Origin of the sequence: Streptomyces sp. NPDC051664 (genome assembly GCF_044453545.1) — a bacterium.
GTDB lineage: Bacteria > Actinomycetota > Actinomycetes > Streptomycetales > Streptomycetaceae > Streptomyces.
Map to the genome: position 1 here is coordinate 57,672 of NZ_JBITCU010000018.1, position 84,504 is coordinate 142,175.

Annotated in this window: 71 protein-coding genes and 1 riboswitch (1 of these 72 cut by a window edge); of the genes, 51 read left to right on the forward strand and 20 right to left on the reverse strand. The window is 69.6% G+C overall.

What is annotated here, in order from left to right; genetic code table 11:
- A protein-coding gene (gene hflX / locus ACIA8E_RS27930) for a GTPase HflX (protein ID WP_399302060.1) crosses the window boundary here: on the forward strand, positions 1-823 show its 3' portion. 698 nt of this gene lie to the left of the window's left edge; 823 of the gene's 1,521 nt are visible here — the last part of the coding sequence; the start codon falls outside the window, past its left edge; the stop codon is at positions 821-823.
- Positions 824-901: 78 nt separating this feature from the next.
- Here hflX and ACIA8E_RS27935 read toward each other — a convergent pair whose 3' ends face one another.
- Positions 902-2,074: a trypsin-like serine peptidase gene (locus ACIA8E_RS27935; protein WP_399302061.1), complete on the reverse strand. Its 1,173-nt coding sequence runs from the start codon at positions 2,072-2,074 to the stop codon at positions 902-904.
- Positions 2,075-2,334: 260 nt separating this feature from the next.
- Positions 2,335-3,558, reverse strand: coding sequence for a trypsin-like serine peptidase (locus ACIA8E_RS27940; protein WP_399302062.1), 1,224 nt, complete (start codon positions 3,556-3,558; stop codon positions 2,335-2,337).
- A gap of 354 nt (positions 3,559-3,912) precedes the next feature.
- Here ACIA8E_RS27940 and ACIA8E_RS27945 point away from each other — a divergent pair, with 354 nt between their 5' ends.
- The 5 genes from ACIA8E_RS27945 to ACIA8E_RS27965 are packed head-to-tail and all read left to right on the forward strand — an operon-like array spanning position 3,913 to position 12,094.
- Positions 3,913-5,301, forward strand: coding sequence for a diaminobutyrate--2-oxoglutarate transaminase family protein (locus ACIA8E_RS27945; RefSeq protein WP_399302063.1), 1,389 nt, complete (start codon positions 3,913-3,915; stop codon positions 5,299-5,301).
- Positions 5,302-5,330: 29 nt separating this feature from the next.
- Entirely contained in the window at positions 5,331-7,226 is a 1,896-nt protein-coding gene (locus tag ACIA8E_RS27950) for an IucA/IucC family protein (RefSeq protein ID WP_399302064.1), read from the forward strand.
- A gap of 45 nt (positions 7,227-7,271) precedes the next feature.
- Positions 7,272-8,153 carry a GNAT family N-acetyltransferase gene (locus ACIA8E_RS27955; RefSeq protein ID WP_399302065.1) on the forward strand — a complete coding sequence of 294 codons (882 nt, stop codon included), beginning with the start codon at positions 7,272-7,274 and terminating at the stop codon, positions 8,151-8,153.
- 60 nt (positions 8,154-8,213) lie between these two features.
- Complete coding sequence (locus tag ACIA8E_RS27960; RefSeq protein ID WP_399302066.1) at positions 8,214-10,073, forward strand: IucA/IucC family protein; 1,860 nt, start codon at positions 8,214-8,216, stop codon at positions 10,071-10,073.
- Between the two features lie 50 nt (positions 10,074-10,123).
- Positions 10,124-12,094, forward strand: a complete 1,971-nt coding sequence (locus tag ACIA8E_RS27965; RefSeq protein WP_399302067.1) for an ATP-dependent DNA helicase — start codon at positions 10,124-10,126, stop codon at positions 12,092-12,094.
- Positions 12,095-12,230: 136 nt separating this feature from the next.
- On the opposite strand, the gene lexA is transcribed toward ACIA8E_RS27965, so the two are convergent.
- On the reverse strand, positions 12,231-13,025 hold the full coding sequence (gene lexA / locus ACIA8E_RS27970) for a transcriptional repressor LexA (RefSeq protein ID WP_030927140.1): 795 nt from the start codon (positions 13,023-13,025) through the stop codon (positions 12,231-12,233).
- A gap of 544 nt (positions 13,026-13,569) precedes the next feature.
- Between lexA and nrdR the strand changes: the two genes are divergently transcribed.
- On the forward strand, positions 13,570-14,079 hold the full coding sequence (nrdR, locus tag ACIA8E_RS27975) for a transcriptional regulator NrdR (protein ID WP_399302068.1): 510 nt from the start codon (positions 13,570-13,572) through the stop codon (positions 14,077-14,079).
- A gap of 160 nt (positions 14,080-14,239) precedes the next feature.
- Positions 14,240-17,143, forward strand: a complete 2,904-nt coding sequence (locus tag ACIA8E_RS27980) for a vitamin B12-dependent ribonucleotide reductase (RefSeq protein ID WP_399302069.1) — start codon at positions 14,240-14,242, stop codon at positions 17,141-17,143.
- A 208-nt stretch (positions 17,144-17,351) separates the two neighbouring features.
- Here ACIA8E_RS27980 and ACIA8E_RS27985 read toward each other — a convergent pair whose 3' ends face one another.
- Entirely contained in the window at positions 17,352-17,888 is a 537-nt protein-coding gene (locus tag ACIA8E_RS27985; RefSeq protein ID WP_399302070.1) for a TerD family protein, read from the reverse strand.
- Positions 17,889-18,016: 128 nt separating this feature from the next.
- Complete coding sequence (locus ACIA8E_RS27990) at positions 18,017-18,997, reverse strand: DUF1152 domain-containing protein (protein ID WP_399302071.1); 981 nt, start codon at positions 18,995-18,997, stop codon at positions 18,017-18,019.
- A gap of 80 nt (positions 18,998-19,077) precedes the next feature.
- Between ACIA8E_RS27990 and ACIA8E_RS27995 the strand changes: the two genes are divergently transcribed.
- The 4 genes from ACIA8E_RS27995 (at position 19,078) to ACIA8E_RS28010 (ending at position 23,384) form a co-directional block, all read left to right on the forward strand.
- Positions 19,078-19,683 (forward strand): YdbC family protein, encoded by a 606-nt coding sequence (locus ACIA8E_RS27995; RefSeq protein ID WP_399302072.1) that lies wholly within the window; start codon positions 19,078-19,080, stop codon positions 19,681-19,683.
- Between the two features lie 151 nt (positions 19,684-19,834).
- Entirely contained in the window at positions 19,835-20,494 is a 660-nt protein-coding gene (locus tag ACIA8E_RS28000; RefSeq protein WP_399302073.1) for a histidine phosphatase family protein, read from the forward strand.
- Between the two features lie 12 nt (positions 20,495-20,506).
- Positions 20,507-21,418 carry an ADP-ribosylglycohydrolase family protein gene (locus ACIA8E_RS28005; protein WP_399302074.1) on the forward strand — a complete coding sequence of 304 codons (912 nt, stop codon included), beginning with the start codon at positions 20,507-20,509 and terminating at the stop codon, positions 21,416-21,418.
- Between the two features lie 184 nt (positions 21,419-21,602).
- Entirely contained in the window at positions 21,603-23,384 is a 1,782-nt protein-coding gene (locus ACIA8E_RS28010; RefSeq protein WP_399302075.1) for a DUF4153 domain-containing protein, read from the forward strand.
- A 175-nt stretch (positions 23,385-23,559) separates the two neighbouring features.
- Here the strand turns inward: ACIA8E_RS28010 and ACIA8E_RS28015 are convergent, their stop codons facing one another.
- Positions 23,560-25,113 carry an MFS transporter gene (locus tag ACIA8E_RS28015; protein WP_399302076.1) on the reverse strand — a complete coding sequence of 518 codons (1,554 nt, stop codon included), beginning with the start codon at positions 25,111-25,113 and terminating at the stop codon, positions 23,560-23,562.
- 242 nt (positions 25,114-25,355) lie between these two features.
- Between ACIA8E_RS28015 and ACIA8E_RS28020 the strand changes: the two genes are divergently transcribed.
- The 3 genes from ACIA8E_RS28020 (at position 25,356) to ACIA8E_RS28030 (ending at position 27,490) form a co-directional block, all read left to right on the forward strand.
- A complete protein-coding gene (locus ACIA8E_RS28020; protein ID WP_399302077.1) occupies positions 25,356-25,982 on the forward strand; it encodes a TetR/AcrR family transcriptional regulator in 627 nt (208 codons plus the stop codon).
- A gap of 116 nt (positions 25,983-26,098) precedes the next feature.
- Complete coding sequence (locus tag ACIA8E_RS28025) at positions 26,099-26,809, forward strand: ribonuclease HII (RefSeq protein WP_399302078.1); 711 nt, start codon at positions 26,099-26,101, stop codon at positions 26,807-26,809.
- Positions 26,810-26,869: 60 nt separating this feature from the next.
- Entirely contained in the window at positions 26,870-27,490 is a 621-nt protein-coding gene (locus ACIA8E_RS28030; RefSeq protein WP_399302079.1) for a hypothetical protein, read from the forward strand.
- A gap of 66 nt (positions 27,491-27,556) precedes the next feature.
- Here the strand turns inward: ACIA8E_RS28030 and ACIA8E_RS28035 are convergent, their stop codons facing one another.
- Together ACIA8E_RS28035 and ACIA8E_RS28040 are read right to left on the reverse strand one after the other, a co-directional pair.
- Entirely contained in the window at positions 27,557-28,180 is a 624-nt protein-coding gene (locus tag ACIA8E_RS28035; protein WP_399302080.1) for a hypothetical protein, read from the reverse strand.
- Between the two features lie 216 nt (positions 28,181-28,396).
- Positions 28,397-30,568, reverse strand: coding sequence for a RecQ family ATP-dependent DNA helicase (locus ACIA8E_RS28040; protein ID WP_399302081.1), 2,172 nt, complete (start codon positions 30,566-30,568; stop codon positions 28,397-28,399).
- A 109-nt stretch (positions 30,569-30,677) separates the two neighbouring features.
- Between ACIA8E_RS28040 and ACIA8E_RS28045 the strand changes: the two genes are divergently transcribed.
- From ACIA8E_RS28045 to ACIA8E_RS28070, 6 genes are all read left to right on the forward strand, one after another.
- Complete coding sequence (locus ACIA8E_RS28045; protein ID WP_399302082.1) at positions 30,678-31,985, forward strand: DUF4192 domain-containing protein; 1,308 nt, start codon at positions 30,678-30,680, stop codon at positions 31,983-31,985.
- A 138-nt stretch (positions 31,986-32,123) separates the two neighbouring features.
- On the forward strand, positions 32,124-32,888 hold the full coding sequence (locus tag ACIA8E_RS28050; RefSeq protein WP_399302083.1) for an NUDIX hydrolase: 765 nt from the start codon (positions 32,124-32,126) through the stop codon (positions 32,886-32,888).
- Positions 32,889-32,999: 111 nt separating this feature from the next.
- A complete protein-coding gene (locus tag ACIA8E_RS28055) occupies positions 33,000-34,781 on the forward strand; it encodes an ATP-binding cassette domain-containing protein (protein WP_399302084.1) in 1,782 nt (593 codons plus the stop codon).
- Positions 34,782-34,962: 181 nt separating this feature from the next.
- The gene (locus ACIA8E_RS28060) at positions 34,963-35,829 is read left to right on the forward strand and encodes a FadR/GntR family transcriptional regulator (protein WP_030974071.1); all 867 of its coding nucleotides are present in this window, start codon (positions 34,963-34,965) and stop codon (positions 35,827-35,829) included.
- 323 nt (positions 35,830-36,152) lie between these two features.
- Positions 36,153-37,703 carry an RNA polymerase sigma factor gene (locus tag ACIA8E_RS28065; protein ID WP_399302085.1) on the forward strand — a complete coding sequence of 517 codons (1,551 nt, stop codon included), beginning with the start codon at positions 36,153-36,155 and terminating at the stop codon, positions 37,701-37,703.
- A 130-nt stretch (positions 37,704-37,833) separates the two neighbouring features.
- Positions 37,834-38,664, forward strand: a complete 831-nt coding sequence (locus ACIA8E_RS28070) for a S1 family peptidase (protein ID WP_399302086.1) — start codon at positions 37,834-37,836, stop codon at positions 38,662-38,664.
- Between the two features lie 105 nt (positions 38,665-38,769).
- On the opposite strand, the gene ACIA8E_RS28075 is transcribed toward ACIA8E_RS28070, so the two are convergent.
- Complete coding sequence (locus ACIA8E_RS28075; RefSeq protein WP_030927184.1) at positions 38,770-39,003, reverse strand: hypothetical protein; 234 nt, start codon at positions 39,001-39,003, stop codon at positions 38,770-38,772.
- Between the two features lie 438 nt (positions 39,004-39,441).
- Here ACIA8E_RS28075 and ACIA8E_RS28080 point away from each other — a divergent pair, with 438 nt between their 5' ends.
- The 6 genes from ACIA8E_RS28080 to ACIA8E_RS28105 all read left to right on the forward strand — a co-directional run bounded on the left by ACIA8E_RS28080 (position 39,442) and on the right by ACIA8E_RS28105 (position 46,216).
- Complete coding sequence (locus ACIA8E_RS28080; RefSeq protein WP_399302087.1) at positions 39,442-41,562, forward strand: type IIA DNA topoisomerase subunit B; 2,121 nt, start codon at positions 39,442-39,444, stop codon at positions 41,560-41,562.
- Positions 41,563-41,693: 131 nt separating this feature from the next.
- Positions 41,694-42,212, forward strand: a complete 519-nt coding sequence (locus tag ACIA8E_RS28085) for a DUF1453 domain-containing protein (RefSeq protein ID WP_399302088.1) — start codon at positions 41,694-41,696, stop codon at positions 42,210-42,212.
- On the forward strand, positions 42,209-43,375 hold the full coding sequence (locus ACIA8E_RS28090; protein WP_399302089.1) for a sensor histidine kinase: 1,167 nt from the start codon (positions 42,209-42,211) through the stop codon (positions 43,373-43,375). The genes ACIA8E_RS28085 and ACIA8E_RS28090 overlap by 4 nt, the downstream gene beginning before the upstream one ends.
- Entirely contained in the window at positions 43,372-44,052 is a 681-nt protein-coding gene (locus ACIA8E_RS28095) for a response regulator (RefSeq protein ID WP_399302090.1), read from the forward strand. The genes ACIA8E_RS28090 and ACIA8E_RS28095 overlap by 4 nt, the downstream gene beginning before the upstream one ends.
- 131 nt (positions 44,053-44,183) lie before the next feature.
- On the forward strand, positions 44,184-44,627 hold the full coding sequence (locus ACIA8E_RS28100) for a DUF485 domain-containing protein (protein WP_399302121.1): 444 nt from the start codon (positions 44,184-44,186) through the stop codon (positions 44,625-44,627).
- Positions 44,624-46,216 carry a cation acetate symporter gene (locus ACIA8E_RS28105; protein ID WP_399302091.1) on the forward strand — a complete coding sequence of 531 codons (1,593 nt, stop codon included), beginning with the start codon at positions 44,624-44,626 and terminating at the stop codon, positions 46,214-46,216. Before ACIA8E_RS28100 ends, ACIA8E_RS28105 begins: the two co-directional genes overlap by 4 nt.
- Before the next feature lie 62 nt (positions 46,217-46,278).
- On the opposite strand, the gene ACIA8E_RS28110 is transcribed toward ACIA8E_RS28105, so the two are convergent.
- Both ACIA8E_RS28110 and ACIA8E_RS28115 read right to left on the reverse strand, forming a co-directional pair.
- Positions 46,279-46,956 (reverse strand): response regulator, encoded by a 678-nt coding sequence (locus ACIA8E_RS28110; RefSeq protein WP_399302092.1) that lies wholly within the window; start codon positions 46,954-46,956, stop codon positions 46,279-46,281.
- Positions 46,953-48,623 (reverse strand): ATP-binding protein, encoded by a 1,671-nt coding sequence (locus ACIA8E_RS28115; protein ID WP_399302093.1) that lies wholly within the window; start codon positions 48,621-48,623, stop codon positions 46,953-46,955. Before ACIA8E_RS28115 ends, ACIA8E_RS28110 begins: the two co-directional genes overlap by 4 nt.
- Positions 48,624-48,719: 96 nt before the next feature.
- Between ACIA8E_RS28115 and ACIA8E_RS28120 the strand changes: the two genes are divergently transcribed.
- On the forward strand, positions 48,720-49,733 hold the full coding sequence (locus ACIA8E_RS28120; protein WP_399302094.1) for a LacI family DNA-binding transcriptional regulator: 1,014 nt from the start codon (positions 48,720-48,722) through the stop codon (positions 49,731-49,733).
- A gap of 58 nt (positions 49,734-49,791) precedes the next feature.
- Here ACIA8E_RS28120 and ACIA8E_RS28125 read toward each other — a convergent pair whose 3' ends face one another.
- Positions 49,792-51,078 carry a citrate/2-methylcitrate synthase gene (locus ACIA8E_RS28125; RefSeq protein ID WP_399302095.1) on the reverse strand — a complete coding sequence of 429 codons (1,287 nt, stop codon included), beginning with the start codon at positions 51,076-51,078 and terminating at the stop codon, positions 49,792-49,794.
- Between the two features lie 111 nt (positions 51,079-51,189).
- On the opposite strand from ACIA8E_RS28125, the gene ACIA8E_RS28130 reads away from it, so the two are divergent.
- Together ACIA8E_RS28130 and ACIA8E_RS28135 are read left to right on the forward strand one after the other, a co-directional pair.
- Positions 51,190-52,350, forward strand: a complete 1,161-nt coding sequence (locus ACIA8E_RS28130; protein ID WP_399302096.1) for a citrate synthase — start codon at positions 51,190-51,192, stop codon at positions 52,348-52,350.
- 23 nt (positions 52,351-52,373) lie between these two features.
- Positions 52,374-53,507 carry a CobW family GTP-binding protein gene (locus ACIA8E_RS28135; protein WP_399302097.1) on the forward strand — a complete coding sequence of 378 codons (1,134 nt, stop codon included), beginning with the start codon at positions 52,374-52,376 and terminating at the stop codon, positions 53,505-53,507.
- A 30-nt stretch (positions 53,508-53,537) separates the two neighbouring features.
- On the opposite strand, the gene ACIA8E_RS28140 is transcribed toward ACIA8E_RS28135, so the two are convergent.
- Complete coding sequence (locus ACIA8E_RS28140; protein ID WP_399302098.1) at positions 53,538-55,988, reverse strand: DNA topoisomerase (ATP-hydrolyzing) subunit A; 2,451 nt, start codon at positions 55,986-55,988, stop codon at positions 53,538-53,540.
- A 388-nt stretch (positions 55,989-56,376) separates the two neighbouring features.
- On the opposite strand from ACIA8E_RS28140, the gene ACIA8E_RS28145 reads away from it, so the two are divergent.
- From ACIA8E_RS28145 to ACIA8E_RS28160, 4 genes are all read left to right on the forward strand, one after another.
- Positions 56,377-57,756 (forward strand): M16 family metallopeptidase, encoded by a 1,380-nt coding sequence (locus ACIA8E_RS28145; RefSeq protein ID WP_399302099.1) that lies wholly within the window; start codon positions 56,377-56,379, stop codon positions 57,754-57,756.
- Positions 57,757-57,782: 26 nt separating this feature from the next.
- The gene (locus tag ACIA8E_RS28150; RefSeq protein WP_399302122.1) at positions 57,783-59,165 is read left to right on the forward strand and encodes a M16 family metallopeptidase; all 1,383 of its coding nucleotides are present in this window, start codon (positions 57,783-57,785) and stop codon (positions 59,163-59,165) included.
- Between the two features lie 206 nt (positions 59,166-59,371).
- Positions 59,372-59,542, forward strand: a riboswitch (cyclic di-AMP (ydaO/yuaA leader).
- Positions 59,543-59,554: 12 nt separating this feature from the next.
- Positions 59,555-60,373: a M23 family metallopeptidase gene (locus tag ACIA8E_RS28155; RefSeq protein WP_399302100.1), complete on the forward strand. Its 819-nt coding sequence runs from the start codon at positions 59,555-59,557 to the stop codon at positions 60,371-60,373.
- A gap of 211 nt (positions 60,374-60,584) precedes the next feature.
- Positions 60,585-61,301, forward strand: coding sequence for a GntR family transcriptional regulator (locus ACIA8E_RS28160; RefSeq protein WP_399302101.1), 717 nt, complete (start codon positions 60,585-60,587; stop codon positions 61,299-61,301).
- A gap of 207 nt (positions 61,302-61,508) precedes the next feature.
- Here ACIA8E_RS28160 and ACIA8E_RS28165 read toward each other — a convergent pair whose 3' ends face one another.
- Entirely contained in the window at positions 61,509-61,790 is a 282-nt protein-coding gene (locus ACIA8E_RS28165; protein WP_327421612.1) for an HPr family phosphocarrier protein, read from the reverse strand.
- Positions 61,791-61,964: 174 nt separating this feature from the next.
- Between ACIA8E_RS28165 and ACIA8E_RS28170 the strand changes: the two genes are divergently transcribed.
- From ACIA8E_RS28170 to ACIA8E_RS28195, 6 genes are all read left to right on the forward strand, one after another.
- Positions 61,965-64,892, forward strand: a complete 2,928-nt coding sequence (locus ACIA8E_RS28170; RefSeq protein ID WP_399302102.1) for a GNAT family N-acetyltransferase — start codon at positions 61,965-61,967, stop codon at positions 64,890-64,892.
- A gap of 76 nt (positions 64,893-64,968) precedes the next feature.
- On the forward strand, positions 64,969-65,571 hold the full coding sequence (locus ACIA8E_RS28175) for a DUF5998 family protein (RefSeq protein ID WP_399302103.1): 603 nt from the start codon (positions 64,969-64,971) through the stop codon (positions 65,569-65,571).
- Entirely contained in the window at positions 65,571-66,758 is a 1,188-nt protein-coding gene (locus tag ACIA8E_RS28180; RefSeq protein WP_399302104.1) for an alkaline phosphatase family protein, read from the forward strand. The genes ACIA8E_RS28175 and ACIA8E_RS28180 overlap by 1 nt, the downstream gene beginning before the upstream one ends.
- Positions 66,759-66,809: 51 nt before the next feature.
- Positions 66,810-67,460, forward strand: coding sequence for a thymidine kinase (locus ACIA8E_RS28185; protein ID WP_399302105.1), 651 nt, complete (start codon positions 66,810-66,812; stop codon positions 67,458-67,460).
- An 82-nt stretch (positions 67,461-67,542) separates the two neighbouring features.
- Positions 67,543-67,866: an ArsR/SmtB family transcription factor gene (locus ACIA8E_RS28190; RefSeq protein WP_399302106.1), complete on the forward strand. Its 324-nt coding sequence runs from the start codon at positions 67,543-67,545 to the stop codon at positions 67,864-67,866.
- Positions 67,863-68,282, forward strand: coding sequence for an SRPBCC domain-containing protein (locus tag ACIA8E_RS28195; RefSeq protein ID WP_399302107.1), 420 nt, complete (start codon positions 67,863-67,865; stop codon positions 68,280-68,282). Before ACIA8E_RS28190 ends, ACIA8E_RS28195 begins: the two co-directional genes overlap by 4 nt.
- 53 nt (positions 68,283-68,335) lie before the next feature.
- Here the strand turns inward: ACIA8E_RS28195 and ACIA8E_RS28200 are convergent, their stop codons facing one another.
- Positions 68,336-69,112, reverse strand: coding sequence for a VOC family protein (locus tag ACIA8E_RS28200; RefSeq protein WP_399302108.1), 777 nt, complete (start codon positions 69,110-69,112; stop codon positions 68,336-68,338).
- Positions 69,113-69,344: 232 nt separating this feature from the next.
- Between ACIA8E_RS28200 and ACIA8E_RS28205 the strand changes: the two genes are divergently transcribed.
- Complete coding sequence (locus ACIA8E_RS28205; RefSeq protein WP_399302109.1) at positions 69,345-70,172, forward strand: sulfurtransferase; 828 nt, start codon at positions 69,345-69,347, stop codon at positions 70,170-70,172.
- Between the two features lie 118 nt (positions 70,173-70,290).
- Here ACIA8E_RS28205 and sepH read toward each other — a convergent pair whose 3' ends face one another.
- On the reverse strand, positions 70,291-71,349 hold the full coding sequence (gene sepH / locus ACIA8E_RS28210; RefSeq protein WP_399302110.1) for a septation protein SepH: 1,059 nt from the start codon (positions 71,347-71,349) through the stop codon (positions 70,291-70,293).
- A gap of 496 nt (positions 71,350-71,845) precedes the next feature.
- Between sepH and ACIA8E_RS28215 the strand changes: the two genes are divergently transcribed.
- Complete coding sequence (locus ACIA8E_RS28215) at positions 71,846-72,799, forward strand: hypothetical protein (protein ID WP_399302111.1); 954 nt, start codon at positions 71,846-71,848, stop codon at positions 72,797-72,799.
- Between the two features lie 16 nt (positions 72,800-72,815).
- On the opposite strand, the gene ACIA8E_RS28220 is transcribed toward ACIA8E_RS28215, so the two are convergent.
- Together ACIA8E_RS28220 and ACIA8E_RS28225 are read right to left on the reverse strand one after the other, a co-directional pair.
- On the reverse strand, positions 72,816-74,138 hold the full coding sequence (locus ACIA8E_RS28220) for a D-arabinono-1,4-lactone oxidase (protein WP_399302112.1): 1,323 nt from the start codon (positions 74,136-74,138) through the stop codon (positions 72,816-72,818).
- Positions 74,095-75,342: an MFS transporter gene (locus ACIA8E_RS28225; protein WP_399302113.1), complete on the reverse strand. Its 1,248-nt coding sequence runs from the start codon at positions 75,340-75,342 to the stop codon at positions 74,095-74,097. Before ACIA8E_RS28225 ends, ACIA8E_RS28220 begins: the two co-directional genes overlap by 44 nt.
- A 164-nt stretch (positions 75,343-75,506) precedes the next feature.
- Between ACIA8E_RS28225 and ACIA8E_RS28230 the strand changes: the two genes are divergently transcribed.
- Entirely contained in the window at positions 75,507-76,634 is a 1,128-nt protein-coding gene (locus ACIA8E_RS28230) for a ferrochelatase (protein ID WP_399302114.1), read from the forward strand.
- Between the two features lie 33 nt (positions 76,635-76,667).
- Positions 76,668-77,486 carry an inositol monophosphatase family protein gene (locus tag ACIA8E_RS28235; protein ID WP_399302115.1) on the forward strand — a complete coding sequence of 273 codons (819 nt, stop codon included), beginning with the start codon at positions 76,668-76,670 and terminating at the stop codon, positions 77,484-77,486.
- Between the two features lie 101 nt (positions 77,487-77,587).
- Here the strand turns inward: ACIA8E_RS28235 and ACIA8E_RS28240 are convergent, their stop codons facing one another.
- Positions 77,588-77,761 carry a hypothetical protein gene (locus ACIA8E_RS28240; RefSeq protein ID WP_267000908.1) on the reverse strand — a complete coding sequence of 58 codons (174 nt, stop codon included), beginning with the start codon at positions 77,759-77,761 and terminating at the stop codon, positions 77,588-77,590.
- Between the two features lie 358 nt (positions 77,762-78,119).
- On the opposite strand from ACIA8E_RS28240, the gene ACIA8E_RS28245 reads away from it, so the two are divergent.
- The 4 genes from ACIA8E_RS28245 to ACIA8E_RS28260 all read left to right on the forward strand — a co-directional run bounded on the left by ACIA8E_RS28245 (position 78,120) and on the right by ACIA8E_RS28260 (position 81,726).
- Entirely contained in the window at positions 78,120-78,773 is a 654-nt protein-coding gene (locus ACIA8E_RS28245) for a response regulator transcription factor (RefSeq protein WP_030927249.1), read from the forward strand.
- Positions 78,774-78,779: 6 nt separating this feature from the next.
- Positions 78,780-80,015, forward strand: coding sequence for a sensor histidine kinase (locus ACIA8E_RS28250; RefSeq protein WP_399302116.1), 1,236 nt, complete (start codon positions 78,780-78,782; stop codon positions 80,013-80,015).
- 406 nt (positions 80,016-80,421) lie between these two features.
- The gene (locus ACIA8E_RS28255; protein ID WP_003965732.1) at positions 80,422-80,718 is read left to right on the forward strand and encodes a DUF4193 domain-containing protein; all 297 of its coding nucleotides are present in this window, start codon (positions 80,422-80,424) and stop codon (positions 80,716-80,718) included.
- A 12-nt stretch (positions 80,719-80,730) separates the two neighbouring features.
- Complete coding sequence (locus tag ACIA8E_RS28260) at positions 80,731-81,726, forward strand: hypothetical protein (RefSeq protein ID WP_399302117.1); 996 nt, start codon at positions 80,731-80,733, stop codon at positions 81,724-81,726.
- A 36-nt stretch (positions 81,727-81,762) separates the two neighbouring features.
- Here the strand turns inward: ACIA8E_RS28260 and ACIA8E_RS28265 are convergent, their stop codons facing one another.
- Positions 81,763-82,218 carry a DUF3093 domain-containing protein gene (locus ACIA8E_RS28265; protein ID WP_030973997.1) on the reverse strand — a complete coding sequence of 152 codons (456 nt, stop codon included), beginning with the start codon at positions 82,216-82,218 and terminating at the stop codon, positions 81,763-81,765.
- Between the two features lie 58 nt (positions 82,219-82,276).
- On the opposite strand from ACIA8E_RS28265, the gene ACIA8E_RS28270 reads away from it, so the two are divergent.
- From ACIA8E_RS28270 to ACIA8E_RS28280, 3 genes are read left to right on the forward strand one after another with little or no spacing between them, the layout of a single operon-like run.
- The gene (locus ACIA8E_RS28270) at positions 82,277-82,861 is read left to right on the forward strand and encodes a PaaI family thioesterase (protein WP_030973996.1); all 585 of its coding nucleotides are present in this window, start codon (positions 82,277-82,279) and stop codon (positions 82,859-82,861) included.
- The gene (gene dut, locus ACIA8E_RS28275; protein WP_030973995.1) at positions 82,861-83,397 is read left to right on the forward strand and encodes a dUTP diphosphatase; all 537 of its coding nucleotides are present in this window, start codon (positions 82,861-82,863) and stop codon (positions 83,395-83,397) included. The genes ACIA8E_RS28270 and dut overlap by 1 nt, the downstream gene beginning before the upstream one ends.
- A gap of 1 nt (position 83,398) precedes the next feature.
- Complete coding sequence (locus ACIA8E_RS28280) at positions 83,399-84,172, forward strand: DUF3710 domain-containing protein (protein WP_399302118.1); 774 nt, start codon at positions 83,399-83,401, stop codon at positions 84,170-84,172.
- Positions 84,173-84,504 lie beyond the last annotated feature (332 nt).

Sequence of the window (84,504 nt, forward strand, 5' to 3'; positions counted from 1 at the left end):
CGGTGGCGGCATGGCGACCCGTGGTCCCGGTGAGACCAAGATCGAGACGGACCGGCGTCGGATCCGCGAGAAGATGGCGAAGATGCGCCGGGAGATCGCGGAGATGAAGACCGGCCGCGAGATCAAGCGTCAGGAGCGCAAGCGCAACAAGGTGCCCTCGGTCGCGATCGCCGGCTACACCAACGCGGGCAAGTCCTCGCTGCTCAACCGGCTGACCGGCGCGGGCGTCCTTGTGGAGAATGCGCTGTTCGCCACGCTGGACCCGACCGTTCGCCGGGCCGAGACGCCGAGCGGCCGGACCTACACCCTGGCCGACACGGTCGGGTTCGTACGGCATCTGCCGCACCACCTCGTCGAGGCGTTCCGCTCCACCATGGAGGAGGTCGGGGAATCCGACCTGATCCTGCATGTGGTGGACGGCTCCCACCCGGTGCCGGAGGAGCAGCTCGCCGCGGTGCGCGAAGTGATCCGCGATGTGGGTGCGCTGGACGTGCCCGAGATCGTCGTGATCAACAAGGCTGATGCGGCCGACCCGCTGGTCCTGCAGCGCCTGCTACGGATCGAGAAGCGCGCCATCGCCGTCTCGGCGCGCACCGGTGCCGGTATGGCGGAGCTGCTCGCGCTCATCGACACCGAACTGCCGCGGCCGTCGGTCGAGATCGAGGCGCTCGTGCCGTACACCCAGGGCGGACTTGTCTCCCGGGTGCACGCCGACGGCGAGGTGATCTCCGAGGAGCACACCTCGGAGGGCACGCTGCTCAAGGCGCGGGTGCATGAGCAACTGGCCGCGGACCTCGCAACGTTCGCGCTCGCGGCGCACTGACAGCACGACACCGTACGGACCGAAGGCCCGCTCCCTCGCGATGAGGGAGCGGGCCTTCGGGCGTGGAGGGGGCTCCTGCTACTGACCGGCGAACTTGTCGCTCATCATCGTGAAGATCTCCTGCGCGCCCTCGCCCAGGTGGGGTCCTGCGAGCCAGCCCGAAGTCACCGGGCCGATGGAGGTGATGGACACCAGGGCCAGCTTGCCGTCGGCGCCCTCGCTGAACCAGCCACCGCCGGAGGAACCGCCGGTCATGGTGCAGCCGATGCGGTACATCGTCGGAGTGCTGGGGCTGATGGAGAGCCGGCCGGGACGGTCGACGCACTTATGCATGATCAGACCGTCGTACGGGGAAGCGGCCGGGTAGCCCCAGGCGCCCATGGCGCTGATCTGTGAGATCTCGGGGGCGTCGAAGTTCACCGGCAGGGCGTTGCCCACGGTCTCCTCCAGGGACTTCGTGCCGTTCTCCGGCTTCACGTGCAGCACCGCGTAGTCGTACGGAGCCCCCTCGCCGCCGGTGGGGCCGCCACGGGCGATCCACTCGCCGGAGGACGTGGCCCAGTCGGCCCAGAACGCACCGTACGGGGCGATCTCCTCCGGCCGGGCGTTCTCCAGTGCGGCGGCGGACTTGCCCTTGTCGTTGTACGCGGGTACGAAGACGATGTTGCGGTACCAGCCGCCCTTCGCACCGGCGTGGACACAGTGTCCGGCCGTCCACACCAGGTTGGACCTGCCCGGGTTCTTCGGGTCCTTGACGACCGTGCCTGAGCAGACCATGGAGCCCTCGGGGGAGTCGAAGAACACCTTGCCGACCGGGGCAGCGTGGTCGTGGTACGGAAGGTCCTCGGGCCGGGCCGTGACCGGTGCGGGCTCCGGGTCGGTGACGCCCTGGTCGCCGGAGAAGTCACCGGCCGCCATCGTCTTCGCCGGGTCCTTGGCGGACTGCATCCGCTCGGGCTTCCACAGCCCGTCGATCACCGGGTTGACGAAGTCCTTGGCCTCACGCAGCCACTTGTCCTTGTCCCAGTTCTTCCACTCGCCGTTCTTCCACTTCTCCGGGTCGACGCCGTGCTTCTTCAGCGTCTCGGCCAGATCGGCGGGGATGCCGCCGCTGCCGTCGTTGCCACTGGCGGATTCGACGGCGGCCGGCTTGTCGGCAGCCTCGTCCTCGCCTGGACCACAGGCTGTGGCCGACAGCGCGAGCACGGCGACGAGGCCGGTCGCGGCCAGCAGCGGACGTATGGATCGCATGGAAAAGATTCCCCCTGAAATCTCCGAGAATTGCCATGAACGTGTCATGCGAAGAGGTGGTCGGATCGGCGACCACCAAATGTGCAGAGACACCCTATGACGGTCCGGGCCACGGCTTCTGCCACCGGGGTTCCGGATGCCAGGGCCCTCTGCGGGCAGGACGACCGCCCGGTCCGCAGGGGCCTTCGGCGGACTGTTGTCGCGCCGAGGGCCCCTGGGCAACCGTCACCCACAGGTCGGCGGCCGCCGGTTCGTACGGGTCACTGCCCGGCGTACTTCCTGCTGACCGCGTCGTAGACGCCCTTCGCTTCCTTGCCGAGACGCGGCCCGGCCAGCCAACCCGCCGTCACCGGGCCGATGGACGTGTTCGATACGAGGGCGGGCTTGCCGTCCTGGCCTGCCGCGACCCAGCCGCCACCGGAGGCGCCGCCGGTCATGGTGCACCCGACGCGGTACATCGTCGGGTCCTCCCTCGTGAGCGAGAGCCGGCCCGGCTTGTCCTTGCACTGCAGCAGTTTCTGACCGTCGTACGGCGGCGCGGCCGGGAAGCCGGTTGAGGTCATGCTGTCGATCCTGGGCACGGCCGGAGCGTTGAAGTCGACGGGCAGCGCCGCACCGACCGTCTCCTCCAGCGACTTTCCGGTCGCCCCCTTCTCCGGGGCGACATGCAGTACCGCGAAGTCGTACGGAGCGCCCTGGCCGCCGGTCGGGCCGCCGTCGGCGATCCACTGGTCGGACGTCTGCGCCCACTGGCCCCACCACACGCCGTAGGGGGCGATCTGCTCCTTGGGCGCGTTCTGCAGCTCGGCGATCGACAGACCGCTGTTGTTGTAGGACGGCACGAAGGCGATGTTGCGGTACCAGCCGCCCTTCTTGCCCGCGTGCACACAGTGCCCGGCCGTCCACACCATGTTGGACTTTCCGGGGTGGGCCGGGTCCTTCACCACGGTCGCGGAGCAGACCATGGACCCCTCGGGGCCGTCGAAGAAGAGCTTCCCGGACTCCGCCGCGCTGTCGTGGTACGGAGTCTGCGCATTCGTGGCCTGCACCGGTGCCGGTGTCGGATCCGTCACGCCGGCGTCGCCCGAGATGTCGTTGTCGACCGGCTGCTCGGGCGCCTTGTCGGCATCCCGCATGCGCTCAGGGTCCCAGAGGTCCTCGATGATCGGGTTGACGAAGTCCTTGGCCTCACGCAGCCACTTGTCCTTGTCCCAGTTCTTCCACTCGCCGTTCCTCCACTGGTCGAGGTCGATCCCGTGCTCCTTGAGCCGGTCCTTCAGATCGTCCGGAATGGCGATCTTGTTGTCGGAGGACTGGTCGGCGGAACTGCTGGGCTCGGCACTGGCCTTCTCCTCGCTCGGCCCGCAGGCGGTGGCGGTGAGTGCGAGAACGGCCGTGGCCGCGGCCACGGCCAGCAGCGAGGAGGGCGCGCGACGTGCTCTCCGCCCCTGACGTGCCGTGAGAACTGGTCGAATGAGTCGCATGTGGTGATCCCCCTGGGACTTCGTAACTCAACACTTCTGTACTGCACTCGGACAGTGTGCTGAGGTGCTGATCCAGACACTGCTCCGAACGCATCGCTGCCAACGCACCAGGGACTCCGGGAAGTTGCCCGAAGTCTCGGCGCGGTCCCCCACTATGCCGGTGCCGGTGGGGACGGAACGCGGCAGGGCCACGGTTCCGTCTCCGCCAGGATCTTCCGATTTACCCGTGATCCCCTGGGTCCGGCGTCGTTGGTACGTACGCGGGGCTTGCGGACAGCGTTCAGCTCAGCAGTCCGTCCTTGCGGAAACGTACTGACGTGCAACGCAACTGTTACAGCGGGAGGACCAACAGCCGTGGCCGTGACCGAACCTGCACCGTTGGCACCACGCTCGGTGCACGAAGGGATCCTGCGCCGACAGTCGCTGCGCGAGTCGGCCGCCCGTACCTATGCGCGGTCGCTGCCGATCGTGCCGGTTCGGGCCCGCGGGCTGACCATCGAAGGCGCGGACGGACGACGCTATCTCGACTGTCTCTCCGGAGCGGGCACGCTGGCACTCGGGCACAACCATCCGGTCGTTCTGGAAGCGATCAAGAACGTCATCGACTCGGGTGCGCCTCTGCACGTCCTCGACCTGGCAACCCCGGTCAAGGACGCCTTCACCACGGAGCTGTTCGCCACACTCCCGCCGCAGTTCGCCGACAACGCCCGGATCCAGTTCTGCGGGCCGGCCGGCACGGACGCGGTCGAAGCGGCCTTCAAACTGGTCCGTGCCGCGACCGGCCGCAGCGGGTTGCTGGCCTTCACCGGTGCCTATCACGGGATGACGGCGGGAGCCCTCGCGGCCTCGGGCGGCGCCGAGGACGTCCGGGTCACCCGGCTTCCTTTTCCGCAGGACTACCGTTGCCCCTTCGGTATCGGCGGCGAACGGGGTGCCGAGGTCGCCGCGCGGTGGACCGTGAGTCTCCTGGACGATCCCAAGGGCGGAGCGCCGGCGCCGGCCGGAATGATCCTCGAACCGGTACAGGGCGAGGGCGGCGTGAACCCCGCCCCCGACGGCTGGATGCGCCGGATGCGCGAGATCACCGCAGCCCGGTCCATCCCCCTGATCGCCGACGAGGTGCAGACGGGCGTCGGCCGGACCGGCGCCTTCTGGGCAGTCCAGCACAGCGGGATCGTCCCCGACGTGATGGTGCTGTCCAAGGCCATCGGCGGTTCCCTCCCGCTCGCTGTGATCGTCTACCGCTCCGAACTCGACACCTGGCAGCCAGGCGCCCACGCAGGTACCTTCCGCGGCAACCAACTCGCGATGGCCGCCGGTACGGCCACCCTCGCCTACGTTCGCGAGAACCGACTCGCCGAGCGTGCCGCGACGCTGGGCGCTCGCATGCTCGCCCGCCTCCAGGCACTGGCGATCGACCATCCGTGCATCGGAGACGTCCGCGGACGGGGCCTGATGATCGGTGTGGAGCTTGTCGACCCCGAGGCCGACATGCCCACCGGGGGTACCGGCAGCTCCGAGGCCCCGCCCGACCCGGTCCTCGCCTACGAAGTGCAGCAGGAATGCCTGCGCCGCGGTCTCATCGTCGAACTCGGCGGACGCCACTCCGCCGTCGTACGCCTGCTCCCTCCGCTGACGCTCACCGACGAACAGGCGACCGCGGTCCTCGACCGCCTCGCCGATGCCCTGGCAGCAGCCGAGCGTTCGCCGCACCGCCGAACCATGACCGGGTCGGCTCGCTGACCCCGGACACCCTCACAAGGAAGACCGCCGTGAACCCCACCCCCGCGCCCGAGGCCGACGGCCTGCCCGCCGGCCAGCAGCGAGGACAGGCCGGGCTCGTCGGCCGACTCGCAGTCGAGCAGACGATCGTGCCGCGCCAGAAGGCCGCGCCTCGCGGCGGTCGGCGCAACCCACAGGTACAGGTTCCACCGACCGGCACAGGAACGGTCGATCTACTCGACCACCCGGACCCGCTCGTAGCCGCGGACACGGCAGGCATCGAGAACCTGCTGCGCTGCTGGGTCCGGGAGAACGACCTGCCCCGACCGAACCGGGACACCCTTCGCATCCCGCTGCCCGCCAGCGCGACCGCTCTGCTCGTTCCCGTTCTCTACTGGTCCGCCACGGGATGGCACCGCTTCGGCCGGCCCGCCCTGGAGGAGGCACCCGACGGCGCGCCCACCACCGATGCCGTCACGGTCGCGGCCCTCCTGGGCCGCGAGGCGGACCGGAACGAGGGCGCCGACATGGTGGCCAGAGTCGCCGACTCGGTACGCCGCACGGCCGGATTCATCGCCGAGCGGCGCCGTGCACCCACGGCTCCCGCCGACGCCGACCTCTTCCTCACCGCCGAGCAGTCGCTTCTGCTCGGACACCCCTTGCACCCCAGCCCCAAGAGTCGCGAAGGCCTCTCCGAGGCCGAATCCCGCCTCTACTCCCCCGAGTTGCACGGTTCCTTCCCGTTGCACTGGATGGCTGTCGACCGCTCCGTGCTGGCCACCGAGTCGTCCTGGACGGAGGGGGGCCGCCCCGTACCGGCCGAGGACCTGGTCGCCCAGCACGCGGAGGGACTGCAACTACCCCAGAACACCGCACCGATTCCGCTCCACCCGTGGCAGGCCCGCGAACTGAGCCACCGGCCCGAAGTCGCAGCGCTGCTCGATGCGAAGCTCCTCCACGACCTGGGACCGCACGGCAAGCGCTGGTACCCCACCTCCTCCGTCCGGACCGTCCACCAGCCCGGTGCCGACGTCATGCTCAAGCTCTCCCTCGGCGTACGCATCACCAACTCCCGTCGTGAGAACCTCCGCAAGGAACTCCACCGAGGGGTGGAGGTCCACCGGCTGCTCCGCAGCGGACTCGCCACGCAGTGGCACGCCGTCCACCCCGGCTTCGACATCGTCCGCGACCCCGCATGGCTCGCCGTCGACGCGCCGGACGGCGAGCCCGTCCCCGGTCTCGATGTCATGCTGCGCCACAACCCGTTCCACCCGCTCGACGATGCGGTGTGCATCGCCGGCCTCACGGCCCCGCGCCCCTGGCCGGACCGGCCCGGCGTGCACTCGCGCCTCGCCGATGTCGTCGTCCGCCTCGCCGCGGCCACCGGCAGAAGCAAGGGAGCCGTCGCTGCCGAGTGGTTCCTGCGCTACCTCGACCGCGTCGTACGCCCCGTGCTCTGGCTCGACGCCACAGCAGGCGTCGCTCTCGAAGCCCACCAGCAGAACACACTGGTGCTGCTCGACGCCGACGGCTGGCCCGTCGGCGGCCGCTATCGGGACAACCAGGGCTACTACTTCCGCGAGTCCTATCGCGCGGACCTCGAGCACAGGCTCCCGGGCATCGGAGCCGTCAGCGACACCTTCGTCTCCGACTCGGTCACCGACGAGCGTTTCGCCTACTACCTCGGCGTCAACAACCTCTTCGGTCTCATCGGAGCCTTCGGTTCCCAGCGCCTCGCCGATGAGCAGGTGCTGATTGCCGCGCTCCGCCGATTCCTCGGCGGAGTCACCGGCCTTGGCACCCCACTTCCCGCGCAACTGCTGGAGAAGCCGAACCTACGGTGCAAAGCCAACCTGCTGACCCGGCTGCACGGCCTCGATGAACTCGTCGGCCCGGTCGACACCCAGTCCGTCTACGTCACCATCGCCAACCCCCTCTTCGCCTGAAGGAACATGACCCCCGCCTGAACTGCTGAGAGGAGAGGCATCACCGTGCCTCCCGCCGATGAGCACACCGGCGCCGGAACCGGCCCTGCCTCCCAAGCCGGTACGGGCGCCGAGGACACTCTGGACCTGCAACTCCCCGACGAATTCCTCGCCTTGTTCGGGGAAGACAAACCGGCAACGGTAACGCCGACGCCGATCCCCGCTTCTCCCGACGGACCCCTGTCCCTGAAGGAGTCCCTGGCGCGGGGCGGATCCACGTCGACCGAGGGGGAGGACGTGAGCACAGGCACGGTTACGGACGCGTACCCGAACCAAGGCCCCGGCACGCCTGGTGTCACGAGCAGGCTGGAGTCTTCCGACCTGCTCGACAACCCGGCCGAGTGGAGACCGGTCACCACACCGGCCGGAGTGTTTCAACTGGTCCCCGTACGGCTGGAACGCGATCTCGCGGTGATCAGCCGCTGGATGAACGATCCCGCAGTCGCCGCGTTCTGGGAACTGGGCGGGGAAGAAGCCGTCACCGCCGCCCATCTGCGCCCCCAACTCGACGGCGACGGACGCAGCGTCCCCTGCCTGGGCGTGTTGTCCGGCGTCCCCATGAGCTACTGGGAGATCTACCGCGCGGACCTCGACCCGCTGGCGCGTCACTACCCTGCCCGACCGAATGACACCGGAGTCCACCTCCTCATCGGTGGCGTGACCAACCGCGGGCGCGGTATCGGCACCACCCTTCTCCGGGCCGTCTCCGACCTCGTACTCGACAACCGTCCGCAGTGCGCGCGCGTCGTGGCGGAACCCGACCTGCGCAACACCCCCTCCATCGCAGCATTTCTGAGCGCCGGCTTCCGGTTCTCCGCGGAAGTCGAACTCCCCGACAAGCAAGCCGCTCTGATGATCCGCGACCGAGCCCACCGAGCCCAGCTGTGATCGACCTGCTGCATTACATACACCGCTCGAACCCCATCGGTTCCGTCCCGAGGAGTCCCCGTGCCGCCATATCCTGCGAACCATGAGTCAGCGGAGTCGCCCGAGCTGCTCAGCACTCCAGAGCTGAACCGGACGGTCTGGGACCGAGTCGCCACCCGGCTGCTCGCGAAAATGCTCGGGGAGTTCGCGTACGAGGAAGTCATCGAGCCGGCCCTTCAGGCCGGCGGGAGCGACACATACACCCTCGCGCTGGACGACGGCGCAACGCTGAGCTTCCGAGCCGGACGAGGTGCCTACGGCAGCTGGCACGTCGCCGCCGACTCGATGCTCACGAGCGATCGGCACGTTCCTGACGGGACCGGCAAGGGCGGCAGCACCGGGACCGTCCCCTTCCGCGATCCGCTGCAGTTCCTCGCCCGCGCACGGCGCCTGCTCCACCTCGACGGAGCCACCCTCGGCCACCTCATCCGAGAGATCACCACCACACTCGCCGCCGATGCCCGGCTGGACGACACCAACTTCACCGCCGCCCGACTCGCCGAGCTCGACTATGCGGAGCTCGAAGGACACCAGACCGGTCACCCCTGGCTCGTCGCCAACAAGGGACGCCTCGGGTTCTCCGCCGCCGACGCCTCCCGCTTCACCCCGGAAGCCCGCAGAGCGGTGAAGCTGCCGTGGATCGCTGTCAGTACCCGGATCGGCGGCTACCGGGGCGTGACCGGCCTCGCCACCCCCGAGCAGCTCTACGCACAAGAACTGGACGCCTCGGTACGCACATCTTTCGCCGCCGAGCTCCGCGCCCGCGATCTCGACCCCGGCGCCTACCTCTTTCTTCCCGTGCACCCCTGGCAGTGGGACGAGTGGATCGTTCCGCTGTTCGCACCGGCCATCGCCGCCGGCGACATCGTCCCCTTGCACGCCGACGACGACCTCCGGCTGCCGCAGCAGTCCATCCGTACGTTCACCAATCTGGGGCGCCCCGACCGGCACACCGTCAAACTGCCTCTGTCTATCCTCAACACGCTGGTCTGGCGAGGCCTCCCGACCGAGCGCACGCTCGCGGCCCCCGCCGTCACCGCTTGGGTCCAGAGCCTGCGCGACCGCGACCCGTTTCTTCGCGACACCTGCCGCGTCATTCTGCTCGGCGAGGTGGCCTCCGTGACTGTCGAGCATCCGCTCTACGACCATCTCCCCGAGGCGCCCTACCAGTTCAAGGAGATCCTCGGCGCGATCTGGCGCGAGCCGCTCCATCCCCGGCTCATGCCAGGCGAGCGCGCCCGTACCCTCGCCTCGCTGCTCCACATGGATCCGCAGGGCCGGGCCTTCACCGCCGAGCTCGTGACCCGCTCGGGTCTGACCCCCACCGCATGGCTGACGCGGCTCTTCGCAGCGCTGCTCCCGCCCCTGCTGCACTTCCTCTACCAGTACGGAACGGTCTTCTCCCCGCACGGCGAGAACGCCATCGTCGTCTTCGACGACCAGGACGTGCCCGTGCGGCTGGCGATCAAGGACTTCGTCGACGATGTGAACATCAGCGCCCAGCCGCTGCCCGAACACGCGACGATGCCGGAAGACGTGCGTGGCATCCTGCTCACCGAGGAGCCCGGCTTTCTCACCCAGTTCATCCACTCGGGGCTCTTCGTCGGTGTCTTCCGCTTCCTGTCCCGCCTCTGCGAGGAACAGCTGGGGGTCCCGGAGGCCGAATTCTGGTCACTTGTGCGGGCCGAAATCCTGCGACACCACGCCCGCTTTCCCCAGCTGAAGGAGAGGTTCGAGATGTTCGACATGCTGACGCCGCGCATCGAGCGCCTCTGCCTGAACCGCAACCGCCTGTATCGGGACGGTTACCGTGACCGGTCCGAGCGCCCGCACGCCGCAGTTCACGGCACCGTTCCGAACCCGCTCCACCCCTCCGCATGAGTCCGGGAGTGATCGCCGTTGTCAGTGGTGCCCCGTAGGCTGGTCGCGCTATGACAAAGCCATCCCTCCCCGAGCTCCTGCACGCTGCCGTGACCGCCGTCGGCGGTATGGAGCGGCCTGGCCAGGCCGCCATGGCCGAGGCAGTCGCCGAGGCCGTCGACGACAATTCCCATCTGCTCGTCCAGGCCGGCACAGGCACGGGCAAGTCCCTCGGCTACCTGGTGCCCGCACTGGCACACGGGGAGCGGGTCGTGGTCGCCACGGCGACCCTGGCGCTGCAGCGCCAGCTCGTGGAGCGCGATCTTCCGCGTACGGTCGACGCACTGCACTCCCTGCTGCGCCGCCGACCCCAGTTCGCGATGCTCAAGGGGCGCTCGAACTATCTATGCCTGCACCGGCTGCACGAAGGCGTGCCGCAGGAAGAGGAAGAAGGGCTCTTCGACCAGTTCGAAGCTGCGGCTCCGTCGAGCAAGCTCGGCCAGGATCTGCTGCGGCTGCGGGACTGGTCGGACGAGACCGAGAGCGGCGACCGCGACGACCTCACCCCGGGCGTTTCCGACCGGGCCTGGGCGCAGGTCTCCGTCTCCTCCCGGGAATGCGTGGGCGCCAGCAAGTGCGCGTACGGTGCGGAGTGCTTTGCGGAGCTGGCCCGCGAGCGCGCCAAGCTCGCCGATGTCGTCGTCACGAATCACGCATTGCTCGCCATCGACGCGATCGAGGGCGCTCCGGTGCTCCCGCAGCACGAGGTGCTGATCGTCGACGAGGCCCATGAGCTGGTCTCCAGGGTCACCGGAGTGGCCACCGGAGAGCTCACCCCCGGCCAGGTGAACAGGGCTGTGCGCCGCGCGGCGAAGCTGGTCAACGAGAAGGCTGCCGACGCCCTGCAGACCGCGTCGGAAGGGTTCGAGCGGGTGATGGAGCTGGCGCTCCCCGGCCGCCTGGAAGAGGTCCCCGAGGACCTCGGCTACGCACTGATGGCGCTCCGGGACGCCGCTCGTACGGTGATCTCGGCGCTGGGTTCCACCCGGGACAAGTCCGTCCAGGACGAGGACGCCGTCCGCAAACAGGCCCTGGCGTCGGTGGAGACGATCCACGGTGTTGCCGAGCGGATCACCCAGGGGTCCGAGTACGACGTCGTCTGGTACGAGCGCCACGACCGCTTCGGCGCATCCGTCCGCGTTGCCCCACTCTCCGTCTCCGGCCTGCTGCGCGAGAAGCTCTTCGCCGACCGCTCGGTTGTGCTCACCTCGGCCACGCTCAAGCTCGGCGGGGACTTCAACGGGGTGGGGGCTTCCCTCGGACTGGCCCCCGAGGGCACCGCGGGCGACGACATCCCGCAGTGGAAGGGCCTCGACGTCGGATCGCCCTTCGACTACCCGCGGCAGGGCATCCTGTACGTCGCCAGGCACCTGGCCACGCCCGGCCGGGAGAGTTCCCGTACCGACATGCTGGACGAGCTGTCCGAACTGGTGGAGGCCGCCGGCGGGCGCACCCTCGGGCTCTTCTCCTCCATGCGGGCGGCGCAGGCGGCCGCCGAGGAGCTGCGTGGCCGGCTCGACAAGCCGATCCTGCTGCAGGGCGAGGAGACACTCGGGGAGCTGATCAAGAACTTCGCCGCCGACCCCGAGACCTGTCTCTTCGGCACGCTCTCGCTCTGGCAGGGTGTCGATGTCCCCGGGGCCAGCTGCCAGCTGGTGATCATGGACCGGATCCCGTTCCCCCGCCCCGACGACCCGCTGATGAGCGCGCGCCAGAAGGCGGTCGAGGAGGCGGGCGGCAACGGGTTCATGGCTGTCGCGGCGACCCATGCCGCGCTGCTGATGGCCCAGGGTGCCGGCCGTCTCGTCCGGGCCACGGGCGACAAGGGAGTGGTCGCGGTGCTCGACCCGAGGCTGGCCAATGCCCGGTACGGGAGCTACCTCCGAGCCTCGCTGCCCGACTTCTGGTACACGACGGACCGCAACCAGGCGCGTCGCTCACTCGCGGCGATCGACGCCGCCGCCAAGGCCGACGAGCAGTGATCCCGAACGAGCCCAAGGCATCTGCTCGTCCTTGGTGACCACCACTGCTCCGGGAAGCGTTTCGTCGGCCCGGACGCACAAGCAGGCCCCGGGATCGGCGCAGTGGATCCCGGGGCCCGGTCGGAACCGGCGAGCATCACACCCGCCGCAGCACCGCCACGACCTTGCCGAGGATGGTCGCCTCGTCGCCAGGGATCGGCTGGTACGCGGAGTTGTGCGGGAGCAGCCATACATGGCCGTCCTCCCGCTTGAAGCGCTTGACCGTCGCCTCGCCGTCCAGCATGGCGGCCACGATGTCGCCGTTCTCCGCGACGGGCTGACGGCGCACCGTGACCCAGTCGCCGTCACAGATCGCCGCCTCGATCATCGAGTCTCCGACGACCTTCAGGACGAACAGCTCGCCGTCCCCGACCAGCTGGCGGGGGAGCGGAAAGACGTCCTCGACCGATTCCTCGGCGAGGATCGGTCCGCCGGCCGCGATCCGGCCGACCAGTGGTACGTACGAAGCAGCTGGCTTGCCGGTCGTGTCGGTCGGCTGCGTGCTGGGCTGGTCCGAACCGCGGACCTCGTACGCCCGGGGGCGGTGAGGGTCGCGGCGGAGGAAGCCCTTGCGCTCCAGAGCCATCAGCTGATGGGCGACGGAGGACGTGCTGGACAGCCCCACCGCCTGGCCGATCTCCCGCATCGAGGGTGGGTATCCCCGGCGCTGCACCGAGTCGCGGATGACCTCGATCACTCGCCGCTGCCGGTCCGTGAGCCCCGAGCTGTCCGCTCGGATTCCTGGAGGTCGGCCGGGGAGCGAGCGCGCTGGGCGCGCCGGCTCCGGCCCCTCCGTGTTCCTGACTGAGTCATTCATGGCATGCACCGGCTCGAGTCGGCTCTGGGAGCGGTCCTGGGCAGTGATGGTGGCACTGTCTGCGGTGGTGGTCACGTCGGCCCCTCTCGAATGGTCTCCCTAGCTGCACAACGGTAGTAGCTTTCGAAAGGTTGCGCCAAACACACGTTCGAGTGAAAAACGAATAAAAGTCTGTGCCCGGTTCATTGCTGGGTGTATGAGCGAAGCGCGGATCGGATTCCCACCCGGTGTGCGCGGGTTCGACGCGCGCCATGCACGACCGGCAATTCGGCTCATCACGCTAGCGTTCGCGGCTGCGGCGCCGCCACGCGGGGGTGGTCTTGCGGCCGCCGTTCCGGTCCGGCGTCGGGCGCCCCGCGATCCGGGCGGTCGAGCGTGTCCCGTAGCCTCGTAGTCGGTCGTACGCTGCCTGTGGGCCGCCCGGGACGCGCGACACGCGCTAGGGCCGAATGCGCGACCAAACCCAAGATCTAGTGGTTGGATTGTTCCAGCCACCCAGAAGTTGTGGTCCCTGGTCGATCGAGACCGTGACCATCGCCTATGCTTATGGCTGCTTCGAGGGCCCCTGACGGGGCCTGAAGAGGCCATTCAGTCGTGCTGTGAAGGAGGGTTGGGAGCCATGCACTGCCCCTTCTGCAGGCACCCCGACAGCCGGGTCGTCGACAGTCGCACCACCGATGACGGCACGTCGATCCGCCGTCGCCGTCAGTGTCCCGACTGCTCCCGCCGTTTCACGACGGTGGAGACCTGCTCGCTGATGGTGGTGAAGCGCAGCGGAGTCACTGAACCCTTCAGTCGCACCAAGGTCATTTCCGGCGTGCGCAAGGCATGCCAGGGGCGACCCGTCACCGAGGACGCCCTCGCCAAACTCGGCCAGCGGGTCGAGGAGGCGGTGCGCGCCACCGGAAGCGCCGAGCTGACCACCCACGATGTGGGTCTGGCCATACTCGGCCCCCTGCAGGAACTCGACCTCGTCGCATACCTGCGCTTCGCGTCCGTGTACCGGGCGTTCGACACACTCGAAGACTTCGAGGCCGCCATCGTGGAACTTCGCGAACGGCGGTCTCCCGTGGGGGGATGCGGGACCGGCGAGACCCTGGAGGTCCCCGTTCCCGCAGCCGTCGACTGAGCGACACCGGCTGCTCGACACAGGCGTATCGATCAGCGGCAGGGCGGCTACATAGATCTGCTCCGGGTGCTGTGCGCGGCGTCCGAAGCATCAGACACAGATTGTGCCCCGGGAAGTTCTGGGCACTGCAGGGCGTTTTTGCCCACATATGGGAGGCGGCATGACAGAGACGGCGAGCGGCCCGGCACGAGGTTCCCGAGCCAAGGGATCCAAGTCGACTGCGACCAAGCAGGGCCTGCGTATCGAGCGCATCCACACCACCCCCGGCGTGCATCCGTACGACGAGGTGGCGTGGGAGCGCCGTGACGTCGTCATGACCAACTGGCGCGACGGCTCGATCAACTTCGAGCAGCGTGGCGTCGAGTTCCCCGACTTCTGGTCGGTGAACGCGGTCAACATCGTCACCAGCAAGTACTTCCGCGGAGCTGTCGGCACGCCGCAGCGCGAGACCGGTCTGCGACAGCTGATCGACCGGATCGTGAAGACGTACCGGAAGGCGGGCGAGGACTACAACTACTTCGCCTCTCCGGCCGACGCCGAGATCTTCGAGCACGAGCTGGCGTATGCCCTCCTGCACCAGATCTTCAGCTTCAACTCGCCGGTCTGGTTCAACGTCGGCACGCCCCAGCCGCAGCAGGTCTCCGCCTGCTTCATCCTGGCCGTCGACGACTCCATGGAGTCGATCCTCGACTGGTACAAGGAAGAGGGCATGATCTTCAAGGGCGGCTCCGGCGCCGGCCTGAACCTCTCCCGTATCCGCTCCTCCAAGGAGCTGCTGTCCTCCGGTGGCAACGCCTCCGGTCCTGTCTCCTTCATGCGCGGCGCCGACGCGTCCGCCGGAACGATCAAGTCCGGTGGTGCCACCCGTCGCGCGGCCAAGATGGTCATTCTCGACGTCGACCACCCCGACATCGAGAACTTCATCGAGACCAAGGTCAAGGAGGAGGAGAAGATCCGCGCCCTGCGCGACGCGGGCTTCGACATGGACCTGGGCGGCGACGACATCACGTCCGTCCAGTACCAGAACGCCAACAACTCGGTCCGTGTGAACGACGAGTTCATGAAGGCCGTGGAGTCCGGCGGCAAGTTCGGGCTGCGCGCCCGGATGACCGGTGACGTCATCGAAGAGGTCGAGGCCAAGTCCCTCTTCCGTAAGATGGCCGAGGCCGCCTGGGCCTGCGCCGACCCCGGCATCCAGTACGACGACACGATCAACCAGTGGCACACCTGCCCCGAGTCCGGCCGGATCAACGGCTCGAACCCGTGCAGCGAGTACATGCACCTGGACAACACGTCGTGCAACCTGGCCTCGCTGAACCTTATGAAGTTCCTCAAGGACGACGGCAAGGGCAACCAGTCCTTCGAGTCCGAGCGCTTCGCCAAGGTCGTCGAGCTGGTCATCACCGCGATGGACATCTCCATCTGCTTCGCCGACTTCCCGACCCAGAAGATCGGCGAGAACACCCGCGCCTTCCGTCAGCTCGGCATCGGTTACGCCAACCTCGGCGCCCTGCTGATGGCGACCGGCCACGCGTACGACAGCGAGGGCGGCCGCGCCCTCGCCGGTGCCATCACGTCGCTGATGACCGGCACCTCGTACAGGCGCTCCGCCGAGCTCGCCGCGGTCGTCGGCCCGTACGACGGCTACGCCCGCAACGCCGAGCCGCACCAGCGCGTCATGAAGCAGCACGCCGACGCCAATGCCGCGGCCGTCCACATGGACGACCTGGACAACCCGATCTGGGCCGCCGCCACGGAGGCCTGGCAGGACGTCATCCGTCTCGGCGCCAAGAACGGCTTCCGCAACGCGCAGGCCTCGGTCATCGCGCCCACCGGCACCATCGGTCTCGCGATGTCCTGCGACACCACCGGCCTCGAGCCCGACCTCGCCCTGGTCAAGTTCAAGAAGCTGGTCGGCGGCGGCTCGATGCAGATCGTCAACGGCACCGTCCCGCAGGCCCTGCGCCGCCTGGGTTACCAGGAGGAGCAGATCGAGGCGGTCGTCGCCCACATCGCCGAGCACGGCAATGTGATCGACGCCCCCGGTCTGAAGGCCGAGCACTACGAGGTCTTCGACTGCGCGATGGGCGAGCGCTCCATTTCCGCGATGGGCCACGTGCGCATGATGGCGGCCATCCAGCCGTGGATCTCGGGTGCCCTCTCCAAGACGGTGAACCTGCCGGAGACGGCCACGGTCGAGGACGTCGAAGAGGTCTACTTCGAGGCGTGGAAGATGGGCGTCAAGGCGCTCGCCATCTACCGCGACAACTGCAAGGTCGGTCAGCCCCTCTCCGCCAAGACCAAGGAGAAGGAGAAGGCCGAGGTCACCGCCAAGGCCGAAGGCACCATCCGTGCCGCGGTCGAGAAGGTCGTCGAGTACCGCCCGGTCCGCAAGCGTCTCCCCAAGGGCCGTCCCGGCATCACCACCTCGTTCACGGTGGGCGGCGCCGAGGGCTACATGACCGCCAACTCCTACCCGGACGACGGTCTCGGTGAGGTCTTCCTGAAGATGTCCAAGCAGGGCTCCACCCTCGCGGGCATGATGGACGCCTTCTCCATCGCCGTCTCGGTCGGTCTGCAGTACGGCGTCCCGCTGGAGACGTACGTCTCGAAGTTCACCAACATGCGCTTCGAGCCGGCCGGCATGACGGACGACCCGGACGTGCGGATGGCGCAGTCGATCGTCGACTACATCTTCCGCCGCCTGGCGCTGGACTTCCTGCCCTTCGAGACCCGCTCGGCGCTCGGTATCCACTCGGCCGAGGAGCGCCAGCGTCACCTCGACACCGGTTCGTACGAGGCGTCCCTCGAGGACGACGAGCTGGACGTCGAGGGCCTGGCCCAGTCCGCCCCGATCCGGACGGAGCCGCTGAAGGCGGTCGCTCCTCCGAAGGAGACAGAGATGCCCGCCCCGAGGACGGCGCACACCTCGGCGGAGCTCGTCGAGATGCAGTTGGGCATCAGCGCGGACGCGCCGCTCTGCTTCTCCTGCGGCACGAAGATGCAGCGCGCCGGATCCTGCTACATCTGCGAGGGCTGCGGCTCGACCAGCGGTTGCAGCTGATTTTCGGGACCTGCTGGGCATGAAATAGCTGGTCAGGGCGGTGGAGCCGATATTCGGGCTCCACCGCCCTCGGCGTTTCGCGACCCAGCTCTGTGGTGTCTGATGCATCGGATCGCGCGGAAAGGGCTCGGCTCTGTGCGTGCTGCGGTGCCATGGTCCTGGACCTGCTCGACCAGTCGGTTCCCCGCCCCGGTTGCGTGCCGAGGCGTCACGTTCCGGGCGTGCGGCTTCCCATCGTCGCGGCGAACGAACCGGGGTCGCCGTCGAACCCCCGGATCGTCTCGCGGAACTCCCAGCCGCCCGAGCCGCCCCGGACGAACTCGGCGACCGTTGCCGCGGTGGCGCCGCCGACCGTGGAGAAATCGTCCTCCGCCAGATTTGTGTAGCCCTCACGAATCTGCACGCCGGTGCTCGCTATGTCGTCGAAGGTCTTTCGGCCGTCCCGTTGCTGAATGGCGACCCCGACGACGACGCGGGCGTACGAGGCCGACAACCGGTTCAGTTCCAGAGTCATCACCTCGTCGAAGCCGAGACCCTGGCCGGTCCTGCTGTCGCGGTTCAGCGTGATGGTGCCGTCCGGCGAACGGCTGTCGAAGTGCACGAGATACGAGGGGCTGCCGTACGGCTCGTCCGCCGGGTAGGTCGCGGCGATGATGTCGAGGTCATGGGCTGGGGCACCCGGAGGACTTGGGTCCCATTTGAGCCTGACTTCGACCTTCGCGAGGTCCTTGTTGGGCGTGCTCATCGGACTTCCCTCCTTGCCGCTGGGCCGTCGGACCGGTCGTACCACCCGATCATGTCCGTAACTGTTCATGGATCCAACCGGCTTGGTATCGGGCGGCGGAATCGGGCCAATATCGATTCCTGTGCAGTTCAATGCGGGATACGGCGCGGCGGGCGCTGCCTGATCTCCTCGCGGAAGAGCTCGATCGCGCTGCTGACCTGGCGCATCAGGTGGGTGTGCTCGATGCGGTCGAGGTACAGACAGTTGCGGGCGAGTCCCTCCAGTTCGAAGGCGAAGCAGAGCGACATCAACGGGTTGATGAACAGCTCGCTGCCCCGGGTGCGCGAGGTGAAATGGACGTCCCCGAAAGCTCCCTGTACCGCCGCGGCGATTGATCCGTTGACGATGCTCGGGTGGTCAGGGGTGTGCTTCTGGGCGTGGGCGACCGCGTCGACGAAGAGAGCGCCCTCACGGGTCGTACGGGAGACGGAGAAGGCGCCCAGGCAGGCGCCATCGCGTTCCAGGGCCGCGATGTTCTCCAGGACGAGTCCGTGACTCACCCCGTGATAGGCGTCGATTCCGAAGCCGATGGAGACAACGAGGCGCTCCGGTACGTCGATTCCGGCGAGCGCCGCGACGCTGGTGAGGTCCTCCTCCGGGGTGCCGAGCCCGGATTCGTCGCCACGCATCAGGATGTCCGTACCGCCGTCGACGAGGACGACCGCGTCGATGTCGTACCGCTCGATCAGCGCTCGGTAGGCGGCCCGCAGCGGCTGCACTCCCACCCGGGCGAAGGCGTGCACGGTGCTCGGGTAGTGGTGCAGTTCGAGCCACTGGGCGAGCGTGCGTTCCGGGAAGTACGGCTGGTGGAGGGACGTTTCGGGGGTGATCACCGCGACATCGGGCGCGAGCCAGGCATCGACGGGAAGCCCTTCGAGAGCGCTGAACGAGAGATTGGCGAGCCGGACGTCCTTGCCCTGATGCAGCAGGGAGAGTGCCACCGGAAGTCCCGCGTAGATGTCGAAGCCGCCGCCCGCCCCGGCGACGAGGATGCGTTCCGCGGAGTCGAGGCGGGCGAACAGGGTGTTGGCGAACAGAGGGTTGGCGGGCGGGGTGGTCATGGAGATCATTCTGCGATTCGCGGCGCCTGGTTCGGACGTACTCCGTCAGAGCGTGACCCGCGCCACGTTCGGCGCCGTACGATGGCGCGGTGCTGGTCAAGTGGATTCGCTGCACCGTGACGGACCGTCGCGGTTTCGAGCGGGGGCAGCGAAAGTGGGCGGGGCTGCTCGGTGAGCCGGGGTTCAGGGGACAGGGGGGCGGCTGGAGCCGGGGGCGACCGGAGGTTGCCCATGTCTTCGCGTTCTGGGAGAACCGGGTCTTCTACGACTCGTTCATGGCGCGTGCGCACGACAGGCTGGCTGCCGCACAGTCCGGAACGTACAGCGACATCCAGGTCAAACTGTTCGACTACCGCTTCGATGTGAAGACTGGCTTCGAGCCGCGCTTCACCGATGCGGATGTGGTCAGAGTGGCGCACAGCAGGGTGCACGAGGACCGGGTCGAACACTTCGCGCTGATGCAGGAGAGGGTGTGGAATCCGGCGATGGCCGGCTCTCCCGGCATGCTGCGTGGGGTGTTCGGCGAAGCCCCGGGGCACGAGTTCCTGGTGCTGTCGATGTGGCAGTCGAGTGCCGAGCGCGGCAAGTACCGGCCGGGGAGCGTCGAAAGGCTCTCGCAGCGGGCAGGGACCGAGGACGACGTGGCGGCGCTGGCGGGGGACGTCGTGCAACTCGACCCGTCCTGGACGGTGTGATCCTCGGGTACCTCGGGTCGGCCCCTGATCGGCGGGTCCCAGGCGGGGCGCGGGCGTGCCGGACGTCCTGGGCCCTGCTTCGCCGGGAACATGCGTCGGACGGATTCCGGACAACTGCTCGAATGGACCGGACTCGATCTAGGGTCTTTACATGGCACGACCGCAACGCATTGTCCTCGTCCGGCACGGCGAGTCCGAGGGCAATGCCGATGACACGGTGTACGAACGTGAGCCCGACCATGCATTGAGGCTCACCGCGACGGGGTTGCGGCAGGCCAGGGAGACGGGGGCACGGCTGCGCGACCTCTTCGGCGGGGAGCGGGTCAGCGTGTACGTCTCGCCGTACCGCCGCACACACGAGACCTTCAGGTCCCTCGGGCTCGACCTGGAGCGCGTGCGGGTGCGCGAGGAGCCGCGGCTGCGCGAACAGGACTGGGGGAACTGGCAGGACCGGGACGACGTGAGACTGCAGAAGTCCTACCGGGACGCGTACGGACACTTCTTCTACCGGTTCGCGCAGGGGGAGTCCGGCGCCGATGTGTACGACCGGGTCGGAGCTTTTCTGGAGAGCCTGCACCGGAGCTTCGAGGACCCCGACCATCCGCCCAACGTTCTGCTGGTCACTCATGGACTGACGATGCGGTTGTTCTGTATGCGGTGGTTCCACTGGTCGGTGGCCGAATTCGAGTCACTGTCCAACCCCTGCAACGGAGAGACGCGAATGCTGATGCTCGGCGAGGACGGGCGGTACACGCTTGACCGGCCCTTCGAGCGGTGGCGTACCCCTGAGCCGTACGGGATCACCGGATAGAGTGGAGAGGCGATGACCGTTGACTCCGCTTCCGCCCAACGCTTCGAACGCGCCCTGGCCAGCCTGCGAGGGCTGTCCGTGGGGGACGCTCTGGGCTCCCAGTTCTTTGTGCCCGCCAACTATCCGCTGCTGAAGCAGTGCGCACTGCCGCTCGGCCCCTGGCAATGGACCGATGACACGGAGATGGCCTGCTCCGTCCTGGCCGTGCTCGCCGGGCACAATCGCATCGACCAGGACGCGCTGGCCCACTCGTTCGCCGACCACCACGACTTCGACCGGGGATACGGCCCTGCTGTGAACCGGCTGCTGCGGCTGGTCCGGGAGGGCAGCGACTGGCGCGAGCTGGCGTCCGCGCTCTTCCAGGGCCAGGGCTCCTGGGGCAATGGTTCGGCCATGCGTATCGCACCCCTCGGCGCCTGGTACGCGGACGACCCCGAGCAGGCCACGCACCAGGCCGAGATCTCCTCGTACACCACGCATCAGCACCGCGAGGCCGTCGTGGGGGCGATGGCCGTCGCGGCGGCCGCCTCGCTCGCCGCCGCGCCCGGCGGCCCGCCGACGCCGACCGATCTCCTCGACGGGGTCATCGCCCTTGTGCCGCGCAGTGCGGTCGGCGCCGGGCTGCGCCGGGCGCGCGACATGCTCGACTACAGCGATGCCGGGACCGTCGCGGCGGTCCTCGGCAACGGCCGTCGTACAAGTGCACATGACACAGTGCCGTTCGCCCTCTGGTCGGCGGCACGGAGCCTCGGCGACTTCGAGCAGGCCTTCTGGGTGACCGCTCAGGCCGGTGGCGATGTCGACACGACCTGCGCAATCGTCGGCGGGGTCATCGCGGCAGGCAAGGCGGGGGCTCCGCCTGCCGCCTGGTCGGCACAGACGGAAGAGCTGCCCGGCTGGCTTCCCCGGCCGGGTCGCAGCTGACACGTCTCGACTGTCACGGTACTGCCACATCCCTGCCGCACACGTCTGCGAGCGGTACCGGGGGGTCTACCCTTTCGGCCACGCCGCCGTCAATGATCATCATGACGGTCGTGCGCCGAATGAGAGCCGAGGTGCTCGCGCTGCTCAGCAGCTGCGTGAGCGGAACTCGGTGGGAGGGGGTCCCATGTCCGATCACACGTCAGAGTCAACCCGGAAGCCAGAGTCGTCCGAGTCGTCTCGCCCGCGGGAGCCGTCGGCGCCGCCGGAGTCTTCGAAGTCGCGGGAGCCGTCGGTGGCCGCGGGGCCGTCCGAGCCGCCCGGTAGGTCCGCAGCGCCGAGCGTGCCCGATTCCGACGACGCCGTCCCGGAGCCGCCGAAGGGCCCGGCGTACGCGCAGCACGGATGGCAACCGCATCCGCCGCCCAACCCCTGGCAGAGCCGTCAGCAGCAGGCCGGCACGGTTGCGCGGCTACGCCCGGCCCCGCCGGTCGCCATCCGCAACGCCACACTCTGGTCGGTCGTGGCCACCGCGCTCCTCAGTGGCCTGTTGCTGGGGGACGGTCTCGGCCTGAACCTGCTGATTGTCGCGCTTCCCGCCGCGCTCGCGGCCTTCTTCGCCGCTGAGGCCGCGGGTCGCCGGCTCCGACCATGGTCCGCTGTCTGGGCGCTGGGCGGTCTGTCACTGCTCATCGTCCCAGCGCTCCGGGACGCGGGCTGGCCCACCTTCCTCGCTGTGGTGTCAGCCGTCGCGCTGGGCTCGCTCACCCTGCACGGCAGCCGCAGCTGGCTCGGGGTGTTCCTCGGTTCGGTGGGCCTGTTCTCCTCCGCCGTCGAGGGAGTGAGATGGGGCGGGCTGGGCATTCGCGACCGGATGGCCGGTTCTCGCGGTCGATGGGGTGTCGCCTTCCGGTCCACCGCGGTGGCCGTTGTCCTGCTCATCGTCTTCGGAGCGCTGTTCGCAAGCGCGGATGCCGCGTTCGCCGATGTGCTCGGCAATTTGATGCCGGATGTGTCGCTGGGCGACAGCCCCTGGCGGTTCTTCCTCTTCGTGGTCGGACTGGTCGGTGCGCTCACTGCCGCCTATACCGCCGCCGCCCCCATCCGCTGGGACCGCATCACCGTGCGGGCAGGCAAGGCCCGAGGCCGGCTGGAGTGGGCGCTTCCGCTCATCGTGCTGAATCTGCTCTTCGCCGTCTTCATCGCCATCCAGCTCACCGTGTTGCTCGGCGGATACGACAAGGTGATGGCCGAGACCGATCTCAGCTACTCCGCATACGCCCGTCAGGGCTTCTGGCAGTTGTTGTGGGCAACGCTGCTCACCCTCCTCGTGATCGCGCTCGCCCTGCGCTGGGCCCCTCGTGGTGAAGCGCGCGACCGCACTCTCGTGCGGATCGTCCTCGGCACGCTGTGCCTGCTCACCCTTGTCGTGGTGGCCTCCGCGCTGCGGCGCATGGAGCTGTACGTCGATGCTTACGGCCTGACCCGGCTGCGGATATCCGTCGCCGCGGTCGAGCTGTGGCTGGGCGTGGTGCTGATCCTGATCATGGCGGCGGGCGTGTTCGGCGCCCGGCTGCTGCCGCGCGCCGTGGCGGCGAGCGCGGCCGTCGGTGTGCTCGTGTTCGGTCTGGTCTCGCCCGACGGGCTGATCGCGGAACAGAACGTTCAGCGCTACCGCAACGATCACGCGATCGACATCGACTACCTCCGTGGCCTCTCGGCCGACGCCGTACCGGCCCTCGACACACTGCCCGAACCGCTGCGGTCCTGTGCCCTCGGCGAGATCCAGCGCACGCTGCGCGTGTCCGACGCTCCTTGGTACGCCACCAGCTGGGGCGAGGCGCGGGCACGCGACATTCTGGAGAACCGGAGCGCGAACGCTCTCGTGACGGACTGCGCGGGCCTCGGAAGCGGTGAGGACGGCGGTGATCGGGGCGGTTACGAAGACGACACGTACGACCCGTACTGATGACGCCGCCTACGGATGACGCCCCCTACGACCCGAACTGATTTGGATCGCTGAGCCGTACGCGGCGATCCGGGCAGGTGCAGGCCGCATCCCCGTGGACGGCCTGCACCTGCGCCGACGCGCGTGCGTCTGCCTGCGCGCCACCCGGCGTACCGGTCCGCACCGGCGTGCGACGCTAGGCTCCAGGGCCACCCGCGGACGCCTTGCCGCTCAACGCATCCAGATCGCTCTTGCGTACCCGGATCACCAACACCGCAGTCAGCAGGGCGAGCGCGGCCATCGCCACCGCTGCCGTGAACGCCGTCGAAATGCCGTGCGTGAGCACCTCGTGTCCCCAAGGCGCGGGCAATTCGTGCGTCTCCGCGAACTTCGCCTTCTGTTCCGGCGTCGCCTGCGCCATGAACGACGGAATCTGCCTCTCCGCCTCGTTGCGGCTTGCCGTCCCGAAGACCGTCACCAGGATGGAGAGGCCCAGCGAACCACCCACCTGCTGGCTGGCATTGAGCAGTCCGGATGCCGCCCCGGCCTCGTGCTGTGCGACCCCGGAGACAGCGGTCAGCGTCAGCGTGACGAAGTTCAGGCCCATGCCGAAGCCGAACACCAGCAGCGGCCCCAGCACCCCGCTCGCATAAGAGCTGTCGGGCGAGATGAACGTCTGCCACAAGAGGCCGATTCCGGTGAGTGTCGAACCGGTGATCATGAACGGTTTGGGGCCGAGCACCGGCAGCAGCCGCTGCGACAGCCCTGCGCCCATGGCGATGGCGACCGTCACGGGCAGGAAGGCCAGACCCGACTCGATGGGGCTGTAGCCCAGCACGTTCTGCACGAACAGGACGATGAAGAAGAACATGCCGAACATGGCGGCGGCCAGGCTGAGCATGATGAGGTACGTCCCCGACCGGTTGCGGTCGGCGAACATCCGCAGCGGAGTGATCGGTTCCTTCGCCCGCATCTCGATGAGCACGAATGCGGCTAGGAGTACCACCGCGGCGCCGAAGGACCCCACGGTGACGGAGTCCCGCCAGCCCTCCTCGGAGGCCCGGATGAATCCGTACACCAGCGAGGCCATGCCGAGGGTCGAGGTCAGTGCGCCCGAGACGTCGAAGCGGCCGGGGTGCTTCTCGGACTCGTTGATGTACATGGGTGCCAGGACCGCGATCAGCACACCGATCGGTACGTTGACGAAGAAGACCCAACGCCAGTCGAGCCATTCGGTGAGCGCTCCGCCGGCCAGCATGCCGATCGCGCCGCCCCCCGCCGAAACTGCGGCAAAGACTCCGAACGCGCGGTTCCGCTCGGGTCCTTCGGGGAACGTGGTGGTGATCAGAGCGAGTGACGTCGGTGAGGCGATGGCTCCGCCGATGCCCTGGAGGGCCCGGGCCACGAGCAATTGCCACGGCTCCTGGGCCAGTCCGCCCAGCAGGGAAGCAAAGGTGAAGACCAGGATTCCGGCTATGAAGACCCGGCGGCGGCCGAGGATGTCACCGGCCCTGCCGCCGAGAAGCAGCAGCCCACCGAAGGTCAGCGTGTAGGCGCTGAGGACCCAGGACAGATCGGTGGTGGAGAAGCTGAGTGCGTCCTGGATGTGCGGAAGCGCGATGTTGACGATCGTGGCATCGAGCACAACCATCAACTGACATGCGGCGATGACCGTGAGGGCGATCCCCCGTCGCCCCTGCCGTCGGGCCGCGCCCGGCGGACTCTGTGCTTCTAGCTGAGAGGTTGTCACTATGGATCCCCCACAAGTGAATTAGTGAACGGAAGCGTTCACTGTCTCGTCAACGGTAGTGAGTCCCCGTCAGTGAACGCAAGCGTTCACTGAAGCCGCCGTTGCCGGGATGTCGGCGGAATTGCTCGGTCCGGGCCTGCTCGGTCCGATGACGATCGGTCCTGATGCGTCTCGACGTCCTGAATCCGCCGCACCGTCCCGACCCGCCTCACCGTCCGACCTGTTTCGATGGAGAAAAGCTGATGGTTACTTCGCGTTCGGCGGCCGCCGCTCGGCCGCCGATGGCGTCACCGCGCCGCCGCGGGCCCGTACTGGAACGCGCGATCCTCGATGCCGCCCTGGAGCAACTGAGCACGGTGGGCTGGAACGGGCTGACGATGGAGGGTGTCGCCGCCGGGGCCCAGACAGGGAAGGCGGCGGTCTACCGGCGATGGCCCTCGAAGGAGGACCTGGTGGCAGACGCGCTCCAGACGGCACTGCCGGCGCTCGGTGAGGCACCCGACTTCGGCAGCGTTCGCGAAGATCTGTACCAGCTCTGCCGGCGACTGCGCGACGCCATGCTCTCCAAGCCCGGATGCGCGCTGCGTTCCGTACTTCACGAGTGCGACGCAAGCTCTGCCGAGCGGTTCCAGTCGGTGATCCTCAGAGGGGTGATCCAGCCGTCGACCGAGCTCCTCCGGGAGGTCGTCGGCCGAGGAATCGCGCGTGGCGACGTCCGACCCGACGCCACGGGCGAGCTGTCCTTCGAGGTGATCCCCGCGATGATGATGTACCGCAGCAAGGTGTGCGGCAGCGAATGGACGGACGGGGAACTCGCCGAAATGATCGATCAGGTCGCGGTGCCGCTGTTCCGCTCCTTCGACAACTGAACGTGACGGCCGGGGGTCGGGCCGTGAGCGCCCCGGCGGGGATGTCGCGGACGGGACAACGGTCCGGCGCCCCGGGGTGTTCTCGCCGTTGTCGTCGGCGTACCCTGGCTGGCGCCATGCCGTACGAACCACCCACGCACACCGTCGAGCGCTCACTGCGCGCTACCACTGGTGCCAAGACCGTCGCCGGTGTCGACGAGGTCGGACGCGGAGCGTGGGCGGGACCGGTCACCGTATGCGCGGCCGTCACCGGCCTCCGCAAGCCTCCCGCCGGGCTCACCGACTCCAAGCTGATCAGCCCCAAGCGCCGCGCCGAGCTGGCGCCGCTGCTCGAGGGCTGGGTCACCGCCTACGGTCTTGGAGACGCCTCGCCGCAGGAGATCGACGACCTCGGGATGACCGCGGCCCTGCGCCTCGCCGCTGTCCGCGCCCTCGAAGCGCTGCCTGTGCGGCCCGACGCGGTGATACTCGACGGCAAACACAACTACCTGGGCGAACCCTGGACGGTCCGAACCGTCATCAAGGGCGACCAGTCCTGTATCGCGGTCGCGGCCGCCTCGGTGATCGCGAAGGTTCGCAGGGACACGATGATGGCCGAACTGGGTGCGGAATCGGGGGAGTACGCCGCCTTCGTCTTCGGTGCCAATGCCGGTTACCCGTCCCCCGTGCACAGGGCCGCTCTGGAGGCGCTGGGGCCCACGCCCCACCACCGTCTCTCGTGGTCCTACCTCGACGCGCTGCCCAAGTGGCAGCACCTGAAGAAGGTCCGTTTCTCCGCCGAGGCGGCTGCACTGGAAAGCGGGGGCCAGCTCGGCTTCGACTTCTGATCGCGCATTTGTGCCCACCCGCTGATGCTCATCGCGTCGGCATTTGATAGACAACCACCCATGCCTCTCATCCCCGAGGAGCCTCAGATTCACGAGAGCGCCCAGGGTCCCCGCGTCACTCCGGCCGCAGGCCGTACCGCGCCGACCCCCCGTCCCGTACCCGGTCCGCGTTCCGCGGCCATGCCGCGCCCCGGTCGTCCGGGGCCCGGTCCCGCGAGGCCCGCGCCCCCGGCACAGCGCCCGCACCCCACCGTCGGTCAGTCTCAGGCTGCCCGCTCGCAGAGCCGTTCCGTGCCGCAGATCCAGCTGATCCCGGCCTCGGCCGGCGGTGCGCTCGACGCCGCCGACGAGGCAGTCGATCTGCTGCTCGACTCCGGACGCGCACCGGGCGACATCCTGGTGCTCACCACCGGTGATCATCACCCGTGGGCCGCGCACGAGCTGTCCTTCGGAGAGGCCGCCTACTGGGCCCAGCACGAGGCCGGTGAGGATGTCTTCTTCGCCGGTGCCGCGGGCGCGGACCGGGTGCAGGCCCGTCCCGTGGTGATCGTCGCGGTCAATGGAGCGGCCGATGACGCCGCCGCCCGTGCGTTGCTCCTCGCGCAGAAGCGCGCCGGGGCGCTGTTGATCGTCTGCGGTGACCCGCAGCAGATCAACACCGTGCTCGGCGTCGGCGTCTGAGCCGTTCGGCACGTACGACCGTGGTGACCCGGCTGCCCTACGGGGCGGCCGGGCCGACGGCTCGGGTCAGCGGGCGGCCGTACGGCGCAGTGCGTCCGTCGACCCGCCACCGGTGCGAAGCGGGAACGGATCGTGCTCGGCCACCGTGTCGGCGAGAGACGAAGGCGCTGACGTGGAGTTGGGCCGACGGCCACCGCGGCCCTCGCCCAGCACCTGCCACCCGCCATGGGTCAGCGTGATGTACGCGCCGCACCGAAGGCCGTGCAGCGTGCAGGCGTCTCGCAGACCCCACATCCACGCCCCGTCCTCCTCCGTCCACCGCTCGTCCCCCTCGCGGCAGTAGAGCAGTACCGCAGTCCGCACGGGCGTGCGGCGACGCAGATCGTGCGGGATGACCCGGCGCAGATGCGCCAGCAGCGCGTTACGGAACTCCCAGCCGTCCGCGGCTACGGCGCGGCGGGTGAACGACGCGCTGGCCGTGAGGCGTTCCTCATGGTCGAGCACGGCGACGACGGCGGTGGCCGGAGTCGGCCGGTGCCGGGCGTGCAGTCCGCTGACGACCTCGCGCGGGCTGCGCAGCAACGGTATGCCCGCAGCGGCCCACTCGGCCGGTTCGAGCATTCTGGCAAGGCGGTTGGCGGAGTCGGCGGACACCGAAGTGGCTGCGGACGGAGCGAATCCGAAGGTCACGGTCCTCCCTTCGCATACGCGCCCACGGTGCGGGCAGGGTCGGGTGGGGGCGCACCGCGGCACAGCCCTTCCGGGCCGCGAAAGGACCGTGCGGAGGCGAGTTCAATTCTCCCTGGCGTATCGGCAGGCGGCAACGAGCAATTGGCGAGGCTGACGGGAATCAGCCGGAATGACACGGATATCCCTGCCCAGATCGTGGACGGATGACGCCCCGTGTCACGCCTGAACAGCGAGGACCAGCGGAAACACTCCCTCCGCCCCGGCCCGGCGCAGCAGCCGGGATGCCACGGCAAGCGTCCAGCCGGTGTCCGAGAGATCGTCCACGAGCAGCACCGGGCCCCCCGCCGACGCCAACGCCGCGGCCAGCTCCGGCTCCACGACGAGCGCCTCGTGCAGAGCCCGCACCCGCTGCGCGCTGTTGGTCCGGGAGATCCGCACCTCGGCCGCTCCTGGCGCGTAGGTGACGCTGCCGAGCAGTGGCATCCGGCCGACCTCGGCGATACGGCCGCCGAGTGACTGGATGAGCTGCGGTCTGCTGCGCGAGGCGACCGTGACGACGCCTACGGGCCGGGGTGCGGCATCGGCGGTGCCGGATGCCCAGCCACCCGGCCCCTTGGCCCAGTCGACCAGCACCGTCACCACCGCGTTCGCCACGTCGTCGGGTACCGGGGCGTCCTGCGTCTGCGCCGCCAGCATCGGACGCAGCCGGTTGCCCCAGCCGATGTCCGAGAGCCGGCCGAGGGCGCGCCCCGAGAAGGACAGTTCGCCCGTCGGGATACGGCCCTTGAGGTCGACGCCCACCGCGGCGAGACCGGTCGGCCACATCTTGCGGGGCTCCACCTCCACGCCCGGCCTGCCGAGCTCGCCCCGGGCGGTGTCCAGAGCGGCCGTCGACACCTGGTCGTCGAAGCGGGCACCCGCGCAGTTGTCACAACGTCCGCATGCCGCCGCTTCCTCGTCGTCCAGCTGGCGACGGAGGAACTCCATCCGGCAGCCGGTCGTCGTTGCGTAGTCGCGCATCGCCTGCTGCTCGGCGGACCGCTGGCGTGCCACCCAGGCATAACGCTCGGAGTCGTAGACCCAGGGCTCTCCAGTGGCGATCCACCCGCCCTTCACCCGCTTGACCGCACCGTCGACATCAAGGACCTTGAGCATCGTCTCCAGACGGGTGCGCCGCAGCTCGACCAGCGGCTCCAGAGCAGGCAGCGAGAGCGGCCGGCCGGCCTGGGCGAGCACATCGATCGTGCGCCGGACCTGCTCCTCCGGGGGGAAGGCGACCGACGCGAAGTACTGCCAGATCGCCTCGTCCTCCCTGCCCGGGAGCAGCAGCACCTCGGCATGCTCGACGCCTCGGCCCGCGCGACCCACCTGCTGGTAGTAGGCGATGGGGGAGGAGGGGGAACCGAGGTGCACGACGAAGCCGAGGTCGGGCTTGTCGAATCCCATACCGAGCGCGGACGTTGCGACCAGGGCCTTGACCCGGTTGGCCAGGAGATCGTCCTCCGCCTGCTGCCGGTCTGCGTTCTCGGTGCGGCCGGTGTAGGAGGCCACGGTGTGCCCGCACTGGCGCAGATACGCCGTGATCTCCTCGGCGGCCGCGACGGTGAGCGTGTAGATGATCCCGGAGCCCGGGAGTTCCTTGAGATGATCACCCAGCCAGGCCAGTCGGTGTGCGGCGTTGGGCAGTTGGAGCACGCCCAGGCTGAGACTCTCGCGGTCGAGAGGTCCACGCAGCACCAGCGCGTCCGTACCCGCGCCCGTACCGAGCTGCTCGGCGACATCCGCGGTCACCCGCGCGTTCGCAGTGGCGGTCGTCGCGAGCACGGGTACGCCCGCCGGCAGATCGGCGAGCATGGTCCGCAGCCGACGGTAATCCGGCCGGAAGTCGTGGCCCCAGTCGGAGATGCAGTGCGCCTCGTCGACCACGAGCAGCCCGGTTGCGGCAGCGAGCCGGGGCAGGACCTGGTCCCGGAAGTCGGGGTTGTTGAGCCGCTCGGGGCTGACGAGCAGCACATCCACTTCCCCTGCTGCCACCTCGGCCTGGACGGTGTCCCACTCCTCGGTGTTGGACGAGTTGATCGTGCGGGCGGTGATCCCGGCCCGGGCCGCGGCCGCTACCTGGTTACGCATCAGTGCGAGCAACGGCGAGACGATCACCGTCGGGCCGCTGCCCTGGGCCCGCAGCAGCGAGGTCGCGACGAAATACACGGCGGACTTGCCCCAGCCGGTCCGCTGGACGACCAGCGCTCTGCGTCTGTCCGCGACCAGTGCCTCGATGGCCCGCCACTGGTCCTCGCGCAGCCGGGCAGTGTCGGTGGTGTCCCCGACGAGTCGGGCCAGTACGGAATCGGCCGAAGCCCTGAGCTCTGCGCGGTCTGCGTTGGTCATGCCCCCATGCAACCTGATGGCTGTGACAAACCGCGAACGACCCCGCGGCCCTGTGGATAACTTATCCACAGGGGTCGCGGAATTCTGCCGCTCGCGGGACGGTCGTGCCATGAACAAGCACCACGAATCCACCGGGCCGGCCGACGAGCAGCAGATCACTCTGCGCGGGCCCGCCGAACTCGCCGATGCCCTCCCGTATCTCATGGGGTTCCATCCGAACGACAGCGTGGTCATGGTCGCCCTGCACGGCGGCCGCGGCCGCTTCGGCGGGCGGCTCAGGCTCGGAATTCCGCAGTCACCGCAAGAATGGCCGTCCACCGCAGAGCAACTCGCCGAGTGTCTGGTCAAGGGCAGCGAGCGGCGCGGGGAGCGTCCCGATGCGATCGTCATTTTTCTCTGTCAGGATCCTGCCGACGGGGAGACCCCGGGCCAGGTGATGGAGCGGCTGCGGCCGCTGGGTCAACGTCTGCGCACGGCCTGCGGAGCACTCGACGTACCCGTACTCGAAGCGCTCTGCATCTCCGACGGCCGGTACTGGTCCTACTGCTGCCCCGACCCGCGCTGCTGTCCGGCCGAGGGGAACCCGCTTTCCCTCCCCGGCACCTCGGTGATGGCGGCTGCCGCCACCTATGCGGGCATTCAAGTACGGGGATCTCTGCGGGAGATGGAAGCCAGGCTCACGCCCCTGAAGACCCCGTCCGTGGCGGATCAGCCACAGGCTCTGGACGCGGCGGGCGCCGCACTGGTGCCGAGGATCCTCGACGAGCAGGGACGCAAGGAAGTGGCCCGGGAGACGCTGGTGCTCGCCCGTGCGCTGATGAAACGCCTCCGGGAGGCCCCTACGACGGCGCCCTCCGCTGCGGACGTCCAGGACGACTCCCTGATCAGCCATGACGAGGCCGCCGCGGTGATCCTCGGCCTGCAGGACCGGGAGACCCGGGACAAGGCCGCCGAATGGATGGAGGGGCCGGAAGCGGAATCCGCGTTGCGGTTGTGGCGGGCGCTCTCGCGTCGCTGCGTCGGACCGTACGGGGAGCATGCCGCGGCGCCGCTCACCCTGACGGGCTGGGTCTCCTGGTCCACCGGCGACGAACCGGGTGCGCGGGTCGCTCTGGGCCTGGCCCTGCAGGCGGACCCCGAGTACACATTTGCTCAACTTCTCCACCAGGCGTGCAACCAAGGACTCGACCCGGAGACCCTGCGTCGTTGCCTGCGCGGAGAGCGCAGTAGCCGGGCGGGCCGAAGCAGCCACCGTCCGGAGCGGAGTGCAGCGCCCCGCGCAGTACGCCCGCCGGCCGTGAGGCGGAAAAGGGCGCATACCGGCTCCGTCCGTCCCGGAACGGCGATTGCCCGAAGGCGTGCCCGGGAGTCGCGGGCGGATGGCCGGGGCGGGACCAAGGGCGGTCGGCAGCCGTGACCGGGCGCGCGGAGCGGCGCCTGACGTCAGGAGCAAGGCGAGCGGAGGGAGTGGGCAGCACGGGGCACTTGGGCCGGAACGAATGAAGAGCATGACGAAGAGAGTGTTTATCGTCAGGCAGACGACTATGATCACGGCATGCCGCCCTACGACCCGTCGACCTTCCCGCCCTTCGCTGTCACCGTCGACCTCGTTGTGCTCACCGTGCGCCGCCATGCGTTGTGTGCGCTGGTGGTTCGCCGTGGCGAGTCGCCGTTCCAGGGCCGGTGGGCGCTGCCCGGGGGCTTCGTCAAGGCCGATGAGGACCTCGGGGCCGCCGCGGCACGCGAGCTGGCCGAGGAAACCGGGCTGTGCGCCCATGACCCGGCAGCCCCGGCCGTCGGCAACGGTGCTCATCTCGAACAGCTCGCCACCTACGGCGACCCGAAGCGGGACCCGCGGATGCGGGTCGTCAGCGTCGCCCACCTCGCACTGGCACCCGATCTGCCCGCCCCCCGCGCGGGCGGTGATGCGAACAGCGCGCGGTGGGCGCCCATCGACGACCTGCTCGGACCGGAGGGTGGCTACGGTCGCGAGGGCGAACAGCAGGCCCCGCTGGCCTTCGACCATGCGCAGATCCTCGCCGACGGTGTCGAGCGGGCCCGTTCCAAGATCGAGTACTCCTCGTTGGCCACTGCCTTCTGCCCGTCGGCGTTTACGGTCGGCGAGCTCCGTCGCGTGTACGAGGCGGTGTGGGGCGTGGTCCTCGATCCGCGGAACTTCCACCGCAAGGTGACGGGCACGCCCGGATTCCTGGTGCCTGCCGGTGGAACCACCACCCGCCAGGGCGGGCGTCCGGCCCAGCTTTTCCGGGCCGGTGCGGCCACGGTGCTCAATCCGCCGATGCTGAGGCCCGAAGTCTGACCTGCGGAACGCCCGCGGGTCCGGTGCTGCGCTAAAAGTCTCAAATGTCGCGTTATCTTGCTGCGGTAATCACCCTGCCGCCGAGCGGTCTCATCTTCCGCGAGAGAAGCGATGCTCCAGGCCATCGGACTCACCAGCGCTCCCCACCGCGGCCGTCCGCCCGCCGTGGACGACCTCACTTTCGACGCCGGGCCGGGCGCCGTCACCGCGCTCCTCGGTGCCCCCGGCTCCGGCAAGACCATGGCCCTTCGTCTGATGCTCGACATCGAATCGGGGCGGGGGATCACCTACTTCCGCGGCAGACCGCTGCACCGCATCCCGCATCCCGCCCGCGAGGTGGGAGTGCTCCTCGGAGACGTACCCGGTCATCCCGCTCGTACCGCCCGTGGCCAGCTCCGTATGCTCTGCGCCGCCGCGGGGGTGCCCGCCTCCCGGGCCGACGAGTTGCTCGAGACGGTCGGCCTCGCCGCGCTCCGTGACCAGCGCATCGGCGCGATGTCGGTCGGTATGGACCGCAGGCTCGGCCTCGCTGCGGCGCTGCTCGGCGACCCTCACGCACTGATCCTCGACGATCCCGGAGAGGGGCTCTCCCCACACGAGAAGAACTGGTTGCACGGGCTGCTCCGCGCCCATGCCACCCGGGGCGGGACGGTTCTCTACACCACCCGCGACCCCAAGGAGGCCGCGCGTGCGGCTGACCACGTGGTCACGGTCGACTCCGGACGTCTCGTCGCCGACCAGGGCAGCGCCGCCTTCTCCCGTACCCGGCTGCGCCCCCGCGTCGTCGTCCGTACCCCGCACGCTGCCCGGCTCGCCACGGTGGTCAGCCGTGAGGCGCGCGCGGCGCAGCGCTCCGTCGAGGTGGTCGCCGAAGCGAGCAGTTGTCTGTCGGTGTACGGCAGCAGCTGCGCGGAGATCGGCGACACGGCATTCCGTCACGGCGTACCCGTTCATCAACTGGCCGACGAGATCGGTGACACCGGCCCCCTCGCCACCGGCCCTTCCGAACCTGGGGCCGTACCTCGTCCGGAGCCGCCGGCCACCGATCCGGAGGCCGGACCGGGGCCCGCGTCACCCGCATCCGCGTCGCAACTGCCGCCGCCGGTCCGACGGCGACCGGCCCGTGGCCCGCTCCAGCCGCTGCGCTACGAACTGCGCCGACTCTTCGGTGTCAGAACGACGACGGTGATCATGGCTGCCGTTCTGGTCGTCTCGGTCGGGCTCTCGGTCCTGCTCGCCCGCAGTGGCCATTCCCGGCTTCCCGATGTGCTCGCCGCCTGGCCGCCGATGCTGCCGCTGTCGCCCGTCGCATTCGGCGCCGGGCTGCTCGGAGCGCTCTCGTTCGGAGACGAGTTCCGCTACCCCGCGCTCGCGGCGGGTCGAGGTACCGTTCCCCGCCGCGTCGGCCTGCTGCTGGCCAAGCTGCTCGTTTCGGCGGGCGTCGCGGTGCTGCTTGCACTGCTGACCGTTCTGGCATCCGAGGAAGCCCTCCATCTCTTGTACGGAGGCGACTTGATCCGGATCCCGTCGAATGCGACCTATCTTGCGGCGAGTTGGGCGGGCCTGAACGTGGGGTGCGCCTGGGCCGGTCTGCTGGCCGCCGGAATCTTCAGGGTGACGGCCGCCGGACTTGCTGCGGTACTCGCCGTTCCCGTGCTCGTCGTCCCGCTCATGAAGAAGGTGCCGACGGGGTCGACCGCACATTCGATGCTCGGACTTCCGGCCAGGCTCCGTGAGCTGGCCTGGGTGCAGTGGCCGCATGTGGTGGACCGATGGATGATGGCTGTCGTGCGCATGGTGGTGCACCCGGTGGGGGTGGCGCTGTCGTTGTCGCTCTCGGTCCTGATCTGCGCGTATTTGTTCACCAGTCTTCGCGGCAGGGTTCGTTGGTGATCGCGGAACATGGCCGGACCGTCGAGGGGCGCGAAATTCCTTGAGAAGTGCCCGTTTTATGCAGATAAGGCGTCAATTGGGGGGCTGGCGCTGATCACCCTTTCGTGTGCTTTTCACCAAAGACCTCAAGGGGTGGCTGGGCCGCGCCGACAAAGGATGCGTGAGTACCCTTGCGCACACCATGATGACCGCCGCCCGCTCCGTCGACTCCGGCCTCGCCGGCTCGGGTGATCTCGATCGCTACCCCTATACGGAGGCGCCGGCCGGCGAGCATGCAGCCGTTCGTTCCTGGGACGGCGCCGACGCCGAGCTGGGCCGGGTGGGCCGGCGGGGCTCGGCGAGCCGCGGCCGCGGCCTCCACGGCCAACTCGTTCAGCAGTTGGGTCAGATGATCGTCTCTGGTGATCTGGGCGCCGACCGCCCGCTCGTGCCCGAGGAGATCGGCCAGCGTTTCGAGGTCTCCCGCACCGTCGTACGCGAGTCACTGCGCGTTCTTGAGGCCAAAGGTCTGGTCAGTGCCCGGCCGAACGTGGGTACCCGGGTCCGCCCGGTCAGTGACTGGAATCTGCTGGACCCCGACATCATCGAGTGGCGAGCCTTCGGTCCGCAGCGCGACGACCAGCGCCGTGAGCTCGGTGAGCTCCGATGGACGATCGAGCCGCTCGCCGCTCGCCTGGCCGCCGGTCACGGCCGCGAGGACATCCAGCAGCGCCTCGGTGACATGGTCGAGATCATGGGACACGCGGTCGCCCAGGGTGACGGGATCACCTGCTCCCGCGCCGATGCCGAGTTCCACTCCCTGCTCATTCAAGCCGCCGGCAATCGCATGCTCGAACACCTCTCAGGCATCGTCTCCGCCGCCCTGCAGGTCTCGGGCGGTCCGATCACGGCCTGCGACCGTCCCGGCGAGGCGTCCCTCGGCCACCACGCCCGGATCGTCGAGGCCCTCGCCACCGGCGACGCGACGGGTGCCGAGGCGGCCATGCGCCAACTTCTTGTCGTCCACCCGGAGGTGGAGCGAGTGGTTCCGGCGCCGCGCGAGCACTGAGCGCAACACGGCCAGGGTTACGGACCACGTGTCGCCGGACCTCCGCGGTCCGGCGGCACAATTGTGGAGAGATGTCGTTCCTGGTCATGTTCGTCGCAAATGAGGTGTGACTCGGGCCACGCGGATTGGGCGTAACACTCCTCGAGACAGTGCGATGACTTAAGAGGTGACCGCCGCGGAAGGAATACAGCAGCCATTGGGCGCGCTGTGCAGTTCTGAGGCCAAGCCCGCGCCGTCGGTATATTCCCAGCCCGGCGGTCGTCGGTTCCAGCCCTCTCCAGGGCCGGGCCGGAAGCCGTTTCCATCGTTCCGAGAGGTTGTTCGTGTCGGCCAGCACATCCCGTACGCTCCCGCCGGAGATCGCCGAGTCAGAGTCTGTGATGGCGCTCATCGAGCGGGGAAAGGCTGATGGGCAGATCGCCGGCGATGACGTGCGTCGGGCCTTCGAGGCTGACCAGATTCCGCCAACCCAGTGGAAGAATGTTCTGCGCAGCCTCAACCAGATCCTCGAGGAAGAGGGTGTGACGCTGATGGTCAGTGCCGCGGAGTCGCCGAAACGCGCCCGCAAGAGCGTCGCAGCGAAGAGCCCGGTCAAGCGCACCGCCACCAAGACTGTCGCGGCCAAGACGACCGTGACGAGGACCGTCGCGGCCACCGCCGCCCCGTCGGCCGAGACCGTGGACGTGGTGGCCGACGACGCCGCCGCGGCCAGCCCTGCGAAGAAGGCGGCAGCCAAGAAGGCGGCTGCCAAGAAGACCGCCGTGAAGAAGACGGCGGCCAAGAAGACAGTAACGAAGAAGTCCGGCAAGAAGGACGCCGAAGAGCTGCTCGACGGCGACGAGGCGACCGAGGAAGTACAGGTAGGCAAGGGCGACGAAGAGGAGGGCGAGGGCGAGACCAAGGGCTTCGTCCTCTCCGACGACGACGAGGACGACGCGCCTGCGCAGCAGGTCGCCGTCGCCGGTGCCACGGCCGACCCGGTCAAGGACTACCTGAAGCAGATCGGCAAGGTCCCCCTCCTCAACGCCGAGCAGGAAGTCGAGCTCGCCAAGCGCATCGAGGCGGGTCTGTTCGCCGAGGACAAGCTGGCGAACTCAGACAAGCTCGCGCCGAAGCTCAAGCGCGAGCTGGAGATCATCGCCGAGGACGGCCGTCGTGCCAAGAACCACCTGCTGGAGGCCAACCTCCGTCTCGTGGTCTCGCTGGCCAAGCGCTACACCGGCCGCGGCATGCTCTTCCTGGACCTGATCCAGGAGGGCAACCTTGGTCTGATCCGCGCGGTCGAGAAGTTCGACTACACCAAGGGCTACAAGTTCTCCACGTATGCCACCTGGTGGATCCGTCAGGCGATCACCCGCGCCATGGCCGACCAGGCCCGCACCATCCGTATCCCGGTGCACATGGTCGAGGTCATCAACAAGCTCGCGCGCGTGCAGCGCCAGATGCTCCAGGACCTGGGCCGCGAGCCCACTCCGGAGGAGCTGGCCAAGGAACTCGACATGACCCCCGAGAAGGTCATCGAGGTCCAGAAGTACGGTCGTGAGCCGATCTCCCTCCACACCCCGCTGGGTGAGGACGGGGACAGCGAGTTCGGTGACCTGATCGAGGACTCCGAGGCGGTCGTCCCGGCCGACGCGGTCAGCTTCACGCTCCTCCAGGAGCAGCTGCACTCGGTGCTCGACACGCTCTCCGAGCGTGAGGCCGGCGTGGTCTCGATGCGCTTCGGTCTCACCGATGGTCAGCCGAAGACTCTCGACGAGATCGGCAAGGTCTACGGCGTGACGCGTGAGCGCATCCGCCAGATCGAGTCGAAGACCATGTCGAAGCTGCGCCACCCGTCGCGTTCGCAGGTGCTGCGCGACTACCTCGACTAGGTCGCAGGAGTACGCAGGCCAAGGGCCCGGTTCCGATGGGAACCGGGCCCTTGGCCTATGTGCAGGTGCGGTCGACGACAGGCTGAATGACTCTGAGTGGGCATGATCCATCACAGAGTCAGGAGTACGCATGTTCCGCACCGTCGCCCGCGCCATGACCGGGGTCCTTGCCCTGACTGCCGCCCCGGCCGTGATACCGCTCGGCTCCCCGGTTCCGGCGGCTGCGGACAGCATTGTCATCGGTGGGCAGCCCGCTCACGTCAAGGACAGTCCCTGGGTCGTCGCGCTGTCCAGCCGTGACCGTTTCGGAGGTACCCGCGCGGGCCAGTTCTGCGGCGCCGTGATGGTGACTCCGACGAAGGCGCTGACTGCCGCGCACTGCCTGAACCAGGAGGAGCTCGGCACCGACGTGAGCCAGGCGAGCGATCTGCGGATCATCGCCGGGCGGGACGAGCTGAACGGGACGGGAGGCCATGAGATCGCGGTGAAGGGGACATGGATCAACCCGGGATACGACCGCACGACCAATGTCGGCGATCTGGCGGTGCTCACCCTGGCCAACGCGCTTCCCGAGCAGAGCGTGATCTCGATGGCCCAGGCCGGGGACCAGGCCTATGAGCCGGCTGCCGGCGCCGTGGTCTATGGATGGGGAGACACGACAGGGCGCGGTGACTTTGCGTCGTCGCTCCGCTCCGCCCAGGTGAGCATCCTTCCGGACACCACGTGCGAGCGGGCCTACCCGGGGGGCGCGGCGGGGAAGTACAAGGCCTCGGCGATGCTCTGCGCGGGCGAACCGCTCGGCGGGCACGACGCATGCCAGGGAGACAGTGGAGGGCCACTGGTCGCCCGTGGGCGACTCGTCGGGCTGGTCTCCTGGGGGAACGGCTGCGGGCTCCCGGGCGCTCCTGGCGTCTACACGCGGATCTCCGCCGCCATCGGGTGGATGGCGGGCAGTAGCTGACCGGCACCGCTCCGTGGGTATGAGAACGGGCGCCTCCCTCTCGCAGGGGGAGGCGCCCGCCGGCCGGTAAGGAACCGGACCCTGGCTCGTCGTGGATGCGAGGTGTCAGTGTTGTTCCTCTTCGGCGGCATTGGCCTGCACGGCCGTCAGCCGGTCCGTCTCATCCTGTATTTCCGCGGCGATCTTCTTGAGTTCCGGCTCGAACTTGCGACCGTGGTGGGCGCAGAAGAGCAGTTCACCGCCGCTGATCAGGACGACGCGCAGATATGCCTGGGCGCCGCAACGGTCACAGCGGTCTGCTGCGGTCAGCGGGCTCGCGGGGGTCAGAACAGTAGTCACGTCGCCTCTTCTCTAGCTCGACGAGCTGTCGTACCAGGGTCAACATCCAACCAGGCCGAAAACGTTCCCGCTCGTGGCTTTTCTTCGAAACTTCTTGTCAAAATGGCTGTCTGTTGCCGGTTGGCGGCGAATGTGCCGTATTGCGTAGCGCTACGGTTTCGCGTTGCTTGTCTTGGTCGGTTGTCCGTCCGGCCGGCTTGCCGGTTTGTTCATGAGGACGTGCCCGGAGCCTAAATGGTTCATGCCTCGAAGGGAACGTGATGTGCGCGTCACTCCAACGAGGGATCGAACGCGTATGCGAGGCTGGACTACTGTGAGCATTCCCCGAGGGTGGCGTTACAACCGCTCTACCAGGCCTCGGTACGCTCTCAGCGGCTACCGAAGCCGAGCCCGTTACCCACTCGGGTCCCAAATGAAATTCAGCGAGGAGCGAACCGCGTGACCGCCGATACGTCCGTGCCGTCCACTGCGCTGCTGAGCGGAGCAGACCAAGACGGCTCCAACTACACCGCGCGGCACCTTCTCGTACTCGAGGGGCTCGAAGCGGTGCGTAAGCGCCCCGGGATGTACATCGGGTCGACTGACAGCCGCGGCCTCATGCACTGCCTCTGGGAGATCATCGACAACTCGGTCGACGAGGCTCTCGGCGGCCACTGCGATCACATCGAGGTCATCCTTCACGACGACAACTCCGTCGAGGTCCGGGACAACGGCCGTGGCATCCCGGTCGACGTGGAGCCCAAGACCGGCCTGTCCGGTATCGAAGTCGTGATGACCAAGCTGCACGCCGGCGGCAAGTTCGGTGGCGGCTCGTACGCCGCGTCGGGCGGTCTGCACGGCGTCGGCGCCTCCGTCGTCAACGCGCTCTCGGCACGGCTCGACGTCGAGGTCGACCGCAACAGCGCGACCCACTCGATCAGCTTCCGGCGCGGCGTTCCGGGCATCTTCACCGAGCAGGGGCCGGACAGCCCGTTCGACCCGGCCAACGGCCTCCGCAAGGGGAAGCGGGTGCCGAAGACACGCACCGGCACCAGGGTGCGCTACTGGGCGGACCGGCAGATCTTCCTCAAGGACGCCAAGCTCGGTCTGGAGACGCTCCACCAGCGGGCGCGGCAGACGGCCTTCCTCGTCCCCGGCCTCACGATCGTCGTGCGCGACGAGCGCGGTCTCGACGGTGAGGGCAAGACCGAGGAGACGTTCCGCTTCGACGGCGGGATCAGCGAATTCTGCGAGTACCTCGCGCAGGACAAGGCCGTCTGCGACGTTCTGCGGCTGACCGGGCAGGGCTCCTTCAAGGAGACCGTGCCGGTCCTGGACGAGCGCGGGCACATGACGGCGACCGAGGTCACCCGTGAGCTCGTCGTCGACATCGCCATGCGCTGGGGCACCGGGTACGACACCAACCTCAAGTCCTTCGTCAACATCATTGCCACCCCCAAGGGCGGCACCCATGTGACCGGCTTCGAACGCTCCGTGACCAAGACGGTCAACGAGGTGCTCCGCTCCGCGAAGCTGCTGCGCGTCGCCGAGGACGACATCGTCAAGGACGACGCCCTGGAGGGCCTCACCGCGGTAGTCACCGTACGGCTGGCGGAACCGCAGTTCGAGGGCCAGACCAAGGAGGTGCTCGGCACCTCGGCGGCCAACCGGATCGTCGCCAACGTCGTGGCCAAGGAACTCAAGACGTTCCTGACCTCCACCAAGCGTGATGCCAAGGCGCAGGCCAGGGCGGTCCTGGACAAGGCGGTGGCCGCAGCGCGGACCCGCATCGCAGCCCGTCAGCACAAGGACGCGCAGCGCCGGAAGACGGCCCTGGAGTCCTCCTCGCTGCCGGCCAAGCTCGCCGACTGCCGCAGTGACGACGTGGAGCGCAGTGAGCTGTTCATCGTCGAGGGAGACTCGGCGCTGGGTACCGCCAAGCTCGCCCGGAACTCCGAGTTCCAGGCACTGCTGCCGATCCGCGGCAAGATTCTCAACGTCCAGAAGGCGTCCGTCACGGACATGCTCAAGAACGCCGAGTGCGGCGCGATCATCCAGGTCATAGGAGCGGGGTCCGGCCGGACCTTCGACATCGACGCGGCTCGTTACGGGAAGATCATCCTTCTCGTCGACGCCGATGTCGACGGCGCGCACATCCGCATTCTGCTGCTCACTCTCTTCCAGCGCTACATGCGGCCCATGGTCGAGGCGGGCCGGGTCTTCGCGGCGGTGCCGCCACTGCACCGGATCGAGCTAAGCCAGCCGAAGAAGGGCCAGGACAAGTACATCTACACGTACTCGGACCGCGAGCTGCGGGAGACGCTCCTGGAGCTGCAGCGGAAGAACGTGCGCTACAAGGACTCGATCCAGCGGTACAAGGGTCTTGGCGAGATGGACGCCGATCAGCTGGCGGAGACCACGATGGATCCGCGTCACCGCACGCTGCGGCGGATCAACATCGGCGACCTGGAATCGTCCGAGCAGGTCTTCGATCTGCTGATGGGCAACGAGGTCGCGCCCCGCAAGGAGTTCATCTCCAACTCGGCGGCCACGCTGGACCGCTCCCGCATCGACGCATAACCGGTACCGCAGTCTCCACCCCTGGGTGGAGACTGCGGCTCCACCCACGATCAACCCCTGAGCCGATCCCCTGACCTGGGTCTTTCCGTAGCGTCGAAGGCGATGACCTTTCCCGCACTTCGGAGGCCGCCATGTCCGGGCTCGTCAATGCCCTGCTGATCATTGCCGTCGTGGCTTTCGTCGTGGTCCGCCAGTGCTCGGCACGGCGGATCTCCGACGACCGGCGCTGGTGGATCCTGCCGGGCATCCTGCTCGTCATGTCCTTGCGCGAACCCGGGCTGATGGACCCGCACCGCGAGGCGTTGTCAGTCGTGCTCCTCGGCGCCGAACTGGCGGTGGGGCTGGTCACCGGCGCCGGCTGGGGCTGGACGGCCAGGCTGTGGCGTGAACCGGACGGCTCGCTGTGGAGCAAGGGCACCAAGGCCACCGTCTTCGTCTGGACGGGAGGTCTGGTGCTGCGAGCCGCTCTGTACGGGGCTGCCGCGCTGATGGGTATACATCAAGGCAGTGCCGCCCTGATGACGGCTCTTGCGGTGACGCTGCTGGTGCGCAGCAGCGTGCTGATGTGGCGGGTCCGCCAGATGCGTCCGGCGTACGGTGGCGCTGCGGACGGCATGCCGTCGCGGCCGGCGTGGAAGGACTGTGTGTGACAAGCGCTACCTGGACGAGCTGGCCGTCCCGGGAGGCTCTCTCGAGAAGTGGCCGCACCCGCCCCCGGGCGGCCATCGCATGGTCCGTCCGTGTCCTGGTGCTGACCCTCATGCTCTGGGGCACTTTCTCCAACGGCAGGTTCGGGCCTTGGGACGTCGTGGTCGGCCTGCTGGGCGTCATCGGCTGCGTCTGGGCCGGGTGGGCATTCTTCCGGACCAGCCTGGAGCACCGGCTCTGGCCGTCGCTGGGGCTCTTGGCGCTGCTGATGGCGGCGGCCTTCGGGGCGCAGCAAGCCGGTGCGAGTGTGCCGGCCGTGATCCTGTGGTGCGGCTGCGCGGTCACGGCTCTGGAGCGGTTGCCGCTCTCGGCAGGCTTGCCCGCCACGGCCGTCGCGCTGGCCGCGTACGCCGCCGTCAACACCGACGGCTGGATGACGACGGCGGTGACCACAGCGGGTCTCTGCCTTGCGGGATACGTGCTCCGCCTGGATGCCGAGGCCCGCGGCAGCGCCCAGCGGCTCCTCGAGCAGGAGCGGGCTGCCAGGGTGGCCGAAGCCGAGTCGGCGGCGCTGGACGAGCGCTCCCGGATCGCCCGCGAGATCCACGATGTCCTCGCGCACAGCCTCTCCGCGCAGTTGGTGCACCTGGAGGCGGCGCGGCTGCTCATCGAGAGAGAACCCCCGGGGGAGTTCCGGGACCAGGTGCTGGAGCGGGTGGTGGCGGCCCGTTCGATGGCGCGCGATGGGCTGGCCGAGACCCGGCAGGCGCTCTCCGCCCTGCGGGGGGAGGTCTCCCCGGTGGAGGACTACCTGCGACAGCTGGTGGCCGCGGTGGAGCCGGGCGAGGTGACGGTGGCCGGGGAGCAGCGGCCGCTGACGGCCGAGGCCTCGCAAGCGGTCAGGCGAGTGGCGCAGGAGGCGCTGACCAATGTGCGCAAGCACGCGCCGGGGGCCGACGTGCTCGTACGGCTCGAGTATCTGCCGGGTGAGGTCGCCCTGGAGGTGAAGGACCGAGGTGGCCGCCTGCCCGTGGACGAGCTCGCTGTCAGTGGCTCCGGCTACGGTCTGCTGGGAATGAGGGAACGTGCCGAGCTGCTCGGCGGGACGCTGGAGGCCGGTCCGGGCGAGGAGGGGTTCGTGGTGAGACTGCGGGTGCCCGCGTGACCGCGCGTGTCGTGGTCGCCGACGATCAGTCGGTGGTGCGCGAAGGAATCGTGATGCTGCTGGGGCTGCTGCCAGGGATCGAGGTGGTGGGATCGGCCAAGGACGGGGAAGAGGCCGTCGCGCTCGTCGCGGAGCGGTCTCCGGATGTGGTTCTCATGGACCTCCGCATGCCGCGTTGCGACGGGGTGGAGGCGACGCGGCGTATCCGCAAGGAGTACCCGAACACTCAGGTGGTGGTGCTCACGACGTTCGCGGAGGACGACTCGCTCTTCCCCGCACTGGAGGCGGGGGCTCGCGGTTATCTCACCAAGGACGCCGGGGGCGACGAGATCGTGCGGGCCATCCAGGCTGTGCTGTCGGGCGAGGCCGGACTCTCGCCCGCGGTGCAGAGGCGGCTGCTGGAGCGGGTCACCACGACACCCGCGCCGGCCGGTTCGCCGGCCGCCGAGCAACAACTGCCCGACGGCCTCACGCCCCGCGAGGCGGAAGTGCTCGTCCTGATCGCCGAGGGACTGTCCAACCCGGAGATCGCCCGCAAGCTGCACATCTCGCAGGCCACTGTGAAGAGTCACATCAACAATCTCTTCGCCAAGACCGGAGTGCGCGACAGGGCGCAGGCCGTGCGCTATGCGTATGTTCGCGGGCTCGCACACCCGCCCGGGACATCCTTCACCTGAAGAGGTGAAGTGCGGCAAATGACGTGCCCGGGAACTTCCCGATCTGTCCATGCTTGGGTACGCGGCCGAAGTGGTCCGTGGACCAGGGGAGTTGTTCGGTGGAGAAGGAAGCAGGGAGCGAGGCCGCAGCGATGCGACTCGACGACCCGTGGTACGACGCGCTGGCTTCCGGATGGGGCGAGCTGGACGGTACGGGAGGCTTCGTGCCGGCCGGGCCACCCGGTTCCGTGCCCTCGCAGCGCGGCCACAGCGCGGCCGACATCTATCTGGAGGTGCAGCGCAGCGAGGCCTTCCAGGAAGTGCGCCGCAGGTACCGGCGGTTCGTCATCCCTGCCACCCTCGCCTTCCTCATGTGGTACCTCGCCTACGTCGTCACAGCGATCACCGCACCCGGGCTGATGGCCCGGCCGGTGGCCGGCGCGGTCAACGTGGCGATGGTCGCGGGGCTCGGACAGTTCCTCACCACGTTCCTGCTCACCGGGGCGTACGCACGGCATGCGCGGCTGCGCAGGGACCGGGCCGCGCTCGATCTGCGCTGGGACACTCAGGAAATGACGCGGGGGATCGGGCGTTGATCGGGAACCACCAGACCCTGGCGCTGCTGCTGTTCAGCGCGTTCGTTGCAGTGACGCTCGCCATCACCACCTGGGTGAGCCGCAACCGGCATGGATCGGCGGAGGAGTTCTATGCGGGTGGCCGGCTGTTCTCCCCCATGGAGAACGGTTTTGCCATCGCCGGCGACTACATGTCGGCGGCGTCCTTCCTCGGTATCTCCGGCCTGATCGCCCTGTTCGGTTACGACGGCATGCTCTACTCGGTCGGATTCCTCGTCGCCTGGCTCGTCGTCCTGCTGCTCGTTGCGGAACTCGTCCGCAACTGCGGCCGGTTCACCCTCGCCGATGTGGTGGCGGCCCGGATGGCGGAACGTCCGGTCCGGATCGCGGCGGGTACCTCCTCCGTCACCGTCTCGGTGCTCTATCTGGTGGCGCAGATGGTGGGTGCGGGCAGTCTGGTCGCTCTGCTTCTCGGCGGCACCAGTGGTGCCGCCCGCTCGTGGACCGTCATCGGGGTCGGGGCGCTCATGGTGATCTATGTGTCCATCGGCGGGATGCGCGCCACGACCTGGATCCAGATCGTCAAGGCCGTTCTGCTGATGGTGGGCGCGAGCGTGCTGACCGTGCTCGTACTGGTCCACTTCCACGGCAATGTCAACACGCTGCTCAATTCCGCCGCCGAACGGAGCGGGCACGGGATGGAGTTCCTCTCGCCCGGCCTCAAGTACGGCGGGAGCTGGACCGCGCGCTTCGACTTCATCAGCCTGGGTCTTGCCCTGGTGCTCGGCACGGCGGGGCTGCCGCACATCCTGTCGCGCTTCTACACGGTGCCCACCGCCCGCGCCGCCCGCCGCTCGGTCGTCTGGTCGATCGGCCTCATCGGCAGCTTCTACCTGATGACGATCGTGCTCGGGTTCGGCGCGGCGGCGCTGGTCGGTTCGGCGGACGTCCGGGCGTCGAATCCCGCCGGGAACACGGCCGTTCCGCTGTTGGCGATGGTGCTCGGCGGCGGCGAAGCCTCCACCGGGGGAACGATTCTGTTCGCCGTGGTCGCCGCCGTGGCCTTCGCGACCATCCTCGCCGTCGTCGCCGGGATCACTCTCGCCTCGTCGGCCTCCGTGGCCCACGACCTCTACGCCTCGCTCAGGCGTCCGGGCTGGAAGCAGCGAAGTGAGGTCACCGTGGCCCGGGTTGCAGCTGCCGGGATCGGGGTGGCAGCCATTGCACTCGGTCTGGTCGCGCAGAATCTGAACGTGGCGTTCCTGGTGGCGCTCGCCTTCGCCGTCGCCGCTTCGGCCAATCTGCCCGTGTTGCTGTACTCGCTGTTCTGGCGGAACTTCACCACGCGCGGGGCGGTCTGGTCGGTCTACGGAGGGCTGATCCCCGCGGTGCTGCTCGTACTGCTCTCCCCGGTCGTCTCCGGCAGCCCCACCTCGCTCTTCCCCGGAGTGGATTTCCAGCTCTTCCCGCTGGAGAACCCTGGCCTGGTCTCCATTCCGCTCGGCTTCCTGGCCGGCTGGATCGGCACGGTCACCTCGGTCGAGCCACCGGATGCCGCCAAGCACGCGGAGACCGAGGTCCGGGCGCTGACCGGGGCCGGCGCCGTGTAGCCGGAGGCATCTCAGAAACCGGTGCCGTGGTGGCCGGACGTGCTTCGGGAGCCGGTGACCCCTCAGGAGCCGGTGGCCCAGGTGTAACGGTGCTCCGGGCGGCCCGTCTCGCCGTACCGCAGTGTCAGCCGTACCCGACCCGTCCGCTCCAGCAGCTTCAGATAGCGCTGCGCCGTCTGTCGGCTCATCCCGGCGCTCTCCGCGATCTCCTGCGCGGAGAGCGGACCGTCGGCGCCGCGGAGCGCCTGGCGGACCAGCTCCGCCGTCGTCGGCGAGTGCCCCTTGGGCAGACCGGGTTCGCCCGCGGCCCACAGGGCACCGAAGAGCCGGTCCACGTCACCCTGTTCGGCCTCGCCGCCGCCCTCCAGAGTGTGGTGCAGCGCTGCGTAGGCCTCCAGCTTGGTCCGCAGCCCCGCGTACGTGAACGGCTTCACCAGGTACTGGAGCGCACCGTGGCGCATGGCCTCCTGGACGGTCGCGACGTCGCGCGCCGCCGTCACCATGATCACGTCGGTGCGGTGGCCGAGCCTGCGCAGCTCCCGTACCACGGTCAGGCCGTTGCGGTCGGGCATGTAGTGGTCCAGCAGGACGAGGTCCACGCGCTGTGACTCGACCGCTGCGAGGGCCGCTGAGGCGCTGTGCACCTGCGCGGCCACCCGGAATCCGGGCACCCTGGAGACATAGGCCGCGTTGATCTGCGTAACCCGGATGTCGTCGTCGACGACCAGGACCTCGATCACTGAACTTCTCCTGCGGTGTTCGGCACCGGAAGGGCTGTCGCCGTCATTCCCGGTTCGGTGAGGGCCTCCGGCAGTACGACGGTGAACTCGGCGCCGCCCTCCGGAGCCGAGCCGACGGTGGCGCTGCCGCCCTGTCGTTCGGCCAGCCGCCGTACCAGTGCGAGACCCAGACCGCGTTTGCCGTGCGCCGGGAGCTCCTTCGTCGACCAGCCCTCGGTAAAGATCGATTCATGCTGCTCGGGAGGGACGCCCGGGCCGCTGTCGCGGACCTGCAGCACCACCGTACGGCCGTCCGTCCGCAGCCCCACCTCGATCACGGCGCCGTCCGACCCTGCCGCCGCGTCCAGGGCGTTGTCGACGAGATTACCGACGGCGGTGACGAGCCCGCGCGAATCCACCAGCCGGTCCGGGAGCAGAGTGCCGGGCGCCATCCGCAGGGAGACGCCGCGCTCCGCCGCGACCGTCGCCTTGCCGACCAGCAAAGCCGCCAACAGCGGGTCGTGAACCTTCTCGGTGACCTGCTCGGCGGTGGCCCGGTGGCCGCCGACGACTTCCGTGACGAACTCCATCGCGTCCTCGTGCATCTGCAGCTCCAGCAGCCCCAGGAGCGTGTGCAGCCGGTTGGCGTGTTCGTGGTCCTGCGCGCGCAGGGCGTCGATGAGACCGCGGGTGGAGTCGAGTTCTCGGCCGAGATGCTCGAGCTCGGTGCGGTCGCGGAGGGTGGCGACCGCACCCCCGTCGTCGGTCGGCATCCGGTTGGCGAGCAGCACCCGGTTGCCCCGTACGGTCAGCAGATCGTCGCCGACCACCCGGCCGGCCAGTACATCGGCCGTCCGCCCGAGGCCGAGTACCTCGTCGAGCGGGCGGCCTGCGGCGTCGGGGCCGAGTCCGAGCAGCCGCTGGGCCTCGTCGTTCAGGAGCCGGATGCGTCCTGTCGGGTCGAGTGCGACCACCCCTTCCCGGATGCTGTGCAGCATTGCCTCGCGTTCGGTCAGCAGCGCGGAGATGTCGGAGAAGGCAAGGTCCTGGGTCTGCCGCTGGATACGACGGGAGACCAGATAGGCGGCGAGCGCCCCGACGGCCAGCGCCCCGCCCGCGTAGGCGAGCAGCCCGGGGATCGCCGCCAGGAGGCGGGCGCGGACACTGTCGTACGCGATACCGACCGAGACCGCCCCGACGATGTGGCCCGACTCGTCGCGGAGCGGCACCTTGCCACGGGCCGAGCGGCCGAGCGTGCCTCTGTCGATCTCCATGACCTGGTCGCCCGCGAGCGCCTCACTGGGGTCGGTGGAGACGACCTTTCCGATCCGGCCGACGTCGGTGTGCGACCAGCGCACCCCGCGCCGGTCCATGACGACGACGTACTCGGCGCCGGTGGACCGCCTGATCCGCTCGGCCGCCGACTGCACGGGCCCGCCAGGGGCCGGGGCGGTGGCGAGCAGCGCCTCGGTGATCTGCGGCTGGGCCGCCGTGCTCTGCGCGATGGCGAGGGCACGGTGCATCGCCTCGTCGTCGAGCTGTGCGCTGAGGGGTGCCAGAAAGAGGCCGGTGGCGAGTACGGTGACGCCGGTGGCGATGGCGAGTTGTATCAGCAGCACCTGGGAGAAGACCCGCTGCGGCCAGCCGAGCCGTCGCGGCCTCCGGGGGGTGGGCGGTGGGGCGCTCATCGTACGAAGGTAAAGGGCATACCGGCGCTTTCTGAAATTTTTGTTGTTTCCAACTCCACGCAACCCACTTGCGTTTCTTGCGCTAATCTTGCACGTATGACGCGACGACTTGCTCAAGTGGCACAGAAGGTGGGAGTCAGCGAGGCCACGGTCAGCCGGGTGCTCAACGGTAAGCCCGGCGTCTCCGACGCCACCCGGAAGGCCGTGCTCTCCGCGCTCGACGTGCTCGGTTACGAGCGTCCGACCCAGCTGCGGGGCGAGCGGGCGAGACTGGTCGGTCTGGTCCTGCCCGAGCTGCAGAACCCGATCTTCCCGGCCTTCGCCGAAGTTGTCGGTGGTGCGCTGGCGCAGCAGGGTCTGACCTCTGTGCTGTGCACCCAGACCAAGGGTGGCGTCTCCGAGGCCGACTATGTGGAGCTGCTTCTGCAGCAGCAGGTGTCCGGGGTGGTTTTCGCGGGCGGGCTCTACCACCAGGCCGACGCCGCACACGATCACTACAAGGTGCTGGCCGACCGCAAGATCCCGGTGGTCCTGATCAACGCGCCGTACCTCGACTTCCCCGGTGTCTCCTGCGACGACTCCGTCGCCGTCGAGCAGGCCTGGCGCCATCTCGTCTCGCTCGGTCACGAGCGCATCGGCCTGGTGCTCGGCCCCGCCGACCATGTGCCCTCGCGGCGCAAGCTGGCCGCTGCCCAGGCGCTGGCGGAGGAGGCCGGCACCACCGTGCCGGACGAGTGGGTGGCCCGGGCCATGTTCTCGCTGGAGGGCGGACAGGCCGCCGCCATGCGTCTGCTGGACCGGGGCGTCACCGGCATCATCTGCGCGAGCGACCCGCTCGCCCTCGGGGCGGTGCGTGCGGCCCGCCGTCGCGGTCTCTCCGTGCCCGCCGACGTCTCGGTCGTGGGGTACGACGACTCCGCCTTCATGAACTGCACCGAGCCACCGCTGACCACGGTCCGTCAGCCGATCGAGGCCATGGGGCGCGCCGCCGTCGAGCTGCTCTCCCTTCAGATCGGGGGCCGTACCGTGCCGTCGGACGAGCTGCTATTCGAACCGGAACTGGTGGTGCGGGGGTCCACCGCGCAGCCCCCGCGGGACATTTCCGGCTGATCATCGATATTTTGCGCCCCATGACCCGTCTATTGCGGCTGACCTCGCGCGTGGCGACCTACGGGGCGGGCAGTGACTGAGGTGGGCGGGGGCCGCCGTACTGGCCGCTGGGGCGCATCCGCAGCGGACGTTCCCCGTACTCCTCCAGCGCATGGGCGATCCAGCCCGCTGTACGGGACACCGCGAACACCGTCTCACCCGCCTCCGCCGACATGCCGGAGGCGACGGAGAGCACGGCCAGCGCCAGGTCGACGTTGGCGTGCAGCGGGGTGTGGCGCGCGGTCGTGGTGACCACGTCGCGCGCCGCGGCCAGCGCGGGCGCCGCCTGCGGGACCTCCGCGAGCCTGGCGAACAGCGTCCGTGCGCGCGGATCCTCGGCGGTGTAGAGCCGGTGTCCGAGCCCCGGCACCCGGCGGCCGGTACGGAGATGGTCCGCGACCACCGGGGTCGCACTGCCCCGCTCCAGGACCTCGGTCAGCATCCTGTGGGCCAGGCTGCTCGCGGCGCCGTGCAGGGGGCCCTCCAGGACCCCGAGGCCCGCGGAGACCACCGCGTACGGATGGGCGCGGGCGGATGCGGCGACCCGCGCGGCCAGTGTCGAGGCGGCCAGATCGTGGTCGATCAGCAGGCCGAGAGCCGTGTCCAGTGCGGTAAGCGAAGGCGCGTCGGCCGGTCGGGCGGTGAGTTTCGGCCACAGGCGGTGCGCCAGCCCGGGCAGGTGCGAAGCGGCCTCGCCTTCGGCCGTCGCGGGTGCACCGACAGCGGTCGGCAACGCTCCGACCAGGGTCGGGATCAGGCTCCGCGCGCTGCCGAGCACGGCCTCACGCGAGAGGTCGAAGCGCAGCGGATCGGCGGTCGCCGCGGCGACCACGGCGACCCGCAGCCGGTCCGTCGACCCGCTGTGCGCGGGCAGCGCGCCCACGGTCCGGCGCGCCGCGGCCAGGGCCTCGGCAGGCGCGGTGAAGCGGATGCCGGGCCGGAGATCGCCGGTCCACAGCCATTCGGCGATCTCTTCGTAGGAGTAGTGCGCGGTCAGCTCGGTCGCGTCGACACCCCGGAAGTAGTACCGGTCGGTCTCGATCAGCGTGATGCCGGTACGGAACACCAGGTCACCGCCGGCCGAGGAGGCTTCCCTCCGTCCCGTACGCCGTACCAGTGCATCGACCTCCGCGGCGTCGAACGTACTGCCGCGACCACCGGGGGCGCGCCTGCTGCTCAGCTGACCCCGGCTGACATACGCGTACACCGTCTCGGGCTTCACGCCCAGGCGCTCGGCCGTCTCGCGCGTCGTGAGCCGCTCCGCCCGCGCATCGGCGCGGTCGTCGGGTGCTGCTTGATCCCTCATGCTGCTCACCGTATCCATATTGATTCAATCAACATTGACAGGATTGAAGTCAAGCATAGACAGTCGAATCAATATTGATGGACCTGCACAGTGAAGTTCGCGGAGGAAGAAATGCCGACCATGACCAACGGAACCCCGCTCGACGTACCCCGAGGCCTCGCGGGTGTCGTCGTCACGGACACAGCTCTCGGAGACGTCCGGGGACGCGAGGGCTTCTACCACTACCGGCAGTACTCGGCGATCGAGCTCGCTCGGACCCGCAGCTTCGAGGACGTCTGGTACCTGATGTTCCACGGCGAGCTGCCCGGACCGGCCGCCCGCGCCGACTTCGCCGCGCGCACCGCCGCCATGCGCCGACTGCCCCCGGAGGTACGGGGCGCCTTGCCGGCGATAGCCCGTGCGGGCGCGGTCTCCGGCCCCCTCGCGGGGCTGCGCACCGCACTGTCGCTGCTCGGCGCCTCGGCCGGCTTCCGTCCGGTGTACGACATCGACGGCGACCGGCGCCGCAGCGACGCGCTGGCTGCCTGCGCGGCCGTCCCCACCGTGCTGACCGCCCTGTACCGGCTCGGCCAGGGCCTCGAACCGGTAGAGCCGCGCGACGATCTGCCGTACGCCGCCAACTACCTCTACATGCTCACCGGTTCCGAGGCGGACGCCGCCCGCGTGAGGGCCGTCGAGCAGTATCTGATCTCCACCGTCGACCACGGCTTCAACGCCTCGACCTTCACCGGCCGGGTCGTCGCGTCCACCGGCGCGGACATCGCCGCCTGCCTGGTGGCGGCCGTCGGCGCACTCTCCGGGCCGCTGCACGGCGGAGCTCCCAGCCGCGCGCTCGACACCCTGGACGCGATCGGCACCCCCGACCGCATCGACAGCTGGATCCGCGAGCGCGTGCTGGCGGGCGAGCGGATCATGGGCTTCGGCCACCCCGTGTACCGCACCGAGGACCCGCGCTCACGCATGCTGCGCGGCATCGCCCAGGGTTTCGGCAACCCGCTCGTCGACTTCGCCGTCGAGGTGGAGCGCCAGGTCGAGGCGATCCTCGCCGAGCTCAAGCCGGGCCGTGAGCTGCACACCAACGTGGAGTTCTACGCCGGGGTCGTCATGGAGCTGTGCGGGCTGCCGCGCGAGATGTTCACGCCGACCTTCTGCGCGGCGCGGGTGGTCGGCTGGAGCGCCAATATCCTGGAGCAGGCGGAGGACTCCAAGATCATCCGTCCGGCGGCCCGCTATATCGGTCCGACCCCGCCCCAGCCGGTCCCGGCGCCCTGACGTTTCCCCGAGGAAGGCCCCCGTTGAACCCGTCGTCCCCGCCCCGCCAGCAGCAGGTCCCGGTCATCGTCCTGGCCGGGTTCCTGGGATCCGGCAAGACGACTCTGCTCAACCACCTCCTGCGCCACCGTGCGGGGAACAGGATCGGCGTGATCGTCAACGACTTCGGCTCCATCGAGATCGATGCCATGGCGGTCTCGGGCCAGGTCGGCTCGACCGTCTCGCTGGGCAACGGCTGCCTGTGCTGTGCCGTCGACGCGAGCGAACTCGACGCCTTCCTGGAGAAGCTCACCCGGCCCGCCGCCCGCCTCGATGTGATCGTCATCGAGGCGAGCGGACTCGCCGAACCCCAGGAGCTCGTAAGGATGCTGCTGGCCAGCGACAACCCGCACATCGTGTACGGGGGACTGGTCGAGGTGGTCGACGCCGCCGAATTCGACGCCACCCGGGGGCGCCATCCGGAGATCGACCGCCATCTCGGCGTCGCCGATCTCGTCGTGCTGAACAAGACCGACCGGATCGAGGACGAGGAACAGAGCCGAATCCGCAAGGCCATCGCGGCGACCGGCAGCGGAGCGGCCGTCATCTCCGCCACGTACGGACGTATCGATCCTGAGCTGCTCTTCGACCCGGCGCTGCGGCCGGACGGTGAGGAGAGGATGCGTCAGCTCACCTTCGAGGACCTCCTGCTGGAGGAGGGGGCGGAAGGGAGCGCCGAGGCACACGCGGGGCACCTGCACGCCGCGTACGAGAGTGTCTCCTTCACCTCCGACGTGTCCATGCACCCTCGCCGACTGATGGCGTTTCTCGACTCCCGGCCCGAGGGCCTCTACCGGATCAAGGGGTTCGTCGACTTCGGCGCAGGTGACCGTGGGAACACATATGCGCTGCATGCCGTCGGCAGATTCCTGCGGTTCGGCCCCCGGCCCTGGAAGCGCGACGAACCGCGTCTCACGCAGCTCGTGCTGATCGGCTCCGGCATCGACCCGGACACCCTGCACAAGGAGCTGGCCGCCTGCCGCGAGAACGCCGCACCTGACGCGCCGGACACCGCTCCGCACGCGGAAATGTCCCCGGAAACGCCGCAGGACGCCGCACATGAGCAGAGCATGTGGGGCGTCCTGCGGTACGTACAACAGCCGGTCGACGACGCGTAGTCCATCGGCCCGCCACCGCCCGGCCGCCGGCTACACCGGTCCGGCGATCACCGCGACCGGCTTGGCCAGCGGCGTACCCGAACCGTCGCGCCGCGGATCCGGCTCCGGCAGCTCCGTCGGCGTGCCGTTCCTCTGCGCCGCCCGCGCCGGCTTCGCACCCGCCCAGGCGAACACCAGGACGTCCTCGCCCTTGAGGAACCGCTGACAGCGCACCCCACTGGTGGCCCGGCCCTTGCGCGGATACTGGTCGAACGGTGTGAGCTTCGCCGTCAGCACCGAGTCGTCCAGCGTGCCGTGCGAGCCCGCCACCGTGAACACCATCGCGTCCACCGCCGGATCCACCGCATCGAACGAGAGCACCTCGGCGCCCGCCGTCAGCTTCACCCCCGCCATACCGCCGGCCGGCCGGCCCTGCGGCCGCACCTGCGCCGCCGGGTAACGCAGCAGCTGCGCGTCGGACGTGATGAAGACCAGATCCTCCTCGCCGGTACGCAGTTCGGCGGCGCCGACGATCCGGTCACCGTCCTTGAGGGTGATGACCTCCAACTCGTCCTTGTTGGCCGGGTAGTCCGGCACCACCCGCTTGACGACCCCCTGCAGGGTGCCGATCGCCAGGCCGGGGGAGGACTCGTCGAGAGTGGTGAGGCAGACGACTTCCTCGTCGTTCTCCAGCGTGAGGAACTCCGAAACCATCGCGCCGCCCGAGAGATTGGGCGCCGCGTGCGTGTCCGGAAGCTGCGGCAGATCGATCACCGTGAGCCGCAGCAACCGACCGGTGGACGTCACCACACCCACATCGCCGCGCGCCGTCGCCGGTACGGCCGACACGATCACATCGTGCTTGGCCCGCTTGGCGTCCTCGTCGAACGCGATCGGGTCGCCGGTGGCCGTACGGGCCAGCAGACCGGTCGAGGAGAGCAGCACCCGGCACGGGTCGTCCGCGACCTCCAGCGGCACCGCAGCCACCTGCGCACCGGCCGACTCCAGCAGCACCGTACGCCGGTCGGTGCCGAACTTCTTGGCGACCGCGGCCAGTTCGGTGGAGACCAGCTTGCGCAGCTCGGCGTCCGAATCGAGGATCGCGGTCAGCTCGTCGATCTCGGTGTTGAGCCGGTCCCGCTCGCTCTCCAGCTCGATCCGGTCGAACCGGGTGAGCCGGCGCAGCGGGGTGTCCAGGATGTACTGCGTCTGGATCTCGCTCAGCGAGAAGTGCTCGATGAGCCGCTCCTTCGCCTGCGCCGAATTGTCACTGGACCGGATGAGCCGGATGACCTCGTCGATGTCGATCAGCGCGACGAGCAGGCCCTCGACCAGATGGAGCCGGTCGCGACGCTTGGTCCGGCGGAACTCGCTGCGGCGGCGCACCACGTCGAAGCGGTGGTCGAGATAGACCTCGAGGAGCTCCTTGAGGCCCAGCGTGAGCGGCTGCCCGTCGACCAGCGCCACATTGTTGATGCCGAAGGACTCCTCCATCGGCGTCAGCTTGTAGAGCTGTTCCAGCACGGCCTCGGGCACGAAGCCGTTCTTGACCTCGATGACCAGGCGCAGGCCGTGCTCGCGGTCGGTGAGGTCCTTGACGTCCGCGATGCCCTGGAGCTTCTTCGCCGAGACCAGGTCCTTGATCTTGGCGATCACCTTCTCCGGGCCGACGGTGAACGGCAGTTCGGTGACGACCAGACCCTTGCGGCGCGCCGTGGCGTTCTCCACGGAGACGGTCGCACGGATCTTGAACGTGCCGCGGCCGGCCGCGTAGGCGTCCTTGATGCCGCCGAGGCCCACGATCCGGCCCCCGGTCGGCAGATCCGGACCGGGAACGAACCGCATCAGGGTGTCCAGGTCCGCACCCGGATGCTTGATCAGATGGCGGGCGGCGGCGATGACCTCGCCCAGGTTGTGCGGCGGCATATTGGTCGCCATACCGACCGCGATCCCGGACGAGCCGTTGACCAGGAGGTTCGGATACGCGGCCGGGAGGACGACCGGCTCCTGCTCCTGGCCGTCGTAGTTCGACTGGAATCCGACGGTGTCCTCGTCGATCGACTCCGTCATCAGCGACGTGGCGTCGGCCATCCGGCACTCGGTGTACCGCATGGCGGCCGGCGGGTCGTCGTTTCCGAGCGAGCCGAAGTTGCCGTGTCCGTCGACGAGGGGAAGCCGCATCGAGAACGGCTGCGCCATCCGCACCAGCGCGTCGTAGATCGACGCGTCGCCGTGAGGGTGCAACTTGCCCATGACCTCGCCGACGACGCGGGCACACTTCACATAGCCGCGGTCGGGGCGGAGCCCCATTTCGTTCATCTGGTACACGATGCGGCGGTGCACCGGCTTCATGCCGTCGCGGGCGTCCGGCAGGGCCCGTGAGTAGATCACCGAGTACGCGTACTCGAGGAAGGAGCCCTGCATTTCGTCGACGACGTCGATGTCGAGGATCTTCTCCTCGAAGTCGTCCGGCGGCGGGGTCTTCGTACTGCGGCGGGCCATCGCTGCTGCGACTCCTTCACAGATCTGTTCGGGCAACCTCTGGTTCTGACGCGGACCATTGTGGACCGCCGCACTGACAACCCCGACCTCGACCCGTCCCTAAGGGCTGTCCCGTGATCCCTGGTGGATCAGCGCGCGGCGTCGGATGCGGTGCATCGCAAGGCGGAGGAGCGTCCTCATACTGGGCGTATTCGGGCGTTCCGACAACGCAGCGAGGTGCCGTAGCTGTCGTCGCGCGCCCGCCAGGGGTTACGGGACAGCCCTTAGGGGCCGTCCGGCGCTCTTTCACGCGAACTTCCACGGCACGGGAACTTCGCCAGGTGTCTGTCCGCTTGCTTACAGTGGCAGGTCTCGCAGGAAATCCAGTATCGCGATCGAAGGGACGTACATGCCCATGGGTCACACGGCCACAGCCCAGGCCGGCTCCGGCGGCTTGACAGCGACCGAGCACCGTCTGGCCAACGGCCTGCGCGTGGTGCTCTCCGAGGACCATCTGACCCCGGTCGCCGCGGTGTGCCTCTGGTACGACGTCGGTTCGCGCCACGAGGTCAAGGGGCGCACGGGTCTGGCTCACCTCTTCGAGCACCTGATGTTCCAGGGCTCCGGACAGGTCAAGGGGAACGGCCACTTCGAACTGGTGCAGGGGGCCGGCGGCTCCCTCAACGGGACCACCAGCTTCGAACGCACCAACTACTTCGAGACGATGCCCACGCACCAGCTGGAGCTGGCCCTGTGGCTCGAGGCCGACCGGATGGGCTCACTGCTCGCCGCGCTCGACGACGAGTCCATGGAGAACCAGCGGGACGTCGTCAAGAACGAGCGCCGTCAGCGCTACGACAACGTGCCGTACGGCACGGCGTTCGAGAAGCTGACCGCCCTCGTCTACCCGGAGGGGCACCCGTACCACCACACCCCGATCGGCTCGATGACCGACCTGGACGCCGCGACGCTCGAGGACGCACGTACCTTCTTCCGTACGTACTACGCGCCCAACAACGCGGTGCTGTCCGTCGTCGGCGACATCGACTCCGAGCAGACGCTCGCCTGGATCGAGAAGTACTTCGGCTCCATCCCGTCCCACGACGGAGAGCAGTCGCCGCGCGACGGCGCGCTCCCCGAGGTCATCGGCGAGCAGCTGCGCGAAGAGGTCCGTGAGGAGGTCCCGGCGCGGGCACTGATGGCCGCCTACCGGCTGCCGCACGACGGCACCCGGGAGTGCGACGCCGCCGACCTCGCGCTGACCGTGCTGGGCGGTGGCGAGTCCTCCCGGTTGCACAACCGCCTGGTCCGCCGCGACCGGACGGCCGTCGCGGCCGGATTCGGGCTGCTGCGGCTCGCCGGTGCGCCCTCGCTCGGCTGGCTGGACGTGAAGACGTCCGGCGGGGTCGAGGTGGCGCAGATCGAGACCGCGGTCGACGAGGAGCTGGCCCGGTTCGCGGCCGAGGGTCCGACACCCGAGGAAATGGAGCGCGCCCAGGCCCAGTTGGAGCGCGAGTGGCTGGACAGGCTCGGTACGGTCGCGGGCCGCGCCGACGAACTGTGCCGGTTCGCCGTGCTGTTCGGTGACCCGCAGCTCGCCCTGACCGCCGTCCAGCGGGTGCTCGACGTCACCGCGGAAGAGGTCCAGGCGGCCGCCAGGGCCCAGCTTCACCCCGACAACCGGGCGGTGCTCGTCTACGAGCCGGTCGAGCCGGCCGAGTCCACCGATGGGGCGGCCGCCGACGAGGCGGCCGCCGACACCGACGCGCACGAAGGGGCGGACAAGTGACCGACGCTGCCGCGACTGGAGTATCGATGGAGTACCACCCGCAGCCGACCCCGGGCACGGCCAGGCCCTGGGCCTTCCCCGCCCCCGAGCGCGGAGCCCTGCCCAACGGGCTCACGGTGCTGCGCTGCCACCGCCCCGGCCAGCAGGTCGTCGCGGTCGAGATCTACCTCGACGCCCCGCTGGACGCCGAGCCCGAGGGCCTCGACGGCGTGGCCACGATCATGGCGCGGGCGCTGTCCGAAGGCACCGACAAGCACTCCGCGGAGGAGTTCGCAGCCGAGCTGGAGCGCTGCGGGGCCACCCTCGACGCGCACGCCGACCACCCCGGCGTCCGGGTCTCCCTCGAGGTCCCGGTCTCCCGGCTGGCCAAGGCGCTCGGTCTGGTCGCCGAGGCGCTGCGGGCACCCGCGTTCTCCGACAGCGAGATCGAGCGGCTGGTACGCAACCGGCTCGACGAGATCCCGCACGAGCAGGCCAACCCGGCCCGCCGAGCCGCCAAGCAGCTCTCCAAGGAGCTCTTCCCGGCCACCGCGCGGATGTCGCGCCCGCGCCAGGGCACCGAGGAGACGGTGGAGCGGATCGACTCCGCGGCCGTCCGCAGCTTCTACGAGGCCCATGTCCGGCCCTCCACCGCGATCGCCGTGGTCGTCGGTGACCTCACGGGCATCGACCTGGAGGCGTTGCTCGCCGACACCGTCGGCGACTGGTCCGGGAACAGCGCCGAGCCCCGGCCGGTCCCGCCGATCACCGCCGACGACACCGGCCGGGTGGTCATCGTCGACCGTCCCGGAGCTGTGCAGACCCAGCTGCTGATCGGCCGCATCGGCGCCGACCGGCACGACAGCGTGTGGCCGGCCCAGGTCCTCGGCACGTACTGCCTGGGCGGCACGCTCACCTCCCGGCTGGACCGGGTGCTGCGCGAGGAGAAGGGCTACACGTACGGCGTACGGGCCTTCGCGCAGGTCCTGCGGTCGTCGGCGCCGGAATCCGCCTCCGGGGCGACGGGCGCCGCGATGCTGGCCATCAGCGGTTCGGTGGACACGGAATCCACCGGACCGGCGCTCGGCGACCTGTGGACGGTCCTGAGGACGCTGGCGGCCGAGGGCCTGACCGACGCCGAGCGCGAGACGGCCGTGCAGAACCTCGTGGGTGTCGCCCCGCTGAAGTTCGAGACGGCGGCCTCGGTCGCGGGCACGCTCGCCGACCAGGTCGAGCAGCACCTCCCGGACGACTACCAGGCGCAGCTGTACGCCCGCCTCGCCGAGACCGGCACGGTCGAGGCGACCGCGGCGGTGGTCAGCGCCTTCCCGGTGGACCGTCTGGTCACGATCCTCGTCGGCGACGCCGCGCAGATCGAGGAGCCGGTCCGGGCGCTGGGCATCGGAGAGGTGTCGGTCGTCACCGGCTGACGTCTCAGATAACCGCATATCGGGACAGAGGGAGACCCCGCGAGTCGCTTCTCGCCGGGGTCTTCCCTTTTGTCTGATTTGTCGGATAGTTGCCTGTGTGCCCTGTGGGATGTGCTACAAAACGCCCTGTCCGTTTGGTGAATGAAAGTCCCCCCGCTTAGCGTCGGCAGCGCTGTCCGTCACCCGTATGCCGCATCCGCGGCGCCGGACAGCTATCGCCGAGTCCCCGTCAGGCGCGAGCCTGGGGAGCCGGGGACCCACGCAGTCCCTGGGGTGAATCGGATGCCTGCGCGCCTCTTGTGGGGCTCGCGGATCCGTAGGAGACCTTCCTGCTCCGAACCCGTCAGCTAACCCGGTAGGCGAGAAGGAAGGAAAGGATCAGCCACCTCATGGCGTTCACCCGCCCCACCGGGAAGCACCGTGCCCCGAAGCGTCTGACGCGCAAGAGCGCGCAGATAGCCGGCGTCGCAGCTCTGGCCACCACCGGCGTCATCGGTGGGCTGGCCTCTCCGGCGCTCGCCGCCGGCACCGAAGCCCCCTCCGTCAGCGAGACCGGCCTGAACCAGGTCATCGCCATCGAGGGCGCCCTCGCCGACCAGGTGGCCACCCAGGCCGACGTGCAGAAGCGCCAGGCCGAGGTCGCCGCCAAGGCGAAGGCGGCCGCCAAGGCGAAGGCCGCTGCCAAGGCGAAGGCCGAAGCGAACGCCAAGGCGGCAGCCAAGGCCAAGGCCGAAGCCCGGGCCAAGGCGGTCCGCGAGGCGAAGGCGCGCGCCGCCCGTTCCGCCGAGCGCACCCGCCTCGGTGCCTTCCAGCTCCCGGTCGCCGGTTCGTACGTCACCACCGGCTACAAGTCCAGCGGCTCCCTCTGGTCCTCCGGCCGTCACTCGGGCATCGACTTCCACGCCGCCTCCGGCAGCCCCGTCGTCGCCGTCGGCGCCGGCACGGTCGTCGAGGCCGGCTGGGGCGGCGCGTACGGCAACAACATCGTGCTCCGGATGACGGACGGCACGTACACCCAGTACGGGCACCTCTCGTCGATCGGCGTGTCGGTCGGCCAGAGCGTCGGCGCGGGCCAGCGGATCGGTTTCTCCGGCTCGACCGGCAACTCCACCGGACCGCACCTCCACTTCGAGGCCCGGACCACGCCGTCGTACGGCTCCGACATGGACCCCGTCGCGTACCTGCGCGCCCACGGCGTCAACGTCTGACCGACGCAGCACCCCGAAGGCCCCGGCTTCCCGCCGGGGCCTTCGGCGTACCCGGACCGGCCCCCGCCGGAGGTGCTTGCCGAACCGTCCTCGGACCAAAAGATATTCATGGATTTCGACCCGGCGTCGGAAATGCAGCCGCATTGCAATAGAGTCACAGAACAGGCGTCGATCGGCCGCGTTTCGCGGGGATTAAGGCGGAGGTTCGGACATGCGCATTCCGGCGCATTCGGTATGCACGGCAATCCGTGACGACATCGTCTCCGGTGTCTTCGAACGCGGCAGCAGACTCACCGAGGAACTGCTCGCACGCCGTTACGGGGTGTCCCGTGTCCCGGTACGGGAAGCGCTGCGCACCCTGGAGTCCGAGGGTTTCGTGGTCACCCGCCGGCACGCCGGCGCCTGTGTCGCCGAGCCCACCGAGCAGGAGGCCGCCGACCTGCTGGAGGTCCGGATGCTGTTGGAGCCACTGGGTGCGGCCCGCGCCGCGCAGCGCCGCACCGATGCACACCTCAAAGTCCTCCGCGGTCTGGTCAGGCTCGGTCAGGAGCGGGCCAGGCGGGGTGAGGGCGAGGATCTGCGCTCGCTGGGCGGCTGGTTCCACGAGACGCTCGCCCAGGCCTCCGGCAGCCCCGGGCTCATCGCGCTGCTCACCCAGCTCCGGCACAAGATCGCCTGGATGTACGCGGTCGAGCAGCCGGCCCGCCCCACCGATTCCTGGGCCGAGCACGGGGCCATCGTGGACGCAGTCGCACGCGGTGACGCGGAACGGGCCAGGGCGCTGGCCACGCAGCACGCCGAGCGCGCCACCGCCGCGCACCGGCTGAGGCGCGCGGACCGCATCCCGGGCCGTGAGCCCGCCGCGCCGCAGTCCGGCCGGGTGAGAACTTCGCAACATGCCGTAAACACCGCGAGCGGCCGTCATTAACACATGCGCCGTATACAAAGAGATGTAATTCGGCGGGGCTTTGTTTCGGTTGCCCGAATTCACTCCGGAAACCTCGGAAACCGACTCGGCAGTGGGTCCGGGGATCGGTACGGCTTGTGAAAACGAAAGAGCCGCGGCCCCGGTCGAAGGTGCCGCGGCTCTGCCGCAGAAATACGTCCGGCCGGAACGGGCCGGGGAAGTCCGGAATCAGACGGTCTCCGGGAGCTCGTCGAGCCCCTCCGCGACCAGCCTCGCCAGTCGGTCGAGAGCGGCCTCGGAGTCGTCCGCCTCGGACGAGAGCACGATCTCCTCGCCGCCCTGCGCGCCGAGGCCGAGCACCGCGAGCATGGAAGCGGCGTTCACCGGGCTGCCGTCGGCCCTGGAGACCGTCACGGGGACGCCCGACGCCGTGGCGGCGCGGACGAAGATGGAAGCGGGGCGGGCGTGCAGGCCCTCGGTCCAACCGACATTGACGCGGCGCTCAGCCATGGTTCTGCCCTTCACGACTCAATGGTTGTCTAGACCAGTCTCTCATGTGGTGCGCGATGTTCCGCCCGACCCGCGACCCGGTGCCGCAGCCCGTGCCGCAAGGCCGATCGGCCCTCTCAGACTGCCCCGGCCCTGAGCCGTACGCGACCGCTGACCGAGCCGTAGGCTTTGCCCATGCAGCCCACGCCGGAGCAGAGTCCGCATCACGCGTACCCCGACCACTGGGAAGCGGACGTCGTGCTCCGCGACGGTGGCACGGCCCGGATCAGGCCCATCACCACGGACGACGCCGAGCGGCTGGTCAGCTTCTACGAGCAGGTTTCTGACGAGTCGAAGTACTACCGGTTCTTCGCCCCTTATCCGCGGCTCTCCGCCAAGGACGTGCACCGCTTCACCCATCACGACTACGTCGACCGGGTGGGTCTCGCCGTCACGGTCGGCGGCGAGTTCATCGCCACCGTCCGCTACGACCGGATCGACGCGACCGGCCGGCCCGCCTCCGCCCCCGCCGACGAGGCCGAGGTCGCCTTCCTCGTCCAGGACGCCCACCAGGGCCGCGGCGTGGCGTCGGCGCTGCTGGAACACATCGCTGCAGTGGCCCGCGAGCGCGGCATCCGGCGCTTCGCCGCCGAGGTACTGCCCGCCAACAACAAGATGATCAAGGTGTTCCGGGACGCCGGGTACACCCAGCAGCGCAGCTTCGAGGACGGCTCCGTCCACCTCACCCTCGACCTCGAACCCACCGCCGAGTCCCTCGGCGTCCAGCGCGCCCGTGAGCAGCGGGCGGAGGCGCGGTCGGTGCAGCGGCTGATCGCGCCGGGTTCGGTCGCCGTCATCGGCACCGGCCGCAACCCCGGCGGGGTGGGCCGCACGGTCCTGCGCAACCTCCTCGCTGCCGGATTCACAGGCCGCACGTACGCGGTGAACAGCGCGTTCGCCGCGGACCAGGCCACGATCGACGGTGTTCCCGCCCACCGCTCCATCGGCGAGATCGGCGAACCGGTCGACCTGGCGGTCGTCGCCGTGCCCGCCGGCCGGGTCCCGGAGGCTGTCACCGACTGCGGCGAGCACGGCGTCCAAGGCCTCGTCGTCCTCTCCGCCGGATACGCCGAGTGGGGGGCCGAAGGCAGGGAACGGCAGCGCGAACTGGTGCGCCAGGCCCGCTCGTACGGCATGCGCATCATCGGCCCGAACGCCTTCGGCATCATCAACAACTCCGATGCCGTACGGCTGAACGCCTCCCTCGCCCCCGAATCGCCCGCGCCCGGACGCATCGGCCTGTTCACGCAGTCCGGCGCCATCGGCATCGCGCTGCTCTCCGGGCTCTACCGGCGCGGCGCGGGCCTGTCCACGTTCATCTCCGCAGGCAACCGCGCCGACATCTCCGGCAACGACTTCCTGCAGTACTGGTACGAGGACCCGGACACCGACGTCGCCCTGCTGTACCTCGAATCGCTCGGCAACCCGCGCAAGTTCACCCGCCTCGCCCGACGCACCGCGGCGGTGAAGCCTGTGGTCGTCGTGAAGGGCGCCCGGCACAGCGGCAGCACCCCACCGGGTCACGCGGTACCGGTCAGCCGGATCCCGGACGCGACGGTCTCCGCGCTCATGCGGCAGGCGGGCGTGATCCGCGTCGACACGGTGACGGAGATGGTCGACGCGGGCCTGCTCCTCGCCGACCAGCCCCTCCCGGCGGGCCCGCGGATCGCGATCCTCGGCAACTCCGAGTCCCTCGGCCTCCTCACGTACGACGCCTGCCTCGCCGAAGGGCTGCGCCCACGCCCGCCCCGCGACCTCACCACGGCGGCCACCCCGCAGGACTTCCGGGACGCGCTGGCCGAGGCCCTCGCCGACAGCAACTGCGACGCGGTGGTCGTGACGGCGATCCCCTGGGTGGGGGAGAACGGCGAAGCGGAATCGGGTGACGGTGAGGTCCTGGCGGCTGCCCTGCGCACCGCCGCGGCCACCGGCCCGGCCAAGCCGGTGGCCGTGGTCCATGTGGAGATCGGCGGCCTCGCCGAGGCGCTCGCCGCCGCCACGAGCACGGCCGCGGTGCCACCGGTGGCGCGTGCGTCCGCGCCGGCTGCCCCGGACGCTTCGACTGCGCAGGCCGATCGAGCCGTCCCGCCCACCGCCGGGGCCGCGCCCCCGACCGCCCCCGGCGACCACCTCGCGCAGCAGCGCTCCGACACGGGCCCGGGCGACACCCCCGCCGTTCCCACTCTCGGCCGCATCCCCGCCTACCCCGCCGCCGAGCGTGCCGTGCGGGCTCTGGCCGAGGCCGTGAAGTACGCCCAGTGGCGGCGGCAGGCCGCCGTGCCCGGGAAGGTGCCCGAGTTCCTCGACGACACCATCGACGAGGCCGGCGCCGCTGCGCGTATCGACGCGCTCCTCGGGCCCGATCCCGACCCGCGCGGCCGCTCGCTCGGTCACGACGAGGCGTGCGAGCTCCTGGGCCGCTACGGCATCACCGTACGACCGACGCTCCCGGCCCCCGCCCCGGACGCCGCCGTCGCCGCGGCGGCCCGGCTCGGCTATCCGGTCGCGCTCAAGACCACCGCACCCCACCTGCGTCACCGCGCCGACCTCGGCGGCGTCCGGCTGGACCTTGCCAACGAGGCCGCGCTGCGCCGGGCCTACGGCGAGCTGACCGACCTGCTCGGCAAGCCCACCGAGCTCCAGCCCGTCGTCCAGTCCATGGCGCCGCGCGGGGTGGACACCGTCGTACGGGCCACGATCGACCCGGCCGCGGGTGCCGTCCTCTCCTTCGGGCTGGCCGGCGCGCCCTCCGAACTTCTCGGCGACACCGCCCACCGCCTCGTGCCGGCCACCGACCGCGACGCCGCCGAGCTGATCCGGTCCATTCGGGCGGCCCCGGTCCTCTTCGGCTGGCGCGGCTCGGCGCCCGTCGACTCCGCGGCGCTCGAGGAGCTGCTGCTGCGGGTGTCCCGGCTCGTCGACGACCATCCCGAAGTGGTCTCCGTCGCACTGGAACCGGTCGTCGTCGCCACCCAGGGCCTGACCGTGCTCGGTGCGAGCGTCCGGCTGGCGCCGCCCCCCGCCCGCACCGACCTGGGCCCTCGTCGCCTCTCCAACTACTGAAGCCACTGGCCGGCCCGCACCTGGCCCTTTCGCGCAGCGTCCCCGGCAGCCATCCACCCCCCGTAGGATGGTGCGTATGGCGAAGACCGGTACGACGACCCAGGGGCTGCGCGCGGCGATCGAGCGCAGCGGCTACTACCCGGCCCTTGTGGCCGAGGCGGTGGAGGCTGCCGTCGGCGGTGAGCCGGTCGCGTCGTACCTGGTGCACCAGGAGACCACTTTCGACTCGAACGAGGTGCGCAGGCACGTCACGGTCCTGGTTCTGACCGACAACCGTTTCATCGTCAGCCACACCGACGAGCAGAACGCCGACACCAGCTCCCCGTCGCCGTACGCCACCACCTCCACCGAGTCGGTCAAGCTCGACCGGATTTCGTCGGTCGTGGTCAGCCGTGTCGTGGCCGACCCCGAGAAGTACGTGCCGGGGACGCTGCCCCGCGAGGTCGTCCTCACCATCGGCTGGGGTGCGGTCTCCCGGATCGACCTGGAGCCCGCGGCCTGCGGCGACCCCAACTGCGAGGCGGACCACGGCTACACCGGCAGCTCCACCGCCGACGACCTGAGCCTGCGTGTCAGCGAGGCCGGCGACGGCCCCGACACGGTGCGCCAGACCCTCGCCTTCGCCCAGTCGCTCTCCGAGGCGACGGCCGCGGCTCCGACCGCGGTGACCGGCCGCTGATGGCCCATCCGGCCTGGCAGGACCCCGTCCTGCTCCCCCTCGACACGGCGCCCGTCCCCGAGTACGGCAGTGGCTCGCTCGCCGATCTGCTGCCGACGCTCGTCGCCGGACAGGGCGTGCCCGGTTTCACGGCGGCGATTCCCGAGCTCACCCCCGCCGACCGGAACTGCGTCTTCCTGATAGACGGTCTCGGCTGGGAGCAGATCAAGTCCCACCCGGACGAGGCCCCGTATCTGCACTCGCTGCTCCCCACCTCGCGCGGGGGCGCCGGCCGTCCGATCACGGCGGGCTTCCCGGCCACCACGGCGACCTCGCTCGCCTCGGTCGGTACGGGGCTGCCGCCCGGCGCACACGGTCTTCCCGGCTACACCGCCCGCAATCCGGAGACCGGCGAGTTGATGAACCAGCTCCGCTGGAAGCCCTGGACCCCGCCGGAGGTCTGGCAGCCGTACCCCACCGTCTTCCGGCTCGCGGACGAGGCGGGCGTGCAGACCGCGCAGGTCTCCGCCCCGACCTTCCAGCACACTCCGCTCACCAAGATCGCGCTCAGTGGTGGCACGTTCCACGGCAGGCTCACCGGCGAGGAGCGGATGGACCTGGCCGCGGACCGGCTCGCCGCCGGTGACCGGTCGCTCGTCTACACGTACTACAGCGAGATCGACGGCAAGGGACACCGCTTCGGCGTCGACTCCGACGCCTGGCGCGGCCAGCTGATGTATGTGGACGGTCTTGTGCAGCGCCTCGCCGAACAACTGCCGCCCCGCTCCGCCCTGTACATCACCGCGGACCACGGCATGATCGACATTCCGTTCGACGAGCAGTCCCGGATCGACTTCGACGAGGACTGGGAACTGCGCGCGGGCGTCGCCCTGCTCGGCGGCGAGGGCCGGGCCCGTCATGTGTACGCCGTCCCGGGCGCCGAGGCCGATGTGCTGACCGTCTGGCAGGAAGTGCTCGGCGAACAGTTCTGGGTGGCGAGCCGGGACGAGGCGATCGCGGCCGGCTGGTTCGGCCCGCAGGTCGACGAGCGGGTGTACGGCCGGATCGGCGATGTGGTCGCGGCCGCCCACGACGACGTCGTGGTCACCGCCTCCGTCCAGGAGCCGCACGAGTCCGCGATGGTCGGCATGCATGGCTCGATGACCCCCGTCGAACAGCTCGTTCCGCTCCTCGAAGTGCGTTCCTGACCTCCTCCTCCTGCTCGCCCCCCGTTCGAATCGAAAGGTGCTCAACCCCTCATGCCCGAGCTTGTGTTCTTCTCCGGAACGATGGACTGCGGAAAGAGCACGCTGGCGCTGCAGATCGGCCACAACCGGTCGGCCCGTGGCCTGCAAGGTGTGATCTTCACCCGTGACGACCGGGCGGGGGAGGGCAAGCTCTCGTCGCGGCTGGGGCTGGTCACGGAGGCCGTCGAGGCCGATGAGGACATGGATGTGTACGCACACCTCGTCGACCACATCACCCGTGGTGGCAGGGCGGACTACGTGATCGTGGACGAGGCCCAGTTCCTCGCCCCCGTACAGATCGACCAGCTCGCGCGGGTCGTCGACGAGCTCGGTCTGGACGTTTTCGCGTTCGGGATCACCACCGACTTCCGGACCAAGTTGTTCCCCGGGTCCCAGCGCCTGATCGAGCTTGCCGACCGGGTCGAGACCCTCCAGGTCGAAGCGCTCTGCTGGTGCGGTGCACGGGCCACGCACAACGCCCGAACCGTGGGTGACGAGATGGTCGTCGAAGGCGCCCAGGTCGTGGTGGGGGATGTCAACCAGCTGGCGGGCGAGGTGGGTTACGAGGTGCTGTGCAGGCGCCACCACCAGCGCAGGATGACCAGCGCGACGGCCCGCGCGGGCGCACTGTCGCCGGACGTTCTCCCGGTCACGCCCGGCTGAGCCGCCGCTGCGGACCGCAGGGCCGCCACCCGCTGCCCGCCGGGTTCCGCGCGCTTGACGTGTCGGAGTTTTCCGACGCATCATGGCGGGCATGGCAGCAGCAGATGTGTTCAGCGCTCTGGCCAACCCGGTGCGGCGCACGCTCCTGGACGCTCTCCGCGACGGCCCACGCGCGGCGGGAGATCTCGCCGGCGCGTTCGAGCTGAGCAGGCCCGCGGTCTCTGAGCACCTGGCGGTGCTCAGAGGCGCGGGGCTGGTGCGTGAGGAACCGCGGGGGCGGTACCGCTACTACCACCTGGAAGCAGCCCCACTGGCCGAGGCTGTCGAGTGGCTGCATCCCTTCGAACGCTACTGGCGAGCCCGGATGGGCGCGCTGAGCGACCTGATCGACGAGGAGAACCGATGACCGGGGCAGAGCCGTCCGTCATTCGTTGCGACCAGTTCATCGCCCATCCGCCGGCGGCGGTCTGGCGGGCACTGACCGACCCCGAACTGCACGCGCGGTGGTGGGCCGCCGGTGACGTGCGGCCGGTGGTGGGGCATCGCTTCACCCTGGACATGGGCACTTGGGGGCATCAGGAGTGCGAGGTGCTGGCTGTCGAGCCCGAGCGCCTCCTGCGCTACAGCTTCGCCCCCGATGCGCTGGGCACCACGATCACCTGGCGGCTTCAGGCCGAGGGGACGGGCACCCGGCTGTTCCTGGAACACGCCGGGTTCGACGTCGACTCGCCTCTGGGCAAAACGGCCTTCCACGGCATGGGTGAGGGGTGGCCGGGCGTCCTGCGGCGCATCGACCGGGCGCTCGCCGCTGGGGACCGGTAGGAGTCCGCACTGACGGGAGACGCCCGGGCGGCGCGGCGATCGGCAGTGGGGGGTCAGCGATCCGCCGATCGTACGATCGTGAAGACCGCGCCCTCCGGGTCCGCGACCGTCGCCACGCGGCCGCTCGATCCCTCCCGCGGCGGCTGCAGCACATGCCCGCCCAGGTCCACCACCCGCGCGGCGGCCTCGTCGGTGTCGGCGACCTCGAAGTACGTCATCCAGTGCGGGCCCCGGTCGCGCGGCAGTGCGCGGCCGACGCCGTGCAGCGAGGCCACCGGGCGGCCGTCCAGATGCAGCGTCTGGTAGTCGAAGTCGGCCGAGACGACGGCTTCCGCCTCGAATCCGAAGACCGCCTGGTAGAACTTGGCGACCGTCGAGGTCTCACTGGTCACCAGCTCGTTCCAGACCGGAGTTCCGGGAGCCCCCGCGAGCGCCGTACCGACGTGCGCCGCGGCCTGCCAGATCCCGAAAACGGCCCCACTCGGGTCGGAGACGATGGCCATCCGGCCCGCTTCGGCCGCGTCGAGCGGCCCGACGCCGACCGTCCCCCCGCAGGAGCGGATCGTCTCCGCCGTCACGTCGGCGTCGTCGGTGGCCAGGTATGTCGTCCAGGCGACCGGCAGGTGCCGGTCGGGCGGCAGCTGTCCGATGCCCGCGACCTCTTTCCCGTCGATCAGCGCGCGGACGTAGGGGCCCAGCTGGTCCGGGCCGGGCGCGAACTCCCAGCCGAACAGGTCGGCGTAGAAATCCTGCGTCGTACACAGACCGTGCACGATCAAGCTCACCCAGCAAGGTGTTCCGGGTGTGCGCCGGGCGGCAGCCTCGGTCATCGTCACTCTCTTCTCGGACCATCGTGGTGGCCGTACGGGGGAACGGGGCCGACGCGCCGACCGGCGGTGCGAGAGGTGTGCGCCCCGTGCAGATGCTTGCACCACCCGGCGCACGATGCGTCCCGGCCGCGCCGCATTTTCCGGTATGTCGACAGAGGAAGACCGGTTTATTGCGATGTGCCCGCTTCGGCGCTGTTACGGGTCTGACGCCTCCTGGGCGAGGATGGCACCCATGAAGCCCATCATCTCCGTATCCGAATGCGTGAGCGAATCGGCGGGGCCACGTCCGCCGGTGCTCCTGGACGTACGTTGGCAACTCGGCGGTCCGCACGGCCTCCCCGACTACGAGGCCGGGCACATCCCGGGCGCGGTCTTTGTCGATCTGGACGCGGAACTTGCCGGACCTGCAGGCAGCGGCGGCCGTCATCCGCTGCCGGACCCGGAGAAATTCGGCGCAGCGATGCGCCGCGCAGGCGTCAGCCGGGACACTCCAGTGGTGGTCTACGACGGGGGCCAGGGCTGGGCCGCCGCGCGCGCCTGGTGGCTGCTGCGCTGGACGGGGCACCCGGATGTCCGCGTGCTGGACGGCGGTGTGGCCGCATGGGAGGGCGAGCTCGCCACCGAGACGCCCACCCCTGCCGAGGGCGACTTCAGGCCCGTGCCCGGTGCACTGCCCCTGCTGGACGCCGACGGCGCGGCGGCAACGGCCCGCTCCGGCCTGCTGCTCGACGCCCGGGCCGCGGAGCGCTACCGGGGTGATGTGGAGCCGATCGACCGGGTCGGTGGTCATATCCCGGGCGCGGTCTCGGCCCCGACCTCCGGGAACGCCGGCGCCGACGGGCGGTTCCTCCCTGCAGAGGTGCTGGCGGCCCGATTCAAGGAGCTCGGCACGGACGGCGCGCCGCAGGTCGGTGTCTACTGCGGCTCCGGCGTCTCCGGTGCGCACGAGGTGCTGGCTCTGGCCGTCGCAGGGATTCCCGCTGCACTGTATGCGGGTTCCTGGTCCGAGTGGTCCGCCGACGAGTCCCGGCCGGTCGCCACGGGCCCCGATCCGCAGTAGCGGCGTCGGTCCCGCCCGTAACCGGAACTGCGGTATTGGGTTCCGGTCGGTTGGACAGAGAGCGCGAGGGCCCGTACGCAGCGGCGTACGGGCCCTCGTCATGCCACGGTCACCCCGGTCAGTCCTGCTTCTTGCGGCGGGTGCCGAAGACGATCTCGTCCCAGCTCGGCACCGCGGCCCGGCGGCCCGGACGGACGCCATCCGCCTCGGCCTGGCGGTCCGTCGTGCCGGTCAGCCGGTCGCGGTGGCCCGCCACCGCTCGCGGCATCAGCACATCCGCATAGGCGGAACCGGCGCCTGCGGAAGCTGCCGGCGGCTCGTCGGCCTCCGGCTCCTGTGCGGCAGGAGTGGTCGTCGGTGGCTCGGGCGGCGCGGGCCGCTCCGGCACCACCATGTCGCCACGGAAACTCGGCACCGCCTCCAGCAGGCTGGTCAGCGAGTCGCGCTCACTGGCCGAGGCGCTGACGACGTGCTCGTCCGGCCCGGGCGGGGGTGGCGGAGCGGGCCGTTCCATCTGGCGGTCGAGGGCCCGGTCCAGCGGCCGGTCGCGCGGCAGCCGCGCGATCCGCGGCACGAACGGGAAGCTCGGCTCCGGCGCGGCGACATCGTCGGTCTCGCCGATCAGCGAACGCGCCTCGTCGTCCACGGCCTGCACCAGCCGGCGCGGCGGGTCGTACGTCCAGCTCGCCGAGTGCGGCTCGCCCGCGACCCGGTACACGAGCAGGACTTCCCAGGTGCCGTCGTCACGGCGCCACGAGTCCCACTGGACGGTTTCCTTGTCGGCGCCGCGCAGCAGGAGTCGCTCCTGCACCGCCTCGCCGAGCTGGGGGCCGGTGTTCTCGCCGGGACGGCGCACGGGAGTCTTCCGGGCCCGCTCGGCCATGAAGGCACGCTCGGCGAGCACGGGGCCCTCGAAGCGGCGGACGCGGTCGACCGGAATTCCGGCGAGCTGAGCGACCTCCTCCGCGGAGGCACCGGCTCGTATCCGGGCCTGGATGTCGCGGGGGCGGAGGTGGCTCTCCACCTCGATCTCGATCTGGCCGAGCCGCGCGCGGTCGTTGCGCACGGCGGCGCGCAGCCGCTCGTCGATCGGAAGCGTGTACTCCGTGCTGTCCGCAGCCTTGAGCACCAGTCGTGTGCCGTCGTTGGAGACGGCCACGACACGCAGTTCGGGCATGGGGACCTCCCGGGTGGTGCCTGCCGACGTCACGTGCGTCGCTGCTTCCGCTAGTCGAGTGTGGCCTGCCCGGGTGCAGCCTGCCACAACATTGCCGTGTTGCCCGGCGTGTCGGGCGTGAGCCCTTGATCGCCGGTATGACACGGTGACCTATTGTGCGACGCTGAGTGACCATCTGTCACCCTGCGTAGCTGGCCTCCGTGCGATGCCGTGGCGCCGCCGGATCGAGTGCCTCCTTCGGCCCCCTCCCGAAGATCCCGGACGCCACGTGGGAGTCCGGCCTCAGGGCTCGCCACAGTACTCCATTCGGGCCATGGGGGTGGACCGGCGCGCCGCCGAAGTTCTCGTCAGGCACGGGAGTTCAGCTACCCACTTGGCCGCGATATGCCCATGATGCGTGTCCTGCTTCACAGAATCGCCTGAAGTGGAACCATTTACTTCGCCCAATTGTCCCTTCCTGTTGCATGGTGGGAGAGATGTCAATCAAGGGCTGGGAATGGTGCAGAAGCCGGAAACTGACATAGAACCCAAGGAAAGGCGTATAGATCTGAACGTGCCGCAGGTGGCGGGGAGTGCCGTGGCAGCGGTCGCGGCAGCCGTGGCGGCCTCGCAACTGGGCGTGTACGGAACGATTGTCGGAGCCGGAGTGATGAGCGTCGTCGCCACCTGCGGCGGCTCCGTCTTCCAGCACTTCTTCCGCCGTACGGGCGAGCAGATCCGTGAAGTCACGGTATATACGCGGGAGACGCGGGACACCCGTGGGGCGCGCGAGGCGTGTGGACCGGGGAGCGCGCGGCGGTTGGCGGACGCATCCGTGGACGCCACGACGGTGCTCCGTACAGTGACGGCCGATCCGGACCGTACGCAACTGCTGGAGCCGCTCACCGGCAACGGGAACCGGCTGCTCGCGTCGTATCCGGCAGCCCCGGACGAGGAGTTCACCGCGTCCACCACCCATGGCACCCGGATCCGAGGCTGGAAGCGGCCCGTGCTCGGCGCGGTGGCGGTCTTCGCCGTGTCCATGGCCGGCATCACCACGTACGAGCTGATCTCCGGCAACGATCTGAGCGGTGGTCAGGGAACGACCGTCGGCTCCGTCGTGCGCGGTGGGGCCCAGGGGCCAGGGCCCGACGACCCGGCGCCTTCGGTCAGCGGCGACCCGGGTCAGGGACGGACGCCGGGTCAGGAGAGCGGCGGGGCGCCGGGCACGGACTCGCAGGACGGGCAGAGCCGGAGTCCGGACGCGGGACAGGGGGACCGTCCCACGACCGAACCGACGCCCACCCCCACGCCCTCGAGCCCGGGTGGCGACGAGACGGCTCCGGCCCCCACGCCCACCCCGAAGCCGAGCGGCGACGGCAGCAGCGTCGCTCCGGACTCCACCGGCGCGGGCATCGCCCCGGGGCAGGAGGCACCCGCCACGACCGGCACGGACACCGGTGGTCGCTGACCGGCTGCTGTCGTGGTCAGTCGCCCAGGACCCGGCGCAGATGGTCGTTGCCGAACAGTCGGTCCGGGTCGAGCCGGTCGCGTACGGCGGTGAACTCGCCGAACCGCGGATACACCCCGGCCAGGTACTCGGCATCGCAGGTGTTGACCTTGCCCCAGTGCGGGCGGCCGCCATGGGCGGTCATGATCCGCTCGACTGCGGTGAAGTACGCCTGGTAGGGCGTGCCCTTGTAGAGATGGACGGCGATGTACGCGCTCTCCCGGCCCGAAGCCGTGGAGAGCGCGATGTCGTCCGCGGGGGCCGTGCGGACCTCCACCGGGAAGCTGATCCGCAGCGGTGAACGGTCGACCATCGCCTTCACTTCGCGCAGCGCGTCGACGGCGGCCTCGCGCGGAAGGGCGTACTCCATCTCCACGAAGCGGACCCGGCGCGGGCTGGTGAAGACCTTGTACGGGATGTCGGTGTACGTACGGGCCGACAGGGCGCGGCTGGAGAGCTTGGCGATCGACGGGATGGCTGCGGGGACCGCCCGGCCGAGCGAACAGGCCACCTGGAAGATCCCGTTGGAGAGGAGCTCGTCCTCGATCCAGCCGCTGACCTTGCCGGGCGGAGCGGCGGGGCCCGCGCTGCGGTTGTTGCGCTTGGTGTTGCAGTTGCCGGTGTGCGGGAACCAGTAGAACTCGAAGTGTTCGTTCTCGGCGACCAGCTGATCGAAGTCGGTCGTGACCTGGTCGAAGGCCATCGGCGCCTCACGGGCCGTCAGCAGGAAGACCGGCTCCACGGCGAATGTGATCGCCGTGATGACACCCAGGGCGCCGAGCCCGATCCGGGCGACGGCGAAGATGTCGGCGTTCTCCTTCTCGGAGCAGGTCAGCACCGTGCCGTCCGCCGTGACCAGTTCCAGGGCGCGGATCTGGGCCGATATGGACGCCGAGTCGCGGCCGGTGCCATGGGTGCCGGTCGAGGTGGCCCCGGCGACCGTCTGCTCCATGATGTCGCCCATGTTGGTGAGCGACAGGCCCTCCCGGGCGAGCGCGGTGTTCAGCCGCTTCAGCGGGGTGCCGGCCTCGACGGTCACCGTCATCGCCTTGCGGTCGATCTCCCGGATGCCGGTGAGCAGATCGGGGCGGATCAGGAGACCGTCGGTGGCCGCGGTCGCGGTGAACGAGTGTCCGGTGCCGACCGGCTTCACCTTCAGACCGTCCTCGGAGGCCTTTCGCAGTGCCTGCACCAGCTCGTCGACGGATGCGGGGGAGGCGGTCCGTGCCGGGCGGGCGGTGACATTGCCTGCCCAGTTACGCCACGCGCTCGTCGTCGTCCGTGCGTAGGTGTCGGTCATCTTCCCCGCGCCTCCCCGTAGGAACCGGCTCGGCCAGCCGGCGATACCCCAGGAACGCCACCGCGGCCGCGAGCGCTCCCGCCACGACGGGCACCGCGTACCCCGCCGCAGCCCCGGACGCGTCGACCACCCAGCCTGCGGCCGAGGAGCCGAGCGCCACACCGACGGCGAGCCCGGTACCGGTCCAGGTCATGCCTTCGGTCAGCTTGGCGCGTGGTACGTGCTGCTCGACGAGGGCCATGGTGGTCACCATCGTCGGTGCGATGGCGAGGCCCGCGACAAAGAGCGCCACAGCCAGAAACGGCAGGTTCCCGGCCAGTTGGAGGGGGATCATACTCACGGCCATCGCGCACACCCCCACCAGCCACCTGGTGGCCGGCTTTCCCTTGAGGCTCAGCAGCCCGAAGACGGCTCCGGCCAGGCAGGACCCCAGCGCGTACACGGCCAGCACCAGGCTCGCCGCGGCCTTGTGGCCGTGGTCCTCCGCGAAGGCCACCGTCACCACATCGATCGCCCCGAAGATCGCGCCGGTCGCCACGAAGGTGGCCACGAGCACCTGAAGACCGGCGGAGCGCAGCGCCGAACCGCTGCTGTGCTGCTCGCGCGGGTGCGGCACCGGCTCCGTGGCACGCTGGGCGGTCAGCCAGAAGACGCCGACGAGCAGAAATCCGGCGGCCAGCAGCGGACCCGCCTCGGGGAACCAGGCGGTGGACAGGCCGATCGAGACGATCGGCCCGAAGATGAAGCACACCTCGTCGACGATCGACTCCCACGAGTACGCGGTGTGCAGCTGCTGTGGCGAACCGTGGTAGATCTCCGCCCAGCGGGCCCGGGTCATCGCACCCACGCTGGGGACGCAGCCGGCGCCCGCCGCGAAGACGAAGAGCGTCCAGTCCGGCAGCCGCTGCTGTGCGCAGATCAGAAGTCCGGCCACCGCCGCTATCGCGACCAGGGTGACCGGACGCAGGACGCGCCGTTGCCCGTGCCGGTCGACGAGCCGGGACACCTGCGGGCCGAGCACCGCGGCCGACATGGCCAGCGTCGCGGAGAGCGCTCCCGCGAGTCCGTATCGGCCGGTGATCTGGGACACCATGGTCACCACGCCGATGCCCATCATGGACAGCGGCATCCGGCCGAAGAAGCCGGCCGCCGAGAACCCCTTGGTGCCGGGGACGGCGAATATCGCACGGTAGGGACTGGGCAAGCGAAGCTCCGGTACAGCGAGGTCATGCGCGGGTGTAATGCGTGAAGGTGGCCGCTACAGCTTACGGGCGGCCAACTGCGCGGGACACCGCGGCAGGTGCCCGACGGGCGCGCCGGTGGACGTCGGTCGACGCGCTGTCACAGGCGGGTGGCAGGATCGTTCCCATGTCCGATCTGTGCGCTCCCGCTCCCTACGACGCCCTGCTGCTGCTCTCCTTCGGCGGACCCGAAGGTCCGGACGACGTGGTCCCGTTCCTGGCGAACGTGACGCGCGGCCGCGGCATCCCCGAGGAGCGGCTCAAGGAGGTCGGCAAGCACTACTTCCTGTTCGGCGGCGTCAGCCCGATCAACGCCCAGAACAGGGCCCTGCTGGACGCCCTGCGCAAGGACTTCGCGGAACACGGACTCGATCTGCCGGTGTACTGGGGAAACCGTAACTGGGCCCCGTACCTCACCGACACCCTGCGCGAGATGGTCGCCGACGGGCACCGCCGCATCGCCGTCCTCGCCACCAGCGCCTACGCCTCGTACTCCGGATGCCGTCAGTACCGCGAGAACCTCGCCGAGTCGCTGGCCGCCCTGGAGGCCGAAGGGCTGCCGGTGCCACGCGTCGACAAGCTCCGGCACTACTTCAACCACCCCGGCTTCGTACGGCCCATGGTGGACGGCGTCCTGAAGTCGCTGGCCGATCTTCCCGAGGACGTCAGGGCCGGGGCCCACCTCGCCTTCACCACGCACTCCATCCCCACCTCCGCCGCCGACACCTCCGGCCCCGAGGAGACGCACGGCGACGGTGGCGCCTATGTGGCCGAGCATCTCGATGTCGCACGGCTGATCGTCGACGCGGTCCGTGATGAGACGGGCACCGACCACCGGTGGCAGCTCGTCTACCAGTCGCGCAGCGGTGCCCCGCACATCCCGTGGCTGGAGCCCGACATCTGCGACCACCTGGAGACGCTCCACGGGGAGGGCGTGCCCGCCGTGGTGATGGCCCCCATCGGCTTCGTCTCGGACCACATGGAAGTCCTGTACGACCTCGACACCGAGGCCACCGCGAAGGCCGCCGAGCTCGGCCTGCCGGTCCGCCGGTCCGCGACGGTCGGCGCCGACCCGCTGTTCGCCGCGGCCGTGCGCGAGCTGGTGCTGGAGCGCGCCGTCACCGAGCAGGGACGCCCGGTGGAGCGGTGCGCGCTCGGGGCGCTCGGCCCGAGCCACGACCTCTGTCCCGTCGGCTGCTGCCCGGCCCGTGCCCTCAAGCCTGCTGCCGCGGGCGCCGACAGTCCCTACGCCTAGGAGCGCTGTACCGCTGTGACCCCTCTGTCCTCTGTGACCGACCCCGTCCTGTCCGAACTGCTCGACCTCGCACAGGAGGCCGCCCGGCGCGCCGGTGCGCTGCTGCGCGACGGCCGCCCTGCCGATCTGGGCGTGGCCGCGACGAAGTCGAGCCCCATCGATGTCGTCACCGAGATGGACATCGCAGCCGAGAAGCTGATCACCGGCTTCCTTGCCGAGCGCCGCCCCCAGGACGGCTTCCTCGGTGAGGAGGGCGCCAGCTCCGCGGGCAGCAGCGGCATCCGCTGGGTCATCGACCCGCTCGACGGCACGGTGAACTACCTCTACGGACTGCCGACATGGGCCGTCTCGATCGCCGCCGAGCGGGACGGCGAGCGGGTCGTGGGCGTGGTGGAGGCCCCGATGCGCGGCGAGACGTATGTCGCGGTTCTCGGCGGCGGTGCGTACGCAAACGGCGGAGTGTACGGCGAGGGTGCCGCGCTGCGCAGCCGGCCCGCGCCGCCGCTCGACCAGGCGCTGGTCTCCACCGGCTTCAACTACGTCACAGACGTCCGCAGGCATCAGGCGGATGTCGCCCAGCAGCTGATCCCGAAGCTGCGTGACATCCGGCGCGGCGGCTCGGCCGCGATCGATCTCTGCGACGTCGCCGCCGGCCGGCTGGACGGCTACTACGAGCGCGGGCTCCATCCCTGGGACCTCGCGGCCGGTGACCTGATCGCCCGGGAGGCGGGCGCCCGCACCGGCGGGCGGCCCGGGCTGGCCGCCGACGGCGAGCTGACACTGGCCGCCACGCCGGGCGTCTTCGAGCCGCTGCAGGCGCTGCTGGAGGAGCTGGGCGCCTGGCACGACTGACGGCACCGCCGACAAAGCCCCTGGTGCGGGCTGTGGCGGACGTTCACGAACGGCACAGGGCCCCGGCGTCGCCAGCGACGCCGGGGCCCTGTGCCGACGACTCAGACGGCCGTGGCGCCGATTTCGACGCCGTGCTCCGCGGCCAGGCGGTGCAGGTCGTCCAGTTCTCCCTGCTCGACGTCCGCGAGGAAGTCGTCGCCCGTCTCACGAGCACGGGTGAGGTCGGACTCAGTCGTCCTGATTCGTTGCAGCAGACCTGCGGTGAAAGCGTCCATGGTGCGCCCCCTCATCGTGGGTCGGTGGCACGGGGGTGTGCCCGGGTTTCCCTCCGCCGAGGGCGGTAGGGCGGGTGATCACGCACTCTCCGGGGGACGGAGCGGCCGTGGAGTGCCACATACATGGCGTGATCGCGGGTGTGAATTCGTCCTCCCCAGCCCCGGGCTCAGAGAAACCTCAACTGGCCCGGAAATCCGGTGAATTCCTGGAAGCCGCAGGTCGTGCCGCGCCGCCTTACCGCCGGTTTATACGCGTTGCGGGCAGGATGGTGCCGCACAGACAGTGCTCCTGAGCGGCCCGGATCACGGTCCGTGCGTTCATTCGGACGTTCTGAAGTTTCAAAGGAAGGACAGCGCCGTGCGCGTACTCGTCGTGGAGGACGAGCAGCTGCTCGCCGATGCGGTGGCCACCGGACTGCGCCGGGAGGCCATGGCCGTCGACGTCGTGTACGACGGTGCGGCCGCCCTGGAGCGCATCGAGGTCAACGACTACGACGTGGTGGTGCTGGACCGGGACCTCCCCCTGGTGCACGGCGACGACGTCTGCCGTCGCATCGTCGAGCTGGGCATGCCGACCCGGGTGCTCATGCTCACCGCATCCGGGGACGTCAGCGACCGCGTCGAGGGCCTGGAGCTCGGCGCCGACGACTATCTGCCCAAGCCGTTCGCCTTCAGCGAGCTGACCGCGCGGGTACGGGCTCTCGGACGCCGTACGACGGTCGCGCTGCCGCCCGTCCTGGAGCGCGCCGGCATCAAGCTGGACCCCAACCGCCGCGAGGTCTTCCGCGACGAGCACGAGATCCAGCTCGCGCCGAAGGAGTTCGCCGTGCTGGAGGTGCTCATGCGCAGCGAGGGAGCTGTCGTCTCGGCGGAGCAGCTGCTGGAGAAGGCCTGGGACGAGAACACCGACCCGTTCACCAACGTCGTGCGGGTGACGGTCATGACGCTGCGCCGCAAACTCGGAGAGCCGCCGGTGATCGTCACCGTGCCCGGCTCCGGCTACCGGATCTGACGGCCGGTGTCTGCCGCCCCGGCGCCGCCCACGGCGCCCCCGAAGCCCACCTGGGACCCCAAACAGCTGGAGCCCCCGTACCCCTGGCTGCGCCCGACCATCCGGATACGGCTCACCCTCCTCTACGGCGGGATGTTCCTGATCGCCGGCATCCTGCTGCTCTCGATCATCTACATGCTGGCCGCACAGGCCCTGCACGTGGGCAGCGAACTGCCGTTCAAGATCGTGAGCGGCCAGGTGTCCAGTGACGTGTGCAACCTGTCCGGTGAGGGATCGTCGCCGAGCGCTGTCAACGCGGCCATGAACTCGTGCGTCAACCATCAGCGCCAGCAGGCGCTCGACACGCTCCTGAACCGCTCGCTGCTGGCCCTCGTCGGCCTCAGCGTCATCGCCTTCGCCTTCGGCTACGCCATGGCTGGGCGGGTGCTCTCCCCGCTGGGCCGGATCACCAGGACCGCCCGCCAGGTCGCCGGTACGGACCTGTCCCGGCGGATCGAGCTGGACGGTCCGGACGACGAGCTCAAGGAGCTCGCCGACACCTTCGACGACATGCTCGACCGACTGGAACGGGCCTTCACCGCGCAGCAGCGGTTCGTCGGGAACGCCTCGCACGAGCTGCGCACCCCGCTCGCGATCAATCGCACGTTGCTGGAGGTCCATCTCTCCGACCCGCAGGCGCCGCCGGAGCTTCAGCAGCTCGGCAAGACCCTGCTGGCCACCAATGAGCGAAGCGAGCAGCTGGTCGAGGGTCTGCTGCTGCTCGCCCGGAGCGACAACCAGATCATCGAGCGCAAACCGGTCGACCTGGCCGAGGTCGCCTCCCGGGCGCTCGACCAGACGCGCGGCGAAGCCGAGGACAAGGGCGTGGAGTTCCGCGGCGAGATCGTGCCCGCCGTCGTCCAGGGCAACGGTGTGCTGCTGGAGCGGATCGCGCTGAACCTCGTCCAGAACGCCGTCCGCTACAACGTCCCGGAGGAGGGCTGGGTGGAGGTCACCACCGAGCTGCAGCCGGGGCAGGCGGTGCTGGTGGTCTCGAACACCGGCCCGGTGGTGCCGGCGTACGAGATCGACAACCTCTTCGAGCCCTTCAGGCGGCTCCGTACGGAGCGAACGGGCAGCGACAAGGGGGTCGGGCTCGGCCTGTCGATCGCGCGGTCCGTGGCGCGGGCTCATGGCGGCCGTATCATCGCCGAGCCCCGTGAGGGTGGTGGTCTCGTGATGCGCGTCACCCTGCCTGTCTGAGAGGCTGGTCCGAGCGATTCGCACACAGATTGCACTGTTCGCTTTGAGCGGAATTTTCGGGACCCGTGCCCGGAAGATCCGTGTGTGATCGATCACAGGAGCGAATTTCGGACCATCCACGCTCCGTGATCAGGCCTCCCACCAAAAATCCGGCAAAAGTCGGGGTTTTCGGGGGTCGATATCACGGGAAGTACACGGGGTGGCGCCCGTGAAGCACGGCGTTCGGACCGTGTACGGTCCCCTTCGCCACCCAAGCCGATCGCTCTCGAGAGGTCCGCTCGGGTGTCGATTGAGTAACAGACCTTGATGTGAGGCAAAATCTCCGCCTCGGGTCGGGCACAAGTCCGGCCTCTCACGCGTTACGTGCGCTGAGACACCGCAGACACCCAGAGGGGGAGTGCGACAAATGGCAACGGATTACGACACCCCACGCAAGACCGATGACGACGTCGACCAGGACAGCCTTGAAGAGCTCAAGGCGCGCCGGAGCGACAAGACGGCGTCCGCCGTCGACGTCGACGAGTTCGACGCGGCCGAAGGACTGGAGCTGCCCGGCGCAGACCTGTCCAATGAAGAGCTCGCTGTAAGGGTCCTGCCCAAGCAGGCCGACGAGTTCACGTGCATGAGCTGCTTCCTCGTGCACCACCGGAGTCAGCTGGCTCGCGAGAAGAACGGCCAGCCGATCTGCCGCGACTGCGACTAGGTTCGGTCGGCCGTGGCAGGCGACACACCGTTCCGGAAGCGGCGCTTGTGGCGTAAGAGGTCGTCGGAGGCGTATCAGGGCGGCACAGGCCCGGTGGAAGGCGTAGCAGCGCCTGCCGAGCGGTCCGCCCTGCCACCCCCTCCGGGCGAGTCTGACGACGAGCGGGGCCGCTGGGCCTCGCTCGAAGCAGTGGAAGCCGCCATCGCGGCAGAGGTGGCACGAGCAGGACGAGTAGCAGCACCAGCAGTCGACGCGGCCGATGGGGCCGAGCAGCAGGTCGACAGGACGGAGCCCGTGACCGGGGCAGGCCGTCTGCAATCAGTGAAACGGGGCGTCCGCAAGAGCGGGGAGAGCGCCAGGGCGGCGATCGGTCATATCGCCGACCGGATCATCGAAACGGCTCCCCGCGTCCCTGTGCGCGACCTTGCCACCCTGCGCAGGCAGTTCCCGGGACTCGGTCCCGAGGAGCTCGCCGACAAACTCGTCGCAGGCGCGAGCAAGGGCACGGCCACCGTAGGCGCCGGTATCGGCGCGGCGGCCATGATGCCCGTACCGCCGGCCATGCTCGCCGAGCTGGCCGCGGAGATCACCGGCGTGGCCGCGATCGAGATGAAGCTCGTGGCCGAATTGCACGAGGTCTACGGTCAGCGCCCGCCGGGCGGCCTCACCCAGCGCAGCACCGCGTATCTCACCTCCTGGACGGAGGAGCGCGGCATCGACGCCAGCCACCCCACGACGATCAATGCGGCGCTGGGCGGTCAGATGAGGCGGGAGCTCCGCCAGCAGATCATGAAGCGCATGGCGCGCGATCTGCCGAACCTGATTCCGTTCATGGTCGGCGCCGCCGTCGGCGCGATGATGAACCGCCGCGACACGAAGAAGCTTGCCGAGAAGGTCAGGAAGGACCTGCGCAAGGGCCAGGTCCCCTGGGACCGGCTTCCGGAGCAGCCGCCGCTGGAGCGCCCCCGGAAGCGGCACAAGGACCTTCCGAAGGAGATCGAGGGCTGACCCCTCCCGTGCAGCCGCCGTCGGGGGCCGTGCGTCCTACGCCCGTACAGCCGTGAGCGCCGCCACCAGGGCCTGCGGCTCCCGGGTCGACAGATAGACGTACGGGGTCGGGTCCTGCGGGTCCGTGACCTCTACCCGTACCGCCGTGGGGATGTAGCTCCGCAGCAGCATGAACGCGCGGGTGTCCGCCTTGTACGAGCGCCACGCGCGCGCCTCTTCGGCGTCCAGTGCCTCGGCCGTGCCGAGCGCCGACACCGGGATCCGGGCGTCGCCCGCGACCAGGGCGCCCGCCACCACCCGGATCCGGGCGGAGCCGTACGAGCTGACCGCGAGCGAGGCCAGGGCGGTGCCGCCGACGAGGCCGGCCAGCAGCGGCAGGGTGCCGAGCGGCAGCAGCATCAGGGCGCAGGCGACGCCGATCAGAAAGGCGATGAGCCACCACGAACGGGGCGCGGTCAGACGTTCGTCGAAAGGCGGGGTGGAAGGCTGCATGAACCCAAGCTTGGCACGGCGCGACCTGCGGGTACCCGCGCGGGTAAGGTCTGCGCCTGTGAGTGGAACATCTGCGGCTCTGAAGCCACCGGCCGGCGCGGTGAAACCGGTCCGGCACCCCGACGCCCCGGCTCCCGGCGAGCTCCTCGGTTCGCACTACGAACACTGTTTCGGTTGCGGCGGGGGGCAGGCACACGGCCTGCACCTCCAGGCGCGGGCCGGCGAGGGTGTGAGTGTCACCGCCGAGTTCACCGTGAAGCCCGCCCACCAGGGCGCTCCGGGACTGGCGCACGGCGGCGTACTGGCCACCGCGCTGGACGAGACGCTCGGCTCGCTGAACTGGCTGCTGCGGGTGATCGCGGTGACCGGACGGCTGGAGACCGACTTCGTGCGTCCGGTGCCGGTGGGCACCGTGCTGCACCTGGACGCCGAGATCACCGCCGTGCACGGCCGGAAGATCTACTCCCGCGCGACCGGCCGGATCGGCGGCCCGGACGGGCCTGTCGCGGTCCGCGCCGAGGCCCTCTTCATCGAGGTCAAGGTCGACCACTTCATCGAGAACGGCCGCCCGGCCGAGATCCAGGCCGCGATGGCCGACCCGGACCAGTCCAAGCGTGTCCGCGCCTTCGAGGTGAACCCGTGATGCGCCATCCCGTCGACGTACTGATTCGCCGGGTCGATCCGGAGGTGCCGATTCCGGCATATGGGCACCCGGGCGACGCAGGGGCCGACCTGGTGACCACCGAGGCCGCCGAACTCGCCCCGGGGGAACGGGTGGTGCTGCCCACCGGCGTGTCGATCGCCCTGCCCGACGGGTACGCCGCGTTCGTGCACCCGCGGTCCGGCCTCGCAGCACGCTGCGGAGTCGCCCTCGTGAATGCCCCGGGGACGGTTGATGCCGGGTACCGTGGAGAGATCAAGGTGATCGTCATCAATCTCGACCCGCGCGAGACCGTACGGTTCGAGCGGTTCGACCGGATTGCCCAACTGGTCGTCCAGCAGGTCGAGAAGGTGCGCTTCCACGAGGTGTCGGAGCTGCCCGGCTCGGCCCGGGGCGAGGGTGGTTTCGGATCCACCGGTGGGCATGCCACCGGTGATGATGTTGATGGCGTCAGGGGCGGGATCACCCAGGGCGGGAACAGCTACGCTTCGGTCGTACCCGACCGGGAAGGACAGTGACGTGTTCGGACGTCGCAAGAAGAGTGGTTCCGCCGAGGATGTGGCGGACGAAGCGCGCGAGGCCGAGCAGGTCGTCGACGAGCTCGATGACACCGACGCCGCCGAGAGCGGTGCGCGCCGGGTGAATCTCCCGCCGGCGCCGCGGCCGGACGGACCGTGGGACATCGACGAGGTCTCCCAGCCCGGCGAGGGCCGGGTCGACCTGGGCGGCATCTTCGTCCCCGGGGTCGAGGGCATGGAGCTGCGCGTCGAGGTCGCCGGAGACGCGATCGTCGCCGCCACCGTCGTGCTGCGCGACAGCGCGATCCAGCTGCAGGCCTTCGCCGCCCCCAAGAAAGAGGGCATCTGGGGCGAGGTCCGCGAGGAGATCGCCACCGGCATCACCAAGCAGGGCGGGATCATCGACGAGCTCGAGGGCCCGCTGGGTTGGGAGCTGCGGGCGCAGGTCCCCGTACAGCTTCCCGACGGGACGAACGGCGTGCAGCTGGTGCGCTTCGTCGGCATCGACGGGCCCCGTTGGTTCCTGCGCGGAGTGATCTCCGGCCAGGGAGCCGTGCAGCCGGAGGCCGCCGGACTGCTGGAAACGATCTTCCGGGACACCGTGGTCGTCCGTGGCGAGGGCCCGATGGCGCCGCGCGACCCGATCGTCCTCAAGCTCCCCAACGACGCCCAGATGGTGCCTGAGGGCGTGCAGCAGGAGGACCAGGAGGGCTCGAAGTTCTCCGGTGGCATGGGTCAGCTCCAGCGCGGACCCGAGATCACCGAGGTGCGCTGAGCCGCCGACCACGGCTCGAGACAGTTCAGGCCGGTGGGCCGTACTTCCCTTCGAGGGAGGTGCGGCCCACCGGCCTTTCTGCGTGCCCGCGCGGCGCGCGTACCGGCGCGTATATGGCGCGCGTATGAGGCACGTATGGGCGCCGTCAAGGGCGCGCCCTTCCCCGTAAGGAAGGCATCAACGCAGGTCGCAGGGGCTTCGAACGGGGGTTTGCTCATGAGGTCCGAAAAATCCGTCCTCATCTAGGAGCACACGGTGGCCGACCTGGCCTTCGTCGTCACCACGATCGCGGTCTTCGCGTTGGTGGCTCTGGTTGCCAAGGGGGTGGCGAA

What these genes read in the sequence shown, in the direction of transcription:
- ACIA8E_RS28200 (WP_399302108.1), bottom strand. Translation starts at nt 69,112, where the DNA reads ATGACCGAGGCTGCCGCCCGGCGCACACCCGGAACACCTTGCTGGGTG.
- ACIA8E_RS28100 (WP_399302121.1), top strand. Translation starts at nt 44,184, where the DNA reads ATGCGACTCGACGACCCGTGGTACGACGCGCTGGCTTCCGGATGGGGC.
- ACIA8E_RS28030 (WP_399302079.1), top strand. Translation starts at nt 26,870, where the DNA reads ATGCCTCTCATCCCCGAGGAGCCTCAGATTCACGAGAGCGCCCAGGGT.
- sepH (WP_399302110.1), bottom strand. Translation starts at nt 71,349, where the DNA reads ATGCCCGAACTGCGTGTCGTGGCCGTCTCCAACGACGGCACACGACTG.
- ACIA8E_RS28185 (WP_399302105.1), top strand. Translation starts at nt 66,810, where the DNA reads ATGCCCGAGCTTGTGTTCTTCTCCGGAACGATGGACTGCGGAAAGAGC.
- nrdR (WP_399302068.1), top strand. Translation starts at nt 13,570, where the DNA reads ATGCACTGCCCCTTCTGCAGGCACCCCGACAGCCGGGTCGTCGACAGT.
- ACIA8E_RS28215 (WP_399302111.1), top strand. Translation starts at nt 71,846, where the DNA reads ATGGTGCAGAAGCCGGAAACTGACATAGAACCCAAGGAAAGGCGTATA.
- ACIA8E_RS28010 (WP_399302075.1), top strand. Translation starts at nt 21,603, where the DNA reads ATGTCCGATCACACGTCAGAGTCAACCCGGAAGCCAGAGTCGTCCGAG.
- ACIA8E_RS27980 (WP_399302069.1), top strand. Translation starts at nt 14,240, where the DNA reads ATGACAGAGACGGCGAGCGGCCCGGCACGAGGTTCCCGAGCCAAGGGA.
- ACIA8E_RS28230 (WP_399302114.1), top strand. Translation starts at nt 75,507, where the DNA reads ATGTCCGATCTGTGCGCTCCCGCTCCCTACGACGCCCTGCTGCTGCTC.
- dut (WP_030973995.1), top strand. Translation starts at nt 82,861, where the DNA reads ATGCGCCATCCCGTCGACGTACTGATTCGCCGGGTCGATCCGGAGGTG.
- ACIA8E_RS28000 (WP_399302073.1), top strand. Translation starts at nt 19,835, where the DNA reads ATGGCACGACCGCAACGCATTGTCCTCGTCCGGCACGGCGAGTCCGAG.
- ACIA8E_RS28175 (WP_399302103.1), top strand. Translation starts at nt 64,969, where the DNA reads ATGGCGAAGACCGGTACGACGACCCAGGGGCTGCGCGCGGCGATCGAG.
- ACIA8E_RS28180 (WP_399302104.1), top strand. Translation starts at nt 65,571, where the DNA reads ATGGCCCATCCGGCCTGGCAGGACCCCGTCCTGCTCCCCCTCGACACG.
- ACIA8E_RS28155 (WP_399302100.1), top strand. Translation starts at nt 59,555, where the DNA reads ATGGCGTTCACCCGCCCCACCGGGAAGCACCGTGCCCCGAAGCGTCTG.
- ACIA8E_RS28145 (WP_399302099.1), top strand. Translation starts at nt 56,377, where the DNA reads ATGCCCATGGGTCACACGGCCACAGCCCAGGCCGGCTCCGGCGGCTTG.
- ACIA8E_RS28130 (WP_399302096.1), top strand. Translation starts at nt 51,190, where the DNA reads ATGCCGACCATGACCAACGGAACCCCGCTCGACGTACCCCGAGGCCTC.
- ACIA8E_RS28140 (WP_399302098.1), bottom strand. Translation starts at nt 55,988, where the DNA reads ATGGCCCGCCGCAGTACGAAGACCCCGCCGCCGGACGACTTCGAGGAG.
- ACIA8E_RS28005 (WP_399302074.1), top strand. Translation starts at nt 20,507, where the DNA reads ATGACCGTTGACTCCGCTTCCGCCCAACGCTTCGAACGCGCCCTGGCC.
- ACIA8E_RS28085 (WP_399302088.1), top strand. Translation starts at nt 41,694, where the DNA reads ATGTCCGGGCTCGTCAATGCCCTGCTGATCATTGCCGTCGTGGCTTTC.
- ACIA8E_RS28120 (WP_399302094.1), top strand. Translation starts at nt 48,720, where the DNA reads ATGACGCGACGACTTGCTCAAGTGGCACAGAAGGTGGGAGTCAGCGAG.
- ACIA8E_RS27935 (WP_399302061.1), bottom strand. Translation starts at nt 2,074, where the DNA reads ATGCGATCCATACGTCCGCTGCTGGCCGCGACCGGCCTCGTCGCCGTG.
- ACIA8E_RS28055 (WP_399302084.1), top strand. Translation starts at nt 33,000, where the DNA reads ATGCTCCAGGCCATCGGACTCACCAGCGCTCCCCACCGCGGCCGTCCG.
- ACIA8E_RS28050 (WP_399302083.1), top strand. Translation starts at nt 32,124, where the DNA reads ATGCCGCCCTACGACCCGTCGACCTTCCCGCCCTTCGCTGTCACCGTC.
- ACIA8E_RS28025 (WP_399302078.1), top strand. Translation starts at nt 26,099, where the DNA reads ATGCCGTACGAACCACCCACGCACACCGTCGAGCGCTCACTGCGCGCT.
- ACIA8E_RS27965 (WP_399302067.1), top strand. Translation starts at nt 10,124, where the DNA reads ATGACAAAGCCATCCCTCCCCGAGCTCCTGCACGCTGCCGTGACCGCC.
- ACIA8E_RS28255 (WP_003965732.1), top strand. Translation starts at nt 80,422, where the DNA reads ATGGCAACGGATTACGACACCCCACGCAAGACCGATGACGACGTCGAC.
- ACIA8E_RS28150 (WP_399302122.1), top strand. Translation starts at nt 57,783, where the DNA reads ATGGAGTACCACCCGCAGCCGACCCCGGGCACGGCCAGGCCCTGGGCC.
- ACIA8E_RS28125 (WP_399302095.1), bottom strand. Translation starts at nt 51,078, where the DNA reads ATGAGGGATCAAGCAGCACCCGACGACCGCGCCGATGCGCGGGCGGAG.
- ACIA8E_RS28060 (WP_030974071.1), top strand. Translation starts at nt 34,963, where the DNA reads ATGATGACCGCCGCCCGCTCCGTCGACTCCGGCCTCGCCGGCTCGGGT.
- ACIA8E_RS28020 (WP_399302077.1), top strand. Translation starts at nt 25,356, where the DNA reads ATGGTTACTTCGCGTTCGGCGGCCGCCGCTCGGCCGCCGATGGCGTCA.
- ACIA8E_RS27990 (WP_399302071.1), bottom strand. Translation starts at nt 18,997, where the DNA reads ATGATCTCCATGACCACCCCGCCCGCCAACCCTCTGTTCGCCAACACC.
- ACIA8E_RS27940 (WP_399302062.1), bottom strand. Translation starts at nt 3,558, where the DNA reads ATGCGACTCATTCGACCAGTTCTCACGGCACGTCAGGGGCGGAGAGCA.
- ACIA8E_RS28195 (WP_399302107.1), top strand. Translation starts at nt 67,863, where the DNA reads ATGACCGGGGCAGAGCCGTCCGTCATTCGTTGCGACCAGTTCATCGCC.
- ACIA8E_RS28190 (WP_399302106.1), top strand. Translation starts at nt 67,543, where the DNA reads ATGGCGGGCATGGCAGCAGCAGATGTGTTCAGCGCTCTGGCCAACCCG.
- ACIA8E_RS28070 (WP_399302086.1), top strand. Translation starts at nt 37,834, where the DNA reads ATGTTCCGCACCGTCGCCCGCGCCATGACCGGGGTCCTTGCCCTGACT.
- ACIA8E_RS28220 (WP_399302112.1), bottom strand. Translation starts at nt 74,138, where the DNA reads ATGACCGACACCTACGCACGGACGACGACGAGCGCGTGGCGTAACTGG.
- ACIA8E_RS28170 (WP_399302102.1), top strand. Translation starts at nt 61,965, where the DNA reads ATGCAGCCCACGCCGGAGCAGAGTCCGCATCACGCGTACCCCGACCAC.
- ACIA8E_RS28045 (WP_399302082.1), top strand. Translation starts at nt 30,678, where the DNA reads ATGAACAAGCACCACGAATCCACCGGGCCGGCCGACGAGCAGCAGATC.
- ACIA8E_RS27985 (WP_399302070.1), bottom strand. Translation starts at nt 17,888, where the DNA reads ATGAGCACGCCCAACAAGGACCTCGCGAAGGTCGAAGTCAGGCTCAAA.
- ACIA8E_RS28160 (WP_399302101.1), top strand. Translation starts at nt 60,585, where the DNA reads ATGCGCATTCCGGCGCATTCGGTATGCACGGCAATCCGTGACGACATC.
- ACIA8E_RS28165 (WP_327421612.1), bottom strand. Translation starts at nt 61,790, where the DNA reads ATGGCTGAGCGCCGCGTCAATGTCGGTTGGACCGAGGGCCTGCACGCC.
- ACIA8E_RS28240 (WP_267000908.1), bottom strand. Translation starts at nt 77,761, where the DNA reads ATGGACGCTTTCACCGCAGGTCTGCTGCAACGAATCAGGACGACTGAG.
- ACIA8E_RS28115 (WP_399302093.1), bottom strand. Translation starts at nt 48,623, where the DNA reads ATGAGCGCCCCACCGCCCACCCCCCGGAGGCCGCGACGGCTCGGCTGG.
- ACIA8E_RS28040 (WP_399302081.1), bottom strand. Translation starts at nt 30,568, where the DNA reads ATGACCAACGCAGACCGCGCAGAGCTCAGGGCTTCGGCCGATTCCGTA.
- ACIA8E_RS28265 (WP_030973997.1), bottom strand. Translation starts at nt 82,218, where the DNA reads ATGCAGCCTTCCACCCCGCCTTTCGACGAACGTCTGACCGCGCCCCGT.
- ACIA8E_RS28205 (WP_399302109.1), top strand. Translation starts at nt 69,345, where the DNA reads ATGAAGCCCATCATCTCCGTATCCGAATGCGTGAGCGAATCGGCGGGG.